We start from the raw sequence: 113,499 nt of genomic DNA, 5'->3' as shown, positions 1-113,499 counted from the left end.
CACCTCCACGTTCAGGCACAACGACTGCATCTCCTTGAGCAGCACGCGGAAGGACTCCGGGATCCCGGGCTCGGGGATGTTCTCGCCCTTGACGATCGCCTCGTACACCTTCACGCGGCCCGAGATGTCGTCGGACTTGATGGTCAGCAGCTCCTGCAGGGCGTAGGCGGCGCCGTAGGCCTCCAGGGCCCACACCTCCATCTCGCCGAAGCGCTGGCCGCCGAACTGGGCCTTACCGCCCAGCGGCTGCTGCGTGATCATCGAGTACGGACCGGTCGAGCGGGCGTGCAGCTTGTCGTCCACCAGGTGGTGGAGCTTCAGCATGTACATGTAGCCCACGGAGATCGGGTCCGGGAACGGCTCGCCGGAGCGGCCGTCGAACAGGCGCGCCTTGCCGTTCTCCTTGACCATCCGCTCGCCGTCGCGGTTGGGCAGGTGGTTGGCGATCAGGCCGGTGACCTCGTCGGCCGTGAGGCCGTCGAAGACCGGGACCGCGACCGGGGTGCCGGGCTCGCCGTGCAGCGCGGACTCGGGCAGGTCCGCGGCGGTCGGGTCCTCGGGATCGAGCTCCCAGCCGGACTTCGCGACCCAGCCGAGGTGGGTCTCCATGACCTGGCCGATGTTCATTCGGCCGGGCACGCCCATCGGGTTGAGGATGATGTCGATCGGGGTGCCGTCCTCCAGGAACGGCATGTCCTCGACCGGCAGGATCTTCGCGATGACGCCCTTGTTGCCGTGGCGGCCGGCGAGCTTGTCGCCGTCAGTGATCTTGCGCTTCTGGGCCACGTAGACGCGGACCATCTCGTTGACGCCGGTGGGGAGGATGTCCCCGTCCTCGTCGTCGGTGAAGACGCGCACGCCGATGACGGTGCCGGACTCGCCGTGCGGGACGCGCAGCGAGGTGTCGCGCACCTCGCGGGCCTTCTCGCCGAAGATCGCGCGCAGCAGGCGCTCCTCCGGGGTCAGCTCGGTCTCGCCCTTCGGGGTCACCTTGCCGACCAGGATGTCGCCCGGCTCGACCTCGGCGCCGATGCGGATGATGCCGCGCTCGTCGAGATCGGCCAGCACGTCGTCGCCGACGTTCGGGATGTCCCGGGTGATCTCCTCCTTGCCGAGCTTGGTGTCGCGGGCGTCGACCTCGTGCTCCTCGATGTGGATCGAGGTGAGGACGTCGTCCTGGACCATGCGCGAGGACAGGATGATGCCGTCCTCGTAGTTGTGGCCCTCCCACGACATGAACGCGACCAGCAGGTTCTTGCCGATGGCGAGCTCGCCCTGGTCGGTCGAGGGGCCGTCGGCCAGGATGGAGCCGGCCTCGACGCGGTCGCCCTCGTCGAAGAGGACGCGCTGGTTGTAGGAGTTGCCGGCGTTGGAGCGCTGGAACTTCCCGATCGGGTAGGTCTGACGGGTGCCGTCGTCGGCCATGACCATGATGAGGTCCGCCGAGAGCTCCTCGATGACGCCGCCCTTCTGCGCGACGACCACGTCGCCCGCGTCCACCGCGGCGCGACGCTCCATGCCGGTGCCGACCAGCGGCATCTCGGAGCGCAGCAGCGGCACGGCCTGGCGCTGCATGTTCGAGCCCATGAGCGCACGGTTGGCGTCGTCGTGCTCGAGGAAGGGGATCATCGCGGTCGCGACGGAGACCATCTGACGTGCGGAGACGTCCATGTAGTCCACGTCCGAGATCGGCACGAGGTCGGGCTCGCCGCCGGGGAGGCGCACGAGCACCTCGTCGGCGAGGAAGTGGCCGTCCTCGTCGATCTTCGCGTTCGCCTGGGCGATGATGTGGCGATCCTCGTCGTCCGCGGTGAGGTAGACGATCTCGTCGGTCACGACGGAGTCGACGACCTTGCGGTACGGGGTCTCCACGAAGCCGAAGGGGTTGATGCGGGCGAAGGTCGCCAGCGAGCCGATCAGGCCGATGTTCGGACCCTCGGGGGTCTCGATCGGGCACATGCGGCCGTAGTGGCTCGGGTGGACGTCACGGACCTCCATGCCCGCACGGTCGCGGGAGAGGCCGCCCGGGCCGAGCGCCGAGAGGCGACGCTTGTGGGTCAGGCCCGACAGCGGGTTGTTCTGGTCCATGAACTGCGAGAGCTGGGAGGTTCCGAAGAACTCCTTGATCGCCGCGGTGACCGGACGGATGTTGATCAGCGTCAGCGGGGTGATCGCCTCGACGTCCTGCGTGGTCATGCGCTCGCGGACGACGCGCTCCATGCGGGACAGGCCCGTGCGGACCTGGTTCTGGATCAGCTCGCCGACGGCGCGGATGCGACGGTTGCCGAAGTGGTCGATGTCGTCGGTCTCGACGCGCACCGGACGGTCGTCGACGCTCGTGTACTCGGAGACGCCGTCGTGCAGGGCGACGATGTACTTGATGGTCGCGACGATGTCCTGCAGGCGCAGGGTCGACTCGGAGAGGCTGCCCTCGAGGCCGAGCTTCTTGCCGATCTTGTAGCGGCCGACCTTCGCCAGGTCGTAGCGCTTGGCGTTGAAGTAGAGGTTGTTCAGCATCGCCTCGCCCGCATCGCGCGTGGGCGGTTCGCCCGGGCGCTGCTTGCGGTAGATGTCGATGAGGGCCTCGTCCTGGGAGGCGATGCGGTCCTTCTCGAGGGTGGAGCGCATCGACTCGAACTCGCCGAACTCCTCGAGGATGTCGCTGTGGGACATGCCGAGGGCCTGGAGCAGGGTCGTGACGGACTGCTTGCGCTTGCGGTCGATGCGCACGCCGACCTGGTCGCGCTTGTCGACCTCGAACTCGAGCCAGGCGCCGCGCGAGGGGATGACCTTGGCGGAGAAGATGTGCTTGTCCGAGGTCTTGTCGATCGACTCCTCGAAGTACACGCCCGGGGAGCGGACGAGCTGCGAGACGACGACGCGCTCGGTGCCGTTGATGATAAAGGTGCCCTTGTCGGTCATGAGCGGGAACTCGCCCATGAAGACCGTCTGGGTCTTGATCTCACCGGTCTCGTTGTTCATGAACTCCGCGATGACGTACAGCGGAGCCGCGTAGGTGAGGTCCTTCTCCTTGCACTCCTCGACCGTGTACTTCGGGTCGTCGAAGGTGTGGTCGCGGAACGACAGCGACATGTTGCCGGCGAAGTCCTCGATCGGGGAGATCTCCTCGAGGATGTCCGCGAGACCGGAGGTCTGCGGCACGTCCTCACGGCCGGCGGCGGCGGCCTCGGCCGCACGCTCCTGCCAGCGCTCGTTGCCCAGCAACCAGTCGAACGAGGTGGTCTGCAGACTCAGCAGATCCGGGACCTCGAGAGGGTCGCCGAGCTTCGCGAAGGTGACGCGAGGGGAGGCGGTGCGAAGTGCGATGTCGGTGGTGCGATCGGTGCTCGAGGCAGCCAAAGGGGGGTCCTTCCACAGGCCGATGACGGAATCCCAGGCGCGGCGAACACCCGTCGGGCGGTGGAGCAGACGATGTCGAGGTCAGGCGACGGAACCCACGGGAGACGCGCAGCGCAAGGACCAAGCATACACAAAATCGCGGATGGAGACAAGGCCCCCGAAGAGGCTCCTCCATCCGCGTCGGCCGCTATATGCCTGGCGCGGGGTTCTCGTCGGCGCGTCCTGCCCGTCTGTCTCGACCGGCCCGGCGGTGTCATCACACCGGGCGCGTGCGGCAGGATCAGCCCCGTACGGGAAAAAGTGTGGACGGAAATCGTCCCGCAGTCAAGCAGGCGGGGCCCGTGGCGGGGTGTCGGGCCATGTCAGAGGCGATTCCTCAGAGCCTCGCGCAGGGATCGTGCCGGCGCTGCGCCCCGATGCCGCGGGCCCAGGAGCCGGCCGAGCACGGGCCGGCACCGCGTCCGTGCGCGCCGCCTCCCGTCCCCCGGGCATGCGGAAGGGCCGCCCCGCGCGATGCGGGACGGCCCTTCCAGGGGCAGTGCGACTGCCGTCAGGTGAGGCGCACGCCGAGGCGTGCGCCGGAGATCACTTGACGGAGACGGTCGCGCCGGCCTCCTCGAGCTTCGCCTTGGCGGCCTCGGCGTCCTCCTGCTTGACACCCTCGAGGACGGGCTTGGGGGCCTCGTCGACGAGCGCCTTGGCCTCCTTCAGACCGAGGGAGGTCAGGCCGCGCACCTCCTTGATGACGGCGATCTTCGCGGAGCCGGCCGACTCGAGGATGACGTCGAACTCGGTCTTCTCCTCCTCGGCGGCGGCCTCGCCACCGCCGGCGGCGGGAGCGGCACCGGCGACGGCCACGGGGGCGGCGGCGGTGACGTCGAAGACGTCCTCGAACTGCTTCACGAACTCGGAGAGCTCGATGAGGGACATCTCCTTGAAAGCTTCGATGAGCTCGTCGTTGCTGAGCTTCGCCATGAGGGCGTTCCTTCCTGTAGGCGGGACCTGCGTCCCTGCGGTGTTGAGCGGCGCTCACGCGCCGGGTCTTGCGATCCGGATGCTCCGACGGGGCAGCCGGGGGACAGCGCTGTGGCTGTGGTGCGGAAGCCGGTGAGCCGGGAGGCTCAGGCGGCTTCCTGCTTGGCCCGCAGCGCGTCCACGGTGCGCGCCGTCTTGGACAGCGGTGCAGCGAACACTGCGGCGGCCTTGGACATCGACGCCTTCATGGCGCCGGCGGCCTTGGCCAGCAGGACCTCGCGGGACTCGAGGTCCGCGAGCTTCTGGACGTCCTCCTGCGAGAGCAGCTTGCCCTCGAAGTAGCCGGACTTGACCACGAGGCTGTCGTGGGTCTTGGCGAAGTCACGCAGAGCCTTCGCAGGCTCCACCGGCTCGCCCTTGATGAAGGCGATCGCGGTCGGCCCGCTGAGCGTGCCGTCGAACACGTCGATGCCGGCCTCGCGGGCGGCGATCTCCGTGAGCGTGTTCTTCACCACGGCGTAGGTCGTCTCGGAACCCAGCGCACGACGGAGCTCCTTGAGCTCCCCCACGCTGAGCCCGCGATACTCGGTGATGACGGCGGCGTCGGACTCGCGGAACATGTCCGCGATCTCCGCGACGGCGTCCACCTTCTCGGGATTCGCCATGGCCCTCCTTCCAGAGGTCTCTCGCCACCGGGTGAAGGGCCCTGGAACAGGAAAAGGCCTCGACACGCAGGTGTCGAGGCCAGCACGCACGATCCGGCTCCCCGGGAGCAACTGCTCCGCGGAGGGCGCGACCGTGCGGGTCGCGTTCGTTCACCTGCGCAGGCCGTCCCGTGGGGACTTCTTCGGTCGCTCTCCGGGTGGAGGGCGACGACCGGCGGTCTTCGGTAGGTCCAGAGTAGTGCAGGGACGGGTGTGCGCGCCACGGTGCGGGCGGCGGTCTCCGTCACAATCCGGCGACGAGCGGGGCATCGAGCGTGCAGCGCCTCGCTCCCCCACCGCCGGCGGATCGACGTCCCGTGCCGCCGGCTCCGCAACGGCGCACAGCACGGGGAGTGGCCGAGTTGATCGACGAGACGTACCAGTGAAGCGGTACCGGACGTCGAACAACTCCCCTGCCGGTGGCGAAGCGCCTCGCGAAGCAGCCAGCGGCCGAGTTGATCGACGAGACGTACCAGTTAAGCGGTACCGGACGTCGAACAACTCCCCTGCCGGCTCCGCTGCGGTGCGGGGGGGGGCGCCCCGCGAAGCGGACAGGGGCGCAGTTGTTCGACGATCCGTTCCACTTCCCTGGTACGGATCGTCGAAGAGCTTCCGGGCTCGACGCCCGACACAGCACGGCGCCCCGCCCACCTGAGCGGTGGGCGGGGCGCCGAGATGCGAGGAGGTGAGGAGGCTCAGGCCTCGTCGGTGTCCTCGAGGAGGTTGCGGGTGCGGTTCACGTCGACCGGGATGCCGGGGCCCATGGTGGTGGACACGGTGATCTTCGTGATGTAGCGGCCCTTGGACGCGGACGGCTTGAGACGGAGGATCTCGTCCAGCGCCGCGACGTAGTTCTCGACGAGCTGCTTGTCGGTGAAGGAGACCTTGCCGACGATGTAGTGCAGGTTCGCCGCACGGTCGGTGCGGAACTCGATCTTGCCGCCCTTGATGTCGTTCACGGCCTTGGTGACGTCCATGGTCACGGTGCCGGTCTTGGGGTTCGGCATGAGGCCGCGGGGGCCGAGCACGCGGCCCAGCTTGCCGACCTTGCCCATCAGGTTCGGGGTGGCGACGGCCGCGTCGAAGTCGGTCCAGCCGCCGGCGACCTTCTCGATCAGGTCGTCGTCGCCGACCTCGTCGGCGCCCGCCGCGAGAGCAGCCTCGGCCTGCGCGCCGGACGCGAAGACGATGACGCGGGCGGTCTTGCCGGTGCCGTTGGGCAGGTTGACGGTGCCGCGCACCATCTGGTCCGCCTTGCGGGGGTCGACGCCGAGACGCATCGAGACCTCGACGGAGGCGTCGAACTTCGCCGGGCTGGACTTCTGCGCGAGGCGCAGGGCGTCCAGCGGGGAGTACGCGCGGCCCTCTTCGATCAGAGCGGCGCCGTTCTTGTAAGCCTTGCTACGGAATGCCATCGTTCTCAGCCCTCCACCGTGATGCCCATGGAACGAGCGGTGCCCTCGACGATCTTCGCCGCGGCCTCGATGTCGTTCGCGTTCAGATCAGGCATCTTGGTCTCCGCGATCTCGCGGACCTGAGCCTGGGTGATCTTGCCGACCTTGTCGGTGTGCGGGACGGCCGAGCCCTTCTGGAGGCCGGCGGCCTTCTTGATGAGCTCCGCCGCCGGCGGGGTCTTCGTGATGAAGGTGAACGAGCGGTCCTCATAGACCGTGATCTCGACGGGGATGATGTTGCCACGCTGATCGGCGGTGCGATCGTTGTAGGCCTTCACGAACTCCATCATGTTCACGCCGGCAGCGCCGAGCGCGGGACCCACGGGCGGCGCAGGGGTGGCCTGGCCGGCCTGGATCTGGAGCTTGATGATGCTCGCGATCTTCTTCTTGGGAGCCATTGCTCTTCCTTACTGTGGTGTGGTCCGGGCGGAGCTCATCACGCGCTCCTCCCACTGCAGGACCCGCGCCCCGAGGGGCACGGATCCGGGATGCGACGTTACCTGCACGTCGCGGCGGCGTCGACCTCGATCGGGCGTGATCTCGGTCGTACTCCCCCACCGGGGAGCCCGCCCGGCCGGAGCCGGACGCGCCGCGGGGATTCGGGGCGGACGCGGGCGAGGGGCCGCGCGCCCGAGGGCCCGCACGAGGCGGACCGGGCTGCTCAGATCTTGGCGACCTGGTCGAAGCCGAGCTCGACCGGGGTCTCGCGGCCGAAGATCGACACGAGCACCTGCAGCTTCTGGGCCTCGGCGTGGATCTCGGAGATCGTGGCCGGCATGGTCTCGAAGGGACCGTCCATGACGGTGACGGACTCGCCGACCTGGAAGTCGGGGACCTTCTGCGCGGCCGCGGGCTTCGAGGAGGAGCCGGACGAGCCGGAGGAGCGCTTCTTCTCGGGCAGGCCGACGGACGGCGCGAGCATCGAGAAGATCTCGTCGAAGGTGAGCGGGGTGGGCTCGGTCGCATTGCCGACGAAGCCGGTCACGCCGGGGGTGTCGCGCACGACGCGCCAGGACTCGGTGGTCAGGTCCATGCGCACCAGCACGTAGCCGGGGATGCGCACGCGGCGGACGATCTTCTTCTGGCCGTTCTTGACCTCGGTCGCGTCCTCCATCGGGACCTGGACCTCGAAGATGAACTCCTCCATGTCCATGGTCTCGGTGCGCGTGGCGAGCTGGGTCTTCACGCGGTTCTCGTGCCCGGAGTAGGAGTGGATGACGTACCACTCGCCGAGCGCGGAGCGCAGGTGCATGCGCAGCTGCTGGACCGGGTCCTCCTCGGGCTCCTCGGCCGCGGGCGCGTCGACGGCGTCCTCGGCGACCGGGGCCTCGTCGGCGTCGGCGAGCTCGTCGGCGTCGGCAGGCTCGTCGGAGTCGTCGGCCTCGGAGTCGTCTGCGATCGCCTCGTCGACGACGGGCGCCTCGGCGCTCTCGTCGTCGGCCGGCGCGGCGTCGTCGGAGAGCTCAGCGCCCTCGTCGAGCTCGGCGCCCTCGGCCGCGGTCTCCTCGGCGGCGACGTCCTCGCCCGCGGCCTGGCCGGTCGGGGCCGAGGCGGAGAAGGAGAGGGTGTCGTCGACGTCGTCGAAGGACTCGTCGGGGGTAGAGGTCGTCTCGCTCATCGGCGGGAACCTGCCTTCCTGGCTGCGGTGGACTGGTCGGTCACAGGGCTGTGCGAGGTGCGGATCAGGCGCCCGCTCACACGTCGGGGACCGTGAAGGCGATCCGCGAGATCCAGCTGAAGGCGGCGTCGAGCCCGAAGATCAGCAGGATCATGAAGGCGACGAACAGCAGCACCGTGATCGAGTACAGGATCAGCTCGCGCCTGCTGGGGACGACCACCTTGCGCAGCTCGGCGATCACCTGGCGGATGAACAGACCGATGGCCAGGAACGGGTTCTTCGACCCGGAGCCCTGGACGTCACCGGTGCGCGGTGCCGACGGGGCGTTCTGGCTGGAGTTCACAGGGAGCTTTCCGATCTCGTCGAGGTCATCCGCATCCGGCCGGGTGACCCCGGCCGGACCGGCAGGGCAGACAGGGCTCGAACCTGCAACCTGCGGTTTTGGAGACCGCTGCGCTACCAATTGCGCCACTGCCCTTCACGGGGACGAGCCCCGTGCGGTCGTCTCGCCCGGTCCCGGGACGTGCCCGGAGAAGCCTGAGCGATTCTGACCAGCGACCAGCATACAAGCCGATGGGGACTCGTGCGAATCGTCCCGGATCACGTCACATTCCAGCGCCTCGCGGGATCCCGGCGCACCCCCGTTCCCAAGGGACGTCCATCCTGGCGGCGCGGGACGAGCTCTGCCACGATAGTCGGGTGACCACCGACGACGCACGCACCCCCGCCACCCGTTCCCGCATCTCGCAGCGCATCGGCGCGATCGAGCCCTCCGCGACTCTCGCGGTCGACGCGACCGCCAAGGCGCTCAAGGCAGCCGGACGGCCCGTCATCGGCTTCGGCGCCGGAGAGCCCGACTTCCCCACCCCCGCGCACATCGTGGACGCCGCCGTGGAGGCCGCGCGCGATCCGCGCAACCACCGCTACTCCGCGACAGCCGGCCTGCCCGAGCTGCGCGAGGCCCTCGCCGCGTCGGTCTCGGCCACGACGTCGCTCGAGATCGACCCGGCGCAGGTGCTGGTGACCAACGGCGGCAAGCAGGCCGTGTTCCAGGCCTTCGCGACCGTGCTGGACCCGGGCGACGAGGTGCTGCTGCCCGCCCCGTACTGGACCACCTACCCCGAGGCGATCCGCCAGTCGGGCGCGACCGAGGTCCCCGTCCTGGCCGGCGCCGACCAGGGCTACGTCCCCACCGTCGAGCAGCTCGAGGCCGCCCGCACCGAGGCCACGCGCGCCCTGGTGCTGTGCTCCCCCTCGAACCCGACCGGCGCGGTGCTCTCCCCCGAGCAGGTCGAGGAGATCGGCCGCTGGGCGCTCGAGCACGGGCTGTGGGTGATCACCGACGAGATCTACCAGTCCCTCACCTACGGCGACATGCCCTTCACCTCCGTGCTGAAGGCCGTCCCCGAGCTCGCCGACACCACGATCCTGCTCGGCGGAGTGGCGAAGTCCTTCGCGATGACCGGCTGGCGGGTGGGCTGGATGGTCGGCCCGACCGACGTCATCAAGGCGGCCTCGAACCTGCAGTCCCATCTCACCTCGCACGTCAACAACATCGCCCAGCGGGCGGCGCTCGCGGCGCTGACGGGGCCGACGGAGCCCGTCGAGGAGATGCGCCGCGCCTTCGACCGGCGTCGGCAGCTGATCGTCGAGAAGCTCTCCGCGATCGAGGGCTTCACCGTGCCGACCCCGACCGGCGCGTTCTACGTCTTCCCCGACGTCTCGCAGCTGCTGGGCCGGGAGATCCGCGGCCGGAAGGTGACCACCTCGACCGAGCTCGCGACCGTGATCCTCGAGGAGGCGGAGGTCGCCGCCGTGCCGGGCGAGGCCTTCGGCGCCCCCGGCCACCTGCGCTTCTCCTACGCCCTCGGAGACGAGGACATCGTCGAGGGCATCGACCGGGTGGCCGCGCTCCTGGCGGGATGAGCCCCTCCCCCGCCGGATCGGGCCGCGACCTGCGGACCCTGCCGAAGGCGCATCTGCACCTGCACTTCACAGGCTCGATGCGTCCGACGACGCTGTGGGAGCTGGCCGCGGAGCGGGGCATGCGACTGCCCCGCTCCCTCACCGACGACGTGGCGCTGCAGGTCGAGCCCGACCGGCGCGGATGGTTCCGCTTCCAGCGCCAGTACGACACCGCCCGCGCGGTCGTCGACTCGGAGACGGCGATGCGGCGCCTGCTCCACGAGGCGGTGGAGGACGACGCCGCCGAGGGCTCGGGCCGGCTCGAGCTGCAGGTGGACCCGACCAGCTATGCGCCCTTCGTCGGCGGGATCACCCCCGCCGTCGAGATCGTCCTGGACCAGGCCGAGCGCTCCGAGGCGGTGACCGGGGTCAGCGTCGGGATCGTGGTGGCCGCCTCCCGCACCCGGCATCCGCTGGACGCCCGCATCCTGGCCCGGCTCGCGGCGCGCAGCGCCGGGAGGGTGATCGGCTTCGGGCTCTCCAACGACGAGCGGCGCGGGGACACCGAGGACTTCGCCCCCGCCTTCCGCATCGCGCGGGAGGCCGGGCTGCTGTCGGTGCCGCACGGCGGGGAGCTGCTGGGGCCCGCGCACGTGCGGGAGGTCGTCGAGCACCTGCGACCGGACCGGCTGGGCCACGGGGTGCGCGTCGCCGAGGACCCGCCCCTGCTGGAGCAGGTGGTGGCAGCCGGGATCGGATTCGAGCTCTGCCCGGCCTCGAACGCCTCCCTCGGGGTGCTCGAGCACGCCGAGGACGTGCCGCTGCGCCGGCTGATGGAGGCCGGGGCGCAGATCGCGCTCGGCGCGGACGACCCGCTGCTGTTCGGCTCGCGGCTGCTGGACCAGTACGAGATCGCGCGGCGGATCGGGCTGGACGACGCCGAGCTCGCCGACCTCGCCGCCTCCTCGATCCGTCTCTCGGCCGCTCCCACACCGGTCCGCTCCCGGCTCCTCGCGGGGGTGCAGGACTGGCTCGCGGCGCCCGCGCCCGACGACGCGACGCGCTGACGACGGTGCCGCGCCGAGGGCGGGGAGGCGCAGACGCCGGAAGCACCGACGACGGCGGGACGTCGTCAGCCGGTGGTTCCGGCGTCGCGGCTCAGCGGTCCTGGCCGGCGCCCTCCGAGGGCAGTGCCAGGAAGAACTCCGGGGCGGTGAAGCCGGCCGCGGCGAAGGCGGCGGCGATGGCCTCGGCGATCGCCTGCGCCTGCTCCGCCTCCACCAGCGCGATCGTCGAGCCGCCGAAGCCGCCGCCGGTCATGCGGGCGCCGTGCGCACCGGCCTCGCGGGCGGTGTCCACGGCGAGGTCGAGCTGCGGGACCGTCACCTCGTAGTCCTCGCGCAGCGAGTCGTGGGAGGCGTTCAGCAGCGCGCCGAGCTCCGTGACGTGCGCGCGCACCGTCCCCTCGGCGAGCAGCGCGTCGAACTCCTGCACGCGCTGGATCTCGGTGATCACGTGGCGGGCGCGGCGGCGCACGACCTCGTCGTCGATGCTCGCCAGGAGTTCCTCGAGCCGGGCCGGATCGGCGTCGCGCAGGGTCGGCACGCCGAGAGACGCGGCGGCGCGCTCGCTGTCCGCGCGGCGCGCCGTGTACTCCCCGTCGACGTGGGAGTGCTCGGCCCGGGTGTCGGTGATCAGCAGGGCGAGGCCCTGGGAGGCGAGGTCCCACGGCACCGCGCGAGTGGAGAAGTCCCGGCAGTCCAGGAACAGGGCGTGGCCCTCGCGGGAGAGGACCGAGGCGGACTGGTCGAGCCCGCCCGTGGAGGCGCCGGCGAAGTCGGTCTCGGCGGTGATCGCGGCGCGCACCCGGTCGAGCGGCGTGGTGCCCAGGGTCAGCAGCGACTCGATCGCCTCGGCGGCGGCGCACTCGAGCGCGGCCGAGCTGGACAGGCCCGCCCCGAGCGGGACCTGCCCGTCGATGAGGATGTCCATGCCCTGGGTGACGGCGCCGGAGATGAAGGGGCGCAGCGCCCAGAGCACGCCGGCGACGTAGGCGGGCCAGCCCTCGACCGCGCCGGGCTCGAGCGCGGCCGCGTCGAGGTCGAGCTCGAGGTCGTCCTGGGCGGAGCGCAGGCGCACCCGCGAGGTGGGGGTGCGGGCGGCGGCGGCGAAGCAGCGGTGCGAGATCGCCATCGGCAGGCAGAGGCCGTCCTGGTAGTCGACGTGCTCGCCGATGATGTTGACGCGGCCCGGCGCGGACCAGACCCCGTCGGGCGCGTAGCCGAAGGACTGCTCGAACCTCTCAGCGGCGCGATCGGCAGCTGCGGAGCGCTCCGGTGCGGCCGAGAGCACCGCTCCCTGCCAAGCGGGAGCGGTGCGGGAGTCAGCGGCAGCGGTCATCGGGAAGGGTCCTTCCAGGACGGGGCGAGGGCACGACGGAGCCCACCGGCCGACCGGTAGGGCGCCGGTGAGTCTAGCCGTCTCGCGGCCGCCGTCGGCAACAGGTCCGCTGCGGAGCCGCTCACGCGAGCCCCGGGAGGCCGCTCCCGGGACGCGGTCCTCAGGCCACGGGACGCACTGCGAGGCACGCGACCGACGGTGCGGGGATCGGCTCCCCGACCCGTGAGAGCTCCTCGCCGCGACGGCGCAGCACGTCGATCCGGTCGCCCTCCTGCGCGGCGACCAGCACCAGGTCGCCCCACTGGGTGAAGTGACGCGGGTGCGCGCCCACCTCGACCTCGGCCACGCGCTGCGGCCGCATCGCGTCGAGGGAGAGCAGGGAGAGGGTGTCGGGGCCGCGGTTGGCGACCAGCAGCGCGGACTCGTCGGCGACGAGCTCGATGTGGGAGAGCGCGGCGGCGGACTCGCTGCCGCTGGCCGGCATCATCGAGCGCACGGCCCAGCGGCGCGGCGCCTGCGGCATGACGGCGGGGACGGAGCGGGGCGAGGTCTCGTGGGCGCGCACGGCGGTGGCGACCATGCCGGAGAGCTCGCAGGCGATGTGGATCTGCTCGGACCCGTGGTCGGCCACGAGGTGGCGCGGCCCGTTCCCCCGGCTCAGCGAGATCTCCCCGGCGATGTCGATCATGCCGCCGGCGCCCTGGCGGTACAGCATCACGCGGTCCAGGCCGAGGTCGGGGACGGCGAGGGCCTCCGTGCCGGGCAGCGCCACGACCTGGTGCGGGTGCGGCGCCGTCTCCGCGATGCCGTCGATCAGCTCGTGGTGGTCGTCGAGGTCGATCTGCGCGGTGGGCAGGCCCTCCTCGTCCAGGCCCACCGTCGCCACGGAGCCGGAGCCGTACTGGGCGATCACGAGGGAGCGGCCGTCGCTGCCGTGGGCGAGGTGGCAGCCGCCCGCCCCGTCCAGCGCGAGGTCCGCGACGACCTCCGCCCGTGCTCCGTCCTCGTCCACGCGCAGGGTGACCACCCGCGTCGGCTCGGTCTCGAGCACCGCGTGCAGCAGGGTGCCGTCCTCGCTCCACAGCACGAAGGAGGGGTCGGGCAGGTCCACGGCGGCACGACGCTCGACGGCGAGGTCCTGCCCGTCGGACCGCAGGGCCAGCAGCTCGATGCCGCGGCCGCGGCCGGTGCCGCTGGTGGAGTAGCCGGCGACGGCCAGCAGTGCGTTCTCGGTCATGGGACCTCCTCGTCCTCGTCGCGGCGCTCCCCGCGGTCGCGGTCCACGAGATCCGCGGGGGGCTCGAGGTCGTCGAGCAGGTCCGCGTCCTCGAACAGAGCCGGTGACAGCGCCGTCATCTCTCCGGTCATCGTAGACGGCTCGATCACCGGAGTGCCGCGACGTCGCCGCATCGACCGCGTGCCGAGCGAGAGGCGGCGACGGCGCATGGTGGTGAAGGGCGAGGAGATCGCCGGGGTGTAGGCGATGCCGCTGCGGCGGAAGTAGGGCATGATCCGCGAGGAGATGAGCTGGCCGAGCACCACGCCCGCGGCGATCGCGATCGCGATCTGCGCCGCCTCGAGCAGCTCGGAGATGCCCACCGAGAGGTCGTCCTGCAACCCGAGCAGGCCGCGGTAGATCCGGCTGCCGGGCACCAGGGGTATCACCCCGGCCATGACGAAGGCGAGCGAGGGGGCGCGCACCCGGTCGGCGAGCGCGGTCGCGACCAGGCCGGTGAGGAAGGCGGCGACGCCGACGGCGACGGTGCGGTCGTGCAGCGTCCCGGCGATCAGGTGCGAGACGAGGCCCGAGCCGGCGGCGACCAGCGCGGCCATCAGCAGCAGCCGGGGCGGGGTCTGGGTGCCGACGCCGTAGCCGAGCCCCATGCCGAGCCCCGAGATCAGCACCACCAGCGCCGTCGTGATCGACAGCGGCATCGACGCGGTCACGGAGATGTCCGCGCCGATCGCGTCGGCCGCGAGCAGCCCGGCGCGCACTCCCACCACGATGCCGACGGTGAGCATGAGCGTCTCGAGCATGCGTCCCGCGGCCGTGATGTACCAGCCCGTCACCGCGTCCTGCACGGCGCTGATCGAGGAGAGCCCCGCGAGCTGCACGATCAGGCACGAGACCACGACGATCGAGGAGTTCTCGGTGGGGTCGATCGCGCTGACCCCGATCGCCGCGGCGACGGCGACGAGGCCGCCGAGCGCCTGGCTGTAGAACGGCGGGATGCTCCACCGGGCCAGCAGCTCCGCCGCCGCGATCAGCAGCCCGGCGGCGAGGGTCGCGGCGACCACGACGAGGCTGCCGGCGCCGAAGCTGAGCGCGGCCGCGCCGCCCATCACCGCGAAGCCCGCGACCACGAGCACGAGCCGGTACAGCGGCTGGCGCTGCGGTATCGCGGCGGCCCTGTGCCGGGCCTCGTCCAGCGGGAGCTCCCCGGAGAGGTACTGGTGGGAGATGTCCTCGAAGGCGGCCAGGCGCGCGAAGTCCTGGGTCCGCTCCCCTGCCGAGCGGACCCTCGTGAACGGGGTCGCGGACTCGTCGGCGAGATAGGAGATCGTGACCTCGTTGAAGGTGACCTGCACGGAGACGTTGCGCAGGCCGGACGAGCTGGTCACCCGCAGCACCGTCGCGGTGACCTCCGAGGCGGCGGCACCGTTGGTGAGCAGGCCCTCCCCGATCCTCATCGCGAGGTCGAACACGGCATGGAGCCGGGCGGAGTCGGTGGGCACGGACCGATCGTCCCACACCGCGGGCGGGCCCCGCTCCCGCCGGCGGGCCGACGAAGCTCACACCTCGACGGGCCCTCCCGAGGCGCTTCGGCTCAGAGGTTCGGCGAGGTGCTCAGCACCGCGATGCCGAGCGCGAGGGCGAGCAGCACCGCGACGTCGAGGCCGCGGGAGCGGACGGCCAGCGCGCCGACCGCCCGCACGGGCAGCAGGGCCCGCATCAGCGCGAGGACCAGCAGCAGTGCCGCCAGGAGCACGCCGGCCAGCGGCGCCGACAGCGTCGCCCCGATCAGGACGATCAGCGCGAGCGCGGGCAGGGCGAGGGTGAGCACCGTCTGCCGCCGGAAGGCGGCGCGGAGCGTGTGGGGGGATCGGGGCGCGCGCACCCGGCCATCGTACGGGCCACGCCCCGCTACCCTGGCAGGGGCCGGCAGAGCCGTCGGCCACAGCGACATCTGGAGGATCCCACGATGACCAGCCCCGGTGCGACGTCGACCGGCACCCGCCGCGAGCACGACCTGCTCGGAGACCGCGACGTCCCAGCCGATGCCTACTACGGCGTTCAGACCCTGCGTGCAAACGAGAACTTCCACATCACGGGGGTGCAGCTGCAGCACTTCCCCCGGATGGTCGAGGCCCTCGCCCAGGTCAAGCGTGCCGCCGCCCGCGCCAACCATCGCCTGGGGGCGCTCGACGACGAGCGCTTCGCCGCGATCGACCGCGCCTGCGAGGAGATCATCGGCGGCGCCCTCCACGAGCACTTCATCGTGGACATGATCCAGGGCGGGGCCGGCACGAGCACGAACATGAACGCCAACGAGGTGATCGCCAACCGCGCGCTCGAGATCCTCGGGCACGAGAAGGGGCAGTACGACCGGCTGCACCCCAACAACCACGTCAACCTCGGCCAGTCCACCAACGACGTCTACCCCACGGCGATCCGGCTGACGATCATGCTGTCCTTCCCGGCGCTGGCCGAGGCGATGGACCACCTGATCTCCACCCTGCGCGCCAAGGGCGAGGAGTTCTCCTCGGTCCTGAAGATGGGGCGCACCCAGCTGCAGGACGCGGTCCCGATGACGGTGGGCCAGGAGTTCCACGCCTGGGCCACCACGATCGAGGAGGACGTCCAGCGCCTCACCCGCACCGCGACGCTGTTCCAGGAGATCAACCTCGGCGCGACGGCGATCGGCACCGGCATCACGTCCGATCCGCGCTATGCGGCGATGGCCACGGCCGAGCTCGCGGAGCTGACCGGGGTGCCCTTCGTGGTCTCCGCCGACCTGGTCGAGGCCACCAGCGACACCGGCGCCTTCGTGACCTTCTCCGGGATCCTCAAGCGCATCGCGGTGAAGATCTCGAAGATCTGCAACGACCTGCGCCTGCTGAGCTCCGGGCCGCGGGCCGGCCTGCACGAGATCAACCTGCCGGCCGTGCAGCCGGGCAGCTCGATCATGCCCGGCAAGGTGAACCCGGTGATCCCGGAGGTCGTCAACCAGGTCGCCTACGAGGTGATCGGCAACGATCTCTCGGTGACCTTCGCGGCCGAGGGCGGTCAGCTGCAGCTGAACGTGTTCGAGCCGGTGATCGCCTTCAACATCCTCGAGTCCACGCAGATCATGACCCGTGCGATGAACACCCTCGCCGACCGCTGCGTCGCCGGGATCACCCTGAACGAGGAGGTGCTGGAGGACTACCTGCACCGTTCGATCGGGGTGGTCACGGCGCTGGTGCCGGTGATCGGGTACGCGGCCTCGACGGAGGTCGCGGAGGAGGCGCTGGCGACGGGCCGTCCGGTCCGGGACCTGGTGCTCGAGCGCGGCCTGCTGGACGAGGACCGTCTGGCCGGGCTGCTCTCCCCCGCCTCGATGACCTCGCCGCACCGGGCGACGGCCACCGGCACCATCCCGGCGCTCGACGAGGAGCCGGAGCCGGCCACCGCCACGGAGCAGCCCGACTCGGGCGAGGTGGCGCTTCCGCCCACGGAGCGCCTGGACTTCTGAGCCGCACCGGAGAGCCGACGGGCCGGTCACCCCGAGGGGGGACCGGCCCGTCGCACGAGCGGCGCCGTCAGCGGCTCACTCGTCGGCCTCCTCCATCTTCCCGCGCATGACCAGCTTCGGGTCCGGGCTGCCCACGATCTCGTGGTCCTTGTCCTCGTACTCGAACTGGGAGAGGAAGTAGCGCATCGCGTTCAGGCGGGCGCGCTTCTTGTCGTTGGAGCGGATGATCGTCCACGGCGCGTACTTCTTGTCCGTGCGGCGGAACATCTCCTCCTTGGCCTCGGTGTACGCCTCCCAGCGGTCCAGCGACTCGAGGTCCATCGGGGAGAGCTTCCAGCGCCGCACCGGGTCCAGCTGCCGGATCGCGAAGCGGGTGCGCTGTTCCTTCTGCGAGACGGAGAACCAGAACTTGGTGAGGTGGATGCCGGAGTCCACCAGCATCCGCTCGAAGTAGGGGACCTGGTTCATGAAGGTCTCGTACTGCTCGGGGGTCGCGAAGCCCATCACCCGCTCGACGCCGGCGCGGTTGTACCAGGAGCGGTCGAAGAGCACCATCTCGCCCTCGGTGGGCAGGTGCTGGACGTAGCGCTGGAAGTACCACTGGCCGCGCTCGCGGTCGCTGGGCTTGTTCAGCGCGACGACGCGGGCGGTGCGGGGATTGAGGTGCTCGGTGAAGCGCTTGATGGTGCCGCCCTTGCCGGCCGCGTCGCGCCCCTCGAAGATGATGACGGCCTTCTGGTCGTTGTCCTCGAGCCAGTACTGGAACTTCAGCAGCTCGACCTGGAGCTGGTACTTCTGCAGCTCGTACTCCTCCCGGTCCATCCGGGTCTCGTACGGGTACCCCTCCTGCCAGGTGTAGACCGGGTTCCCCTGAGGATCGATCAGGTCCGGGTCCGGGGTGTGGCCGTCCTGGACCGAGTACCCCTCCTCGCGCAGGTGCTCGATGTACTCGCGCAGGCTCTGGTTGTCGGGGATCTTCACGGTCACTCCTTCGGCGCTCGCTGGTGGATGCGCCCAAGCTTAAAGGTCACGGATGGACCGGAGGTGAACAGAGGTCCTCCGCCGTCGGGGAGCCCCGCCCGGGGTCGGCGCAGGCCGACGCGGGCAGGGCGGGGAGGCACCGCCCGTCCGGGCCGGGCGGCGCGGACGGGCGGGGCCGGGCGGTCAGTGGGCGAAGTGGCGGGTGCCGGTGAGGTAGAGCGTGACGCCCGCGGCGCGGCACGCCTCGATCACCTCGTCGTCGCGGATCGAGCCGCCGGGCTGGACGATCGCCCGCACCCCGGCGTCCAGCAGGATCTGCACCCCGTCGGCGAAGGGGAAGAAGGCGTCCGACGCGGCGACCGCGCCGCGGGCGCGCTCCGGCGCGGACTCGCCCTCGGCGTGCTCGCCGAGGGTGTTGGCGCGGGAGACGGCCAGGCGGCAGGAGTCCAGGCGGTTGACCTGGCCCATCCCGATGCCGACGGCGGCGCCGTCCGCGGCCAGGAGGATCGCGTTGGACTTCACCGCGCGCACCGAGCGCCAGGCGAACTCGAGATCGGCGAGGGTCGCCTCGTCGGCCGCCTCGCCCGCGGCGAGGGTCCAGCCGGCGGGGGCGTCGCCCTCGGCGTCGACGCGGTCCGCGTCCTGGATCAGCATCCCGCCCCAGATCTCGCGCATCTCGACGCCGCGGGAGTACTCCCCCTCGAGCTTCAGGATGCGGAGGTTCTTCTTGGTGCGCAGCAGCTCGAGGGCTTCGTCCTCGTAGCCGGGGGCGAGGATCACCTCGGTGAAGATCGGCTTGACCTGCTGGGCCATGGCGAGGGTGACCGTGCGGTTCGCGGCGATCACGCCTCCGTAGGCGGAGACGGGGTCGGTGCCGTGGGCGCGGGCGTGGGCGAGGGCGATGTCCTGACCCTCGTCGACCACGGCGACGCCGCAGGGGTTGTTGTGCTTGACCACGGCGACGGCGGGGCGGGCGTGGTCGTGGGCGGCGCGCACCGCGGCGTCGGCGTCGACGTAGTTGTTGTAGCTCATGGCCTTGCCGCCGAGCTGCTCGGCGCCCGCGATGCCGGGGACGGCCTCGTCGGTGACGGCCAGGCGCGCCCGCTGGTGGGGGTTCTCGCCGTAGCGGAGGGTCGCGGTGATCCCGAGCTCCGCGGCGTCCGCGTCGGAGAGGTCGAGGATAGAGGGGATCTCCGCCTCGTCGGCCTCGACCGCGGCCTCGGCGTCCGCGTCGTCCTCGGTGAGCTGGCCGAGCATCCAGTCGCTGATCGCCTCGTCGTACTCGGCGGTGCGGGTGAAGGCGATGGTCGCGAGCTCCTGGCGCTCGACGAGGGTGAAGCCGCCCTCCTCCGCGGCCTCGGCCGCGATCGGGTAGCCCTCGGGGTCCACGACCACGGCGACGGAGGCGAAGTTCTTCGCGGCGCCGCGCACCATGGTCGGGCCGCCCACGTCGATCTTCTCGATGATCTCGGCGAAGCTGCCGCCCGAGGCGACGGTCTCGGCGAAGGGGTAGAGGTTCACGACCACGAGGTCGAAGGGGGCGATGTCGTGCTCGGCAAGCTGTTCGCGGTGGGACTCCAGGCGCTGGTCGGCGAGGATCCCGCCGTGCACGCGCGGGTGGAGTGTCTTGACGCGGCCGTCGAGCATCTCGGGGAAGCCGGTGACGGTCTCGACCTCGGTCACGGCGATACCGGCGTCGCGGATCGTGGAGGCGGTGGAGCCGGTCGAGACGATCTCCGCGCCCTGCTCGGCGAGGGTGCGGGCGAGGTCGACGATGCCGGTCTTGTCGAAGACGGAGAGGAGGGCTCGGCGGATCGGGCGGCGTTCTGCGGTGCTCACGTGGCGTGCTCCTGTTCGGATCTGCTTGCGGAGGGCACCCAGGCGGTCGATGCCCCCGACGTCACAACACTCCCCGGTGGTCCCCCACCTGCGCCAGTCGTGTGGGTCCCAGCCTAGCGGTCCGCGCGCGCGTCACCGACCCCGGCTGGCATCGGCGAGACGGGGCGCGGGTCCCGGCAGGCGGGAGCGGAACGGTGCCGCGTGCGTCCGGCGGGATGCGGCGGGCCGGACTCGTCAGCGAGCGGCGGTCAGACGGCGCACGACCTCGACCAGCAGCGGCTGCTCGACGGCCTTGATCCGCTCGTGGAGGGCCTCCTCGGTGTCCTCCTCGAGCACGTCCACGGCGCGCTGGGCGAGGATCCGCCCGGTGTCCACGCCCGCGTCGACCTCGATCACGCTGCAGCCGGTGACCTTCACGCCGTGGGCGAGGGCGTCGCGCACGCCGTGGGCGCCGGGGAAGGCGGGCAGCAGCGCGGGGTGGGTGTTGATGATCCGGCCGCCGAAGGCCTCGAGCAGCGGCGGGCCGACGAGCTTCATGAACCCGGCGAGCACCACGAGCTGCGGGTCGTGGGCGGCGACGGCGGCGGTGAGGGCGCGGTCCCAGGCGGCGCGGTCGGGGTGGTCGCGCAGGGCCACCACCTCGGCGGGGATGCCGGCGGCGCGGGCGTGCTCGAGGCCGGAGGCCTCGCGGTCGGCGAGGACGGCGACGACCTCGTAGGGGCACTGCTCCTCCGCCGCGGCGGCGAGGAGGGCGGCGAGGTTCGAGCCGGTGCCGGAGATCAGGACGACGACAGGGGTGCGGGTCACCGTCCCAGGGTAGTGCGCGGCGCAGCCGGGGGCCCGCTGAGGCGGGGGCCGGGCCGGGGCCCGCGGCGGCGGTGGGGCCAGGGACCCGCCGCGGCGGCGGGGCGGGACGCCGTCACGCCCGCCGGCCGACGGCAACAGCCGCGGGCACGGCACAATGGGTGGGGTGAACAGCGATCCCGACTCGTCCCCGCGCTCCGACGTCACCCCGGAGAGGCGCCACCGCCGCCGGGTGGGCGCGCTCGCGATCGCGCTGCTCGCCTCGTGGCTGCTGATGATGATGCCGCTGCCGCTCTCGCTGCTGGCAGGGGCGACCGGGCTGGTCGCGCTCGTGCTGCTGGTGCCGGTGATCGTCCAGTCGGTGAAGGACCGGCGCTGGTCGATGGTGGTGATCGGCGGCCTGCTCGGCGTCCCGGCGACGCTGATGATCATCTCCGGAGCGCTGCTGAGCACCCTGTTCTACGGCCCGCTCGCCGAGCTCGAGGAGTGCCGCGCCTCGGCGATCACGGAGCAGGCGCGCACCGCCTGCGACTCCGAGGCGCAGGGCTCGATGGTCGACTGGCTCAGCGGCCTGCTCGGGGGCTGAGCGGGTCCTCGCCCGCGTCGTCCGCGCTCGAGGCGTTCCGTTCCCGGTCGCGGTCGAGATCCTCGTCCTGATCGTCGCGGTCCTCGGCGCCCTCATCCCAGGCGTTCAGGTCCGACGAGTGCTCGTCGTCGGCCGTGTCCGCGACCTCGTCCCTCGCGCCGTCGGCGCCCTCGCCGCGCTCCGCGGACTCGGCGGCGTCCACGCGCTCGCGCAGGGAGGCGATCCTGCGTCGCGTCCACGGCACGAGGTCCGTGGCGAGGACCGCGAGCACGAGCCCGGTCGCGAGCACGACAACGCCCAGAAGCGGCAGCACGAGGGTGCCCATGGCGGGGCCGAGGTGCACCAGGCGGCCGTCGCCGATCCCGCCGGTGGTGAGCCCGGCGAGCAGCAGCACCGCGACGACCACCACGACCGGGTAGGCGATCCAGGCCGTGATCTGCTCGCGCCGTTCAAGCTCGGCCACGTCCCGTACCAGGGAGACGGCGCCGAGGCCGACGGCGAGCGCGGGCACCAGCATCAGCGCCCAGGCCGCTCCCGGCAGGGCGCCCGGCTCGGGCAGCGCGCCGAGGACCGGGAGGGCCGGCAGCACGCCGGTCTGCACCTCGCCCAGGGAGATTCCGGTGGACGTCCCCACCACGACGGTGCCGCCCAGCAGCACCACCAGCCCCCACACCGCCAGCAGCGGCAGCAGCGCCAGCTGGAGCAGCGTGAGCACCAGGCCGCCGACGATCCCGGGGGCGAGCTGGTCGAAGAGCGCGGACTGGGCCGGCACGTGCGTGAGCATCAGGACCAGCACCAGCAGCATCCCGGCGCCGAACAGGCCCAGCACCGCCAGGAGGGCGGAGCGGGCGACCGCGCCGTAGGGGGCGGGCAGCAGCTCGAGCACCCGCACGCCCGGCACCGCGCTGGTGGGCTCGCGCCGCAGCGACCACAGCAGGCCGATCAGTCCGCCGCCGATGGCGACCAGCGCCCCGGAGACGACGGCGGAGGTCACCATCGGCGCGGCATCGGCGCTGCGGCCGATGGCGGCGAGCACCGCGAGACCGATCGCGTAGGTCCCGCCGAAGGCGGCGAGGGAGACGCCCGCATCCCGCAGCGCCCCGACGCGCAGCACGCCGTCGTCGCGCACGAGCTCGAGGCGGTGGCCGACCCGGCGCAGCGACAGCGCAGCCAGGAGCACGAGCAGGATCTGCAGGCCGACGGGGGTGAGGGTGACCGCCCCGTCGATCACGCCGGTGCTCAGCATAATCCCGCCGCCGTGCCCGAGCACCAGGACGTTCAGCGCGATCAGCACGGCGTCCAGCGCGGTGGCGCTCGAGGCGGTGCCGGCGACCTGCGCCGCCAGCGCCGGCACGACCACCACGGCCAGGCCGATCCCGAGCACGGACAGCGCCGCGATCAGCCCGCGCACCAGGGGCGTCGTGATGCTGTCGCCGTCTGTGCTCACGCGATGCTCCTCGGGAGGTGGGGGGGAAGGCGCCCGGTCGGTGCCGGGCCCGCGGTCTCTCGCCGGACCATGGTCGCACCTCGCCCCCTCCGCGGGACGCATCCGGGGACGGGACGCGGGTCACGGCGCGGCGGCGCGGGGGTGTCGCATAATGACACGGATGTCCGCTCCTTCCACGCTTCCCGACCTCTCCGCGCCCGCCTCCGCGACGCCGCTCGTGCGCACCGTGCGGATCGAGGAGCCGGTGGACCTGCTGGGCCACGTCCCCGCGGGGGTCTCCGGCGCCTGGCTGCGGCACGGCCAGGGACTGGTGGCCGTGGGTCGGGCCTGGTCGGTGCGCACCACCGGTCCGGACCGCTTCGCGGCCGCGAGCGCCGCCTTCCGCGACCTCGCCTCCCGCGCCCGGGTCGACGACGAGGTGCGGGTGCGCACCAGCGGCCTGATCGCGCTGGGCTCCTTCTCCTACGCGGGCGCCTCCGAGCGCCCCTCGACGCTGCTGGTGCCGCGCGCGCTGCTCGGGGTCCACGACGGGGAGGCCTTCCTCACGGTCGTCGGGATCGACGAGGAGCCGGAGCTGCCGGCCTCGTGGCGCGACCTGTTCCCCTCCTCCCCCGTCGACGTGCCCGCGGCCGCGCCGCTCGAGCTCGAGGCGGACCACACGCCCGACGAGTACCAGGCGCTGGTCCAGCAGGCCGTGGACGAGATCCGCGCCGGCGCCGCCGAGAAGGTCGTGCTCTCCGAGCGCACCTCGGTGCGCAGCCCGGAGCCGCTCTCCCCCGCCCTGCTGCTCACGCGGCTCGCCCGCGCCTACCCGAGCACCTGGGTGTACCACCTCGAGGACGTGATCGGCGCGAGCCCGGAGATGCTCGCCCAGACGGAGGACGGGCGGGTCTTCTCGCGCGTGCTGGCAGGGTCCCGGCCGGTGGCCGACGACGGCGAGCTCGACGAGGCGGACCGTCGGGCGTTCCGCGCCGATCGCAAGGAGCGCTCCGAGCACGCCTACGCGGTGGACTCCGTGGTCGAGCGGCTCGAGGACCTCGCCGCGGAGATCGAGGTCTCCGCGGAGCCGTTCGTGCTGCGCCTGCCGGGGCTCGAGCATCTCGCCTCGGACGTCTCGGCCCGCCTGCACGAGGGGGTGACGAGCCTGGACGTCGCCGCGCGCCTGCACCCCTCGGCGGCGGTCTCCGGCACCCCGCGCGAGCAGGCCGACGAGATCATCGCGCGCCTCGAGCCGCACGACCGCGGCGGATACGCGGCCCCCGTCGGCTGGATGGACGCCAGCGGCGACGGGCAGTGGGCGATCGCGCTGCGGATGGCGCACCTGACCGGGGAGCGCTCCGCGGTGCTGCAGGCCGGGGGCGGGCTGGTCGCGGCCTCCGACCCGGTCTCCGAGCATGCCGAGGCGCTCGCGAAGTGCCGGCCGATGCTGCGGGCCCTGCGCGGCGACGCCGAGGCCTGAGCCCGGGGCGCGGCGCCCGAGGGCCCGAGGCGAGGGCACGGCACAGGAGCTCGGCGCGAGGGACTGCGCGGCCCGGCTCGTCGCCGCCCGAGCGACGGCCGGACGGGCACGTGCTCTCCCCTGCTCAGCCCTCCCGGGCCGCGAGGGTGATCTCGAGCGTCTGCACCTTCCCGTCGCGCACCAGCTCGAGCGTGTGGGTGGAGCCGACCTCGAGGCCGCGCACGATGCCGGTCAGGGCGCCCGCCCCGCCGACGGGGGTGTCGTCGATCCCGGTGATGAGGTCCCCCTCGGCCAGTCCCGCCTCCGCCGCGGGGCTGCCCGGCTCCACGGCGACGACCTCCGCGCCGCGGTAGCCGGCGCTGCCGTCGTCGGCCGTGCCGTCGGTGGTGGTCACTCCGACGAAGGCGTGCTGGACGGTGCCGCCGTCCTGGAGCTGCTCGGCGATCAGCATCGCCGTGTTCGCGGGGATCGCGAAGCCGAGTCCGATGCTGCCGGCCTGCCCGGACTCGTTGGGGATCGAGGCGATCGCGGTGTTGATGCCGATGACCTGCCCGGCGGCGTCCACGAGCGGTCCGCCGGAGTTGCCGGGGTTGATCGCGGCGTCGGTCTGGATCGCGGAGGTGAACGTGGTGTCGGAGCCGTCGGTCTCCTCGCCGGTGGCGCTGACCGGCCGGTCCAGCGCCGAGACGATGCCGGTGGTGACCGTGTTCTCGAGGCCGAGCGGGGTGCCCAGCGCCATCACGGGCTGGCCCACCTCGACGGTGGAGGAGTCCGCGAAGGTCGCCGGCTGCAGGTCCTCGGGCGGGTCCTCCAGGCGGATCACGGCGAGGTCGGTCGAGGGGTCGGTGCCCACGACGCTCGCGGCGAAGCTGCGTCCGTCGCTGGTGGTGACCTGCAGGGACTCGGCGTCGCCGGCGACGTGGTCGTTGGTGAGGATCGTGCCGTCCTCGTCGAGGACCACGCCGGTCCCCTGGCTGGTGCCGGAGCCGGTGGAAGAGAGGATCGAGACGGCGCTCGGGGAGACCTGCTCGGAGATCGCGGCCCAGTCCGGGTCCTCCGAGGTGGTCGTCGCCGCAGGTCGCGCCTCGGAGGTCTGCGAGTCCTGCGCGGCGGCGACCGGCTCGTCGCCCTGCAGCTGGTCGTAGGCGACGACGCCGCCGAGGGTGAGGCCGCTGGAGAGCAGCATCCCGGCGAACACGAGGGCGCTGGTCCCGCCCCAGCCGGGCCCGCGGCGGGGCGCGGCCGTCCCGGCGGCCCCGGCGGCGACCGGCGCGGGGGCGCCGGAGCCGGCAGCGGCGGCCCCGTGGAGGGCGTGATCGAACGGAGAGGCTGTGGCCGGGAGCTGCTCGGTCGTCTCGGCCGACGGAGCGCCCTGGACCGGAGCCGCGCCGTAGGCCGGGGTCGCGCCGTAGTCCGGGGCCGCGCCGTAGGACGCGCCGTACGGGGGCGCCACGTCGTAGGGAGCAGGGCTGCCGTAGGACGGCGGCGGGTCGTACGGGGCATCCGGGGTCCCGGCGCTCGGGTCGCGGGGCGGCTGCGGGGCGTGCTCGTCATTCATGGGGTCATGTCACCACCCGCGCTCAAGAGTTCCTCGGGACCGCGCTGGACGGCTCCTGGACGACGAGCACCCGCAGTCCCTGCGCGGGTTCGGCGAGCGCCGCCGGCAGCGCGTCGGCCTCGAGAGAGCGCGCGTCCGCGCCGAGTCCCGCGGCGACGGCCGCGATGTCGGCGCCGTGCGGGGTGGTGAAGAAGCGACGCAGCAGCGCGGGCGGGGCCGCGGCGTGCTCGAGGCCGGAGAAGATGCGGCCCCCGCCGTCGTCGACGACGATCACGTCGAGGTCGGGGCGCGGCTCCTCGGGGCCGACGAGCAGACCGGTGAGGTCGTGGAGGGCGGTGAGGTCGCCGACGAGGAGCCGCGTGCGGCCCCGCTCCCCCGGCTCGTCCCGTGCGGCGCGGGCCAGGGCGAGGCCGCCGGCCATAGCGGTGGTGCCGTCGATCCCGGCGAGGCCGCGGTTGGCGATCACACGGGCCGGGGTGGGGCCGGCGTGCTGCTCGAGGTCGCGCACGAGGCTCGAGGAGCCGAGCACGAGCAGGTCGCCAGGCCCGGAGGCCTCCCAGACGGCGAGCGCGGCGCGCTGCTGCCACGGCTGCGGCAGCCGCGCTGCGGCGGCGTCGGCCGCGGTGCGCCACGCCTGGACCCACGCGCGGCGCTGTGCCGGGTCGGGCTCCGAGGCGTCGGACGCGGGCGGCGCGGCCCCGGGCGAGGCCGCGTCCTTTCCGGTCCCGGATGCGTCCTGCCCGGTCCCGGAAATCTCCTGCCCGATCGCGGCGGGGACCACGAGGCTCGCGCGGCGGGCCACATCGGGCCAGTCCGGATGCGGGTCCACGACGACGACCTCGACGTCGGGCGCACCCAGGAGCGCGCCGACAACCGGCCGGGACAGCGTGGGGTGGCCGAGCACGATCGCGCGGCGGGGGCGCAGCGGGTGCTCGGGATCGGCCATCACCTCGCCCAGCAGCGCGGGATAGCGGGGGACGAGGCTCTCCGCCGTGAGCGCGCCGGAGCTCGGCTCGGCCAGCAGCGGCAGGCCGTGCGCGTCGGCGAGCGCGGCAGCGGCCGGTCCCGCCCCGTCCCCGGCGACGACGACGGTGCGGGAGTCGACCGGGACCGGCTGCGGGGCGGGCGCCGGGGCGGGGGCGCGGCGCGTGACGACGATCCGCTCCGGCGCCGCGGTGCTGTCGGGCTGTTCCGAATCCTCTGCGCGGGGCACGAGCGGATCGCGGAAGGAGAGGTTCAGGTGCACAGGGCCGGGGTGCTCCCCGGTCGCGGCGGCGAGGGCGCGGGCGGCGGTGGAGACGGCGGTGCGCAGCTCGACCGGGCTCGCCGCCTCGGCGGTCGGGGCGGGCAGGTCCACGGCCAGGCGCACCAGGGAGCGGAAGATGCCGGCCTGGCGGGTGGTCTGGTTGGCGCCGACCTCGCGCAGCTCGGCGGGACGGTCCGCGGTGAGCACGAGCAGCGGGATCCGCGAGTGGTGCGCCTCCATCACGGCGGCGTGGAGGTGCGCGGTGGCGGTGCCGGAGGTGGTCACGACCGCGGCGGGCCGGGCGGGATCCAGGCGGCCGAGGCCCAGGGCGGTGAAGGCGGCGGCGCGCTCGTCGATCCGCACGTGGGCATGGATCCGACCGGCCACCTCGTCGGCCGCGAGGCCGTAGACCAGCGGCGCGGAGCGGGAGCCGGGGGCGAGAACCGCCTCGGCCAGTCCGAGCTCCGCGAGTGCGGACCAGATCGCGACCGCCTGGTCCACCGCGCCGGAGCTGGTGGGCCGGGGCGCGGGGATCGTCAGCGGCGGGGGGATCGGGGCGGAGGGCTCGTGCACCCCGTCAGGGTAGTCCCGGCCTGCTCACGGGCTGTCAGAGCAGGGCCGCGCAGGCCGCGAGCCGCTCCTCCCAGCGCGCGGCGAGGGCGTCGTCGGCCGCGTGGCGGGCGAGCAGCTCCTCGCTCGGCGCCGTCCGGCCGACGGGCAGCGTGCCGCCGGTCGCGTGCAGCGGCTGCGGGGCGAGGTCGCCGGTGAGCAGGGTCGCGGTCGCGAGGCCGCAGGCGTGCGGCAGCTCTGGCAGCGCGGCGGCGAGAGCGAGCCCCGCGCCGAGGCCGATGCTCGACTCGAGCGCGGAGGAGACCACGACCGGCAGCCCCGCCTCCTCGGCCAGCTCGAGGCAGCGGGTGACGCCGCCGAGCGGCTGGACCTTCATCACCAGCAGGTCGGCGGCTTCGGCCCGGGCGACGCGCAGCGGGTCCTCCGCCCGGCGCACGGACTCGTCGGCCGCGATCGGGATGTCGAGGGCGCGGCGCAGCGCGGCGAGGTCCTCGAGCGCGGCGCAGGGCTGCTCGGCGTACTCGAGTCCGCCCGCGGCCCGGTCCAGGACGGGCAGCGCCTCGAGCGCCTCCTCGTACGTCCAGGCGGCGTTCGCGTCGATGCGGATCCGGGCGTCCGGGCCCATCGCGTCGCGCACCGCCTCGAGCCGCTGCGCATCGGAGGCGAGGTCGGAGCCGGGATCGGCGACCTTCACCTTCGCCGTCCGCGCCCCGCCGACCGTCGCGATCCGCGCCGCGAGCACCGGCGTGAGCACCGGGATCGTGGCGTTGACCTCGATCCGATCGCGCAGCGGGGCGGGGCGGGGCGTCGTCGCGTCCTCGAGGGCGGCGCGCAGCCAGGCCGCGGACTCGGCCGCGTCGTAGTCCCAGAACGGGGAGAACTCCGCCCAGCCCTCCGGACCGTGCAGCAGCAGGCCGTCGCGCTCCGTGATGCGGCGGAAGCGGGTGGTCATCGGGATGGACCAGGCGTGGACGCGGTCGATGCCGCGCTCGCGGAGGGCAGGAGGAATGAGCATGTTCCCGAGAGTAATGAGCGTGCGCCGCGCGTACGAGGCACGGCACGATGAGGCGATGCGACCCACGACCGACGATGCCTCGCGGAGCCCAGCCGCGTCCGGCGCCTCAGCGCTCCCGACGACGCCCGAGGACGGATACGGGCTGCGCCCCGTGGGCGCCGAGGACGCACTCGCGGTGCTGGGCGCTTTCCGCTCGGCGCCTGACATGGCCCGCCAAGGCGGGGTGCGGACTCTCGAGCAGGCCCATGAGCAGGTGGCCTGGCTGCTCGCCCCGCAGCGCCGGGCGACCGCGATCGTCGATGCGGAAGATTGGCTCGTCGGCCTGGTGGCGATCACCGTGGACGAGGAGAACCGCAGCGGCTGGTTCTTCTACTGGCTGCGCGCCGAGCATCGCGGTCGTGGACTCGCGTCCCGGGCGGCCGCCACCGTCGCGGACCGGGCGCTGACGCCGACGGCCGGCGGCGGGTGGGGCCTCGAGAGGCTCGAGCTCGGACACCGGGTGAACAATCCCGCCTCCGCGGCGGTCGCCCGCGCGGCAGGCTTCGTCGACGAGGGGGTCGAGCGCGGGAAGTTCCTGATCGACGGCGAGCGTCTCGACGTGCGCATCTGCGGAAGGCTGCGCAGCGATCCGTGGCCCGCTCTGCCCGGACTACCCTGGAGGCCATGACGACCCCGCCCTCTCCGCTGCCCCGTCGGGTCTCCGACACCTTCGACCCCCGCCGCTGGCGGGAGGTGCCGGCGCAGGAGCACGGCGGGCCCGAGCTCACCGACATCACCTACCACCGGGCGGTGGAGCGGATCGAGTCGCCCGACGGCGAGATGACCGCGCGGGACCTCCCGACGGTGCGGATCGCCTTCGACCGTCCCGAGGTGCGCAACGCCTTCCGCCCCCACACGGTGGACGAGCTGTACCGGGCGCTGGACCATGCCCGGCTGGACACCGGGGTGGGCGTGATCCTGCTGACCGGCAACGGCCCCTCCCCCAAGGACGGCGGGCACTCCTTCTGCTCCGGCGGGGACCAGCGGATCCGCGGCCGTGCCGGATACGAGTACGCCGCAGAGGAGGCTGTGGAGGAGACCGGCTCCGTGCGCACCCGTTCCGCAGGCCGCCTCCACATCCTCGAGGTGCAGCGCCTCATGCGCACCATGGGCAAGGTCGTGATCGCGGTCGTGAACGGCTGGGCCGCCGGCGGCGGGCACTCCCTGCACGTGGTCGCGGACATGTCGATCGCCTCCCGCGAGCACGCCCGCTTCAAGCAGACCGATGCGAACGTCGGCTCCTTCGACGGCGGCTACGGCTCCGCCTATCTCGCCAAGCAGGTCGGGCAGAAGCGGGCGCGGGAGATCTTCTTCCTCGCCGAGGAGTACTCCGCCCAGGACGCCTACGACTGGGGCGCCGTGAACCGGGTCGTCGACCACGCACGGATCGAGGAGGAGGCCCTCGCCATGGCCGCGACCATCGCGACGAAGTCCCCGCAGGCGATCCGGATGCTGAAGTTCGCCTTCAACCTCGCCGACGACGGGCTCATGGGCCAGCAGGTTTTCGCCGGGGAGGCGACGCGCCTGGCGTACATGACCGACGAGGCCGCCGAGGGCCGCGACGCCTTCCTCGAGAAGCGCGACCCCGACTGGACCTCCTTCCCCCACCCGCAGGGCTGAGATGGCCGCGTCCCTGCCCTGGCTGGTCCCTCCCGCCTACGACGCCTCCGCCGCCTCTCTCGCCGCGCACTCCGAGGCGATCGGCGAGGTCATGGCGGGTCGGGCGCGCCTGTGGCTCGGGCCCTTCCCCGCCCCCGCGACGCTGCCGGCGGGCTTCGAGGACGCCGCACTGGTGGTCCCGACCTCCGGATCGACGGGGAGCGCGAAGGCGGTCGCGCTCAGCCTCGCCGCGCTGCGGGCCTCCCAGGACGCGACCGCGCAGCTCTTCGCCGCCGACGGCACCGCCCCGGACTCCGGCGGGCACGGGTTCTGGCTGCCGCTGCTGCCGCCGACGCACATCGCCGGGGTGCAGGTCCTCGCCCGCGCCCACCGCACCGGCCAGGTGCTGGGCCTTCCCGGGCCCGCCCTGCCGGATCCGCTGCCGGACCTGCGCGGCCATTTCGACGCCGCCGCCTTCGTGGAGCTCGCCGGCCCCGTCCTCGAGCAGGCGGAGCGGGCCGGGCTGCCGGCGATCACCTCCCTGGTCCCCACCCAGCTCACCCGCATCGTCACCGGCGCGACCGGGAACGACGCCCGCGCCCGCGGCCTGCTGAAGCGCTTCGCCGCCGTGCTCGTCGGCGGAGCGGCGACCAGCCCCGACGTCCTCGCCCGTGCCCGCGGCCAGCGGATCCCGGTGCGCACCACCTACGGCTCCTCCGAGACCGCGGGCGGCTGCGTCTACGACCGTCGGCCGCTGCCCGGGGTGTCCCTGTCGGTGCTCGACCCCGACGAGTCCGGCGCGGGCCGGCTGCGGATCGCCTCCCCCACCCTCGCCCTCGGCTATCTCGCCGAGGGCGGCGGCACCGACGGCGGAGTGTTCACCGCCGCCTCACCGCCGGCCGCCGGGCCGGGCACCGACGCGCCGGCCACCGGCACGTCCGCCGCCGACGACGCCGCGGACCGCGCCTTCCTCACCTCCGACCTCGCCGAGATCGGGGACGACGGAGCGCTGACCGTGCTGGGCCGGGCCGACGACGTGATCAACACCGGCGGACGCAAGGTCCTCCCCCAGGACGTCGAGCGCGCGATCGACCGCTCCCTCATGCTGCGCGGCCTGGTCCGCGCCTCCGTCGTGGTCGGGGTGCCCGATCCGGAATGGGGCCAGCGGGTCGAGGCGCTGGTCACCCTCGAGGACGGCACGGACCCCGCGGAGGCCTCGGCGCTCGTCCGCTCCGCGCTGCGCACCACCGAGGTGCCCGCGCACATGATCCCCAAGCGCGTCCACGTCGTCGAGGAGCTGCCGCTGCTGGGCATCGGCAAGGTAGACCGCGCCGCCGCCCGCCGCCTCGCCGGCGGCTGATGCGCCGAACGCCTCATCCACGGCGCCCGTCCACCGCCGCACCGCGGCGTAAGCTCGTCGGGGCCGTCGACCGCCGGCCCCAGCACGCGTGAGGAGCACGATGGCCAGCCTGCCGCAGTGGGTGGAGGGCGCCCGCCCGAAGACCCTCCCCGCCGCCCTCGCCCCCGTCGCCGCCGGAACCGGCGTCGCCGTGTGGCAGCTCGGCGAGCTCACCGGAGCGGTCGACTGGGCGCTGGTGATCCCCCGAGCGCTGCTGGCCCTCGCCGTCTCCTTCTCGCTGCAGATCGGCGTGAACTTCGCCAACGACTACTCCGACGGGATCCGCGGCACGGACGACGACCGGGTCGGCCCTTTCCGCCTCACCGGCTCCGGCGCCGCCCGCCCCGCGACCGTGAAGCGCGCCGCGATCATCTCCCTCGCCCTCGGCGGCCTGTTCGGCGTCGTGCTGGTGGCCGTGGCGCAGATGTGGTGGGCGCTGGTCGTCGGCGCCGCCGCGATCGCCGCGGCCTGGTTTTACACCGGCGGCAGGAAGCCCTACGGCTACCTGGGCCTCGGCGAGCTCTTCGTGTTCGTGTTCTTCGGTCTCGTCGCCGTCAACGGCACAGCGCTCGCGATCACGGGCCGCCCCTCCTGGGCGGCGCTGCTCGCCTCAGTCGCGATCGGTCTGCTCGCCGTCGCGCTGATGCTGACCAACAACCTGCGCGACATCCCCACCGACGCCGTCTCCGGCAAGCGGACCCTCGCGGTCCGCCTCGGCGAGCGCGGCACGCGCCTGCTCTACACGACGACGCTGCTGGCGCCCTTCGTGCTCATGGTCCCGGTGATCATCGCGCACTGGCCCGCGGCGCTCGTGCTGCTCGCCCTGCCGCTCGTCCTCGGCCCGGTGCGGAAGGTGCTCGGCGGGGCGATGGGCCGGGACCTGATCCCCGTGCTCGGCGCGACCGGACGGCTCGAGCTGGTGTTCTCGCTGCTGTTGCTCGTCAGCCTCGTGCTCTGACCTCGCCGGCCCGTCGGTCCGCACGACGCAACATCCGGGGAGCAGCGGACTCCTAGCTGAGGGCTCAGGACTCAGGACTCAGGACTCAGGACTCAGGACTCAGGACTCAGGACTCAGGACCAGCGTGTCAGCGCGCTGAGCGCCCTGGGGCGACTCAGGCCCTGGTGTCCCCGTCGCTCGTACCGTCCTCGGGGAGGTCGGGCAGGCCCGCGGGGCCTGCGGCGGAGTCCCCCGCCCGCGTCTCTCCGTCGATCCGGACCTCGTCGGCGAAGAGCCCGTCCTCGTACTCGGCATCCTCGTCCACAACCTCGCCGCGCTTCTCGACCCTGCGCTCATGCGCGACCTTCCAGCGCATCGCCGCGGCGTCCCGCAGGCGGTCCAGGAACAGGATCGAGATCAGCATCGCGATCAACGCCGCGAGCACGCCGGCGAGCATCACGCCCACCCCGACCACGGTGAGCACCCACCACAGGGCGATCCACAGGCCCAGGCGGATGACGGCGTAGAGCAGGAACTGTCGCATCGCTCCAGACTAGGTCCCCCGTCCGGGAACCCGCTGTCCCCGGAGGCGGCTCGGGGCCAGGATCACGCCGCGGGCTGCGGGCCGCGATCACGGCGCGCGCGGCGAGCCCTGCCGCGGATGCGATGGGCAGCCCTGCCGTACTCCGGTCTCGTCCCGCGTCCCTGCCCGGTCCCCGATCCCGTCCTGAGTCCCCGATCTGGTCCAGAGCCCCTGATCTGGTCCAGAGCCCCCCCTGCCCCGTCCCGAGTCCCCGATCCGGTCCAGAGTCCCCGGCCCCGTCCCAGGTCCGCGGCCTAGACTGTCCCCATGGCCCGCGGCATCCTGGCAGTCCTCTCGATCGCCCTGACCGTCTTCGCACTCGCCGACTGTGTGCAGACCCAGGACGACAAGGTCAGAGGTGTGCCGAAATGGGCATGGATCGTGCTGATCGTGCTGATCCCCTGGGTGGGACCGCTCACCTGGCTGTTCGTGGGCAAGGAGCGCTCCTGGGGTCGAGGTTCCTCCGGCAGCCCCGGTCCGCGGCGCGACGGCCCCCTCGCCCCCGACGAGGATCCCGATTTCCTTCGCAAGCTCGACGAGGACATCCGCCGCGAGCGTCGTGAGCGTCGCGAGCGCGGCGAAGGCCCCGGCGACTCCGGCGAGCTCGACGACGGCCCCGGCGACAGCGGGACCGACACCGGCCGCAGCGCCTGAGCAGGCTGGGCCGGGAGGTTCCGCCTCGGCGATCCGCGCTTCGACGCGCCGCATGCCGTCACCTGCTGGCTGGACCGGTCACCGGAGGTCGGCCGAGCCCTCCCACCGGAGTCGATCGACGCCAGGTACCAGAAAGGTGGTACCTCAGGTCGACCAACTGCACGTGCACAGGCACCAAAAACGTCCACACCACCGCTGCACAGAGCTGATCGATACCAAGTACCAGAATGCTGGTACCTGACGTCGAACAACTCTTCGTGCGCCACGGCCACGGCCTCGTCCGCACCGCGGCGGCCAGAAACACTTCGACGATCCGCTCCAGGTCCTGGAACGGATCGTCGAAGAGCTGCTCGGCGCGGGCAGAGCCGGGACCGGAGCACCAGCCGAGGCCGGGGGATCCACCGGACGCGGCGTGCCGCCCGAGGCCGGACTGCCAAGCCCAGGGCGGAGTCTCAGCCGAGGCCGGAGTAGGAGTGCAGGCCGTTGATGACCGTGTTCACGATCGTGTAGTTGAAGACCACGGCGACGAATCCGGCCAGGGCCAGGCCCGCTGCACGGGAGCCGCGGAAGCCGCCGGTGGCGCGGGCGTGGAGGTAGGCCGCGTAGATCACCCAGATGATGAACGTCCACACCTCCTTGGGGTCCCAGCCCCAGAAGCGGCCCCAGGCCTCGCGCGCCCAGATCGCCCCGAAGATCAGGGTGAAGGTCCAGCACACGAACGCGACCGAGTGGATGCGGAAGCTCAGCGCCTCGAGGGAGGACGAGGAGGGCAGGCGGTCCAGCACGTGCCCGAAGCGGCCCCAGTGCTCGGGGAACTCCTCGGTCGCGGCGCGCTCGGCGAGGACGCGCTCGTGCTTCGCCTGGAGCAGCTGCATCGAGGCGACGACCGCGCCGAGGATCGACAGCGCCGTCGCCATGATCGCGACGCCGATGTGGATGTAGATCCAGTGGGAGTTCTGGAGGCTCGGGGTGAGCTCGGCGGCGGGCACGATCCAGAACGTCTGCGCGAGCAGCAGCACGAGCAGCACGGGGCCGACGACGAAGGTGCCCAGCGCCCGCAGCTCCGTGCGGCGCACGCTGAAGGCGAGGAAGGCGACCATCACGATCGCGGTGGAGGTGGTCGCGAACTCGTACATGTTCGCCCACGGGACGCGCTGGGTGGCGAGCGCACGGGAGATCACGCCGATCAGGTGCAGCACGGTCGCGGCCGAGGCCAGCAGGAAGGCGAAGCGCTGCGCGGACATGCCGCCGGACGCGGCGGGAGCCTCCCCCGCGGTGCCCGCATCGGCGGTGCCCGAGGCAAGGTCGTCCGCGCCCACGGTGCCGGAGCCTGCGCCGATGCCCGCGGGGCTCATCTCCCGCTCCTGCGCCTCCTTCCGCTCCTGGGCGGCGAGGCGGGCGTCGCTGCGGCGCTGGGAGGACGAGGCAAGATCGGCGCCGAAGCCGATCAGGGCGAGCACGTAGAGCACGATCGTCACCACGATGGCGAGGTTCGAGAGCTCTGCCAGCTGCTGGTTGATCACTGGGCACTTCCTTCTCGGGGTCCGCCCGAGGCGTCCGCCTCGGGGTGCCCGGACGGTGCGGCGTCCGGGAGCCGTTGTCCATCGTGCGCCTCCGAGAGCCGGGACGCCAGGGCCTTCACGTCGTCCGCGAGCGCGGGATCGTCGCTACGGGCGAGCCCGGCGACCTCGACCACGGTCGTGCCGCCCTGTTCCCGCACCCGCACCCACAGGCGCCGGCGCGGCACGAACAGGGAGAGGATCAGGCCGCCGACGGCGACCAGCGCGCTGATCAGGATCCAGCGCTCGAAGGGGTTGTGGGCGATGTCGAAGGCGGCGTAGCGCTTCAGCCCGTCGAAGCTGACGGTGGTGCCGTCGGCGAGGCTGTACTCCTGGCCGGGGTACAGCCGGATCAGCACCGGCTCGCCGTCCTCCCCCGGGACCTGGGTGAGGGTGGTGAGGTCCACCTCGTACGCGTTCTGCGGCACGCCGGAGTCCAGGCCCAGGTCGCCCTGGTAGACGGTGAGGGCGAGCTGCGGGTCCAGCGCGTCGGGGTAGAGGGAGCGCGGTCCCTGCTCGTCGATGGTGCCGGTGGGCAGGAAGAAGCCGACCACGGCGGTCTGCTCGGGCTGCGCGTCGGGCGCCTTGAGCACCACCTGGGAGGTGTAGTTCGTGTCCCCCATCGGGACGGTGATCAGCGGCCCCTCGGCGACGACGGTGCCCTCGGGGTCGGTGACCGTGATCTCGGGGGCGTAGCCGTTGCCGAGCAGGTACATCGACGCGCCCGGGACGTGCAGGGGCTTGTTGACCTGGACCGTGCGGGACTCCTGCTCCTGACCGGGGGAGGTCACCTGCACGTCGGCCTCGAAGGAGCGCGGCTCGCCGACCTTCCCCGCCTCGCCGGGCTGGACGTAGGTGGCGCGGAAATCCTCGAGGATGAAACGGAAGTCGGGCATGTCGTTCTCGTCGAACCAGGCCCCGGACTCGAAGGAGTCGTACTGGGTCAGGGAGTTCGCGAAGCCGCCGCCCTCGACCACCGTGACCTGGCCGCGGTAGCTGGTCAGGGTGCCGCCGGCGATGCACACCAGCACGCCGACCAGCGCGATGTGGAACAGGAGGTTGCCGGTCTCGCGCAGCAGCCCCCGCTCTGCGCTGACGGAGCGGCCGGCCTTCTCCTCGCGCACCTCGGCGCGGTAGCGGGAGCGGCGCAGGCTGCGATGGGCCGTCTCGATCAGGGAGTCGGCCTGCGCGCCGGGCAGCTCGAGGCGGGTGTACCCGGTGAAGCGGGTGAGGCGGGAGGGGGTGCGGGGCGGCTTGGCGCGCAGCTGCCTCAGGTGCACGCCGACGCGCGGGACGATGCAGCCGATCAGGGAGATGAACAGCAGCAGGTAGATCGCGGAGAACCACGGCGAGGAGAAGACCTCGAAGAAGCCCAGGGTGTCCAGGATCTCGCCCCAGCGGCCGTTCTCCTCGAGGAACTGCTCGGTCAGAGCCGGGTTCACGCTGCGCTGCGGGTAGAGCGAGCCGGGGATCGCGGCGACGGCCAGCAGCATGAGCAGCACGAGCGCCGTCTGCATGGAGGTCAGCTGCCGCCACAGGAACAGCAGCGTGCCGCGCAGCCCCAGGGAGGGCACGGCCGCGCGCTTCCCGTCGACCTCGGGCTTGCTGGACCAGCTGCGGGACTCCGACGGGCCCGCACCGGATCCGCTCGGCTCGGCACCGGTCTCGGCGCCTGCCTCGGCAGGGCCCGTGCCGGGCCGCTCTGCGTCGTCGGTCCGGACGCCGCGGTCCGGACGGGGGTTCTTCTCGCTCATCACACCACCGGTTCGAAGGTCGCGATCAGGCCCTGCAGCTCGCTCATCCAGCTCGCCCACACCCCGGTCATCAGGAGCACGCCGATCGCGATCAGCAGCGCGCCGGAGAGCAGGCCGATGCTGCGGCGGTGGGCCGACAGCTTCCTGCTGAGCCCGAGCGCGCGCTCGAACAGCAGCGCGAAGAGCACGAAGGGGATGCCGAGGCCCAGGGAGTAGGCCAGCGCCAGGACGCCGCCGCGCACGGCCGCGCCGTCGCCGCCGCCGTCCAGGGACAGCGCCACGATGGCGGCGTAGGTGGGGCCGATGCAGGGGGTCCAGCTCAGGCCGAACACCAGCCCCATCAGCGGCGCGCCGAGCAGACCCGCATCGGGCTTCTTCGAGGAGATCGGCTTCGTGGCCGACAGCCCCGGGATCAGGCCCATGAACACCAGGCCCATGAGGATCACGATCGCGCCGGCGACGCGGTTGATCCACACGGCGTGCTCCTGGAGGAGGTAGCCGACGGCGCCGGCGAAGCCGCCGAGCGCCATGAACACGACCGCGAAGCCGGCCACGAACAGCAGGGAGCCGGCGAGCATCCGCCCGGTGCCGGGCCGCTGCGGGCGGGCGGCGCGGCGGCCGGTGCTGCCCTTCGCGGCGGGGGCGGGGCCGGGGCCCTGGCCGGCCAGACCCGAGACGTACCCGAGATAGCCGGGGACCACCGGCAGCACGCACGGCGAGAGGAAGGCGACCAGACCCGCTGCGGCGGCGACGGCGATCGCGAGCAGCAGCGATCCGGACAGGGCGGTCGCCTGGAAGGCGGCCCCGATCTCGGCGAGCATCATTCGGCGACCACCGCGTCGATCATCGCGCGGAGCACGGAGGGGTCGGCGGCGCCGGAGATGCGGGCGGCGACGCGCCCCTCGCGGTCGAGCACGAGCGTGGAGGGGACGGCGTTCGGGGCGACCTGGCCGCGCAGGGCGTACATGATCTCCGCGCCGGTGTCGGGCACGGAGGGGTAGGTGATCCCGTACTTCTCCTCGAAAGCCTGCGCGGGGCCGGCGGCGTCGCGCACGTTGATGCCGAGGAAGGAGACGTCCTTCTCGGCGTACTCCTCGTGGATGGCCTGGAGGTCCGGGGCCTCCTTGCGGCACGGCGGGCAGGAGGCGTACCAGACGTTCAGCACGACCACCTCGCCGCGGGTGTCCGCGAGGTCGACCGGCTCCTCGTCGAAGGTGGTGCCGGTGAAGGCGATCGCCTCGCCGCGCTCGGCGGCGGGGATCTCGACGGAGACGCCGTCGCCGGAGACGTAGCCCGAGTCCCCGGAGGCGTAGCGGTCGGAGGTGTCGGTCCCGCAGGCCGCCAGCAGCACGGCCAGCGGCGCCGCGGCGGCCACGCGGAGGAGGCCGCGCCGGCTCGGGACGGGGCGCGGGGACCTCATGTGAGCTTCCCTCCGGTCGCGTCGACGGCGCCGTCGTAGAGGGCGGCGGCGGGCTCGGCGTAGCCGACGTCCGACAGGTGCGGGCCGACGAAGTGCAGGCTCGTCACCGAGCAGAGGCCGCATTCGCGCCGGCGCGGGTCGTGGAACAGGGGCTTGCCCTCGGCGCTGCGCCGGGTGACCCAGATCGGCAGCTGATGGAGGACCAGCACGGCCTCTCGGCCCTCGGCCTCGGCGCGGGCCTCGTGCACGGCGGAGACGACGCGGGCGACCTGCTCCCGGTAGGGCTCGCCCCAGGAGGGGCGGAAGGGATTGACGAACCAGCGCCAGTTGCGCGGGTCGGTGAGCTTCGCGTCGCCGTGGCCCATGCGCTGGCCCTCGAATCGGTTGCCCGATTCGATGAGTCGCTGGTCGGTGGTGATCTCGAGCTCGTGCGCGGCGGCGATCGGGGCGGCGGTCTGCTGGGCGCGCAGCAGCGGCGAGGAGCGCACGAGGGCGATGTCGGCGCCGGCGAGGTGCTCTCCGACGCGCTGCGCCATCTGCTCACCACGGGCGCTGAGCCGGTATCCGGGCAGGCGCCCGTACAGGATGCGCTCCGGGTTGTGCACCTCGCCGTGGCGGACGAGGTGCACCGTGGTGGTGGTCATTCGCTGGGACTCCCTCTCGCTGTCGCAGGCTCGCGGTCGCACGCAGGCTCGCGCGAGCCGCCTCACGGTACCAACCCCACCTCCGGATCAGCTCCGAGCCGGGGCGTCCTCGTGAGGTGCCGGACATCCGACGGTGATCGGGGCGTCCTCCGCGATGGTCCGGCCGAGGATCCGGCCGAGCTCGAGCAGGTCGTCGTGGCCGATCACGTCCAGCAGGAGATCGCGCACGGAGCGCACGTGCGTGGGTGCGGCACGCTCGAGGAGGGCCTGGCCCTCGGCGGTCAGCTGGGCCTGGCGGCCGCGACCGTCGGAGGAGCAGCGCACACGCTCGACAAGGCCCCGCTTCTCCATGCGGGTGATGGTGTGGGTGAGGCGGGAGCGGGAGTGGACGACCTTGTCGGCCAGCTCGGACATCCGCAGGAAGCCGCCCTCGGCCTCGTTCAGGCGCACCAGGATCTCGTACTCCCCCAGCGCCAGGCCGATCTCGGGGTCGGACTGCAGCGCCTCGCCGAACCGGTCGGTGAGCAGGGTGGTGGCATAGAGGAAGGTGCGCCACGCCTCCTGCTCCTTCGCCGTCAGCCACAGCTCCTCGGGCGTCGAGGCGCGGTCCGCCTCGTCCTGCGCGCCCTGCGCACCATCGGCCGACGGGGTCATCGGGACCGCCGCGACCGCCTGCTCCTCGCTTGACGTCGTGTCATGCATCACGTTTCCTCTTTCCGGGGACTCGTTCCCCTTGCCATCATCCCCCATTTTAGTTTAGCTTTCAAGCAAGACGGCGCGGGAAGTCTCCGGCCCACCGCCCGTCACCACCGGAACAACTCTCTGAAGGAGATCTCCATGAGCGACCTCACCCCCGGCACCTGGACCCTCGACCCCGCCCACACCTCCGCGGCGTTCACCGTGCGCCACGCCGGCATCTCGAAGGCCCGCGGTCAGTTCACCGATGTCGAGGGCGAGCTCGTCGTCGCCGAGGGCGGCGAGGACCTGGCCTTCACCGCGACGCTGAAGACCGAGTCGGTCTCCACCTCCAACCCGGACCGCGACGCGCACCTCAAGAGCGCCGACTTCTTCGACGTCGAGAACAACCCGACGATCACCTTCCGCTCTACCGAGCTCAAGGGCGACACCCTCCACGGCGAGCTGACCATCAACGGCATCACCAAGCCGGTCGAGCTCGACTTCACCTACGAGGGCGCCGCGACCGATCCCTTCGGCATCTACCGTGCGGGCTTCACCGGCGAGACCACCATCTCCCGCAAGGAGTTCGGCCTGACCTGGAACGCCGCCCTCGAGGCCGGTGGCGTGCTGGTCGCCGACTCCGTGAAGATCTCCATCGAGGCGGAGTTCACCGCGCCGACCGCTGCCTGATCTCCCGACCTCCGCGGCGCCCCGCGCCGCCCGGTCCGCCGGGCCGTCCGCTGCATGCGGGCGGCCCGTCGTCGTCCCCGTCATCCGTCCGCTCCTCCGCCCGATATGGTGCCGCCCATGACCTCGCAGCAACTCCCCTCCCCCAGCGATCCCGACGCCCGCGTCCTCTACCTCACGCGGGAGGGCTGCCACCTGTGCGACGACGCGCTGCCGGTGGTGCGGGCCGAGGCCGATCGCGCCGGCACCGCCGTCGAGGTGCGGGACATCGACGCCGACGCGCGCCTGCGCGAGGACTGGGACCATGACGTGCCGGTGATCATCGTGGACGGGAAGGTCCACGCCCGCTACCGGGTCGATGCCGAGCAGCTGCGCACCGCGCTGAGCCGTCGGCCCTGGTGGCGCCGCCTCACCGGCCGCGCCTGAACCGCACCGCCGGCACGGCCGCGACCGGGTGCCAGCCCCTGAGCGCTCGCGGCCCACGGGCCCCGTTCCCGAGGCGTGCACCGGACCGGCCGCATGCCCGCCCGACCGGCAGCGCCTGACATGCGAGAGCCCCCGCCATGCGGCGGGGGCTCTCGCATGTCAGGCGTCGCTCACTTCTTGTTGCGGCGCTGGTGACGGGTCTTGCGAAGCAGCTTGCGGTGCTTCTTCTTGGACATGCGCTTGCGTCGCTTCTTGACGACAGAACCCATAGGTAGCCTCTGTTCTGCAGGACGAGCCTGCGGTGTGATGCTGCGGATCTCAGATGCGCGGCCGGTCAGCGTGCGGGGCAGGCTGAGCAGTCTCCCGGGCCGACGCCCGGCCGACGCCACGGTCGACGATCCACTCTACACCGTCCCGCCGCCTCACTCACCGTGCGCGCGTGCGAGATCGCTCGCAGCCTGCCGTGCCCGGTGCAGCGTCTCGTCGACCGGCTCGACGACGAGATCCTGCGCGGTCCCCCGCACCCGGGCGGTGAGCAGGCGCCGCGCCCGACGACGGTGCCACGCGCCGCTCATCGCGGCGATCGCGGAGCCTGCGACGGCCAGCAGGATCCCCGCCGCGATCGCGAGGACCAGCATCACCGTGGGCAGCGGGATCGGGATCCACAGCTCCTCGACCATCGGCATCGGCGGCGGGGGCACCCCGAGGAAGGCGAGGGCGGCGTTCAGGCCCAGCCAGCCGAGGCCCACCACGCCGATCAGCAGCGCGAGCCATTGCAGCACGTCCAGCACCCGCCACCACCAGGAGGTCTCCCCCGCACGGAGGTCCGCCTCCGCGACCGCCTGGTCCAGGGCGTCCGGGAGCGCCTCCTCCTCGGAGCGGGCCGCGGCGCGGACGGCGGCGCGCCAGGGGTCGCTGCCGCCGGCCGAGGCGTCGTCGGCGAATCGGCGCACGCCCCCGGAGGCGCGGGCGGAGGCCGCGGCGTCCGGAGCGGGCAGGGAGGTGCGCTCGAGGCCCTCCCCGTCACGGCCCCGGCCGATGCCGAGCCTGGCCAGAGGGTCCGCGCGCACGGAGCGGATCCAACGCAGCGGCGGCCAGCCGACGCGGCGCGCCGCGCGATGGCGGTAGGAGCCGCCGACGGCGCGGGCGACGGGCTCGACCCGGGCGGCCAGGGAGAGGTCCTCGACGAGGGTGTCGATCGCGGCGGGGCTCGAGTGCTCGGCCATGCCGGTGGGATCCGCGGCCTCGCGCAGCTGCGCGGCGGCGCCGCGCACGTCGGCCCGGTGCCGCTCGACCACGGCCTCGCGGCTGCGGGCGATGAGGAGCAGGTGCTCGCGCAGCTCCTCGATCCCCTCCCCGGTCTCGGCGGAGGCGGCGAGGACGGGCGCGCTCTCGAGCCCGTCGGCGCGGGCGATCGCGGCGAGGGAGGCGAGCACGCCCTCGCGCTCGGCCTCGCGGAGCCGGTCCACCTGGTTCAGGACCAGCACGGTGACCGCGTCGTGGCCGGCGAAGGGGCGCACGAACTCGTGGTGCAGCAGCGCGTCGGCGTACTTCTGCGGGTCGGTGACCCACACGATCACGTCGACCATCCCGGTCATGCGCTCGGCGATGTCTCGGTGGGCGGACTCGACCGAGTCGAGGTCCGGCAGGTCCAGCAGCACGACGCCGGGCGTGCCGGCCTCGGCACGGCGGGCACGGCGGCTGTGGGCCGGCCGGGAGGCCGCCCGCGCCAGCGCCGTGCCGTCGTCGAGGGCGTGGCGCTCCTCGACCTCGAGCCAGTCGAGCAGCGCCTCGCTGCCCGCGTCGCCGAGCACGGCGGCGAGCGGGGCGGAGGTGGTGGGGCGGCGCACCGCCGCGCGGGCCACGTCCTTGCCGATCAGGGCGTTGAGCAGGGAGGACTTCCCGGAGCCGGTCGCGCCGAACAGTCCGATCACGGTGTGCTCGGCGGAGAGGGCGCGGCGGCGGTCGATCCTCTCCAGCAGCTCGGTCGTCCCGGTCAGGGCCTCGCCGGGGGCGATCCCGTCGAGCGCGGAGAGCGCCCGGTCCAGGGCGTCGAGCCGCTCGTGCAGCGGGGTGGTGCGGGGGCGGCGGAGGCTCATCGGGTCTCCTCCCGGATGTCGCGGGCGAGGGCGGCGAGCGCCTCGGCGTCGGCCTCGAGCTCCTCCGCGGCGTCGTCGTCGCCGAGCGCGTCGAGCCGGTCGAGGAAGGGGGCGGAGCGCTCGGCGACCAGGGCGTCGAGCCGGCCGGTGAGGGACTCCCGGGCGGCCTTCGCCATGCGCCTGACGGCCTCGTCGCCGAAGATCGCCTCGAGCAGCCGCTGGCCGACGACGGCGGTCGCCGCCCCGGCGCCGACCTCGAGGCCGGTGGGGATGAAGGCGGTGGAGGCGAAGACGACGACCATCAGCGCGACGCCGACGACGTTCACGCCGAGGGAGATCACCCGCGCCTTCGTGCGGCGGTCGGCGCCCTCGGCGCGGACCAGCTCGAGCACGTCGCCCTGCCAGGCGCGCACCGCGGCGCGGACCTGCTCGGGGTAGTCCTCGTCGATCCGGGTGAGGTCCTGGCCCTCGGCGAGGGAGCGTCCTGCGGCGCTCGCGCGCCAGGCGGCGTCGGCCCGCTCGGCGCCGCGCGCCGTCTCGTCGACGACGACGTGGACGAGTCCGCTGCCGAGCGCCTGCTCGGCCTCGACCGCGGGGGCGGGGCGGCCCGAGAGCATCTGGCCGAGGCGGTCCCGGGCGCGGGTCACGAAGGACTCCACACCGCGGAAGAACTCGCCGGTCCCCACCACGTCCTGCCAGCGGGCGAGCACCTCGCCGCGCAGCAGGGAGCCGTCGCCGAGGGCGGCATCGATCCGCTCCCGGGAGCCGGAGAACGCGGCCACGGCCTCCTCGCGCAGCCGCCGGCGCTCGTCGTCCTGGAGCGCAGCGTGCTCGGCGATGTCGTGGGCGGAGGCGGCGAGGCCGTCGACGGCGCCGGCGAGGGTGCGCCGGGCGATGCGGCGCCGTCCTTCCTCGTCGGCCGCGAGCGCGGTGAAGTGTGCGGCGAGCTCGGCGATCACCTCGGGCGGCAGCATGCCGTCGTCGTCGATCGTGGTCTCGGGGACCAGGAAGAGCCGGTCCACTTCGACGCCCTGCCGCTCGAGCATGGAGGTGAGGTCGGCGGCGAGCTCCTCGGCCACGCCGTCGCGGTCCGGGATGCGGTTCATGACCACGTCGACGGTCACGTCGCGCTGGGCGGCGGTGCGCAGCACCTCCCAGGGCACGGCGTCGGCGTAGCGGTTGGCGGTGGTGACGAAGAGCCACAGGTCCGCGGCGCGCAGCAGCTGCCGGGCGAGCTCGCGGTTGCCCTTCGCGACCGAGTCGATGTCCGGGGCGTCCAGCAGTGCGAGGCCCTGCGGGATCCGCTCCTCGGCGTGGAGGGCCAGCGAGGTCGCGGGGTCCACGTCGCCGGTCGTGTCCTGCGCCCCCGGCGCCTCGGCGTCCCCGGCGCCGGGGCTCGTGCCTCCGTGGATACGGGCGAGGCCGGGCAGGATGCGGGTGCCGGTGAACCAGGGCTCGTCGGCCGGGTGGTGGAGGAGCACGGGCCGGCGCGTGGTGGGGCGGATCGCGCCGGAGCGGCTGACCGGGGCGCCGACCAGGGCGTTGACGAGCGTGGACTTGCCGGCGCCGGTGGAGCCGCCGATCACGACCAGCAGCGGCGCGTCGAGGGAGGCCAGACGGGGGGTGACGTGGTCGGCGAGCTGCGAGAGGGCGGCGCGGGCCTCGGTGCGGGCGGCCTCGGCGCCCTCGACGGGCAGCGGCAGCGTGAGCGTGCGCAGATGCTCCGCGAAGGTGTCGAGCACCTGGGTGGTCCGATCGGTCATGGCTCCCCCGGGATGGTCGGGTGCGGGCCCCGGGCACGGGGCACCTGGGCGTCATTGTGGCAGGTCGTCGGGAGCGTCGTCCCTGGAACGCGGGCCGTGCCGGCGAGGCGGGGCCGACGGATCACCCGGCCCGTCCCGGGACCGCTCAGTCCAGGAAGGGGTCCAGTCCCCACTCGGGGAAGGCGCCGCGGCGCGCGGCCTGGACCGCCCGGTCGAGCGGGTCCTCGGGGTCGAAGCCGTGCTCCCAGTCGCGCACGGCCAGGGGGCGGTCGTCGCCGAAGCGCCGCACCGACGGCTCCGGGGAGAGGCCGTGCTCGGTGCGGGCACGCTCGGCCGCCTCGAGGAACTCCTGCGGCAGCGGCGCGGACGGGTCGATCGGCGCGCCCGTCGCGACCGCGAGCAGGTGGGTCCAGGAGCGCGGGACCACGTCGATCACCGCATACCCGCCGCCGCCGAGGGCGAGCCAGCGCCCGCCGCACACCTCGTCGGCCAGCTCCTTCATCAGCATCATCACCTCACGCTGCGCCTCGAGGGTGACGGAGAAGTCGGCCAGCGGGTCGCTGCGGTGGGTGTCGGCGCCGTGCTGGGTGACCAGCAGCGTGGGCTTCACCGCCCGGACCAGGGCGGGGACGGTCGCACGGATCGCCCGCACCCAGCCGTCGGCCGTGGTGCGGGGCGGGAGCGGGACGTTGATCGCGGTGCCCTGCGCGGAGGGTCCGCCGGTGTCCTGGACGAAGCCGGTGCCGGGGAAGAGCCGCTCCCCCGTCTCGTGGATCGAGAGGGTCACTGCGCGCGGCTCGTCCCACAGCGCGCGCTCGACGCCGTCGCCGTGGTGGACGTCGACGTCGACGTACATCACCCGCTCCTCGCCCGCGTCCAGGGCCCGGCGCACGGCGAGGGCGGCGTCGTTGTAGACGCAGAAGCCGGAGACGCTGCCGGGCTTGGCGTGGTGCATGCCGCCGGCGACGTTGACCGCGCTGCGCACGTGACCGGCGAGGATCGCGTCGACCGCGGCGAGGGAGCCGCCGGCGATGCGGGCGGAGGCGGTGTGCATGCCGGGGAAGGGCGGGACGTCGTCACCGCCGATGCCGAAGGAGATCAGCTCGTCGAGGTCCTCGGCGCTCAGCCCCTCGAAGCCGGGCGAAGACCGCCTGACCGCCTGGACCAGGGCGGGATCGTGGACGGTCCGGAGCTCCTCGTCGCTCGCGACGGGGGCGGGCAGGGTCCGCACGCACTCGCGGTCCAGCACCCCGGCCGCGCCCGCGAGGATCCGGGTGAGCGTGAGGCGGATCGGGGCCATCGGATGGTAGGGCCCGAAGTCGTACTCGCACAGGGCGTCGTCCCAGACGATCCCGACGCCGTCGGGGGCGGGGACCTGGGCAGGGGCGGGCACGTCGGCGGGCATGGGGTGAGCGTACCGAGGATCCCGAGGGACGGGTGTTCGCGCGGGACGGGTCTAGACTGCCGCGGACGCGACCGCCGGTCGCCACGAGGACGAGGGATGCGATGACCGAACGGGGGACCCCGCCCACCCGGCGGCGGCTGTCCGGCCCCGCCCTGCACGCCCGACGGCAGGGCCTGCGCGATCACGCCCGGTCGCTGGCCAAGGCGACCCCGGCCCGGATCGCGCTGGGCGTGTTCACCATGCTCATCGGCCTGTTCACGGCGCTGCTCTCCCTGCCGATCGCCACGCGCGACGGTCAGGGCACCGATCTCATCGACGCGCTGTTCACCGCCGTCTCCGCGATCTGCGTGACCGGGCTGGTCACCGTCGACACCGGCACCCACTGGTCGTCCTTCGGACTGACCGTGATCATGGTGGCGGTGAAGCTCGGCGGGCTGGGGCTGATGACGGTCGCCTCGCTGCTGAGCATCTCGGTGATGCACCGGCTCGGTCTCGCCCAGCGGGTGATCACCGCGCAGGAGACCCGCGCCGAGCGACTCGCCGAGGTGGGCGGGGTGCTGCGGGTCATCCTCATCACCTCCACCGCCTTCGAGATCGCGACCTTCGTGGCGCTGACCCCGTACATGGTCATCACCGAGCACGGGGTCGGGGAGTCGCTGTTCCTGGGTCTGTTCTATGCGATCAGCGCCTTCAACAACGCGGGCTTCGTGCCCGAGGCCGCGGGCGCTGCGCAGTACCTCGGCGACCCGTTCTTCACCATCCCGATCGGTCTCGCCGTGCTGGTGGGCTCCCTCGGCTTCCCCGTGATCCTGGTGGTGGTGCGGAAGCTGCGCACCCCGCGGAAGTGGAGCGTCCACGCGAAGCTGACCCTCACCACGACGGCGCTGCTGCTGATGGTCGGGTTCGGCGGCTTCCTCGCGATGGAGTGGTCCAACCCCGCCACCCTGGGGAACAAGGAAGTGGGCACGAAGGTGCTCGCCGCCGGATTCGCCGCGATCATGCCGCGATCAGGCGGCTTTGCGACGCTGGACGTGGGCCAGCTGACCACCGAGTCGCGCCTGCTCACCGACGTGCTGATGTTCATCGGCGGCGGCTCCGGCTCCACCGCGGGCGGCATCCGCGTGACCACCTTCGCGCTGCTGATGCTGTCGATCTGGGCGGAGATCCGCGGCAACCCCGACGTGGAGGTGTTCGGCCGCCGCATCCCCCACGACACGATCCGCCAGGCCATCGGCGTGCTCGTCATGAGCGCCACGATCGTGTTCGCGGCGACCTTCGTGCTGCTGCGGATGACCCCGTACTCGCTGGACCAGGTGCTCTTCGAGTCGCTGTCCGCCTTCGGCACCGTGGGGCTGTCCACCGGGATCACCTCGTCCCTGCCGACCGAGGCGAAGGCAGTGCTCGCGGCGTGCATGTACGTGGGTCGACTGGGCCCGATGACCCTCGGCGCCGCCCTCGCCGTCCGCTCCCGGGTGCGGATGATCCAGTACCCCGAGGAGCGACCGATCGTGGGCTGAGCCCCGACGGGACCGGCCTAGACTGAGCCGGCCCCGACCGCATCCCGCTCGACCGCGCCCGACCCGAAGGAGCCGACATGCCCCGCACCGCCCGCGACGAGGGCGTCCTCGTGATCGGCCTGGGCCGCTTCGGCGCCGCGATCGCCCTGACCCTCGAGAAGCTCGGCACGCAGGTGCTCGCGATCGACACCGATCCGGACCTCGTCCAGAAGTACTCCGGCCAGCTCACCCACGTGGTGCGGGCCGATGCGACCCAGCCCGAGGTGCTCGAGCAGGTCGGCGCCGGCGACTTCCGCATCGCGGTGGTGGGCGTGGGCACCTCGATCGAGTCCAGCGTGCTGATCGCGACGAACCTGGTGGACCTCGGCAAGCCCGTGATCTGGGCGAAGGCGATCTCCTCCGCGCACGGCCGGATCCTGCAGCGCATCGGCGCCCACCACGTCGTCTATCCCGAGGCCGACGCCGGCAAGCGGGTGGCGCACCTGGTCAACGGCCGCCTCATGGACTTCATCGAGTTCGACGACGACTTCGCGATCGTGAAGATGCGCCCGCCGCGCGAGGTGCAGGGCATGACCCTCGCTGACTCCGACATCCGCCGGCGCTTCGGCGTGACCGTGGTGGGCGTGAAGTCACCTGGCAAGGACTTCACCTATGCGGTGCCGGAGACGGTGGTCGCCGCGCACGACCTGCTGATCGTCTCCGGCCGCCCGGGCCAGATCGAGAAGTTCTCCCAGCGCGCCTGAGCGCCGCGGGCACCATGCGCGTCGACCAGGGCGAGCACCGGCTCTCCCGGGCCTGGGCCTGTGCTTCCGGGGCCGGAACGGCCGTGGCAGGTCCGCTCCGGGCCTGGCGTGGCGGGGTGTGGTCAGGTGCTGGCGCGTGGCGTGGCTCTATGCCTATATCGGCGTAGTGGTACGCCACGCGCCAGTAACTGACCATCTGACGGGGCCGCGGCCGGAGGGGCAGGGTGACCGGTGCCCCTACCGCTCGCAAGCTCGCTGCACGTCGATCAGCCTTTGCTCATCGCGCGGGAGGAGTCGGCCGCGGCGGCCATGGCGGCGGCGACGCCGGCGCGCACTCCCTCCCGCTCGAGGGCGGCGAGGCCCTGCACGGTGGTGCCGCCGGGGCTGGAGACCGCGTTCTTCGCGACGGCCGGGTGGGTGCCGCTCTCGGTGAGCATGGTCGCGGCGCCGCGCACCGTCTGCTGCACGAGGGAGGCGGCGAGGTCGCGCTTCAGCCCGAGCCGCACGGCCTCGTCGGTCATCGCCTCGATGATCGTGAAGACGAAGGCGGGCATCGATCCGGCGGTGCCGATGAAGGCGTGTACCTGCTCCTCGGTGATGTCCACGGCCACGCCGGCGCTCGAGAACAGGGCGTGCAGCAGCGCATGCTGCTCGTCGGAGACGGCGTCGCCGCGCATGAGGCCCACGGCCCCCTCCCCCACCGAGATGGGGGTGTTCGGCATGGCACGGGCGACGGCGGTGCCCGACGGGAGCGCGTCCTGGATCTGCGCGAGGGTGGTGCCGGCGGCGAGGGAGAGCACCACGGCGCCGCCGGGGAGGTCGTCCCGCAGCTCGGCGACGAGGTCGAGGATCTGGTAGGGCTTCACGCCGAGGACGACGACGTCGACGCCCTCGACCGCGCCGGCCCGGGAGGCGGCGGCAGTCGCGCCGAGCTCCTCCGCGGCGCGCTCGCTGCTGGCCGGGCTCGAGTTCGCGATCCGCAGGTTCTCGGGACGCACCCCGGCGTCGAGCATGGTGCGGCCGACGGGTCCGCCCATGTTCCCGGCCCCGATCAGGGCGACGCGGGTGGCGGAGAGGTCGATGCTGTCGGTGCTCGTGTCAGTCATGCCGCCAGGGTACGGCGCAGGCGTCGGGCCGCGGGGGCCGTCCCGGCGGGCGCTCTCGGGCCTACGGGGCGCGGGCGGCGAGGCGGGACTCTACGAGGACGAGCAGCTGCACGGCCGCCACGCCGACGAGGGCGAGGAGCAGCATCAGCGGCCAGTCCGCGCCCGGACGCTGCAGGGCGCCCGAGACGTCCTGCCACGGCCAGAGGCTGCGCAGGGCGCCGATCATGACGCCTGCGAGCACCACCATGGTGCCGCGGTGGTGACGGGTCAGCAGGATCCGCATGAGCTTCACGATGACCACGAGCCCCACGAGGGCCCACAGCCCGAACCAGGCGATGTAGCCGAGGTCCCGCTGGTCCACGGCCTGCAGGGTGGGCTGGTAGAGGCCGACGCTCAGCAGCAGGAAGGATCCCGAGACGCCGGGCAGCACGAGCGCGCACACGGCGATCGCGGCGGCGGGGGCGACCACCCACGGGCTCGGCTCGAGGGAGGTCGAGGGCAGGGAGGTCAGCAGCAGCCCGCCGACCGCGCCGAGGGCGAACAGGCCGAGCTCCGCTCCGCGCCACGCACCGCCGGAGAGCCGCACGGGCACCAGCACCGAGCCGGCGACGAGGCCGAGGAACAGGGCGCGCATCGTCTCGGGGTGGTCCTCGACGAGACCTCCGACGGGCCCGGCGATGGTGAGGACGGCGGCCGCCATGCCGACCAGCAGCGGAAGCACGAGCAGCCAGTTCACGCCGCGCAGCTGCTCACGCGCTCCGACGACGCGCTCCGGCCCGGTCACGAGGCGACGGGCGGCGGCGGTGATCCGGTGCCCCGCCTCGATCAGCTCGTCGTAGATCCCGGTGACCAGCGCGACGGTGCCGCCGCTGACGCCGGGCACGGTCTCGACCACCCCGATCAACGCGCCGCGCAGGAGGTTCCCGAGCGGGTTGCGGTGGCGCGGGAGGGCGGTGTCGGCGGGCGCGGCGGCGGGAGCGGTGTCCGTCATGCCGACAGCCTACGGAGCCGGGCACCCGGTCCCTGCACAGGACGGTGCCGCGAGTGACCGACTCCGCGCCCGGTCACCAGAACCCGTCGCCGGGACGGTCGGGGCGCGGCCCGGACCGCCCGCCCGGTCAGCGGCCGCGCCCCCAGTGCGGGGGCACGTCGCCGCTGAGGCGGGCATCGTTGGACTCGTCGGCCCCGGGCTCGGGGGCGTCCTCGGCGAGACGGTCCGGGATCACCTTCGGCTCTCCGCCGCGGGAGGGGGTGGGGGCGGACGCGTCCTGCGCCTCCCAGTCGATCGGCTTGCCGGTCACGGAGGAGACGACGACCCGGCGGGCGGGCCTCGCCGCTCCCCCGCGGGCCGACTCGCCTCCGCGGGCCGACGGGCTGCCGCCGGAGGCGGCACCTCCGCCGGTCGAGGAGCTCCCGCTCACTGCCGTTCCTGGTAGCGGCGGATCGCGCTGGAGACGGAGACGTCCAGCAGCACGGAGCGCTGCTCGAAGCCGAGGAAGCTGCGCACCTCGGTGGCCAGATGCTCCTCGAGCCGCGCGCGGCCATCGGAGCAGATGTACTCCACCACCGCGTCGAAGTCGTCGCTGGAGTAGAAGCTCAGCGGATGACCGGCGGGGATCTGCGGGCGGGGCAGACGATGGCGGATCGTGCCGACGCCGGAGGGCGAGTCAGAGCTCTCCTCCTCCTGGACCAGGCGCAGCGCCCGATCCAGGGCGCGACGGATCCGCTCGGCCTCCCCGTCGGGGTCGATGAACAGGGCCCAGGACCACACGCGCTCGGTCGCCCAGCCGGCGGCCTCAAGGCGCTCGGCCCGCAGCCGGTCGCGCTCGCGCTGGCTGGGGGTGTCGACGTAGCGGGCGCCGTCGGTGTCCACGGCCAGCAGGAGCCGGCCGGGCATGTCCGGGTGGCCGAGCGCGAGCTCGATCCGGTCCGCGGACAGGCCGAAGTCCCGCTCGACCAGCAGGCCGAGCCGGCGCAGGCGGTCGGCGAGGTCCTGGACGAGGGCGTCGGTCTCGAGCTCGCGCGGGGCCCGCTCGGTCTCCGGCTCGGGCCGCGCGGCGGCCGTCTCGTCGGCGTCGGAGAGCGCCTCGGTGCCCGCGGGCGCGTCGGCGCCGGCAGCGCCGCCTGCCGCGGCCCGGGCGGCGTCGTCGGACTCCGCCGCGGGCTGCTCCGCCTCCTGACCGGTCCCGGCGCTGTCGGCCTCGGGGTCCGCGCTCTGCGGGGAGCCGGCGGACTTGCGGGCCAACGCCGCCTCGATCGCGGCGTCGAGGTCCTCGTCGGAGAGCTCCTGCGCGAGCGCCGGCTCCGCGGGAGCGGCGGGCTCCGCCGCGGCGCCTCCGCGGCCCTCCTGCACGGCGCCCTCGCTCCCGTCCGGGGCGGGGGCGGCGGGTGCGGCGCGCGGCGCCTCGGGGTCGGGCGGAGCGATCTCCTCGTCGCTGCCCGTGAGCGCGGCGACATGGGGGACGACGGGGACGTCGTGCCCGCCCTGCAGCACCCAGAGCAGGGCGCGCAGGTCCCGGGCGCCGTCGGAGCGCAGCCGGGCGTGGTCGAGGTCCTGCACGGCGAGGGAGGAGACCACGGTGGTGCGGCCGCGGGCGCGGGTGATGACGGTGGCGAGGGCCTTGCGGCCGCTCTCCTCGGACAGCGGTCCGAAGCGGTGCAGCAGCCGGCCGTGCGGGGTCTTCCCGAAGCCGATCGAGACGATGATGTCGTCGCGCAGCACGGAGGTGGCCTGCGCGGCGGGCAGCACGGTGAACACCTCGCGGGCGCCGGGGTCGAAGTAGTCGCGCAGCGCCGGGATGACGGAGACGGTGTTCATGATCCGCTCCATCAGGCGCCGGGCGTGCTCCTCGGTGAAGGTGAGCACGGCCAGGGACCGCTCGGGGCGGGTGCGGGCGTGCTCGATCGCGAGGTCGGTGACGCGGCGCAGCTCCGCCTCGGTGGACTCGACGTACTCCGTCCCCTCGGTGACGGGGCCGCGGCCGTTCTCGACGGTGACCAGGCGGTCCTGCTCGGGGGCGACGGGGCTCGGCACGGCCACGACCTCGCCGACCAGGGCGCGGCGCTGGGCGAAGCCGCGCAGCCCCTCGGTCGCGGGATGGGGATCGCGCAGGATCTCCTGGTGCGGGGCGATGCGCAGCATGTCGTCGAGGAGGCTCGGGACCGAGTCCCCGCCGTACTCGAGCACATCGCCGACGACGACGGTCTGCGACGCCCGGACGATCGAGGGCAGCGCCGCGGCGGTGGGCAGGCGCCCGCCGTCGGCGACGATCAGCACGTCGAAGTGACGTCCCCGCGGGATGACCTGCGGGACCAGGTACGGGGAGGCGAGCCAGGCGGGGCGGGCCGCGAAGAGGATGTCCTCGTACTTCGCGGCGAGGTCGCGGATGGACACGGTCGAGGAGCGGGCGAGCTCGGCGATCGCGGCGCGGGAGGTGTCCGGGTAGAGCTTCATCGTCGCCACCCGCGTCTCGTCGGCCGCGGCGTGCACGCGGGCGGAGGCGTCGGCGAGATAGGCGGAGTCCAGGCGGCGGAACCGCTCGGCGACCTGGGAGAGGGAGGTGCCGTCGTACTGGGAGATCGTCGGCTCGGCGCCGGCGATCAGCTCGAGGACGCTGCGCCACCAGGCCAGCTCCAGCTCGGCGCCGACCTGGTCGATCGGGACGCGGCGGGCACGGAGGTCCTCGACGAGCTCGCCGAGGCCGTCGAAGCCGAGTCGGCGCAGCAGCTCGGTGCGGCGCGGGAGGGTCTCGAGGTCGGAGCGGTCCGCGGCGAGGGCCTCGACGCGGCGCTCGAGCTCGTCGAGGTCGGTGCGGGCGAGGTCGGCGCCGGCTCCGGTGCCGTCCAGCAGCACGGCGAGCTCGTCGAGCACCTTCTGCGAACGGGCGGCGATGCGGTGGATCTGCTCGAGGTCCTCGGGCAGGGACGGCCGCGAGGGGCTCCCCTCCGCCTCGGCAACGTGGCGGCGCCACTCCTCGACCACGTCACGGGCCTCGCCGAGATCGCGGTGCAGGTCCGGGGACAGGGCGGCGGGGCGCTGCAGCGCGGCGGCCTCCTTCTTCAGCCGCCGACGGGCGCCGAAGCCCATCTCCACGCCGCGCTCCTCGCGCCAGCGCTTGTCGGCGGTGGCGGCGACGAGATCGGGCAGCGGGGCGGCGAACACGGCGGACTGGAAGGTGCCCAGCAGCGCCTGCACCCGGTCCAGCAGGGCGAGGCGCTCGCCGAGCTGGACGAGGGTCGCGGGCTCGCGCAGGCCCAGCTCTCCGCCGGCGCGGGCACCGGCGCGGCGCAGCTGCGGCAGGATCTCGTCCCGCAGCTGGTCCACGAGCTCCTCGGCCCGCGACGCCTGGGTGTCGGAGCTGATCGGCGCGCCGTACCAGGCGGTCTGCTCGGGGCCGGTGGAGAGAACGCCCACCTCGGCCGCCTCGCGCAGCGCCTCGGCGTAGCGGTCGCGGTCCTCCCCCACCATCTGCGCGGCCACGGAGCCGGGCAGCCGCACCGAGGTGCGGGGGGCGGGGTGGAGGCGGGTCAGTGCGGCGAGCGCGGAGATCGCGTCGTGGGCGGAGGCGTCCCACGGCTCCTGGATCCGGTGCATCGCCTCGACGTGGCCGACGAGGATGTCGCGGCTGGCGCCGAGCTCCTCAGGGGCGGCGTCGTCCGGACCGAGTCCGTGGGAGCCGGCGCGGCGCAGGCTGCGCAGCAGCGAGGCGGAGGCGTTGCGCTGCAGGGACGGGTCCGGGGAGAGGTCGCAGACGAGCTCGTCGAGGCCGCGGCGGCGGGCGATCTCGACGAGCTGGGAGAGGTTGCGGCGGCGCTGGGAGACGATCAGGACGCTCTTGCCGCGGGCGTTGAGCTCCTCGGCGAGGTCGACGACGAGGCCGAGGCTGGTGGTGCCGGGCGGGGTGGGCACGGCGAGGTCCCCACCGGCCAGGACCCGTTCGAGCACGGCGCGGTGGCCGGGGTCGACGGCGGCGACCAGCTCGTCCTCGGGCACCGAGGGGAGCTCGGTCCCCGCCGCGTCCTGCACCTCGGTGCGGGCGGTCTCGTCGCCGGCGAGCGCGGCGACCAGCGGCGAGGCGGCCCAGTCCTCGCGCGCCTCGGCGAGGTCCTCGGCGACGGAGCCGGCGGCGTCCATCATGTTCCCGACGACGAGGGCGTGCAGGACGCGGAAGCCGGTCAGCGGCTGGCCGAGGGAGCGGAACGCGTCCAGGACAGGGTTGGGGTCGAAGCCGTGGGCGCCGTCGGTCGTGGCCAGCAGCGCTCTCGCGTCGACGGCGACGCCCGCCTCGCGCAGGGCGCGCAGCAGGACGGGGTTGAGGTCCGCGGTCGCGTCGACCTCGAGGTCGACGTCCTCACGGGCGTTGCCGCGCAGGCGCAGGGTCACGGGGCGCACGAGCACGGGGGCGTGGATCGGCTCGGAGCCGTCCTCGGGGTACCAGATCGCCTCGCCGATCCCGAGGTGGCAGGTGGTCAGGCCCACCTCCTCCGCGTGTCGCTCGGCGACCTCACGGATGGTGCGGGCGTGGGCCCGGGCGTCGGCGAGCGCTCCGACCTCGCGGACCAGGGAGGACAGGCGCGTGGGGCCGCGGCCGGCGAGGAGCTGAGCGAGGCCGGAGGGGTGGGAGTGGGTGAGGTCCAGGACCGTGCCGCCGGCACGGATCTGGGTGAGGAAGGAGGGGGCGGTGACGCCGCCGGTGATCTGCTGGGCCCAGCGGTCCAGGGCGTCGGCGACGCGGTCCTCGCGGCTGAGCGGGCGGTGCTCGCGGCGGACCACGGGCACGCCGTCCTCGTCCTGCCCGGGCGCGATCCCGGCCCCGACCTCCTCGAAACGGTGGTCGAGCACGACCTCGTAGCCGCCGGTCCTCGCCGGCTCGGCCGGGGGCTCCTCGCGCTGCGGGGCGGCGGGTGCCGGGTCGGGGCTCGCGGGGGCCACCTGCTGGTCCCCGGACCGCTCGCCGCGACGCTCCCGGGCGAGGGCCGACAGGGCGTCGTCGCGCGACGGCGCCTCCTGGCCCGTGCTCTCCGGTCGCTTCTTCCCGCGCAGGAAACTCCACATGGGAGCCCACGCTACCGGGAGCGCGGCGGGCGTCCGCGCAGGCGTGCCGCCGTGGGACGCCCGACCTGCTCACACCTCGTGCAGGCGCACCGAGCTCTCCTGCAGATGGGCGCGGAGGTCCTCGGGGACGGGGCCGGCGATGATCAGGTCGGTGAGCACGGAGACGGGGCAGATCCCGGCGAGTGCGCGGTGGCCGATCTTGTCGGCGGTGGCGAGGCCGACGACGCGGCGGGAGTGGCCGATCATGATCCGGGTGACTCCCGCCTCGGCGTCGGAGTTGCAGGTCAGGCCCGCGCCGAGGTCGAGGCCGACGGTGCCGACGAACATCGTGTCCAGCCACAGGTCGCGCATGGTGGCGGTGGCGAGGGGGCCGGTGAGCTCGAAGGAGTAGGGCTCGGCGACGCCGCCGAGCACGACGGTGCGCACGGAGGGGCGCAGCACGGCCTCGGTGGCGATGTTCAGCGCCGCGCAGACGACGGTCAGGCCCGGCGTCCCGTCGCGGGAGTCGAGGTCGGAGCGGGAGACGGCCCGACGGGCGGCGGAGGTGGTGGTGCGCCCGCCGTTGAAGCCGATGATCTGCCCGGGCTCGACGAGGGAGGCGGCGCGGTCCGCGACCCGCTCGCGCTGGGCGGAGCCCTCGTCGGCCGCGCGCGGGACGCTGGCGAGGGAGTAGGCGACGTCGACCGCGACGATCCCGCCGTGGGTGCGCCGGGCGAGCTGGGCCCGCTCCATCTCCATGAAGTCCCGTCGCACCGTGGACTCGCTGACCTCGAGGTCGGCGGCGACCTCGGCGACGCTGAGGCGCTTGGTGGTGGTCAGCAGCGAGAGCACGTGGTCCCAGCGGGCGCTGCGTCCCCTCGCTGCGCGGCGCGGCGCCTGGGATGGGCTCGAGGGGGTCGACGGGGAGGGGCGGTGCCCGGTTTCGCGCATGCTCACGCAGACAGTATTGCGCGCTTTGCGATCGATCACGCCTGTCGCGCGCAGATTCGACCAGATCCGGTCGGATCGTCGGGTCACGTTTGAGTCACGGCGGCGGGGCGTCGTAAGTTGGCGATGTCGCCCCGGTCACGGGGTGGTTCCGCGAGCGAAAGGACATGAACATGGGCTTCGATGACGCGCTGAACAAGGCCAAGGGCTTCGCCGACGACAACCCGGACAAGGTCGAGCAGGGCCTCGACGGTGCAACCGAGCAGGTCAAGGGTCGCACTCCGGACAACGTCGACGGCCACGTCGACAAGGGCGCGGACGCCGCCCGCGACCGACTCGGGCTCGGCGGGGACGACGACAAGGACAACTGAGTCCCCGCTCCCCCTGAGCAACGAGGAACCCCCGAGGCATACCTCGGGGGTTCTTCCGTGTCCGGGCTCGGTCCACGGCTGACGGGCCGGGGCGCGCAGCCGGTGGGCCGGCGGCGCGCGGTCGAGCGGCCGACGGCGTGGTCCTCAGTCGCGGCGGCGCATGATCAGCAGCACCGCGCCGACCGCGCCGACCACGACGACGCCGAGCACGATGAGCAGCGGGGTCATCGAGGAGCCGCTCTCCTCCTCGGCGGCCTCGGCCGTGGCCTCCTCGCCCTGCTCCGCGGGGGCGGTGGTCTCGGCGGGGGCGCTCTCCTCGGCGGGCGCCTCGGTGGTCTCCTCCGCGGCGGCGTCCTGCTCGACGGTCACCTCGAAGGTGCCCTCGATGGGATGGCCGTCGCTGGAGACGACGCGCCACTGGACGGTGCTTGTCCCCGCGGGCAGCGGCTCCTCGAGGGTCGCGGTGGCGACGGGTCCGTCGACGCTCGGGGTGATCTCGGCCAGCTGCTCGCCGGACTCGTCGGTGATCCGCACCAGCGGGCTCACCTCGAGGATGTCGGCGGAGAAGGTGAGGGTGATCGCCTCGGGCGAGGTCTCCAGCGTCGCGCCGTCGGCCGGATCCGACTCGAGCAGCGTGTCATGGGCCTGCGCGGGCGCGCCGAGCGCGAGGAGCGCGGCGAGCAGGGCGGCGAAGAGCGCTGCGAGGACGGCGGGGCGAACGGAGGCATGGCGGCTGAGCAGGGTGTTCACCCCGGCAGGGTACGCGAGACGGTCGGGGCGGGTCTGTTCCCCTGGTCACGCCGACGGGCGGGCCCGCCGCACCGGATGTCCGGCGGTCCCGCACCCCGGTCGTCCTCGCCGCGGGCTCAGCGCTCGGGCAGCGGCACCGCGTGGCGCAGCACGGGCAGGGTCGCGCGCGCCGTCTCGACCTCGGCGAGGTCCAGGTCGACCATCAGCAGTCCGGGCTCGAGCCCGAGCTCCTGCCGGATCCGTCCCAGCGGGCCGACGGCGGCGGAGCGGCCGATGCCGCGCGGGGCCCTGCCCGCATAGCCGGCGGGCGGGGACTGGTCGGCGGCGAGGATCACCGAGGTCGAGTCCAGCGCCCGCGCGCGCAACAGCAGCTGGAGCTGCTCGCGCTTGCCGGGCCCTTCGGCCCAGGCCGTCGGCAGCAGGATCGCGTGCGCGCCGCGGCGGGCGAGCGCCGTGAACTGCCCCGGGAAGCGCATGTCGTAGCAGGTGGCCAGGCCGAAGCGGGTGCCGGCGAGGTCGAAGGTGACCAGCTCCTGCCCGGGGGCGACGGTGGCGGACTCGTCGGCGTCGAAGGCGTCGAAGAGGTGGATCTTGCGGTACTCGAGCGAGGGGGTGCCGCCGGGGCCACGCACGAGCACGGTGTTGTGGACGCGGCCGTCGTCGGCGGGGCTGAAGGAGCCGGCGACCACGACCAGGGAGTGCTCGTCGGCGAGCTCCTGGAGCAGGCGGGCGAAGTCCTCGTGGTGGGTCTCGGCGGCCCCGCGCAGGTCGGTGCCGAAGGGGGTGAGGGTCGCCTCGGGCAGGAGCACGAGGTGGGCGCCCTCCTCGGCGGCCTCGGCGACGGCGCCGCGGACCACGGCGACCATCGACTCATGATCGGTGGGCACCTCGATCTGGGCGAGCGCGATGCGGGGGCCGGCGGCGCGGCGCACCTGGTCCAGGGCGTCGGGGGTGTCGATGTCGGCGGCCTCGGAGCCGGTGACGGGCAGGCTCACGAGCCCCTCGTCGGCGAGCGTGCCGTAGAGGCGGCGCAGGCTGAGGTCCGCCCAGCCGCCGCCGGTGTGCTCGATCTCGGCGAGCGCGGCGCGGAGCCGGCCGAGCGGCCAGGCGGCGCCGAGGAACTGGACGTGCCCGTCCTTCGACTCGAGGGCGACGACGCGGCCGGCCTCGGCGCTGCGGGCGGCCAGGGCGCGGAGCGTCTCGGGGCGCAGCAGCGGCATGTCCCCGCCGAGGACCAGCACGGTCGCCTCGTCGGGCGCCTCGGAGATCTCGGCGACGCCGCGGGCGAGCGCGGCCAGCGGCCCGGAGCGCGGAGGGTCCTCGAGCACGAAGCGGGCGCCGTGGCGGGCGGCGAGGTCGCCGCCGTCGGCCCCGCTCGGGCCCACGACGATGCGGCGGCCGACGGGCGCGGCGCGCAGCACGCGTTCGAGCACGCTCGCGCCCGCGATGGGCAGACGGGTCTTGTCGGTGCCACCCAGGCGCGAGGCCGCTCCCCCGGCCAGGATCACGGCGGCGACGGTGGCGGCGGTCTCGTGCGATGCGGTCGACATGGAGCGATCCTGCCACGGGACGCTACGATGACCCAGGCCTTCGGTCACGGGGATTCATCCCCCGACCGGACCGGAGCGCCTCCGTAGCTCAGGGGATAGAGCACCGCTCTCCTAAAGCGGGTGTCGCAGGTTCGAATCCTGCCGGGGGCACCAGAGGACAACGAGGGTCCGACGCCGGCGAGGACGCAGGTCATTCGGACCGGAACTGCTCCCTCGTCATCGCCCTCGTCTCCTCGTGCTTCCTGCGGATATCGGCCTGGGTGTCCCCGTCGGCCCACGGACGCTCCAGCGCCACGAGCGCGATCCAGTAGACCGCCGTGGTGACGACCATCGTGGTCAGGGCCGACGACGGCGCCGGGCCGAGGACCAGCCCGGCGAGAAGGCCGATCGGCAGCGGGAGCACGGCGACGATCACCGTCATCGTGATGCTCCCGGGGTCCGGGTGTCGGTGCCGGAGGACGAAGATCCGCTCCACGCCGGTGGTGGCGAGCTCGATCGCCACCATCACGACCACGGCCGTGGTGATCGCGGATCCCGCGGAGAGGCTCGCCGTCCACCCCGTCGGTCCCAGACCCCAGAGCAGCAGGGCGATCACGGCGGCCTTGACCATCCCTATCGCGAGATGGCCCATGAGCGCGAAGGAGAACGGGGGCGGGCTGAAGTCGTCGGCGTCACCGTGTTCTGCCATCGGAGCGGATCCCTTCGGCTGGACGATCTGGTCAGGCGGAGCGGTCCGAGAGGGGGCCCGTGCCTCGCAGTCCCTCACGAGCCGTCCCTGCATCCTGCCCGATCTCGGCAGTCCGGTTCACGTGTCCTCGGCCCGCTCCTCGAGCGCGTCGCGGTCCAGGATCGAGGTCCAGCGCCGGCCGGAGTCGATGACGCCCTCGCGTCGCAGCGCGCTCATCACGCGGGAGACCGACTCCGGGGTGGAGCGGGCGAGACCGGCGAGGTCCGCGCGGGACAGCGGCACCTCGAGCAGCAGGCCCTGGGCGCCCCGGTCCTCGCCGAGGGAGTCGGCGAGGCGCAGCAGCGCCCGGGCGACGCGCTGCTCGACGGTGGCCGTGCTCTGCCGTCCCATGTCGGACTGCGCACGGGAGAGCCGTGCGGCGAGGTCGTCGACGACCCGCAGCCCGACCACGGGGTTCTCGACCACCACCTCGCGGAACGCCTCCTGCCCGATGCGCAGCAGGCAGGAGCCGACCAGCGCGGTCGCGGTGCGCTGGTGGACCGGGTCGCCGAGGCTGCTCATCGCGCCGAACATCTGACCCGGGCCGAGGATGTCGGTGACCACGACAGAGCCGGAGGCCGTGTCCTCGGCGATCCGCATCCGTCCCTCGGCGACGACGTAGAGCGCGTCGGCCGGCTCCCCCGCCCGGAAGACGGGCGCGTCGGCCGGGATCGTGAGGGTGCGCATGCGGCGGTCGACCCGCTCGAGCGCCTGATCGTCCAGGCCGTGGAAGTAGGCGGAGCGGGCGAGGACGCCGAGGCGCACGGGGGCCGGGCACTGGTGCGGCAGCGTCACCTCCGCGAGCGGGATGGTGCGCCGCCCGTCAGGGGCGGTCATGGCGCGAGGATAGCCCGCACGGCGCGGGCCGACAGGGACATCGGTCCTGGTCAGGAACAGGGCGCGGTTGATTGACCGCCGTCATGGTCGGGCCGACGGTTCGTTCCTACGGTCGAGGTGACAGCGAGGGAGGCACCCTCGCAGCACCGAGAGAGGACCGCATCCGATGTCTGCCACCACCGGTTCCACCACCCCCGCGAGCACCCGCACCGTCTTCCGCGCCGAGGGCTTCAGCTGTCCCTCGTGCGTGGCCAAGATCGAGAAGCAGGTCGGTCGACTGAAGGGCGTCCAGGACGTCACGGTGAAGTTCGCGTCCAGCCGCGTCGAGGTCGAGCACGACCCGGCCGTGGCCACCACCGAGCAGATCGTCGACGCGATCGCGAAGGCCGGCTACACGGCCGCGCCGTCGGCCTTCTGAGCCGGCCCCCACCCATCACCTGACCGAGAGGACCTGTCATGACCGCCCTGCAGCGCTGGTGGCGCGGCCCGTGGAGCACGCCGGTGCTCGCAGGGGCGCTGATCCTGCTGGCCGCCCTGCTCTCGCTCGGCGCCGGGGTGAACCCCTTCGGCGCCGGGCACGGCGAGCTCGGCCTCCACCTCGACCGCCCGATCCCCCTCCTCGCCTCCGACGCCCTGATGGTGCTCGCCGCGGTCGTCGCGGGCGCTCCGATCCTCCTCGCCGCCGTGCGCGCCCTCCAGGTGCGCACCGTCGGCATCGACCTGCTGGTCACGATCGCCGCCTCCGGCGCCCTGGTGATCGGCGAGTACTGGGAGGCCGCCGCGGTGACCGTCCTGTTCGCCGTCGGGCATGCGCTCGAGGCACGCACCATGGACAGCACCCGCTCCGCGCTCACCGAGCTCGTCGCCGCCGCCCCCGATCTCGCGATCGTGCTGCGGGACGGGCAGCAGGTCGAGATCCCGGCCGCCGAGGTCCGCCTCGGCGAGACGGTGCTCGTGAAGAACGGCGCCAAGGTCCCGGTCGACGGGACGGTGCTGGCCGGCACGGGCGCGATCGACGAGGCCGCGATCACCGGCGAGTCGATCCCCGCCGCGAAGGGCGAGGACGACCCGGTGTTCGCCGGCAGCGTCTCCGCCGGCGGGTTCCTGCAGGTGCGCGCCACCGGCGTCGGCGCCGACACGACGCTGGCCCGGATCATCCACCGGGTCGAGGAGGCGCAGGACGCGAAGGCCCGCACGCAGACCTTCCTGGAGCGCTTCTCCACCTGGTACACCCCGGGCATCATCCTGCTCGCCCTGCTCGCCGGGCTCGCCACCGGCGACGTGGTGCTCGCCCTGACCCTGCTGGTGGTCGGCTGCCCCGGCGCGCTGGTCATCTCGATCCCGGTCGCGGTCGTCGCCGGCATCGGCCGCGGCGCCCGGGACGGCCTGCTCATCAAGGGCGGGGAGTTCCTCGAGACCAGCGCCGAGGTCGACACCGTCGCGCTGGACAAGACCGGCACCCTCACCGAGGGCCGCCCCTATCTCACTGACGTCACCGTGCTCGACCCCGCCCTGGACCGCACCGCGGTGCTGCGCTGGGCGGCACGGGCCGAGGCCGGGTCCGAGCACCCGCTGGCCCGCCCGGTGCTCGAGGGCGCGGCCGAGGAGGGCATCGTCCCCGGCGACCTGCCCGAGCACACCGAGCCGGTGCCCGGCAAGGGCATCGTCGCCGCGGTCGAGGGCAGGCGCGTCGCTGTCGGGAACCTGCCGCTGCTGGAGCACGAGGGCGTCCTCGTCCCCGCCGGGGCGCAGGAGGAGACCGCGCGCCTGGCCGGGCTCGGCCGCACCCCGATGGCCGTCGCGCTCGACGGCACCGTGATCGGCGTGCTCGCGGTCGCGGACCGGCTGCGTCCGGAGGCCGCCGAGATGGTCCGACGCCTCCACGCGGGGGGCGTGCGCAGCGTCCTGATGCTGACCGGCGACGACCGGCGGGTGGCCGAGGCGGTCGCGGCGCAGGTCGGGATCGACGAGGTCCGCGCGGGACTGCTGCCCGAGGACAAGCTGGCCGCGGTCACCGCGCTGCAGCGCGAGGGACGCACGGTCGCGATGGTCGGCGACGGTGTGAACGACGCCCCGGCGCTCGCCACGGCCGACATCGGCGTGGCGATGGGCGCGGCAGGCAGCGGTGTCGCGATCGAGACCGCGGACATCGCCCTGATGCATGACGACCTGCTGCGGCTGCCCGAGGCCCTCGGCCTCGCCCGCCGCACCGTGCGGGTGATGCGCCAGAACATCGTCCTCGCGGTCGCGACGGTGGCGCTGCTCCTAGCGGGCGTGTTCGCCGGCGGCGTCACGATGGCGATCGGGATGCTGGTGCACGAGGCGTCGGTGCTGGCGGTCATCGCGAACGCCATGCGGCTCCTGCGCCGTCGGCGCCCGGCCCGTCCGGCCGACGACGTGAGCCCGGCGCTCGCGGCGACGACGTCCTCACAGGTGCCGAGCCCGGCGACGATGGCATGACGCCAGGCGCCCCTCACGCCGTCGAGTATGTGATCACGTGCTTGACGGCGTGAGGGGCGCCACATTCATTGACGTCTGACAACTCATGTATCAGTGGTGCCCGGGTCGACGTCGACCGGCACCCTCCCGGCGCGCCGGCGCCGGCCGTCCGATGAGGGGCGGCCGCGACCCGCACCGGGCGGTTCCCGGACAGGAGCTTCCGTGGCACAGTCGACCAAGCGGCGCGATCTCGCGACGACCGAGAAGAAGGGCCCGCTGAGGGTCCTCACCTATGCAGGGGCGATCATCGCCTTCCTGATCGGCTCGGGCTTCGCGACCGGGCAGGAGATCCTGCAGTACTTCACCTCCTACGGCTACTGGGGGATCTTCGGCACCGGCCTGCTGGTGCTGGTGCTGATCTCCTACGTGAGCGTGGAGTTCTTCCTCGTCGGGCGGAAGCACAGGTTCGACAAGCCCTCGCGGATCTTCTACTACTACTGCGGCAGGTATCTCGGCACCTTCTTCGACTGGTTCTCGATCCTGTCCGTGTTCCTGAGCTTCACCGTGATGGTCTCCGGCGCGGGCGCCGTGTTCGAGGAGCACTACGGCCTCTCGAAGTACATCGGCGGCGTCGCGCTCGCGGTCGTGGTGGGGCTGACGGCCTGGTTCGGGCTCTCGAGCCTGGTGGACGTAATCGGCAATATCGGCCCGGTCATCGTGGTCATCGCGATCGCGCTGGGCATCGTGGGCATCATCCGCTCCTCGCACGGCGTCGGCGAGGGCGTGTCCATGCTCCCCTCGCTCGACCTGGTGCAGGCCTCGAACAACTGGTTCATGTCGGGACTGTCCTACGTCGGCTTCTGCATGCTGTGGCTCGCGGCGTTCCTCACGGCGCTGGGCCGCACCACCCGCAGCAACCGCGAGGCCGCCTCGGGCGGCATCCTCGGCGGCTCCCTGTTCGCGATCGCGTGCATGGTCGTCGGCCTCGGGCTGCTGGCGAACATCGAGACCGTCGCCGGCACCGAGATCTCGATGCTGGTGCTGGCCAACGAGATCAGCCCGGTCCTCGCCTCGGGCTTCTCGCTGATCATCCTCGCGGGCATCTTCACCACCGCCGTGCCGCTGCTGTGGACCGTCTCCCAGCGCTTCTTCGCCGACGGCACCCCGAAGTTCAAGCGCCTCACCGTGGTGCTCGCCGCGGTCGGCACCCTGATCGGACTGGTGCTGCCGTTCTCGCAGATGGTCAACATCGTCTACGTCATCAACGGCTACGTCGGCATCGTGCTGCTGGTGATGATGCTGCTGCGCACCACGCTGCGCCTGGTGCGCCGCCAGGAGATCTGAGTCCGGGCGGGTCGCGCCTGCGTCCACCGCAGATGCCCCTCGGATCCTTCGCCGGCGCGCGTCGCCGGCGCCCCGCAGGCACCTTCGCCGACGCCCTCCGATGGACCGCCCGCCCTCGCACAGCCCTCCCGCCCGCCACGCGGGGCAGGAGCCACGGGACGGGGGCTGGGAGCAGGGAGCAGGGAGCAGGGAGCAGGGAGCAGGGAGCAGGGAGCAGGGAAGTCCTCGCAAAGATCTGCGTACATCACGTACATGATGTACGCAGATCTCTGCGACACATGCACTGCCCGGTGCCCGCAGAACTCCGATGCCCGAAGAACAGAGGCCGCACCTCCGCGCCGGTGCTCTTGGTCCGCACCGTCGTGCCGGCGCCGCGCTTCCGGGACGAGCACCGCCCTGCTCCGCGGCCGCACCGTCCGGTTGCGTCTCGCGCCGCCGGGCCACGCCCCGACCCGGCCGGCCCGTCCTGTCCCGGCAAGCCTTGACCCGCGGCGCGAAGCGGCGAAGGATCCGGGCATGAGCACCGTCTTCGTCACCACCGCCTACGGCGGGCCCGAGAACCAGCAGCTGAGCACCCGGGAGGCGCCCGCGCCGCGGCCCGGTGAGATCGCGATCGAGGTGCGGGTGGCGGGGGTGAACCCGGCCGACGCGAAGCGCCGCGAGGGGCTCTTCGGGACCAAGGGGTCGCTGCCGCTCGCGCTCGGCCTCGAGGCGGCGGGCGTGGTCACCGCCCTCGGCGAGGGCGTCACCGGCTTCGAGATCGGGGACGACGTGCTCGGTGCGCCCGCCCGCGGCCTCGGCGCCTTCGCCGAGCACACCGTGCTGAAGGCGTCCGCCGCGGTGCACCGCCCGCCGGAGGTCGCCTGCGAGCAGGCGGCGACGCTGCCGGTGGCGGGGACGACCGCCTGGGACCTCGTCGCCTCCGCCGCACCGGGCGAGACCGTACTGGTGCTCGGTGCGGGCGGGGGCGTCGGCCGGATGGCGGTGCAGGTGGCCGTCGCGGCCGGGGCCCGGGTGCTCGGGGTCGCCTCGCACGGGAAGAAGGAGCTGATCGAGTCCGCGGGGGCCGAGCACGTCCTCTCCGGCGACGGCGCCGCGGACGCGGTGCGGGATCTCGCCCCGGACGGCGTGGACCTGCTGATCGACCTCGTCGGCGGGCAGCCGCTGCGGGACCTCGCGCCGCTCGTGAAGGATCCGGCGCGGATCCTCTCCGCGGCCGATCAGGCCACCGCCGAGGAGCTCGGCGGCGGCGGCCGTCCCTCGTCCGAGGATGCACTCGAGCAGATCACCCGGCTGGTCGCCGACGGGGCGGTGGATCCGCACGTCACCACCCGCTACCCGCTCGTCGCCGCCGCGGAGGCGATGGCCGCGGTGGAGACCGGGCACAGCGCCGGGAAGATCGTGCTGATCCCCTGAGCGGGTCCGCCGCACCTGACCCGACGGTAGCGTGGCGGGGATGAGCACCGACGACGCCGCCACCACCGCCCCTGCCGACCCCGCCTCCACCCCGACGTCCACCGACTTCTCGGACGTCGAGGGGCTGCTGCGCCTGCCCCGCCTCGCCTCCCTCGCCGCTCTCTCGGGCGGCCGGGTGGTCGCCGCGATCCAGGAGGCCGACGAGCACGGGGCCCGCACACCGTCGGCCCTGTGGGAGCTGGATCCGACGGGCGCCGAGCCCGCGCGACGGCTCACCCGGTCGGAGAAGGGCGAGAGCGGTCCGCGACCGGGCCCGGACGGCTCCGTGCTGTTCACCTCCGCTCGTCCCGATCCCGACGGCGGCTCCTTCGAGGACAAGCCCGGGATCTGGCGCCTGCCCGCGAGCGGCGAGGCGGAGCTGGTCGCCGCCGCGCCGGGAGGGCTCGAGCTGCTCGCCGTCGCGGACGACGGCACGATGCTGGCGGCGACGCAGGTCCTGCCCGGCGGCACCCTCGAGGACGACGCCGAGCGACGCAGCGCCCGCAAGGACGCGAAGCGCACCACGATCTGGCACACCGGCATGCCGATCCGGCAGTGGGACCACGAGATCGGCGATCAGGAGCGGCACCTCCTGCTCGTCTCCCCCGCAGGGAAGCTCGACGACCTCACCCCGGAGGCCGGAACCGTCGCGCTGACCTCGGCCTCGGCGGACCTCTCCCCCGATGCGCGCACGATCGCGACCTCGTGGACGCGCCGCGTGGAAGGCGGTGAGACCCGCAGCGATCTCGTGCTCCTCGACTTCGGCTCCGGCGAGCGCACCGTGCTGCTCGAGGCGGACGACGAGGCGCAGTTCTCGACCCCGGTCTTCTCCCCCGACGGGGCGCGCCTGGCCGTGCTGCGCTCGACCCTGTCCACCCCGGCCGACACGAGCTACGACCGGCTCGAGATCCACACCCTGGCCGTCGCCGGCCGGGACGGCGGAGACCATGCCGGCGGTGGCATCGTCAGCACCGGCCATGTCACCGCCGAGCTCGGCGATCTGACCCTGACGGACCTCGAGTGGTCCGACGCGACCACCCTGCTGGTCGCCGGGGACCTGCATTCCTCCGGCGCGGTCCTCACCGTCGACGCGACGACGGGCTCCGCCCACACCCTCGCCGACGGCGGCGTGTTCTCCTCCCTCTCCCCCGCGCCCCGCGGCAGCCGGGCCGGCGACGGGGGCGGAGAGCTGGCCGGGGCGGTCCACGCGCTGCGCAGCGACGTCGGCACCCCGCCCAGGCCGGTGCGGATCGCCGCCGACGGCACGATTGCGGAGCTGCCCGCCCCGGGTGCGGTCGGCGCGCTGCCCGGCACTCTCGAGTGGGTGAGCACGGACGTGGGCGGGATCGAGGTCGGCGGCTGGCTGTGCGTCCCGGCGAGCGCGAGCGCCGCGGAGCCGGCGCCGGTGATGCTGTGGATCCACGGCGGCCCGCACGGCTCGTACAACGCCTGGAGCTGGCGCTGGTGCCCGTGGTTCGCGGTCGAGGCCGGCTGGGCGGTGCTGATGCCGGATCCGGCGATGTCCACCGGCTACGGGGACGAGGGGCTGAACCGCGGCTGGCCGCGCCGGCCCGACGTCGTCTTCCACGAGTGCGAGACGCTGCTGGACGCGGTGCTCGACCGGGCCGCGCTCGACGGGACGCGCACCGCGATGCTCGGCGCGTCCTTCGGCGGGTTCATGGCGAACTGGATCGCCGGGCACACCGACCGCTTCGACGCGATCGTCTCCCACGCCGGGCTCTGGGCGCTGCCCCAGCAGCACCGCACCACCGATGCGGCGGCCTCGAAGATGCGCGTGCACGGCCACGAGGACGAGGACCCGGACTGGTACCGGGCCTTCTCTCCGCATCACGAGGTCGACGCGATCACCACCCCGATGCTGATCACCCACGGCAACCGCGACTACCGGGTGCCGGTCTCCGAGGCGCTGCGGCTGTGGTGGGACCTGGTCTCGACCTGGGACGGCGCCCCGGAGGACATGCCGCACCGCTTCCTGCAGCTGACCAGCGAGAACCACTGGGTGCTCACCCCGTCGAACGCCGTGGTGTGGAACCGGGCGGTGCTCGCCTTCTGCGAGCAGCACGTGCTCGGCGGGCCGAGCGCCGACGAGGCGATCACCTGGTGAGGGCCCGGTCGCGGGGCTCGTGCCCCGCAGAACGGGCCTAGTTCAGCGTCCCCGTCAGCCGGCCGTGGAAGAGGGTCGAGCGGTCATCGAGCCCGGTGAAGGTGACCTCGAGGCCGTGCTCGACGTACTTGGCCTGGATCGAGTCGAGCACCGCGACGGTGGAGGCGTCCCAGATCTGGGCGGCGGTGAAGTCGACGGCGACCGGGAGGCCGCGCTCGGCGTCGGCGGCGTAGTCGAACTGCTCGACCAGGTCGTTGCTCGAGCCGAAGAAGAGCGGGCCGTGCACGGAGTAGCGCGTCCCGTCGGCCCCCGTCGTGCGCTCCACGCGGGTCACGTGCGCGACGCGGCGGGCGAACAGGGCGACCGCGAGCAGCGCCCCGGCGGCGACGCCGAGGGCGAGGTTGTGAGTGATCACCACGACCACGACGGTCGTGACCATGACGAGCGTCTCGGAGGCCGGCATGCGGCGCAGGGTCGCGGGGCGCACGCTGTGGAAGTCCACGGTGGAGACCGCGACGACCATCATCACCGCGGCGAGCGCGGCCATCGGGATCTGCTCCATGAGGTCCGACAGCGCGGTGACCAGGATGAGCAGCAGCACGCCGGCGACGAGGGTGGAGATGCGGGTGCGGGCGCGGCCCAGCTTCACGTTCATGACGGTCTGGCCGATCATCGCGCAGCCGGCGATCCCGCCCCAGAAGCCGGCGAGGATGTTGGAGACGCCGAGCGCCCAGGACTCGCGGCTCTTCGAGGAGCGGGTGTCGGTGATGTCGTCGACGAGCTTCGCGGTCAGCAGCGTCTCCATCAGGCCGACGAAGGCGACGGACAGCGCGGTCGGGGCGATGATCTGCAGGGTCTCCAGCGTCAGCGGCACCTCGAGCGGGGTGAGGCCGGGCAGGCCGCCGGAGACCTCGCCCTGGTCGCCGACGGTCGGGACACGGAGGTGGAAGATCATCGCGATCGCGGTGACCAGCACGATCGCGACCAGCGGCGCGGGCACGGCCTTCGTCAGGCGCGGCAGGGCGAGCACTACGACGAGGGTGAGCGCGAACAGCGGGTAGACCGCGGCGGGCACTTCCAGGACGTGCTGGAGCTGCGCGGTGAAGATCAGGATGCCCAGCGCGTTGACGAAGCCGATCATCACCGAGCGGGGGATGAAGCGCATGATCCGCGCGAGCCCGACCAGGCCGAAGGCGATCTGGACGAGGCCCGCGAGGATCACGGTGGGCAGCAGGTACTCGACGCCGTGGGTGTGCACGAGCGGGGCGACGACGAGCGCGACCGCGCCCGCGGCGGCGATGATCATCGCGGGGCGCCCGCCGAGGAAGGTCATCGAGATCGCGAGCACGACGGAGGCGATGAGGCTGACCTTCGGGTCCACTCCCGCGATCACCGAGAAGGAGATGACCTCGGGGATGAGGGCGAGGGTGGTCACGGCGCCGGCCAGCACCTCGGTGGTGAGGCGGCGCGGGCTGCGCAGGGCCTGCAGCACGGTAGGAGAGGAGGAGGACGTGGTCACGGGCCGATGCTATCCGCGTCCGCGGCGGACTACCCTGTCGTCTGACTGTCGTGCGTCGCGCCTCACCGCGAGCGCGCCGCACGCCCCGACCGTCCCGCTCGCTCCGCCCGACAGAGGTTCCATGGCCCCGCCTGCTCGCCGCCGCTTCGATGCCACCTGGCTGCCCTTCGGGATGATCCTCGGGTTCGTGGTCGGGATCGGGATGGGGCTCGCGGTCGTCGACAGCCTGTGGATCGGCGCGGTCGTCGGCGTGCTCGTCGGCGCCGGGCTCGGAGTCCTGCTGGGCCTGCGCGGGGGCGGCGACGCGTTCACCCGGGACGAGGACGCGGAGGACGACGAGTACCGACGGCTGCACGGCGACCCGCGCCCCGGCGAGAGGCGCTGACCTGCACGCCTCCTGATTCGCACAGGATCTCCACATCGCCGGAACAAGCTTTTCATGGCACGGACTTGACCCCCTCTTGACCATTGGGCAGGGTGTGATGCGGGCCACCGCTCCCCGGTCCTTGACGGCGCACCCGCCGCGCCGGGGAGGGCCGGGACGGAGACCCCGATGGGACACCTCGACGCACGCACCACGACCACCCGTCGTCTGCGCCGCGGCATGGCGCTCGCGGCCTGCACGGCGCTGCTGGGCCTGACGGCCTGCGGCGCGGGGAACGAGGCCGAGACCGGGGCCGGCGGCGCCCAGGAGCCCGCCTCCGCGACGGAGGAGCAGTCCGGCGGCGAGCAGCCGTCGGACGATGCCGGATCCGGCGACGACGCCGAGTCCGGGGACGACCAGGCGACCGACGGCACCGACGGCCAGGACGAGGCAGGGGACGACGAGGGTGCGGGAGACCAGGAGGAGGGGGTCCCGGGCACCGCGGGCGAGCGCACCCGGATCCTCCTGGTCACGGACCTCGGCATCGACGAGACCTCCGGGGACGGCGCACCGACCCTTGCGAACGACGACCTCGCCACGCTGCTGGCGGAGCCCTTCGGCGGCGCCGCCGAGTGCGCCGACGACCTGCTGGTCGAGAGGGGGCAGAGCGCCGGCTGCGTCGGGCCGACGAGCCCGGACGACACCGCCCCGACGCAGGAGTGGGTCGCGAGCACGGTCGCCGTCCCGCACGAGGACGGCCTCGAGAGCGGCTACCGGGTCGCGGTGCTGTTCTCCACCAGCACCGAGCTCCCCGAGGAGGCGAGCGAGCTGACCCAGGAGAACGTGATGCTGACGGGCCTGGGCCAGGGCTCGATGTTCGGGGCCGAGCCGCTCGGCGCGGAGGAGGTCGCCGACGCGACCCTGCAGACCCTCACCTCCGAGAACGCCTACGTGCCGGTGGCCGGCATGGCCGACTGGTCCGAGGTGACCTGCGAGGACGGCCTGGACTTCGAGAAGTTCGGGACGACGGACTGCACGGCCGCCACCGCCGAGGGCGACTCATGGCAGCTGCACGTCGCCCCCGGCGCCTTCGCCGACGGCGACCAGGGACTGCTGGTCGGCATCGGCAGCCCGACCGACGTCTGAGCCCCGGCGCATCTCGCCCCGCCCCACCTCGCGCCCGCCCTGGTCAGGCCGCTCACCACGAGCTGACCCGGGCGGGCGCGACGGGTTACGGTGAGAGCGCGCCGAGGGCAGATCGGCGCCCCGGCCGGGACGACCCGGCCCGCGGACGCACCACGAGGACGGCCTCGCAGGAGATCCGATGAGCCCCTCGTCCCGCACCCGCCGGCCGCGCGCCGCGTCCCCGTCGGCCGCACCCGAACGCTCCCCCGAGCCCGACGGCTCCCCGCACGCCCCCGGCTCCCCCGGCCCTGATTCCCCGGGCCCCGCCCTCGCCGGGCGGGACCTCGTCCGCACGGTGCTCGACCGCAGCGCGATCTCGCGACTGCTGCTCGGCTGGGCGGGCGTCGCCGCGCTGATGCTGCTCTCCCCCGCCCCGGGCGCGCTGTCCTCGGCGCTGCTCGCGCTCGCCCTCGCCGCGATCGTCGCGGTGATCGTGATCGCCGCCGGCGGCGTGGTCGCGCAGGCGGAGGCCCTCGCGCACCGTCTCGGCGACCCCTACGGCACCCTGGTGCTCACCCTGTCGATCGTGGTGATCGAGGTGGTGCTGATCGCCGCGGTGATGCTCGGCCCGGGCGATCACGCGACCATCGCCCGCGACTCCGTCATGGCGGTCTCGATGATCATCATGAACCTCGTCCTCGGCCTGTGCCTGCTGGTCGGCGGCATCCGCCGCGAGTCGATGCGCGTGAGCCGGACGGGCACCTCCGTCTACCTGGTGCTGCTGATCGGCCTCGGCGCGATGGCCTTCGCGGTCCCGACGGCGCTCGGCGAGGACGGTGCCTACACCCCCGTCCAGGGCGTCGCGATCGCGGTGATGACCGTCGCCGTGTACGCCGTCTTCCTGTGGCGCCAGACCGGCGCGCAGGCGGTCGAGTTCCAGGAGGTGGAGCTCCCCGCGGCCGACGGGTCCGCCGCGGAGCCCGCCGACGCCGCGGCCGACCCCGACGCCGAGGACCCCTCCCCCGGCATCGGCGCGACGCTCGCCCGCCACCGGGCGGAGCTGGGCCTGCGCGTGCTCCTGCTCATCGCGACCGTGCTGCCGATCGTGCTGCTCTCCCACGACATGGCGGGGCTGCTCGACGAGGGCCTGGACCGGCTCGGCGCCCCGATCGCCCTGTCCGGCGTGCTGATCGCCGCGATCGTGTTCACCCCCGAGACGCTCACCGCGCTCCGTGCGGCGGCCGGCGGGGAGATGCAGCGGGTGGTGAACCTGTGCCACGGCGCGCTCGTCTCGACCCTGGCGCTGACCATCCCAACCGTGCTGGTCATCGGGCTCGCCACCGGCAGCCCCGTGGTGCTGGCGGAGTCGCCCGTGAACCTGCTGCTGCTCGGCGTGACCTTCGCGGTCTCGGCCGTCTCCGCGGCGGCTCCGCGCGTGACCGCGGTGCACGGCACCGTGCACCTGCTGCTCTTCGCGGTCTACGCCCTGGCCCTGCTCTCCTGAGCCCGCCGGCCCGGCAGCACGCCCTCCGCACGACGGCCCCGAGCATGCCGGGCGAGCGCGGGGTAGGGTCGCGGCGTGAGTGCCACGACGTTGCCGATCCCCACCGATGCCGACGACCTGCCCGGGCTGCTCTGGCTGCCCGAGGATCTCGATCAGCCCGTGCCGGGCCTCGTGGTGCTGCAGGAGATCTTCGGACTCTCCGCCTACATGCAGCAGCGCTGCGCGGATCTCGCCGCCCGTGGCTACGCGGTGCTCGCCCCGCAGCTCTTCGCCCGCCTCGACCCGCCGGTCCTCGGCATCGAGGACGGCGAGGACTTCCAGGCCTGGCTCGAGGAGGGCATGGCGCTGACCTCCCGCGTGCCCTGGGAGCGCGCCGAGGCCGATGCGATCGCGGCGATCGGCGCGCTGCGCGCCCACGGCGCGGTCGACTCCGAACGGGTGGGGCTGGTCGGCTTCTGCTACGGCGGCGGGCTCGCGTTCTCCGCCGCCGCATCGGCCGCCGAGGAGGACCGCCCGGTCTCTGCCCTGGTCAGCTACTACGGCTCCGCGCTGCCGACGCTGCTGGACCGCGCCGCGCAGGTGGATGTGCCGAGCCTGCACCACTTCGGCACGGCCGACGACTTCATCCCGCTCGAGCAGGTCGAGCAGATCCGCGCGGCCGTCACCGCCGACGGGACCCGCGAGCAGGTGCGCTTCGTGCTCCACGAGGGTGCGGGGCACGCCTTCGACAACCCCCACCCCGGTCTGCACCACGCCGGCGCCGCCGAGGCGGCCTGGCAGCAGACCCTCGGCTTCCTCGCCGAGGCCCTGCCCGTGCGCGGCTGAGCACCTCCGCCGATCCCACCCGGCACCGGCCCGTCGACCCCTCGGTCGGCGGGCCGCGACGCATGCCCTGACGAGGCGTGATCGAATAGTTATGCCGTGATTGTCCGACAGTCGGATCGACCGGGCGTCACGCCCACCGACGCGCGCATCCGTGCAGGCCAAGCGACTTTCCTGCCGGAATCGCCGTCGCGCCCAACATCGCCGCTCAGGCGCTCCAGCGCGACCATCGGCCCCTGAAACGCCTGTTCCGAGGCGGTTTTTCCCCTCGGCGAGGCTTAGAGTGAGGGATCGCCGGATGCCGTCCGGGTCCCTCTGCGCCCCCTGTCGCTGACGTCCCGTCCGGCATGACGCACGTCACGTCGTCAACGAAGGAGCCCCTGTGCCACCTGTGATCTCCGCCGAGGGCCTGTACAAGGTCTTCGGCCGCCGCCCAGAGCGAGGAGTGCGCGAGCTCCGCAGCGGACGCTCCCGTGAGGACCTGCGCGCGCAGGGCCTCACCGCCGCCGTGATCGATGCGAGCTTCAGCGTCGACCCCGGGGAGATCTTCGTGGTGATGGGCCTGTCCGGCTCCGGGAAGTCCACCCTGATCCGCATGGTCAACGGATTGCTCCCCGCCACCGACGGCGAGCTCCGCATCGGCGAGGAGGTCCTCTCGAAGATGTCGCCCGCGCAGGTGCGGGACGTGCGCCGCCGCCGGATCTCCATGGTCTTCCAGAACTTCGCGCTGCTCCCCCACCGCACCGTCGGCGAGAACGCCGCCTACGGGCTCGAGATCAGCGGCATGAACCGCTCCGACCGCGAGAAGAAAGCGAAGAAGGCCCTCGAGATGGTGGGCCTGAAGGGCTGGGACGGCTACCGCCCCTCCGCCCTCTCCGGCGGCATGAAGCAGCGCGTCGGCCTCGCCCGCGCCCTCGCCTCCGGCACCGACGTGATGCTGATGGACGAGGCGTTCTCGGCCCTGGACCCGCTGATCCGGCGCGACATGCAGGACCAGCTCGTCGACCTGCAGCAGCGGCTGGAGAAGACGATCCTGTTCATCACCCACGACCTCAACGAGGCGATGCGCCTCGGCGACCGCATCGCGATGATGCGCGACGGCCGGATCGAGCAGATCGGCTCCTCGGAGGAGATCCTCAACGAGCCCGCCAACGACTACGTCGCGAAGTTCATCCAGGACGTCGACCGCACCCGCGTGCTGGTGGCCGGCGCCGTGATGGAGCAGCCTCGCGAGACCCTCGGCATCGGCCAGGGCCCGCGCACCGCCCACAAGCTGCTGCGCGAGACGCAGAACTCCTGGCTCGTGGTGCTCGAGCGCGACCGCACCCCCGCCGGCGTGATCTGGCAGGACGACGTCGCCGAGGCGGTGCGCCTAGGCCAGGACGAGCTGCCCTGGTCCGACGTCCACGACATGGCGGTGGTCAGCCAGGACACGCCGGTCGCAGAGCTGTTCGGGAAGTCCGCGCAGCACGACGCGCCGCTCGTGGTGGTCGACGACGAGGGCCGTTTCGCCGGCGTGATCCCCCGGGTCACCCTCCTGACCGCGCTCGGCGTGATCGGCGAGGAGGAGAGCTCCTCCACCGTCGTGGCCCCGCCGCCCGGGCCCGAGGGCCCCGGGACCCCGGAGGCCTCCGCGCAGGACGCCCCGACCGCCGACGATCGCCGCGGAGGTGACGCACGATGAACCCCGACGACGCCCTCATGCCCCGCCTCCCGATCGGAGACTGGGTCGACGCCGGCATCGACTGGCTCAAGGAGAACGTCTCCTGGCTGTTCGACCTCTTCTCCACGGTGATGGACTTCCTGATCGGCGGCCTCACCGACCTGCTCCTGCTGGCGCCCGCGCTGGTGATGGTCGTGGTCTTCGCGCTGATCGCCTTCGTGTTCCGCTCCTGGAAGCTCTCGCTCGCGACGCTGATCGGCTTCGCCATCGTGATCTCGATGGAGCAGTGGGAGACGATGATGCAGACCATGGCGCTGGTGCTGGTGGCGACCGTGTTCGCGGTCGTGATCGCGGTGCCGCTGGGCATCCTCGCGGCAGTCTCCAGCACGGTCAGCGCGATCGTGAAGCCGGTCATGGACTTCATGCAGACGATGCCTGCCTTCGTCTACCTGATCCCGGCGGTCACCTTCTTCTCGATCGGCGTGGTCCCGGGCATCTTCTCCACGATCATCTTCGCGCTGCCGCCCGGCGTGCGCATGACCGAGCTCGGCATCCGCCAGGTCGACGGAGAGACCGTCGAGGCCGGCGAGGCCTTCGGCGCGACCCGTGGCCAGATCCTCCGCGGCATCCAGCTGCCGCTGGCCATCCCGACCATCATGGCGGGCGTCAACCAGGTCATCATGCTCTCCCTGTCGATGGCCGTGGTCGCCGGCATGGTCGGCGCGGACGGCCTGGGCAAGGAGGTCGTCCAGGCGATCTCCACCCAGAACCTGCCCCTCGGCGTCGAGGCCGGCCTGGCCGTGGTGGTCCTGGCCGTCTACCTCGACCGCCTCACCGCGGCGATCGGCAACCCCGCCGGCTATCCGACCTCCGCGCTCGCCCTGATCCAGCGGTCCATCGCGCAGCGCGCGACCACCGGGACCTGACCCGTCGGCGGCCCGCCCCCGCCGACGGGGACGGGCCGCTCCACCACAGACCGATGATCACCACGAACCGATGATCACCACGAAAGGAACTCAGTCATGAGCACACGACGACTCCCCCTCAGCCCCCGCGGCGCACGACGCCCCGCCGCCAACCCCCTCACCCGACGCTCCGCCCTGATCGGCGGCGCCGGCCTGATGGGCCTCGGCCTCGCCGCCTGCGGCGGCAGCGGCGAGGGCGGCGGCTCCGACAGCGGCGGCTCGGGCGGCGACACCATCACGCTCGGCTACATCCCCTCGTGGACCGACGGGCTGTCCCTCGCCTACCTGCTCGACAACCGCCTGACCGCCATGGGCTACACCATCGAGCACGAGCAGATCACCGAGGCCGGCGTGCTCTACGCGGGCCTCGCCCAGGGCGATGTGGACATGTTCCCCTCGGCATGGCCCGAGGTCACCCACGCCTCCTACATGGAGGAGTACGGCGACGACATCGAGGACCTGGTGGCCTACTACGAGGGCGCGGTGCTGAACCTCTCCGTGCCGCAGTACGTGGACATCACCTCGATCGACGAGCTCGCGGGCCAGGCCGACCGCTTCGGCGGCCGGATCGTCGGCATCGAGCCGGGCGCCGGGCTGACCAAGGCGACCCAGGAGAGCGTGATCCCCGGCTACGGCCTCGACGACTACGAGCTCGTCACCTCCTCCACTACCGCGATGATCACGGAGCTCGAGAACGCGATCGACGCCGAGGAGGACATCGTCGTCACGCTCTGGACCCCGTTCTGGGCGATGCCGGCCTACGACATGAAGGCGCTCGAGGACCCCGAGGGCGCCTTCGGAGAGCCGGAGGCGCTGCACCACCTGGGCCGCACCGGGTTCAAGGAGGACTTCCCCGACGCCGCCGAGTGGATCGCGGGCGCGACCCTGTCCGACGAGCAGTTCGGCTCGCTCGAGGACAAGGTCGTCAACGAGTTCGGCGAGGGCAAGGAGGCCGAGGCCGTGGAGGCCTGGCTCGAGGAGAACCCCGACGTGCTCCCGCCTGTCGAGGGCGAGTGAGCCCGCGGCCCCCTCACCGCTGAGCGCCCGCGCCGACGAGCGCCGGCACCGACGAGAGGCGCCCCCGACACCACATGGTGTCGGGGGCGCCTCTCGTCATGGGTCGTCGCCGCGGCGGCGCGGCGGCCCGGACGCTCAGCCCTCGACGGCGACCTCGGCGCCCGCCGCGGCGGAGGCGTAGCAGGCGTCGATCACCCGGGCGCGGCGCAGCGCCAGGGAGCCGTCGTGGGCCGCGACGTCGCCGGAGCGGACCGCCTGCAGGAACTCGGCGATGGCGCCGGCGTGACCGCGGTCCTCGCCCACCTGCGGGCTGAGCTCGGCGGGGATGCCCTCGACCTCGGTCCACACGGTGATGCGGTGGTTGCCGGGCCCGCCGGCCCACTCGATCGTCGCCCCGCCGTCGGCGCCGTAGAGGGTGACGTAGCAGAGATCCTCGGGGATCCACTGCGCCCAGCTGGACTCCAGCAGCATCGTCGCCCCGCCGTCCAGGCGCAGGAAGGCGGTGGCGAGGTCCTCGACCTCGAACGGGGCGCCGTCCTCGAGCTGGGAGACGCCGAATCCGGAGCCGCCGCGGCCGCGGGGGCCGAACTCGGCATGGGTCATGGCGGAGGCGGCGGTGACGCCCGGCTCGCCCAGGAGGTGGAGGGTCATGTCGAGCATGTGGATGCCGATGTCCATCATCGCGCCGCCGCCGGCGCTCTCGGCCTTGGTGAACCAGGTGCCGAGCCCGGGGATGCCCTGGCGGCGGATCCAGCCGGTCTTGGCGTAGTAGATGTCCCCCAGCACGCCGGAGTCGATCACGGTCTTCAGCGCGGTGACGTCGCCGCGTCGGCGGTGGTTGAAGGACACCTCGAGCACGCGCCCGGCGCGACGGGCCGCCTCGACCATCGCGGCGGCGGCCTCGCCGGTCTGGGCCATCGGCTTCTCGGTGAGCACGTGCACGCCCGCCTCGAGCGCGGCGATCGCCATCTCGGCATGGAGGAAGGTCGGGGTCGCGATCGAGACGACGTCGAGCTCGGCCTCGGCGAGCATCTGCCGCCAGTCCCGGTAGCGGCCGGGCACCTGGTGCTCCTCGCCGAAACGGGCCAGCAGGTGCTCCTCCATCGCGGAGAGGGCGACGAGGTCGACGGCGGGGTCGGCGGCGTAGGCGGCGAGGTGCTGCTGGCCGGCCCAGCCCAGGCCGATCACTCCGGCGCGGAGTCGGCGCGCGCCCTCCTGCGGCGCTGCGGCCTGCGATGCTGCTGCGGTCATGACGTGCGGTTCCCTTCGGTCGGTGGATGGGGGTCCTGGACGGGGTCCGTGGCCAGGAGGGCCAGCGGGTCCTCGCGCAGGTGGGTCAGGGCGAGCTCCAGCGCCCCACGCACGACGACGTCGCGGCCGAGGGAGCTGGCGCGCAGCTGCGGGAGCGGCGGGGTTCCGATCCGGGGCAGCGCTTCCCGCGCGTGCTCGAGGACGGGGTCGATGGCCTCGGCGATCGCGCCGGCGACGACGACGGTGTCCACGGCGATCAGGCTCGAGAGGATCATGGCGATGCGGGCGAGGCGGTCGCCGATGCGCTCGAGCACGGCGCCGGCGAGCGCATCGCCGTCGCGGGCGGCGGCGAAGACGTCCTTCGCGTCGAGCTCGGCAGCGGGCAGGGCCGAGAGCGCGGCGGAGGTCTCCCCGGCCTCGAGCGCCTCGAGCGCCCACCGCCGGGCGAGGGCGGCGACGCCGTCGGCCCCGCGAGGGTCGCCGAGCACGGTCTCGAGGAAGCGCATCTCTCCCGCGCCGCCGTCGGCGCCGCGCAGGAGCCGCCCGTCGACGACGAGCCCGGCGCCGAAGCGCTCGCCCATGAGCAGGGCGGCGAGGTGGTCCGCGTCGGCGCCGGAGCAGGCCAGGTGGGCGCGCTCGGCGAGCGCGGCGAGGTTCGCGTCGTTCTCGACGAGGACGGGGCCGTCGAGCGCGTCGACGAGGCCGGGGTTCATGGCGGGCCAGTAACCGGCGTCGCCGCTCGGCGAGCGCCCCTCGGCATCGACCGGCGCGGGCACGCCCACGACGGTGAGCAGGCGGGGCGCTCCGGTCGTGCCTCGTCCGTCGGCCACGCCGGCCGCGGCGGGGGCGTCGGCCGTGTCGTGGGAGCCCCCTGCGCCGGCCGCGTCGACCGGGCCTCGCGCGCCGGCCCGCGCGCTCACCCGGTCCAGCAGCGCGCGCAGCGCCTCGAGGCGCCGTTCCGCCGCGGCGGCGCCGGCCTCGAGGTCGTCGCCGACGAGCGGAGCGTCTTCGAGCACGAGGCGCTCTGCGGCCAGCTCACGGCCGCGCAGGTCCGCCGCACGGGCGGCGAGGGTGTGCTGGCCGGCGTCGACGGCGAGCAGGATCCCGGCCTGCGCGCGCAGGGCGAAGCGGCGGGCGGGTCGGCCTCGCGGGGCGGCACCGCCGCGTTCTGCCGGGGCGTCTTCGAGCCATCCGGCCTGCTCGAGCTCGGCGCACACGCCGAGCACGGTGGCGCGGGTGAGCCCGGTGGCGGCCATCGCGTCGGCCGCGGTGAAGGCCTCGGCCCCGAGGGCGTGCTGGAGGAGCGCCTGACGGTTCGCGCGACGCATCAGCTGCGGCGAGCTGACCCCGCGGTCGGCGGACCGCACCTCTCCGAGCTGGGACCTCTCCCCGGATCGCGGCGGTGTTGACATGCCCGGACCACCCCCTCCATACTTTCGATAGGTCGTAAATATAACCTCTAGCGTAACTGCCGTCGCATTACTGCGGCGACTCCGCTCCCCTCCAAGGAGACGATGGTGTCATCCTCGATCAATCGGCACGCGCGACACTCGCCGACGCGGCCCTCGCGACGCGGCGTGCTCGCCGGCGCGGGCGCCGCCCTCGCCGCCTCGGCCCTCTCCGCCTGCGGCGCCGGCGGCGGCAGCTCACAGCTGACGCTCTACCAGTCCAAGCCCGAGGCCATCCCCTACTTCTCGCAGCTCGCCGGGGAGTTCTCGCAGGCGCAGAGCCGGTTCTCGGTCCAGCACGACATCGCCACGAACCTCTCGGCGAGCTTCGTGCGCAACAGCCCGCCGGACCTCGGCTGCCTGAACTACAACCTCGAGATGGGACGCTTCATGGAGCGTGGGGCGCTCTCGGACCTCTCCGACCTCCCCGCGGCCGGGCAGATCCGCGAGGACGTCGCCGAGCTCGCCGACTGGTATCCCACCTACGAGGGCCGCACCAGCGTGCTCCCCTACTCCGTCACCGCAGCCTCGGTGATCTACAACCGGCGGATCTTCGACGAGCACGGCCTCGAGGTCCCCACCACCTGGGACGAGCTGCTCGCGGTGTGCGAGACGCTGCAGGCCGCGGACGTCACCCCGATCTACGCGACCTTCCTCGACGCGTGGACGGTGGCGCAGGGACTGTTCGACTACACCGTCGGCGGGCTCGTGGACGTGCGGGAGTTCTACCGGCGGATGGACGAGATCGGCGAGGACGTCGGCCCCGACTCCGAGGTCTCCTTCCAGCGCACCCTGCTCGAGCCGATGCAGCGCCTCGGCGAGCTGCTCGCGTTCGTGAACCCCGATGCCTCCAACCGCGGCTACGGCGACGGGAACACCGCGATCGCCCAGGGCAAGGGCGCGATGTATTTCCAGGGTCCCTGGGCGCTCGGCGAGATCGCGAAGGCCGGCACGGACGTCGAGCTGGGCACCTTCCCGCTGCCGATGACCGACGACCCCGCCGACCTCAAGGTGCGCGTGAACATCGACCTGTCGCTGTGGGTGCCCGAGGCGGCCAGCAGCCCCGAGGGCGCTCGCGAGCTCGCGCAGTTCCTGATGCGGCCCGAGGTGCAGGACCCCTACAACGCGGAGTTCCTCGCCTTCGGCACGAGGACCGACGCCCCGCCCGTCACCGACGACCGCATCGCCGAGATGCAGCGGTACTACGACGAGGGCCGCTTCTACATGGGCGCCTCGCAGTTCATCCCCCGCTCGATCCCGGCGGAGAACTACATCCAGTCGATCGCCGGCGGCGCCGACCCCGAGCCGGTGCTGGCCCGTATGGACGCCGACTGGGCCCGTCTGGCCTTCCGGGAGTGAGCGCATGATGACGACACAGCAAGGAGCATCGATGTCGACGACGACACCGCCCCGCGAGGACGGGACCGCGGACGGCGCGGCCCCGGACGCCCCGGCGACCGGGCGCGCGTCCGTCCCGCGCCCCTCGCGGCGCCGGACCGACCCCCTCTACCACCTGTTCCTCCTGCCGGCGCTGGCGCTGTTCACCCTCGCGGTGACGCTCCCGGCCGTGCTCGGCTTCGCCTACAGCTTCACGAACTCGATCGGGTTCGGGGACTGGGACGTCATCGGGCTGCGGAACTACATCGCGATGTTCCGCGACCAGGGGATCCTGGACTCCTACCTGTTCACCCTCGGGTTCGCGCTGGTCACCGTCGTGCTCGTGAACGCGCTGGCGTTCCTGCTGGCGCTTGGACTGACCTCCCGGATCCGCTTCACCGCGGCGCTGCGCACGATCTACGTGGTCCCGATGGTGATCTCGGGGATCGTCATCGCGTTCGTGTTCCAGTACCTGTTCGCGAACACCGTGCCGATGCTCGGCGAGACGCTCGGCTCCGAGTCGCTGTCGGTCTCGATCCTGGCGAACGAAGACTGGGCATGGGTCGCGATCGTCATCGTGACGGCATGGCAGTCCATCCCCGCGACGATGCTGATCTACATCGCCGGGCTCGTCACGATCCCCGCCGACGTGTACGAGGCGGCCTCGATCGACGGCGCGACGGGACGGCAGAGCCTGTGGCACATCACGCTGCCGCTGGTCTCCGGCTTCATCGTCATCAACACGATCCTCGGCTTCAAGAACTACCTCAACGCCTACGACATCATCGTCGGCCTCACCGACGGCGGGCCGGGCGTGGCCACCCGCTCGGTCGCGATGTCGATCTTCCGCGGCTTCGAGGGCGGGGACTACGCCTACCAGATGGCCAACGCCATGGTGTTCTTCCTGATCTCGATCGCGCTCGCGGGCCTCCAGCTCCGCCTCACCCGTGGAAGGACGGTGCTCTGAGCATGTCGACCGCCGCACCCCTCGCCCCTGCCCCGTCCGCGGGCTCGACCTCGGGCTCGCGCTCGACCTCCCCGGCCCCGCGTCGTCGCCGTCGCGGCCGGGTGGGCCGGGACCGCGTGGGCGTCACCACGACCGCGCTGCTGATCCTCGGCGCGCTGACGGTGCTCGTGCCGCTGTTCGTGACCGTGAACATGTCGCTGAAGACCACCGAGCAGGCGGTCGACGGCAATGCGTTCAGCCTCCCCTCGCCGCTGACCCTGTCGAGCTTCGCGGAAGCGTGGAGCCTGACGAACTTCCCGCGCGCCTTCGCGATCTCGCTGTTCATCACCGTGGTCGCGGTGGCCGGGGAGATCGTGATCTCCTCCCTCGCGGCGTACGCGATCGTGCGCAACTGGGACCGTCGGCTGTTCCGCTGGTCGTTCTTCTACCTGCTGGCGGCGATGTTCATCCCGTTCCCGGTGGTGGCGCTGCCTCAGATCCAGCTCACCGGCCTGCTCGGGCTGGACAACCCCCTGGGCGTGGCGATCCTGCACATCGCGTTCGCGATGGCGTTCAACACGCTGCTGTTCACCGCGTTCCTGCGCACCATCCCGCTCGAGCTCGAGGAGTCGATGCGGATGGACGGCGCCGGCACCTGGCGGGTGTTCTGGCGTCTGATCCTGCCGCTGCTGGGACCGATGTGCGCGACGGTGGGGATCTTCGCCTTCATCCAGTCGTGGAACGACTTCATGATGCCCTCGCTGATCATCTCCGACCCGGCGCTGCAGACCGTCCCGGTGCTGCAGAACATGTTCCAGACGCAGTTCAGCAACAACTACAACGTGGCCTTCGCGTCGTACCTGATGGCGATGGCCCCCGCGATCATCGTGTACCTGTTCGCACAGCGCTGGGTGATGTCGGGCCTCACCCAGGGCGCGATCAAGTGACCCAGCCCCTTCACCGCCCCACCCGATCGACCGGAGGTTCTCCCATCGTGACCGCTGCTCCCCAGACCCTTCCCGCCGCCCTGCAGGCCGACGCCGACTGGTGGCGTCAGGCCTCCGTCTACCAGATCTATCCGCGCTCCTTCGCGGACGGCAACGGCGACGGGATCGGCGACCTGCGCGGGATCATCTCCCGCGTGCCGTACCTGCAGAAGCTCGGCGTGGATGCGGTGTGGCTGAGCCCCTTCTACCCCTCGGCCCTGGCTGACGGCGGCTACGACGTGGACGACTACCGCGACGTGGACCCGCGGATCGGGACGCTCGAGGAGTTCGACGAGATGGTCGCGGTGCTGCACGGCGTCGGGATCCGTCTGATCGTGGACGTCGTCCCGAACCACTCCTCGGACCGTCACGAGTGGTTCCAGGAGGCGCTCGCCTCGCCGAAGGGCTCCAACGCCCGCGAGCGGTACATCTTCCGTGACGGGCGGGGAGAGAACGGCGAGGAGCCGCCGGCGGACTGGACCTCGATCTTCTCGGGCCCGGCGTGGACGCGGGTGCCGGACGGGCAGTGGTACCTGCACTCCTTCGCGACCGAGCAGCCGGACTTCAACTGGAAGCACCCGGAGGTGCACGAGGACTTCCTGCGCACCCTCGCGTTCTGGTCGGACCGCGGGGTGGACGGGTTCCGGATCGACGTCGCCCACGGCCTGGCGAAGGATCTGACGGAGGTGCTGCCCTCGAAGGCGGAGCTGAAGGAGATGCCGAAGGACGGCACGCATCCGCTGTGGGACCGGGACGACGTGCACCAGATCTATGCGGAGTGGCGCGAGCTGTTCGACCGCTACGATCCGCCGCGGATCGCGGTGGCCGAGGCGTGGGTGGAGACGGCGGAGCGTCGCGCGAAGTACGCGAGCCCGGAGGGCCTGGGGCAGGCGTTCAACTTCGACCTGATGGAGGCGGACTTCGACGCCGCGCACTTCCGGGAGATCGTCACCGACAACCTGGCGCAGTCGGAGGTCACAGGGTCCTCCACCACCTGGGTGTTCTCGAACCATGACGGGGTGCGCCACGCGACGCGGTACGGGCTGCCGCCGCGGGCCGGCCGGGACGTGAAGCAGGGCGCGGAGTGGGTGCTCGCGGGCGGTCCCGAGGACGGCATCGACCGTGCGCTGGGGCTGCGCCGGGCACGGGCGGCGACGCTGTTCGAGCTGGCGCTGCCCGGCAGCGCGTACCTGTACCAGGGTGAGGAGCTGGGCCTGCACGAGGTGGCCGAGATCCCCGACGAGCAGCGGCAGGACCCCGCGTTCTGGCGCACCACCGCCGAGGACCGCGGTTTCGACGGTCTGGGCCGGGACGGCTGCCGGGTGCCGCTGCCGTGGACCCGCGGCGGCTCGTCCTTCGGCTTCGGCACGGGCGGGGCGCACCTCCCCCAGCCGGCATGGTTCGCGGACTTCTCGGTGGAGGCCGAGGACGGGGTGCGCGGCTCGACGCTCGAGATGTACCGGGCCGCGCTGCGCCTGCGCCGCGAGCTGCAGTCCGAGGAGTCGCTGACCTGGGACGAGACTCTCTCGACCGGGGAGGTGCTGGCCTTCGAGCGTCCGGGCGGCTGGCTGTCGGTGACGAACTTCGGCGAAGCGCCCGTCGCGCTGCCGGAGGGTGAGGTGCTGATCGCCTCGAGCCCGCTCGAGGGCGGCGTGGACGACGAGATCCTGCTGCCGGGCGCGACGACCGCCTGGCTGCGGCGCGCCACGCGCTGAGCCCGGCGAACTCTCGAGGCGAGGGGCGATCCCGTGGATGACCTCCCGGATCGCCCCTCGTCGTGACGGATCCTGCCGGGCGCAGGTGCTTGCGGACTCTTCTGACCAGAGGGCCCCGCTGACCGCACGGGGCGGGTCGGGATCGTGCGAGTGAGCACCTGAACGCTCAGCGGGCGGGTCATGGTGCAGGCCTCCGAGTCGGTGGTCCCGCGGATCTCGAGCCCTTCCCCGTCGGCGGCCCCGCTGGTCTCGAGCTGCTCGCCGTCGGAGTCTCCTACGGCTTCCGTCGTCCCCGTCGTCGTATCCGGTGCCACCGAGTCGTCGGGCATCACCACGAAGGCGGTCGGCCCGAGGCGCTGGGCCCGTCGGACGACGCTCGCCCCGCTGTGGCTCGTCCACTCCACCTGGTGGCCGTCGGCGGCCTGGTCGCCTCGGCGCTCGACGGTCGCGTAGCCGTCCTCCTTGCCGAGGTTGTCGTGCCCGCACAGCCCCTGGCCGTTGTCGAGGCTGGTCGCACCGCCGCGGCTGTGCGGGGTGATGTGGTCGTACTGGCGCACGTGGGCATCGCAGTACGGGGCGCGGCAGCGACCATCTCTCAGGTGCAGGAAGCGCTTCAGGGCTTGCGGGAACTCGCGGGCTCTCGACTCGACGGCGACGATCTCCCCGCGGGTGGGGTGCTGGAACAGCTTCCGCAGCACTGCTCTGATCGAGGGCCCGTCAGGGCCGTAGCGGTCGCAGGCCGGGTCCTCCGGTGCGGCGAGGGCTGCGCGCAGCTCGGCGCGCAGGGCGTCGGCGGGCACCGGGCCGTATCCCTCGATATGCGCCGCGTCGCCGTGCTCGGGAGCGAGCAGGGCCCGGTCGGTGATGATCACGCCGACGTCGAGGGTCTCGAGCTCGAGCCCGCTGTCCCTGCCGAGCAGGGTCCCGACCAGCGCATCGGCCATGAGCGCGCCGTGGCCTTCCCGGTCCCCCTCGGACCTGCGTCGCTCGGCCTCGAGGGAGAGCCGCTTGTGGACGCGCTTCGCGTCGAGGGCGGGAAGATGGGCGCTGAGGGTCGCCATGCCGTGCTCGCCCGGGGTGAGGGTGACGTGGCGGGAGCGGCGGGCGATCCGGTGACGGTGCGCGGCTCCGTCGGGGTCGAGCTCGCCGACGGCGGCTCCGACGGCTCCTCGCCAGGCCTTGACGCCGGCGCCCTCCATCTCGGGCAGGCGCTCGTGGAGCACCTGGTCCACGTCACGGCGCTGCTGGTCGGTCAGCGGGGCGGAGGTGGTGGCCGCGGCATACGCGACGGCAGGTGTGATCGCGCCGCGGCCGAGGGCGGAGAGCATGCGCGGCATGGAGCCGACGAGTCGGCGCGCGGCGGCCAGGCTCGAGCTCGCGGTGGCGGGCGAGCGGTGGGTCGCGAGGGTGATGTCGGCCGAGGCTCGTCGATCGGACTGGCGGATGAGCTGCTCGAGCGGCGGGAGGATGTCGTCCTCGTGGGCGACGTCGTCCCGTGCCGCGTCGATCCGGTCGCGGAGGTGCGCCTCGGCGAAGGCGACGAGGGTGCGGGCCTCGAGCGCCGCGAGGGAGCTGAGCGCGCCGTGGATCATGTCCAGCAGGTTCTTGACCTCCTGCCGCGGCCGAGCGCCGACCTCGAACATCGCCTGCGGGTCGGTCGCAAGGGAGGTGAGCAGGTGGTCGACGTCCCCGAGGAGCTCTGCGAGCGCGGACGGACCGCCGGCATGCAGCGCGGCGAGCACCTGCTCCGGAGCGTGCTGCTCCGGGGCGGGCTGCGGGGGCGTCGTCGCTGTCATGGCCCCATCCTCCCGCGCACCCCTGACAGATTAAAGCCTCGACGGAAATTGTGGACAGCGTCGAAGCACGATTCTCCCGACACCGGGAGAAGACCCCACGACACATCGACGCCGACCCACTTCGAACGCCTATGACCTGCACGCTCGGATGCGCACCGCGTCCACTGGCACCCCACCTCCCGCACCGACCGTTCCTCCACATCGCCGCGAATCAGCAATTCCCTCCAGAATTCCCTGTGGAGGAACGATCCGTTTCCCGGACCGGCCCGTCCGTCCACACCCTTGCCCCTGCGCACCCGTCCGGTATCTCATGGGGACCACCGCTCACCGAGGAGGCATCGATGCAGAAGCTCCCCGTTCCCCAGTCCGCCCAGGCGCCGGCCGACGCCTTCACCGGCTCCGTGCTCCACGAGGCGCTGCGCGGCCCGATGGAGGGGTCCCGCCTCGCGATGGCGCACGTCCACTTCGCGCCCGGCGCCCGCACCCACTGGCACACCCACCCGCGCGGCCAGACCCTGTACGGCACCGCCGGCGTGGGCCTGGTGGTGACGCGGGCGGGGGACGTGCAGACCCTCGAGCCCGGCCGCACCGTCTGGATCCCGCCCCTCGAGGAGCACTGGCACGGCGCGATGTCGGGGACGCGAATGGCGCACATCGCCGCGCAGGAGACCGACGAGGACGGCGAGACGGTCACCTGGCTCGAACCGGTCACCGACGAGGAGTTCGCCCGCGCGACCGAGGCTGCGCAGGCGGGCTGAGCGGCACCGCGCTCGATTGCGCTCCGGCTCAGGCTCCGCCTCGGGCCCGGGCTTCGACTTCGACTTCGACTGCGACTTCAGGCTCGACCTCGAGTTCGGCTCCAGCATCGTCCTCGGCGCCGGCTCACCTCTGAGGACAGGATCCGTCCTTCCGCCCGGACACGATCACGGTGTCAGTGCCCCCTGCTCTCCCCTTCGACGACGGAGTCCCCCATGAGCGCCACGTTCCAGGTCACCTTCGACGCCCGCGACCCGGGCCGCCTCTCGATATTCTGGAAGGAGGTGCTCGGCTACGTGCATCCGGGCCCGCCGGGGTTCGACCCGACGACGGGCCGTGACGCGCTCGCCGCGTGGGACGAGTTCCTGGACGGATTGGGCGTGCCGACATCCGAGCGGAACGACGTCTCCGCCCTGGAGGACCCCGAGGGGGCCGAGCCGCGACTGTTCTTCCAGCGCGTCCCCGAGGAGAAGGTCGCCAAGAACCGCGTCCACCTCGATGTGCGAGCCGCGCCCGGCCTCGAGGGCGAGGCGAGGATGGCGGCGCTCGAGGCGGAGTGCGAGCGGCTCCTCCCGCTCGGTGCGACGCGGGTGCGGCGCCACGAGCCCGAGCCGCCGATGAGCGGCGGCTTCATCGTGATGACCGACCCGGAGGGCAACGAGTTCTGCCTCGACTGACCCAGGCCGCTCGGCAAATCTCCTGACACTCGTGCCCGAGCCGTCATCCCCCATCCCCGCATGCGTGCGCCCGCGCCACCCGCGACACCGCTGCGCCCGAGAGACTGCGCCGTCGCCTCCGCACCCGCGCGACGGCGTCGTCCGAGCGGCGCACCGACATCGTCCGAGCGGCGCACCGGCGTCGTCTCAACGGAGCCGCTGCACCCGCGCGGCCGCGTCGTACAGGGCACGGTGAGCGGGCCGCAGCGCAGCATGCTGCGCTGCGGCCGACGGGTCGGGGTCGATCGTCGCCGCCTCCTGTCGGGCGCCGAGCGGGACCAGGGCGTGGTCCAGGCCGAGCGCCTCCGTGGCGACGAGGGCGCAGCCGAGCAGTGCGGCGTCGGTCCCGTCGACGGTGCGCACGGGTTGGCCGGTGACGTCGGCGAGGATCCGCAGCCAGGGCGCGGAGGCGGCGCCGCCCCCGGTCACGGGCAGCGGACGAGGAGAGGTGCCGTCTGGTTGCTCGAGCCCGTGGGCGAGTCCGTGCGCGACGCCTTCGAGCATCGCCGCGTACAGATCGATGCCCCGGGTCCCCGCGTCGATCCCCAGCACGGCGCCGCGCAGATCCCCGTCCCGGACCGGGAACCGCTCCCCCACGATCGAGGGCAGGGCGAGCAGCCCGCTCGGACCGCGCCCGCGCTCCTGCTCCCGCGCCTCGAGCAGCTGATCGGCCCGGGCCGGGTCCGCGCCGTCGAGGACGGCCTGCCGGGCCCAGTCCGCGGCGGCGCCGGCGGAGAGCAGCGCGGAGATCCGCAGGATCGGGGGCTCGGCGGTCGCCGACGACGTTCCGAGAGCGAGGTGGTGCGAGACGCCGGCGGGCTCGTCCCCGTCGGGCTCCCCGCCGGCGTCCTGTGCCCCCGTCGGCGACGTCCCGGTCCCGGGCAGCACCGAGGCGAGCCATCCGCTGGTCCCGAGGTAGACGTAGGCGTCGCCCGGCGCGAGGCCGACGATCCCGCTGGTCGTGGTGCCCGCATCTCCCGGGGCGAGCACGACGGGCAGCCCGTCCGGCACGCCGAGCAGCGCCGTCGCCTCCGCGCCGGCGTGTCCCACGACCTGACCTGCCGCACCGGTCAGCGCGGGCAGCAGAGCCGGATCGAGCCCGGCGGCGCAGGCGACTGCAGGCGACCAGTCGCGGGTGCGGGCCTCGAGCAGTCCCGTCGTAGCGGCGGTCGTCGGATCGCACCAGAGCCCGAGCCCCATCCGCGCCACGAGATATCCGGCCGGGCCGAACACGACGCCCTGCAGGTCCGCGAGCTGTTCCGGGGCCGTGCGGAGCAGGCGCAGGTGCATCGCGGCGCAGCTGGTCGCGTCCTGCAGGTTGCCGGTCAGCGCGTCCCAGGAGACGCCGTCCGCGGTGAGCGCGGCGCGCAGCTCCTCCGCCTCGGCGCCCGCGCGGGTGTCGGAGTAGAGGATCGCGAGGCGCGCGGCCCCCGAGCGCGGGACGGGGACGAGGTCCTGCATCTGCCCGGTGAGCACGAGCGCCGCCACCTCGACGTCGGGCGCCGTGTCCGGCGCGGGCACGGGCGCCGGCGCCGCGCCATCAACCGACGCCTTCGCGTCGGGCGCCGCCTCGAGCAGCTCGGCGATCACGGCGCGGGCGGCGCGCTCCCAGTCTCGGGGGTCCTGCTCGGCGGTCCCGTCGGCCGCGTGGCGGGTGGGGTACGGGGCCTCCGCCCGGCGGGGGACGGTGCCGTCCAGGTTCAGGAGCGCGGCCTTCGCGGCGGAGGTCCCCAGGTCGAGGCAGAGCAGGTGCGGCATGGCAGTCAGGGTATGCGTGAGCGGGCGGCGCCGTTCCCCGGCGCCGCCCGCTCACGCACTGCGTGTGTCCGGCTCAGCCCTGCTTGATCAGGGTCAGCTCGAACTCGAGCTGGATCCTGTCGCTGCCCACGAAGCGCTCCGGGATACCGGCCGTCCTGCCACGGGCCCGTGAGCCCCGAGGAGCGGTCGAGCCGCAGGAGCGGCGGACACGCGTCGATGATCCCGCAGAACCTGCCATCGGCAGGTGACTCGTCAGGCCTGGCGAGGAATGGGGCGGACGGTGAGTGTCTGCTGCACCGAGCCGAGCGGTCCCTCCTGGTCGTGCAGGACCGAGCTGGTCAGGCCCTGTCCGGCGGGGCCGAAGGAGACGGTGGTGTCCAGGCCCAGCCAGCGGCCCGTCGGCCGGCGCATCAGGTGGATGGTGAGGTCGAGGTTCGGGAACATCCATTCGCGCGGCTTCTCGCGCACCGCGATGCCGTTGGAGGCGTCGACGGGGATGAGGAAGGTGGCGAGCTCGCCGGCCTCCTCGCCCTCGATCAGGGGATGCTCGGCGCGCAGCCAGCTGCGGCCGCGTCCGGGCCGCTTCGGCTCGGCGTCGCGCAGGCTGATGCTGTGGATGAAACCGCCGGTCCAGTCCTCGGACATGCTCCGCTCGGGCAGCCCCACTGGGCCGGGCAGCAGCGGCAGCTCGGTCCCGGCGACCTCGGCGGTCTCCTGCGCGGACATCACCCAGCTGCGGGCGCGGAGCGTCTCGCGCCCGGCGATCACGGCGGTGGTCTCGAGCAGCTCGATGGTGCGGCCGGGGCGGAGCATGCGGGTGGACAGCTCGATCGGCCCGCGGCGGAGCTGGCCGAGGATGTCGATGGAGAGCCGTCCGAGCACCTTGTCGGGGTCGGCGTGCTGGGCCCGCCAGCGCTCGAGATGTTCCACCAGCAGGGCGCCGACGGGGCTGATGTGCAGCTCGTCGTCGCTCCACGCGCCGCCCGCGTGCTCGCTGGGCAGGTAGGTGTCGGGGCCGACGGGGACGAAGTACGCCTCGGAGCCGGCGGCGCGGTCCTCGCCGATCGCCTCCGGGCCCGCCCCGCCCTGCTGTCCCTGGCCCTGGCCTGTCATCCCTGGTTCCTCCCGTCCCCGGTGCGGGGCTCTGCGCTCGACGTCGTCCACGACCGTCCATCTTCCCCGACGGGCGCGGTCGGGGCGGCCGATTCGGCGCGGCGCGCCCGCGCCGAGCGGCGGAACCAGTTCACGAGCGGGCCGGGCACGAAGCGGTCCACGAAGGGAGCGCCGAAGCGTGCGATCACCTCAACGGCGAGGCCGAGGAGGAACGCGACCACCGGCATCCAGGCGGCCAGCGACATCGAGACGCCCATCGCGCCGAGGAAGCCCATCTCGGCGTCCATCCGCACGTGCACCAGCGCCAGCAGCACGAGCGAGCAGAAGGTGTAGGCGAGCGGCAGCGCCGCCCAGGAGGTGACCTGCGCGATCACGTTCCCGGCCGGGATCTCCCGGTCCCGGTGCCACAGCAGAGCGATCAGCAGCGGCACGAGCAGGGCGATCAGCACCATCGGCAGCCACACGTACCAGGGCAGGTCGCCGAACCACAGGTTCTGCGTGCCGCTCTGCGGCGTGATGCCGCTCCCCAGCCCGAGGTCGCCCACGTCTCCGCGTGTGGAGGCGCGCACCGGCACGACCAGCATCCCGAGTCCGGGCAGGAGCGCGAGAGCGGTCGGTCCCCACAGCGGCAGCGCCAGCAGCGCGCCGAGCACGGAGCGTCCCTCCCCGTCGACGATCTGCACGATCGTCCCGGCCGCGAGGGCGAGGAGGCCGACGGGCACGGCGAAGGCGAGGGCGTGGACGAGTACGAGGCGGGGCGCGGCGGCGAGGTCGGCGACCAGCGGCCACCAGTCGGGCTTGCGCATCCCCGCGAGATGGCCGAGCAGGAGCGGCAGAGTGATCAGCGTCCAGGTCCCGAAGAACATGTCGGCCCCGGCGGCGTGCATCGAGAGGGACAGGCCGTTCGCGGGGTCCTCGATCGAGAACGCGGTCAGGCGCGTGACCAGCAGGGCGACCAGGGCGACGCCGAGACCGGAGAGGCCGGACCACAGAGCCGCGCCGAGCGGCCCGTTGGAGCTCCATCGCCGCTGGGCGGTGCGCGCGGCGAGGAAGGCGAAGACGGTCATCGCCGCGGTGATCAGCAGCGGCAGGCCGCGCCAGCTCAGGGAGAGGCTCCCCAGGAAGCCCATCTGCAGCTCGGCGTCGTAGGAGCCGAAGCTCGCGAGCGCGACCAGCTGGAACGGGATCCCGAGCAGGCCGATGATCCCTGCGAACCCGGCGTCGTCGGTCGCCGGGGCGGCGCCGCCGGTCGGGTCCGTGCTCGCGCCGGTGTCGGCGGTGAGCACGGCGAGGACCGCCGAGACGATCACGACGAGCGCCGCGAGGAGGGCGACGAGATAGGCGAGCGCACCGGTGACGAGGGTGGGCACCGGGGTGCCGATCCCGGCTTTCCGCAGCGTGGCGGTCGCCTGCGCGGCCGACGGGGTCTGCTGGCCGGCGACGGCCACGGCGCCGAGAGCGGGCGAGCCAGGAGCGGACGACGGGCCCGGGCCGGAGGGCGCGGAGGATCCCCACGGCCCGGGCGCGGCCGACGGGGCGGAGCCGCTCCACGGCGGAGGCCCGGGCGAGGAGGGCGGTGCCGTCGAGGGCCCCGGACCCGCCGTCGGCCCCTGCCCCGCCCACGGGGCAGGACCGGCCGACGGGGCAGGACCGGCCGACGGAGCAGGCCCGGGTGACGGGGCAGGCCCGGGCGGCGGTGCGGCTCCGGGCGTGGTCATCCCGTAGCCGTACGCTCCCCCGTCCTGCCCCGCGCCTCCCTGTCCGTGGCCGGTCCCGTACCCCTGGCCGTCGGCGGGCTGGTTCGGCTGCGACATGCGTGCCCCTCTCGCGTGCGTGGTGCGTGCGAGTGCTGCTGCACTCCCCCGCTCGCGAGCCTAGCCGGAGGGGTGGGGCTCAGAAGCCGTTGTATCGGTAAGCGTTCTGGTTCCAGAAGTCGGTGCCCCAGGTGTGGGTGCGCGCGACGCCGCCGACGCCGCCGGCCTGCTCGATCACGGTGAAGGAGGTCTTGGAGTCGTCGGTCCAGCCGGTGAAGATGACGACGTGACCGGCGGCGCCGCCGGAGCCCGGGCCGAGATTGCCGATGATGTCGCCCGGCTGCAGGTCGTCCTTCGGGATCTCGGTGAAGTGCTCGGTGAGCGTCACCGTGGAGTAGCTGGTGTCCAGGCCGTAGGCCATGGAGACGAAGCCGGAGCAGTCGGTGCGGTACTGGCGGCCGTCGGGACCATTCGTGTACGCCTCCATGGAGTAGGGCACGTTGCGGTCCACCCAGGTCTGGCCGCGGTCGAGCACCTCCTGACGGTCGGCGGACAGGCCCGGATCCTCGGGGGCGGGGTCCCCGCCGCCGCACTCGCCGAGGCCGGCGGCGTCAGGCACGGTCACGTAGGCGCGCGAGACGTAGCCGTCCACGCCGTCGTAGCTGACCTTCGCCCAATACTCGCTGGCGTAGGTGCCCTGCACGGCCTCCCCCGCGGTCTGGCACTCGAGGTCGAGGGTGGTGCCGGCGGGGATCGTGCCGAGGGCGTCGCTGCCCGTGCTGGTGCCGGAGCGGATGGTGAGCTGGTCGGTGGTGGTGCCGGGCGCGGCGGCCTGCGCGGGCTGGGCGATCAGGGCCAGTCCTGAGACGGCGAGCGCCGAGGCCGCGGCCCCGCCGGCCAGTCGATGCGTGATCTTGGTGGTGGTCATCGTTCTTCGTCCCCTCAAGGATCTCGGGTGCGTCGGACGGCGCCGTCGCCGGATCGTTCCCCCACGTCGGCACCCTCGAACCTAGGCACGGCGCGACGCGGGTCACAACCCTCTTGGCATGGGGAGAGGTGCCCATCGACCGCTGGGGCCGACGGGCATAGCGTCGCGCGCCCGCGCGACAGGAGCCCTCGGGGAGCGTCGAGGGCCGGGCCCTGACCCCGTGATCGCACGGGTCAGCGCACGGGCGGGGCGCTCTCTCCGGCCTGTGCGGTGATCTCGTCGACGATCGCCTGCACCGCGAGGGTCTGCGCGTGGAAGCGGTGGTCGACGTCGTGCGCCTCGACGAGCTGTGCGAAGACCTCCAGCTCGCCGGTCATGGTGTCGCCGGGGCGCCGCGCCGGGACGGACATGAGGGTGCGGGTGCGGCCGTCGCGGTAGTGGAGGCCGATCTCGGAGGGCTCAGCGATCTTGTCGATGGTCATCGTCGCGTCCTCGCCCTCGATCACACTGGGGGTGACACCGTGCGTGACCTTCGAGTAGCGGCAGGTCACGACGGTGCTGGTGCAGTCCAGCAGCACAGTGGCGCTGGCCTGGAAGTCGTTGGGAAGGCTGAGCGTCATCGCGGCGGTGCGGCGGGGGGCGCCGAACAGCTGAACGGCCGCGTGCAGCGGGTAGATGCCCACGTCCGCGAGGGCGGAGATGCCGAGCTCCGGGTTGAAGGCGTTCAGGACCGTGCCGGAGCGGAAGGCGTCGTAGCGGCTGGAGTACTGGATCATCTCGAAAGAGGCGCTCCAGGTCCGGCCGAGCTCCGGCAGGTGAGCACGGATGGTCTCCATCGCCGAGTCGTGGATGTGGCGCACTGCTTCGAGCAGGACGCGGTCCGCCTTCTTCGCCGCCTCGACCAGCTCCTCCGCCTCGGCCAGGTCCACCGCGAGCGACTTCTCGCACAGCACGTGCTTGCCGGCCGCGAGCGCCTGGCGCACCTGGGCGGCGTGCGCGGGGATGGGGCTCGCGACGTAGACGGCGTCGATCTCCGGATCCGCGAGGATCGCGTCGAGGTCATCGCTCCAGGCGGCGATGTCGTGGGAACGCGCGAACTCCTCGCCCCGCTCCTGCGAGCGCGAGTACACGATCGCGGGCTCGGCGATGCCGGAGTCGTGGCACGTCCTGGCGAACCATCCGCTGATCCGACCGGTGCCCAGGAGCGCGAATCGCATGACGTGTCCTCTTCGTGTCGGTGGCGCGGTGGCCGTGGGGCTCAGGAGCTGCTGGCCGACGCGGTGTCGCTGCGCGCGAACTGGCTGCGAGCCACGGGAGTCGAACGGTATCCGACTCCTCCGATCGCTCGCTCTGTGGGCCGCCGTTGTGATCGTCGAAGGGCGGGACTCCCAGGTGGAGAAGAAGGCCGAGGCATCCGGGCCGCGTCAGAAGCCGTCGAGCCCGGCGATGACCCCGGCGAGCTCGTCGATCCGTGACGAGATCTTCTCCCGGGAGGCGCCCAGCAGCTCACCGAAGGCCTCGGTAGCCGCCGTGTCCATCCCGTAGAAGCCCACGTGCTCGTTCCTCAGGATCTCGTCGTGATCGCCCCCGGCATTCTGCCCGTACCCGACATCGGCAATGGGGATGGCTCCCCATCCGCATCGCGTCCGCGATCGAGGACCCTCTCCGGACGGCTGGCAGACTGCTGGGGTGATCCCCTACCTGCTGCTCGCTCTCGCTGCCGTGATGATCGCGCTGGCGATCGTCGTGTACGTGATCTGGCGGAGGCTCGGCCGCAGCGCGACAGCGCGACGCTGGATGGGGGACGGGATGTTCCCTCGCACGTCCCAGGAGCGCATGACGGTGCTGGGCTGGCCCGCCCTCGTGGGCCTCTGCCTGTGCTTCGCCCTGGCGGCTCTCCCCGTCACCGACGGTCTCCTCCGGATCCCGGCGGCCCTGCTGTCGATCCCGCTGTTCCTCGCACTGCTCATCACGCAGATCTCGGCAATCCCGCTGCCGGAGGGGATGTACCCGCACTGGGCGCGGGAGCTGCGTCGTCAGCGCCGGGAGAACCGCGCGAAGCACGGGCTCCGCCGGGTCTGAGGGCGTTCGTGGCCGACGTCGATGTCACGTTCCCCCGTTGGTGGGCCCGGTGGGGATCGAACCCACGGCTAGCGGATTGAAAGTCCGCCAGAGCACCGGCCGCAGAGCGTGTTCAAGCAGGTCAGTGGGCTCGTACTGCTACCCGAAGCGCGACGGTCACCATCGCGTCGCTGTCAGCGTTGCTGTCAAGAGGTGTTCGAGACGAGTCGGCATCTGTTCCTTGGGGATGGTGTCTTCAGAGGCCCTAGTCACGCGTGCGCTCGGCTTCCTCAACCTTGGACTGGAATGTCGAGTGGCTCGCGGGTGGCAAGCTGCCGATGAGCTCCTCGATGCGGGTGCGGATCTCGTCGCGCACCGGGCGGACTTCCGCGACGCCCTTGCCGGCTGGGTCTTCGAGTTTCCAGTCCTCGTACCGCTTGCCGGGGTAGTAGGGGCAGGAGTTGCCGCATGCCATGGTGATGACCACGTCGGAGGCCTGGACGGATCCGGGGATAGGATCTTCGGCTTCTGGTGGGAGATCTCGATGCCGACGTCCGCCATGGCCTCCACCGCTGCGGGGTTGATCGAGTCGGCGGGCGCAGACCCGGCGGAGCGGACCTCGGTGCGGTCCCCGGCGAGCTCCCTCAGCCACCCGGCTGCCGTCTGGGATCGACCGGTGTCGTGGACACAGACGAACAAGACGCTGGGGCGAGCGGTCATGGGAGCCTCGCGACCGGGGGTGAGGTTCAGGCGATGTCGAGGAACGCGCGGAGTTCGGCAAAGGCTGACGGGACGACGGAGTAGTGGGCCCAGCGGCCCTTCTGCTCGCGCGTGAGCAGGCCGGCGTCGACGAGCTTCTTCATGTGGTGGCTGACGGTGGGCTGACTGATGCCGAGCGGCTCGGTGAGATCGCATGCGCAGACCGACTCACAGCCCTGGGCGGCAACGTGGGAGAGGAGCCGGAGCCGCGTGGGGTCGGACAGCGCCTTCAGCAGGGAGGCGATCCGCTCGGCGTCGACAGTGTCGACCGGACCTGCGGACAGCGTGCAGCACTCGTCAGAGCCGGTCCTCGCCGCGAGTCCGGTGGCTGTGGCGTCGGTCGTCGTGGTCATGCCCTCACCTTACATTGACAGTCATCGATGTGGAACATAGCGTACTCATCGATAACCGTCGATGGAAGGTGTCTGGGCCTGATGAGCACGACCACCAAGGATGTGGAGCAGCCGCGCGTGATGAAGGAGATGTCCTTCCTCGATCGCTGGCTCCCGGTATGGATCCTGGCCGCCATGGCTGTAGGACTCCTGCTGGGGCGGTTCGTCCCCGGCCTGAACACCGCGCTGGAGGCGGTGAAGATCGGGTCTGTGTCCCTGCCCATTGCGATCGGGCTGCTGGTGATGATGTACCCGGTCCTGGCGAAGGTCCGCTACGACGAGACCCGGCGCATCGGCGCGGACCGACGCCTGCTGGTGACCTCGCTGGTGCTGAACTGGATCGTCGGACCGGCCCTCATGTTCGGCCTCGCGTGGATCTTCCTTGCCGACCTGCCGGAGTACCGGACCGGCCTGATCATTGTGGGCCTCGCGCGCTGCATCGCGATGGTGCTCATCTGGAACGACCTCGCCTGCGGTGATCGCGAAGCTGCCGCCGTGCTGGTCGCGATCAACTCCGTCTTCCAGGTGATCGCCTTCGGAGCCCTGGGCTGGTTCTACCTCCAGGCGCTGCCGTCGTGGCTGGGTCTGCCGACCACGTCGGCCGAGTTCTCGATCGGCGCGATCGTCCTCAGCGTGCTGATCTTCCTCGGGATCCCCCTGGTCGCCGGGTTCCTGACCCGCGTCCTCGGGGAGAAGGCGAAGGGTCGGGCCTGGTACGAGGAGCGGTTCCTCCCGAAGATCGGTCCCTGGGCGCTGTACGGATTGCTGTTCACCATCGTGCTGCTGTTCGCCCTCCAGGGCGACGCGATCCTCTCCGCCCCGGGAGACGTGGCCCGGATCGCTCTGCCGCTGCTGGTCTACTTCGTGGTCATGTTCCTGGGGTCCTTCCTGCTCGGCCGGGCGATCGGCCTGAATTACGCCAAGTCCACGACCGTCGCGTTCACCGCCTCGGGCAACAACTTCGAGCTCGCCATCGCCGTCGCCATCGGCACCTTCGGCGTCACCTCCGGCCAGGCCCTCGCCGGTGTCGTCGGCCCCCTGATCGAGGTCCCGGCCCTCGTCGCCCTCGTCTACGTCGCCCTCGCCATGGGCCGCCGGCTCTTCCCCGGCGACGCGACCGTTCCCACCCGATGATTCAGCAGAGAGATCGAGTCACCATGACCGCGAAACGCCCCGCAGTCCTGTTCGTGTGCGTGAAGAACGGCGGCAAGTCCCAGATGGCGGCCGCCCTCATGCGCCATCACGCCGGAGATGCCGTCGAGGTGCACTCCGCCGGCACCCGCCCCGGCACCGCCATCAATGCCCAGTCCGCGGAGGCGATCGCCGAGGTCGGCGCGGACATGTCCTCCGCCGTCCCGCAGCCGGTGACCCCCGAGCTGCTGCGCAGCGTCGACCACGTGATCGCCATCGGCGGCGAAGCCGTCATCGAACCCGTCGAGGGAATGACCGCGCCGGTCACCACCTGGCACACCGATGAGCCCTCCCAGCGGGGCATCGAAGGGATGGAGCGCATGCGCCTGGTACGGGACGACATCGACGCCCGCGTCCGTGCACTCCTGAACGACCTCACCCCTACCGCGAACTGACCTCGCCCGCAGCGACACGGCCCGACCTCGCCACCGCATCGAACTCGCCTCCCTGGTCGTCATCGACCCTGGTCCCATCGGCCCGGCCGCTGCCGCCCACCTCTGAGAACGCGGCTCTCGGCTCCTTGCCCCGGATGCCGGACCCGTCAATAGAGCGGCGCCTACCAGCGCCTCCGCCTGGGCACTCGCGCTGGCGAGACCGCGCTTCGACACCGATGGGTCGCCGACATGGTTCTCGCACCGTGTACACCCTGCTCGTCCCGCGGACGCAGCCGGCAGGCACTCCCCGCCATACGGGCCGGGTGTGCGACCAAGTTCCCGTCGACTCCCCACAGGACGCGGCCATGGCGCCGACGACAGACTTCGACCAGGGTGGGCCCGGAGGGGATCGAACCCTCGACCCGCGGATTAAAAGTCCGATGCTCTGCCAACTGAGCTACAGGCCCGTGCCCGCCGAGCGGGCCTGCCCATCCTACCGGCGCGTGCAGGCAGGAGCGGCCTCGCCCACGGGGGCCGCGCCTGCCGCAGGCATCGCGTCGACGGCGCGATCCACGATGGGCTCGACGGCCTGCGAGATCGACTCGCCGGCTGCCGCAGCGGGCGCCTTCGAGGCCTTCCGCGCCGGGAACGCATAGAGGAAACCGGTGACTGGCCGCAGCGGCACCGCGAGCACGCAGACGCCGATGGTCACCGCGTAGTAGAGCGCGAACGTCCCCGGCCCGGCGGGCAGATCGCTGTGCCGGCCGAGCAGCTCGATCACCGGCAGGTGCACCAGATACGGGACGATCGAGTTGCGGCCCAGCCACTCCACGGGGCGCAGCGCGTACAGGCGCGGGAGCCGCTGGAGCACGCCCACTGCTCCCACCACGGCCAGCAGCACCACGACCTGGGTGAGCACGGGCACCTGCGGCTCGACGTCGATCCGGGCGGCGTGCAGCGCCCAGGCCGCCGCGACGGCGAGCGCGGGAACCGTCACGATCCAGGGCACCGGCCCGCGGGCGAGCACCGGGCGCAGCGCGGCGCCCGCGAAGAAGAACACCGCATAGAACACGAACTTGTCCGGGCGCGGCCCGACCATGTCGTGCGCCACCCCCAGCAGCGGCAGCGCCGTCCACGCCACCACCGAGGCGAGCGCCACCCAGCCGGGATGAATCCGCCTCGTGACCAGCCCGATCACGTAGTAGCAGAACAGCGCGGCGAGGAACCAGGTGTACATCCCGTTCAGCCACCACAGCGGCTCGTCGGCGTGGCCCCAGCCGAGGATCGGCAGCATCACCGCGGACCACAGCAGCCACGGCCACAGCAGGCCGCGGAGCTTCCCGGCGAGGAAGCGGCCGGGCGGGCGGCGCAGGGAGCGGGCCAGCAGCAGACCGGAGGCGAACAGCAGCGCCGGCATCCGGAAGGGGGCCAGCGCCTCGGACAGCTCGACCATCGCCCAGGGCGTGCCGCCGTCCCAGATCTGCTGGACCAGGCGCAGGTGGTGCGCGATCACCAGCAGGATCGCCGTGCCCCGCAGGAGGTCCATCCAGTGCTGACGGGTCGGCTCGCCTGACGGCGCCGCGGCGCTCGTCGCGGTCGTGGGGCTCGAGAGGGTCCTCGTCCCCGTCGCAGGGCTCGCGGTGCTGCCGGTACTGCTAGTCATCGCGGACGAGGCTACGAGCGCGCCACGCCGAGAGCGTGCACGTCCTCGGCGCGGCGCGTGAAGACCCTGTGCCCATCCCGAGCGTTGACGAACCCCCGGGGACGCGGGCGGGGCAGGGGGCGGGGCCGCGAGCCTCCAGGACGACACGGCGCCCCTCGGGGCGCCGGGGCCACGACCCCATCGGCCCGCCGCCGCGCCGCGCAGGTCAGCGGGCGGCGGCCTCCTCCTCGCGGGCGTCCTGGTAGTCGCACACGTCCTCGTCGACCCAGACCTCGACGTTCTTGATCTCGGGCAGGTCGGAGGCGAGGAAGATCGGGTCCAGGCCCTGGGCGCGCTGAGCGTTGTAGTGCTTCAGCAGTTTCACGGCCGTCGGGGCGAGCAGCGCGATCACCACGAGGTTGATCAGGGCGATGAACACCATCGAGACGCCCGCGATGGTCCAGGCGAGGTCGACGGCGATCACGGAGCCCATCAGCACCAGCGCCACGACGGCGAGGCCGAAGGCGACGTGCCAGCCCCGCTTCGAGGTCAGGAAGTGCATGTTCGCCTCGCCGTAGGAGAAGTTGCCCAGCACCGAGGTGAAGGCGAGCAGGAACATGATCGCCGCGAGCAGGATCGCGGCCCACGGCCCGAGGGTGCTCGAGAGCGACTCCTGGACCATCACCAGGCCCTCACCGCCGGTGGAGACGTCGGGGAAGGAGACCAGCACGATGAACGCGGTGATCGAGCAGATCAGCAGGGTGTCGAAGTAGACGCCGAGCGTCTGGACGAGGCCCTGCTTGACCGGGTGGCTGACTGAGGCGGTCGCGGCGACGTTGGGGACCGAGCCCATGCCGGCCTCGTTCGAGAGCATGCCGCGCTGGACGCCGTTGACGATCACGGCGCCGATGCCGCCGCCGATCGCGGCCTGCGGGGAGACCGCCTCGGTGACGATCTGGGTGAGCACGCGGGGCAGCTCGCCCAGGTGCAGGCCGACGATGACGATGCCGATGAGCAGGTAGAGCCCGGCCATGATCGGGACCATGTTCTGGGCGACGGTCGCCACGCGGCGCATGCCGCCGAAGATGATCCCGGCGGTCAGCGCCGCGAGCAGGATCCCCAGCGCAGGGGCGAGCCAGGGCAGGCCGTCGGGGTCGGTGTAGAGGGAGACCGCGCCGGTGACCGCGTCGACGATGGTGTTGGCCTGCAGCGAGGTGAAGGCGAAGGCGAAGCAGAAGATGAACAGCACCGCGAAGAAGGCGCCGAAGCCGCGCGAGCCGAGGCCGCGGTGGATGTAGAAGGCGGGGCCGCCCTTGTAGGTGTCGTTCGCGCGGGTCTTCCACAGCTGGGCGAGGGTCGACTCAATGAAGCTCGCCGCGCCGGTGAGCACGCACATCACCCACATCCACAGCACCGCGCCGGGGCCGCCGAGGAAGATCGCTCCGGCCACGCCGGAGATGTTGCCGGTTCCCACGCGGGCCGCGGCGGAGACGGAGAAGGCCTGGAAGGCGCTGAGGGACTTCGAGCGCTTCGCGTCGGTGCCGGGGTCCTCGACCTCCTCCTGCACGGGCTTCTGCGCGATCGCGGAGAGCATCGCGGGGATCATCCGCAGCTGCACCACGCCGGTGCGGACGGTGAAGTAGAGGCCGAGGAGGATGACCACGGGCATCCCTGCCCAGGTCCACAGCCAGCCCTCGGCATTGCCGAGGAACTCGTTGAGGGATTCGAGGGGGTTCATGGGCTCGACGGTAGCGGGAGGGGCGGGCCCTCCCCGGGCTCTCCTCCCGACGGGCCGGGCGCCGGAGACCTTTACTCCCCCGCGCGCGCGAGGCTCGTGTCCCAGTGCACGGACACGTGATGCACACCACTCCCGTCCTTGCGCACCTCGGATCCGCTCACTGGCCTGCAGGACAACACCGCAGGTCGCTACACATCGAACGGGGTTGTCGGACAATCCGTGGAGCGGACGCCAGATCGTCACGATTGCGTCACGACACACCGAGGAACCCCCTCCGCGGCCCGACCGAGGGGTCCCGATCGTCGCGTCACCGGGCTAGCGTGGACGCCGATATGGGCCCGTTGACGACGCACAGCGCAGACCACCCTTCACCCACCGATCAGGTCGCGGGAGACAGCCCCGGCCTTCAGATCCGGCCCCCGTCCCTGGCCGACGGCGCCGCCATGTGGCGCCTGGCCCGCGACAGCGGCACGCTCGACCTGAACACCTCCTACGCCTACCTCCTGCTGGCCCGCGACTTCGCGGCCACCTCCCGCCTCGCCGTGCGGGACGGGGAGGGCGTGGGCTTCGTGCTCGGGCACCTCCGTCCCGCCGCGCCCGAGACGCTCTTCGTCTGGCAGATCGCGGTGGACGCCTCTCAGCGCGGCAAGCAGGTCGCCGGCCGGATGCTCGACGCCCTGCTCGAGGACCTCCCGCAGGTCAGGCAGCTCGAGACCACCATCACGGAGGACAACACCGCCTCGCAGCGGCTCTTCGCCTCCTTCGCCCGCCGACACGGCGCGAGCGAGGAGATCACCGAGCTGATCACCGAGGAGCACTTCCCGGACGCCGGCCACGGCGCGGAGCTGCTCCACACGATCAGCCCCCTGCACGCCGGGAGCTGAGCTCCCCACCCGTGCCCCACCACCGGGCAGGGGCGCCTCCGCGCGCCCTGCTGCCCTCCGCAGACCACCGCACCACCCCCACCCGAGGAGATGGCATGACCACGACCGCCCCGCACGAGACCACCGCGAAGCCCCAGCCGGCCGACCAGGCCGGCGCCCCGTCCGTCGACCCGACCGAGCTCGAGTCCGGCGTCCGCTCCTACTCCCGCGGCTGGCCCGCCGTGTTCACCCACGCCAAGGGCTCCGTGCTGACCGCCGAGGACGGCAAGGAGTACATCGACTTCTTCGCCGGCGCCGGCACCCTGAACTACGGCCACAACCACCCCGAGCTCAAGAAGGTCGTCATCGACCACTACCTCGAGGACCGCGTGGTGCACGGCCTGGACATGTTCACCGACGTGCGCCGCGAGTTCCTCCAGACCTTCGACGAGAAGATCCTGAAGCCCCGCGGCCTGGACTACAAGGTCGCCTTCCCCGGCCCCGGCGGCACCAACGCGGTCGAGGCCGCGCTGAAGCTGGCCCGCAAGGTCACCGGGCGCGAGTCCGTCGTGAGCTTCACCAACGGCTTCCACGGCATGACCCTCGGCGCCCTGTCCGTCACCGGCAACTCGATGAAGCGCGGCGGCGCCGGCATCCCGCTGGTGCACTCCACCCCGATGCCCTTCGACGACTACTTCGGCCAGGTCGTCCCCGACTTCATGTACCTCGAGCGCCTGCTCACCGACGGCGGCTCCGGGCTGAACAAGCCCGCCGCCGTGATCGTCGAGACGGTGCAGGGCGAGGGCGGGATCAACGCCGCCCGCGCCGAGTGGCTGCGCGGCCTCGCGGACCTGTGCAAGGAGCACGAGATCCTGCTGATCGTCGACGACATCCAGATGGGCTGCGGCCGCACCGGCGGGTTCTTCAGCTTCGAGGAGGCCGGGATCGAGCCCGACATGGTCACCCTGTCGAAGTCGATCAGCGGCTACGGCCACCCGCTCGCGCTCACCCTGATCAAGCCCGAGCTGGACATCTGGGAGCCCGGGGAGCACAACGGCACCTTCCGCGGCTTCGGCCCCGCCTTCGCCACCGCAACCAAGGCCATCGAGCTGTTCTGGAGCGATGACGAGCTGCAGCGGTCCACCGAGGCCAAGGGCGCCTACGTCGAGTCGCGCTTCAACCGGATCGCCGCCCGTCACGCCGACCACGAGCTCGTGGTCAAGGGCCGCGGTCTCGCCCGCGGCCTGCAGATGCCGAACGGCGAGATCGCCGGCGCCATCGCCGCGCGCTCCTTCGAGGAGGGCCTGCTGGTGGAGACCTCCGGCCCGGACGACGAGGTCGTGAAGCTGCTGCCCGCGCTCACCATTCCCGAGGAGCTGCTCGAGAAGGGCCTGGACATCATCGAGGCCGCCGTCGACAAGGCCCTCGCCGCCGCCTGAGGCTCCGCAGCCCGAGGTGCGGCTGCCCGAGGCCGCCGGCGTCGCAGACAGACGCAGCCCCGTCGGTCTCGGTGCCGGCACCTCGGACCCCACTCCCCGTCGGCCCGTCGCCTCACGCGGCGGGCCGACGCCCGCGGGCCGCTGTGCGCGCCCGCGGACCACGACCAGAAGATCCCCACCGGAAGGACCACGAAACATGCTCGTCCGCACTCTCGCCGAGGTCGAGGACACCGACGCCGACATCAAGTCGGAGAACTGGCGCTCCAAGCGCATCATCCTGGCCAAGGAGGGCGTGGGCTTCTCCGTCCACGAGACCACCCTCTACGCCGGCACCGAGAGCTTCTTCTGGTACGCCAACCACATCGAGGCCGTCTTCATCACGCAGGGCGAGGGCACCATCGAGGACCTCGCCACCGGTGAGATCCACGAGCTGGCCCCCGGCACGCTGTACCTGCTCAACGACCACGACAAGCACAAGGTGCGCCCCCGCACCGAGATCAAGTGCGTGTGCGTGTTCAACCCGCCCGTGACCGGGCGCGAGGTGCACGACGAGAACGGCGTGTACCCGCTGATCACCGAGGACGCCTGAGCGTCCCGCCCGCGCAGCCCCTGGGCTGAACGGCCGACGGGCCCGGCAGGAGCATCGCTCCTGCCGGGCCCGTCGTGCATCCCCGGGGTGCGGCCTCAGCGGCCGTGGGCCGCTGCGCGCGTCCGCATCGGACGCGTCGGTGCTGTGCGGGCGCGCCGGTCCGGCTCAGTCGCGGCCGCGGCGCAGGAGCAGGATGATCACGCCGACCACCAGCAGCAGGAAGCCGAGCACGCCGCCGCCGATGGCGAGGACGATCCCGCCGAGGCCGGCGAAGATGCCACCGATCGAGACGGGCGGGCCGACCATCACGGGCGTGCCGCCGCAGTCGATCGTGTAGTCGCCGGCCTCCTCGGCGGTGAAGGAGTCGAAGGAGTCCCACTCCCGTCCCTCGTTGCCGAAGCCGCTGGTCTGGATGGTGCCCTCGCCGACCGCGGGGCCGTCGATCGTGCACTGCGGGGCGGGCGTGCCCTCCTCGGCGTACAGCTGCACCGTCTCGTCGGCCTCGGCGGTGTAGGTGCCGGAGCCGCTCTCGAGGATCTGGTACTTCTCGGCGCCGCCGGCGACCTGGCCGAATCCGATCACGGCCGTCACGATCCCGATCACGAGGCTGAGCCCGATGATCACGGCGCCGAGGATGATCAGGACCTTGGGCGCCTTCGACGGCTTCTTCGCCGGGGCAGGCGCGGGCTGGTTCCAGCCGCCGGGCTGGGGCGCGCCACCGGGCTGCTGGCCGGGCTGGTTCCAGCCGCCGCTGGGAGGCGGGGCGAGCGGGCCGGAGGATGAGGGCGGCTGTGTCACGGGGTGCTCCTGGAGGGATCGCGCGGTGGGACGGTCACGAGGAGCGGATGCCGACCCCCGACGACACCGACAGGCTATCCGGCGGAGGCGCCGACCGGCAGGGACATGCCGCGACCGGCACGCCTAGACTCGCCTGCATGTCCGCTCCCCTCGTCCTCGCCGCCGATGTCGAGACCGAGCTGGTGGAGAAGAAGTCCCGCTTCCTCACCCGGCTGCACCGGGTGAGCGAGGTCGAGCAGGCCGACGCCCTGCTGCGTGCCGCCCGCGCCGAGCATCCCGGTGCCCGCCACCACTGCACCGCCCTCGTGCTCGAGGAGACGGCCGAGCGGGCCGAGGTCCATCGCAGCAACGACGACGGGGAGCCCTCCGGGACTGCGGGTATGCCGATGCTGCAGTCGCTGCTGCACGCGGACCTGGTGGACGTCTTCGCGATCGTGATCCGCTATTTCGGCGGGGTGAAGCTCGGGGCGGGCGGGCTGGTGCGCGCCTACACCGCTGGCGTCGAGCAGGCCGTCGCCGCGGCGACGCTGCTGCGGCGCACGGAGCTGCTCGAGGCGCGGATCGAGGTGCCGCCGGCCGAGGCGGGGATCGCGGAGAACCCGGTGCGCATCTGGGCCGCCGCCCGCGGGGCGGCGGTCGAGCCCACCGAGTACGGGGCGCGCGCGGCGCTGCTCACCGTGCTCGTGGACCCCTCGGACCTCGAGGACCTGCGCGAGGACACGGCCCGCTGGTCCGCGGGGCGACGCACCGTGGAGGTCACCGGCCGACGCACAGCCGACGTGCCGCTGTGACGACCTCCCGCCGGGCGGCTCAGATGTCGTCCTCGAGCGCGGGGCCGCCCTCGTTCTCCCAGTTCTCGATGCGCTTTACGGTGCGAGGGTTGAACTTCTGGCGCACGCCGTAGCCGACGCCGGCCTCGTCGTCGGCCGGGAGGAACTCGACGCCGAGCTCCTCGAGGCCCGCGCGCAGCACACGGTTCCGCTCCTCATCGAGGTCCTGGACGCCTCGCTCGAAGGCGCGGACGTCCTCGGCCTCGAGCCCGGTGCGCGCCGCGATCACGGCGACGGAGACCTGGGCGAGGGCGCGACCGGCGCGTGCGAGATCGGCGCTGATGAGCGGGGATGCGGTGGCCTGCGGGTCGGTGGAGGTCATGTTTCCAGCCTCGCCCCTCGGTGCGGGGATTTCCAGCGTTCCCCTCCACGAACGGCGCCGCGCCGCCCCGGGGTCCCGGGACGGCGCGGCGGAGGTAGGGCGCGGTCAGGCCGCGCCCTCAGGGATCAGGCGCGGTTCTTGGTCGCGAGGCCGTAGATCACCATGACGACGATCGCGCCGATCACGGCGAGGAGGATCGTGCCGATGCTCCACGGGTTGCTCATGATCCCCGAGATGCCGTCGCCGCCGAAGAGGCTGCCGATGAGGCCGCCGACGATCGCGCCGATGACGCCGAGGACGATGGTCATGCCCAGGCCCATGGCCTGCTTGCCGGGCATGACCGCGCGGGCGAGGAGCCCGATGATCGCGCCGATGATGAGCCAGGAGATGATCAGACCGATGAGTCCCATGGTGAAACTCCTTCATTGTGGGGGAAGGGCGTGCACACACAATGTAACGCCTTTCGCATTCATGTCCCGGGATGCGGGACCGACCTGTCGGTCGGCGCGGTGATCCCGGAGGGGTGGGGGAACGGCGGGGGAACAGCACGGGAACAGACGGGGTCGAGGTGCGGCAATCTTGCGCCGGAGGACCCATCGACGCAGGTCACAGGACGACAAAGGTCTCTCCGCCCCGCCGCGACGCCTCCCCGTGACCGACAGGACGGTAGGGGACAATCAGGGCGTGACAGACCCTCGCCCCGCTCTCCTCCCTGCGCTCCTCGCCGGGGGCCGCGCCCCGGCGCCCAGCACGCTCGTCGAGATCTTCCGGCACGTCGTGGAGGCGCACGGCGACGCGCCCGCCGTCCACGCGGGCGCCGAGGTCCTCTCCTACACGGCGCTCGAGGAGGCGGCCTCCGAGGTCGCCGGCCGGCTCGCCGCGATCGGCACCGGGCCCGGCACGAAGATCGGGGTGCGGATCAGCTCCGGTACGACAGATCTCTACGTCGCGATCCTCGGGATCCTGCTGGCCGGCGCGGCCTACGTCCCGGTCGACGCCGACGACCCCGACGAGCGCGCCCGCGTCGTCTTCGAGGAGGCGGCCGCCCTCGCCGTGATCGGCGACGACCTCGTCATCACCCCCACCGGGGCCGGGACCGCACCGGCACTCGGCAGCGCGTCGGCCGACGGAGCTCCGTCGGCCGCTGCCGTCCCGTCGGCCGGGATGCCCGCGGCACCGGACGCATCCGCCGCGCCGCAGGACCCCTCCCCCGATGACGACGCCTGGGTCATCTTCACCTCCGGCTCCACCGGCAGGCCCAAGGGCGTCGCCGTCTCCCACCGCAGCGCCGCCGCCTTCGTCGAGGCGGAGTCGCAGATGTTCCTGCAGTCGGCGCCGATCGGGCCGGGCGACCGGGTGATGGCGGGACTGTCCGTCGCCTTCGACGCGAGCTGCGAGGAGATGTGGCTGGCCTGGGCGTACGGCGCCTGCCTGGTGCCGGCGCCGCGCTCGCTGGTGCGCTCTGGCGTGGACGTCGGCCCCTGGCTCGAGGCGAACCGGATCTCGATCGTCTCCACCGTCCCCACCCTCGTCTCCCTCTGGCCCGATTCGGCGCTGCGCGAGGTGCGGCTGCTGATCATGGGCGGCGAGGCCTGCCCGCCCGAGCTCGCCGCCCGCCTCCAGGCACCCGGCCGCGAGGTGTGGAACACCTACGGCCCCACCGAGGCGACCGTCGTCGCCTGCGGCGCGATGCTCGACGGCAGCGCACCGGTGCGGATCGGCCTGCCCCTGGCCGGTTGGGACCTCGCCGTCGTGGACGGCGAAGGGAACCCCGTCGCCCCCGGCGAGAGCGGCGAGCTGATCATCGGCGGGGTGGGCCTGGCCCGCTATCTCGACCCCGCCAAGGACGCCGAGAAGTACGCGCCCATGCCCACGCTCGGCTGGGAGCGCGCCTATCGCTCCGGAGACATCGTGGTCAACGACCCCGACGGGCTGCTCTTCGCCGGCCGCGCCGACGATCAGATCAAGCTCGGCGGGCGCCGCATCGAGCTCGGCGAGATCGACGACCAGCTGCTGCGCCTGCCCGGCGTGGTCGGCGCCGCGACCGCCGTGCGCTCCAGCCGCTCGGGCAACAAGCTCCTGGTCGGCTACCTGACCGTCGAGGACTCCTACGACGCCGAGATCGCCCGCGGATTGCTGCGCCGGCGGATGCCCGCCGCGCTCGTGCCGCGACTGGCCGTGGTCGAGGACCTCCCCACCCGCACCTCCGGCAAGATCGACCGCGACGCGCTGCCCTGGCCGCTGCCCGGCTCCTCCGAGCGCAGCGCCGAGCTCTCCGGCACCGCCGCCTGGATCGCGGAGATCTGGGCCGACGTGCTCGGCGCCGAGGTCACCTCCGTCAGGGACGACTTCTTCGACCTCGGCGGGGGCTCCCTCACCGCCGCGCAGGTGGTCAGCCGGCTGCGCGAGCAGCACCCCGAGCTGACCGTCGGCGACGTGTACCAGCAGTCCTCCGTCGCGGCGCTCGCCGCGCACCTGGACGCGATGGGCTCCACCGTCGTGCGCAGCGACCGCACCGTCGCTCCGCTGCGTCGCCGCACCCAGCTCGCCCAGCTGCTGGCGCTGCTGCCGCTGCGCGGCCTCGCCGCGCTGCGCGGCATCACCTGGCTGATGCTCGCCTCCACCCTGCTCGCCGCGGTCACGGACGTGCCGTGGATCGTCGCCTTCCCGCTGTGGCTGGTGATCCCGATGACGATCGCGCTCGTCCTGCCCCCCGGACGGATGGCCCTCGCCGCCCTCCTCGCACGGCTGCTGCTGCGCGGCGTCACCCCCGGCACCCATCCCCGCGGCGGGAGGGTGCATCTCGCGCTGTGGATCGCCGAGCACGTCCAGGACGAGCTCGGGGCCACCTCCCTCTCCGGCGCCGTGTGGTTCCCCTGGTACGCGCGGCTGCTCGGCGTGAGGCTCGGCAAGGGCGCGGACCTGCATGCCCTGCCGCCCGTCACCGGGATGCTCGAGATCGGGGACGGCGCCTCGATCGAGCCCGAGGTGGACCTGGCCGGCTACTGGATCGACGGGGACGTGCTGCACATCGGCCCCGTCCGCATCGGCAAGCGGGCCCGCATCGGCGCCCGCAGCACCCTCGGCCCCGGTGCCCGCCTCGGGAAGGACGCCGAGGTCGCACCCGGCTCGGCCGTGCTCGGGAAGGTGCCGGCCGGCGAGTTCTGGTCCGGCTCCCCCGCCGCCCGGCGCGCCGCGGCGCGAGGCCCCTGGTCCGACGAGGCGCCGCCACGCAGGCCGCAGTGGGAGATCGTCTACGGGGCGCTGTCGCTGCTGATCGCCGCGCTGCCCGGCCTCGGCGTGCTGGTGGGCGGGGCGGTGCTGCTCCCCGCCCTGCGCGGCGCGGACACCTTCGGGCAGGCCGTGCTCGCGGCCCTGCCGTGGCTGCCGCTCGCGGCGCTCGCCGGCTTCGCGGCCGTGGCGCTCGCGGTGCTGGTGCTCACCCGCCTGCTCGCCCTCGCCATCTCCCCCGGGCACCATCCGATGCGCTCCGCGGCGGGCGTGTCGATCTGGGCGACGCTGCGCCTGCTGGACGAGGCCCGCACCTGGCTGTTCCCGCTGTACGCCGGCGGGCTCACCCCGATGTGGATGCGGATGCTCGGTGCGAAGGTCGGCCGCGGCTCGGAGATCTCCACCGCCCTGCTCATCCCGAGCCTCGTCACCGTCGGCGACCACTCCTTCCTCGCCGACGACACGCTGGTGGGTCCCTACGAGCTCGGCGGCGGCTGGATCCGCGTGGAGCGGGTGAAGGTCGGCAAGCGCGCCTTCGTCGGCAACTCCGGCATGCTCGCCGCGGGCCGCAAGGTGCCCAAGCAGTCCCTGGTCGCGGTGCTCTCCGCCGCCCCGCGCCGCAAGTCCGCGAAGTCCGGCACCTCCTATCTCGGCTCCCCGCCGAGGACGCTGCGCCGCGCCGAGGAGGAGCACGACTACGCCCTCACCTACGACCCGCCGAAGCACCTGCTGGTCCAGCGCGGCCTGGTCGAGACCGCGCGCCTGGTGCCGCTGCTGATCGCTCTGCTGCTGCCGCTGGCGGTGTGGGGCGCGATCTACGCGCTGCTTCTGCGCGGCGGGCCCTGGATCCTCCTCGCCGTCCTGCTCGGCGGGGTGGTGCTCCTGCTGGCCGGCCTCGTCGCCGCGACGATCACCGTGATCGCGAAGTGGCTGATCATCGGCCGGCACCGCCCCGGCGAGCACGCCCTGTTCACCGCCTACGTGTGGCGCTCCGAGCTCGCCGACACCTTCACCGAGGTGCTCGCCGCGCCGTGGTTCGCGACCTCGACCGCCGGCACCGTGGCGCTGAACCTGTGGCTGCGGGCGCTGGGCGCGAAGGTCGGCGCGGGGGTGTGGTGCGACTCGTACTGGCTGCCGGAGACGGACCTGGTCACCCTCGGCGACGGCGCGACCGTGAACCGCGGCTGCGTCGTCCAGACCCACCTGTTCCAGGACCGCGTGCTGAGCATGGATGCCGTGACCCTCGGCGAGGGTGCGACCCTGGGTCCGGGCAGCGTGATCCTGCCCGCCGCGGAGATCGACCGCCACGCGACCATCGGCCCCGTGTCCCTGGTGATGCGCGGCGAGCGCGTGCCGCCCGGGACCCGCTGGACCGGCAACCCGATCGGCCCCTGGGCCGACGACGACGCCCCGCTGAACGGCACCGCCGACGGTGACGCCGACGAGCACGACGCGCGCGAGCGCGAGCACGTGGAGGAGCGCGCATGAGCACCACCCGACCAGGCAGCGACCCCTATCTCCCGGGGCACGGCGACGCCTCCTACTCCGTGCGGCGGTACGCGCTCGACCTCGCCTACAAGGTCGAGACGAACCGCCTGGACGGCACCGCGACCCTGAGCTGTCAGGTGCACGAGGACACCGGCGCGCTGCACCTGGACCTCCACGGCCTGCAGGTCTCCTCCGTGAAGCTCGACGGGAAGCCGATCAAGCACAGCCACCACGGCGGCGACCTCACCCTGAAGTCCCCGTTCACCGCGGGGCAGGAGGCCACTGTCGAGGTGCGCTACGGCGGCAAGCCGCGCCCGGTCCGCTCGCGCCTGCACGGGCCGACCGGCTGGGAGGAGCTGACCGACGGGGTGATCGTCGCCGCCCAGCCTCACGGCGCCCCCTCCTGGTTCCCCTGCAACGACCGCCCCGACGACAAGGCCGTCTACGAGATCAGCCTGGCCGCGAACCCCGCCTATCACGTCGCCGTCTCCGGCGAGCTGGAGGGCAAGCGCCGCAAGGGCAACGCCACCACCTGGAGCTACCGCCAGGACGTCCCGATGCCGACCTATCTCGCCACGGTCCAGATCGGCCGGTACACCGAGGTGCCGCATCGCGGGGCGTCGGTGCCGGTGCGCTCTCTGGTGCCCGCCGGGGTGGGCGCGAAGGAGCTCGCGCCGGGCTTCGCCCGGCAGCCCGAGATGCTCGAGCTGTTCACGCGCATGTACGGGCCCTACCCCTTCCCCTCCTACACCGCGGTGATCACCGAGGACGAGCTGGAGATCCCGCTGGAGTCGCAGGCGCTGTCCACCTTCGGCCGCAACCACCTGGCCGAGGACTGGGAGGCGGAGCGGCTGATCGCCCATGAGCTGTCCCACCAGTGGTTCGGCAACGCCGTGACCCTCGAGCGGTGGCAGGACATCTGGCTGCACGAGGGCTTCGCCTGCTACAGCGAATGGCTGTGGTCGGAGGCGACCGGCCGCTCCACCGTCGAGGAGGAGGCCCGCCACCACCACGCGGCGCTCGCCGAGCTGCCCGAGGACCTGGTGGTGGCCGATCCCGGTCCGGAGCTGATGTTCGACGACCGGCTGTACAAGCGCGGTGCCCTGGCCCTGCACGCCCTGCGCCGCCGCGTGGGCGACGAGACGTTCTTCCCGTTGATCCGGTCGTGGCTGGCGCAGAACCTCGGCGCCTCGGTGACCACCGAGATGTTCGAGGAGCATGTCGCGCGCGAGAGCGGCGAGGACCTCACGGACCTGTTCGCCGCGTGGCTCCACGACGAGGAGCTGCCGGACCTGCCCGATCAGCCCGCCGCTCGATAGCCCACCCATCGGGGGCTGCGGGCCCTGTTCTCGCGCGGCTGACGGCCGGGCTCTCCGGCCGACGGCCGACGGGCACGGCGAGATCGGCGGTCGCGCGGGCGAGGCCTCGTCGGCCCGGCCTCGCCCGTGCCGCCGGCTCCGGCGCGGTCAGCTCCGCGACAGCGCCACCAGGATCACGAACCCGGCGGGCGCCGCGACCTCGCGCAGATCATGCTCCGCGAGGTGCACCTCGGGCATCGGGGTGCGCAGCCCGGTGCCGAGGAGCTTGAGCACCGCCTCCTTGCCGGCCCAGAGCCGGGCCCGGTCCTCGGCGGTGCGGTCCTGGCCGGCCTCCGCCGGGTGCAGCACGAGCGAGGGATCCCAGCCGCGGTCGACCGCCGCGGCCTCCTCGAGGTCCACCCCGATCCCGCCGCCGACGCGCACGGCGGTGAGCAGGTGCGGGCCCGAGCGGGAGAGGCTCACGCCGAGCACCGGACGCGTGCTCGTGGCAGCGCCTCGCCCTGCGGTCGCCCGCCCGTCGGCCCTGCCCCGGGCCCCCGTGCTCCCGTCGGCCGTGTCCACGATCCGCGCCCAGGGCCGGCCGTGGGAGACCGCGCCGCAGGCCGGGCAGTGCCGTCCCACCCGGATCTCGTCGGGCTGCACGCCCACCACGTCGGCGACGTGGGCGGCGAGGGCCCGGTCGGCGTCGGCC

At 72.9% G+C, this 113,499-nt stretch carries 96 protein-coding genes, 3 tRNA genes, 2 pseudogenes and 1 riboswitch (2 of these 102 only partly in view); of the genes and pseudogenes, 43 read left to right on the top strand and 58 right to left on the bottom strand.

Features of this window, described 5'->3' with window-relative positions; genetic code table 11:
* From rpoB to A4A78_RS06885, 8 genes are all read right to left on the bottom strand, one after another.
* Window positions 1–3,360, bottom strand: partial view of a DNA-directed RNA polymerase subunit beta gene (gene rpoB, locus A4A78_RS06920; RefSeq protein ID WP_062947592.1) — the 5' portion only. Its footprint begins 129 nt before the window's first position; the window shows 3,360 of its 3,489 coding nt (coding positions 1–3,360); it begins with the start codon at window positions 3,358–3,360; the stop codon falls past the left edge of the window.
* 585 nt (window positions 3,361–3,945) lie between these two features.
* Window positions 3,946–4,335 (bottom strand): 50S ribosomal protein L7/L12, encoded by a 390-nt coding sequence (gene rplL, locus A4A78_RS06915; protein WP_062947591.1) that lies wholly within the window; start codon window positions 4,333–4,335, stop codon window positions 3,946–3,948.
* A gap of 146 nt (window positions 4,336–4,481) precedes the next feature.
* On the bottom strand, window positions 4,482–5,000 hold the full coding sequence (gene rplJ, locus A4A78_RS06910) for a 50S ribosomal protein L10 (RefSeq protein ID WP_062947590.1): 519 nt from the start codon (window positions 4,998–5,000) through the stop codon (window positions 4,482–4,484).
* A gap of 734 nt (window positions 5,001–5,734) precedes the next feature.
* Window positions 5,735–6,454 carry a 50S ribosomal protein L1 gene (rplA, locus tag A4A78_RS06905; RefSeq protein ID WP_062947589.1) on the bottom strand — a complete coding sequence of 240 codons (720 nt, stop codon included), beginning with the start codon at window positions 6,452–6,454 and terminating at the stop codon, window positions 5,735–5,737.
* A 5-nt stretch (window positions 6,455–6,459) separates the two neighbouring features.
* Window positions 6,460–6,891: a 50S ribosomal protein L11 gene (rplK, locus tag A4A78_RS06900; RefSeq protein ID WP_010550349.1), complete on the bottom strand. Its 432-nt coding sequence runs from the start codon at window positions 6,889–6,891 to the stop codon at window positions 6,460–6,462.
* Between the two features lie 263 nt (window positions 6,892–7,154).
* The gene (gene nusG, locus A4A78_RS06895) at window positions 7,155–8,111 is read right to left on the bottom strand and encodes a transcription termination/antitermination protein NusG (protein ID WP_062947588.1); all 957 of its coding nucleotides are present in this window, start codon (window positions 8,109–8,111) and stop codon (window positions 7,155–7,157) included.
* 76 nt (window positions 8,112–8,187) lie between these two features.
* On the bottom strand, window positions 8,188–8,454 hold the full coding sequence (secE, locus tag A4A78_RS06890; protein WP_062947587.1) for a preprotein translocase subunit SecE: 267 nt from the start codon (window positions 8,452–8,454) through the stop codon (window positions 8,188–8,190).
* Between the two features lie 62 nt (window positions 8,455–8,516).
* Window positions 8,517–8,589 (bottom strand) — tRNA-Trp (locus A4A78_RS06885).
* Between the two features lie 221 nt (window positions 8,590–8,810).
* Between A4A78_RS06885 and A4A78_RS06880 the strand changes: the two genes are divergently transcribed.
* Window positions 8,811–10,037 carry a pyridoxal phosphate-dependent aminotransferase gene (locus A4A78_RS06880; protein WP_062947586.1) on the top strand — a complete coding sequence of 409 codons (1,227 nt, stop codon included), beginning with the start codon at window positions 8,811–8,813 and terminating at the stop codon, window positions 10,035–10,037.
* On the top strand, window positions 10,034–11,083 hold the full coding sequence (locus A4A78_RS06875; protein WP_062947585.1) for an adenosine deaminase: 1,050 nt from the start codon (window positions 10,034–10,036) through the stop codon (window positions 11,081–11,083). The genes A4A78_RS06880 and A4A78_RS06875 overlap by 4 nt, the downstream gene beginning before the upstream one ends.
* A gap of 91 nt (window positions 11,084–11,174) precedes the next feature.
* Here A4A78_RS06875 and galK read toward each other — a convergent pair whose 3' ends face one another.
* The 4 genes from galK to A4A78_RS06855 form a co-directional block, all read right to left on the bottom strand.
* A complete protein-coding gene (gene galK / locus A4A78_RS06870; RefSeq protein ID WP_062947584.1) occupies window positions 11,175–12,416 on the bottom strand; it encodes a galactokinase in 1,242 nt (413 codons plus the stop codon).
* A gap of 160 nt (window positions 12,417–12,576) precedes the next feature.
* Window positions 12,577–13,653 (bottom strand): beta-propeller fold lactonase family protein, encoded by a 1,077-nt coding sequence (locus A4A78_RS06865; RefSeq protein ID WP_062947583.1) that lies wholly within the window; start codon window positions 13,651–13,653, stop codon window positions 12,577–12,579.
* On the bottom strand, window positions 13,650–15,152 hold the full coding sequence (locus tag A4A78_RS06860; protein ID WP_062947582.1) for a threonine/serine exporter ThrE family protein: 1,503 nt from the start codon (window positions 15,150–15,152) through the stop codon (window positions 13,650–13,652). The genes A4A78_RS06865 and A4A78_RS06860 overlap by 4 nt, the downstream gene beginning before the upstream one ends.
* A 92-nt stretch (window positions 15,153–15,244) precedes the next feature.
* On the bottom strand, window positions 15,245–15,535 hold the full coding sequence (locus A4A78_RS06855; RefSeq protein WP_062947581.1) for a DUF3017 domain-containing protein: 291 nt from the start codon (window positions 15,533–15,535) through the stop codon (window positions 15,245–15,247).
* A gap of 84 nt (window positions 15,536–15,619) precedes the next feature.
* On the opposite strand from A4A78_RS06855, the gene aspA reads away from it, so the two are divergent.
* A complete protein-coding gene (gene aspA, locus A4A78_RS06850; protein WP_062947580.1) occupies window positions 15,620–17,152 on the top strand; it encodes an aspartate ammonia-lyase in 1,533 nt (510 codons plus the stop codon).
* A 75-nt stretch (window positions 17,153–17,227) separates the two neighbouring features.
* Here the strand turns inward: aspA and ppk2 are convergent, their stop codons facing one another.
* The 3 genes from ppk2 to purN all read right to left on the bottom strand — a co-directional run bounded on the left by ppk2 (window position 17,228) and on the right by purN (window position 20,779).
* Window positions 17,228–18,133 (bottom strand): polyphosphate kinase 2, encoded by a 906-nt coding sequence (gene ppk2 / locus A4A78_RS06845; protein WP_053917153.1) that lies wholly within the window; start codon window positions 18,131–18,133, stop codon window positions 17,228–17,230.
* 183 nt (window positions 18,134–18,316) lie between these two features.
* Entirely contained in the window at window positions 18,317–19,972 is a 1,656-nt protein-coding gene (gene purH / locus A4A78_RS06840; protein WP_062947579.1) for a bifunctional phosphoribosylaminoimidazolecarboxamide formyltransferase/IMP cyclohydrolase, read from the bottom strand.
* Window positions 19,973–20,001: 29 nt separating this feature from the next.
* Window positions 20,002–20,083, bottom strand: a riboswitch (ZMP/ZTP riboswitch).
* A gap of 123 nt (window positions 20,084–20,206) precedes the next feature.
* On the bottom strand, window positions 20,207–20,779 hold the full coding sequence (purN, locus tag A4A78_RS06835; protein WP_062947578.1) for a phosphoribosylglycinamide formyltransferase: 573 nt from the start codon (window positions 20,777–20,779) through the stop codon (window positions 20,207–20,209).
* A 154-nt stretch (window positions 20,780–20,933) separates the two neighbouring features.
* On the opposite strand from purN, the gene A4A78_RS06830 reads away from it, so the two are divergent.
* A complete protein-coding gene (locus A4A78_RS06830) occupies window positions 20,934–21,362 on the top strand; it encodes a hypothetical protein (protein ID WP_062947577.1) in 429 nt (142 codons plus the stop codon).
* Here the strand turns inward: A4A78_RS06830 and A4A78_RS06825 are convergent.
* Window positions 21,340–22,809 (bottom strand): DUF6350 family protein, encoded by a 1,470-nt coding sequence (locus A4A78_RS06825; protein ID WP_062947576.1) that lies wholly within the window; start codon window positions 22,807–22,809, stop codon window positions 21,340–21,342. The two genes, A4A78_RS06830 and A4A78_RS06825, sit on opposite strands and share 23 nt — an antisense overlap.
* A gap of 160 nt (window positions 22,810–22,969) precedes the next feature.
* Here A4A78_RS06825 and A4A78_RS06820 point away from each other — a divergent pair, with 160 nt between their 5' ends.
* The gene (locus A4A78_RS06820) at window positions 22,970–24,268 is read left to right on the top strand and encodes an isochorismate synthase MenF (RefSeq protein WP_062947575.1); all 1,299 of its coding nucleotides are present in this window, start codon (window positions 22,970–22,972) and stop codon (window positions 24,266–24,268) included.
* 124 nt (window positions 24,269–24,392) lie between these two features.
* Here the strand turns inward: A4A78_RS06820 and A4A78_RS06815 are convergent, their stop codons facing one another.
* Genes A4A78_RS06815 through A4A78_RS06805 form a run of 3 tightly spaced genes read right to left on the bottom strand, consistent with a single transcriptional unit; the run spans window position 24,393 to window position 28,657 of the window.
* Window positions 24,393–25,826, bottom strand: a complete 1,434-nt coding sequence (locus tag A4A78_RS06815; protein ID WP_062947574.1) for a trypsin-like peptidase domain-containing protein — start codon at window positions 25,824–25,826, stop codon at window positions 24,393–24,395.
* Window positions 25,827–25,848: 22 nt separating this feature from the next.
* Window positions 25,849–27,645 carry a 2-succinyl-5-enolpyruvyl-6-hydroxy-3-cyclohexene-1-carboxylic-acid synthase gene (gene menD, locus A4A78_RS06810; protein ID WP_062947573.1) on the bottom strand — a complete coding sequence of 599 codons (1,797 nt, stop codon included), beginning with the start codon at window positions 27,643–27,645 and terminating at the stop codon, window positions 25,849–25,851.
* Window positions 27,646–27,679: 34 nt separating this feature from the next.
* Window positions 27,680–28,657 carry an o-succinylbenzoate synthase gene (locus A4A78_RS06805; RefSeq protein ID WP_062947572.1) on the bottom strand — a complete coding sequence of 326 codons (978 nt, stop codon included), beginning with the start codon at window positions 28,655–28,657 and terminating at the stop codon, window positions 27,680–27,682.
* A 55-nt stretch (window positions 28,658–28,712) separates the two neighbouring features.
* Between A4A78_RS06805 and A4A78_RS06800 the strand changes: the two genes are divergently transcribed.
* The 4 genes from A4A78_RS06800 to A4A78_RS06785 all read left to right on the top strand — a co-directional run bounded on the left by A4A78_RS06800 (window position 28,713) and on the right by A4A78_RS06785 (window position 32,652).
* A complete protein-coding gene (locus A4A78_RS06800) occupies window positions 28,713–29,324 on the top strand; it encodes a GNAT family N-acetyltransferase (RefSeq protein ID WP_082835250.1) in 612 nt (203 codons plus the stop codon).
* Window positions 29,321–30,316, top strand: a complete 996-nt coding sequence (locus tag A4A78_RS06795; RefSeq protein ID WP_062947571.1) for a 1,4-dihydroxy-2-naphthoyl-CoA synthase — start codon at window positions 29,321–29,323, stop codon at window positions 30,314–30,316. The genes A4A78_RS06800 and A4A78_RS06795 overlap by 4 nt, the downstream gene beginning before the upstream one ends.
* Window position 30,317: 1 nt before the next feature.
* On the top strand, window positions 30,318–31,655 hold the full coding sequence (locus A4A78_RS06790; protein WP_062947570.1) for an AMP-binding protein: 1,338 nt from the start codon (window positions 30,318–30,320) through the stop codon (window positions 31,653–31,655).
* Between the two features lie 100 nt (window positions 31,656–31,755).
* A complete protein-coding gene (locus A4A78_RS06785; RefSeq protein WP_062947569.1) occupies window positions 31,756–32,652 on the top strand; it encodes a 1,4-dihydroxy-2-naphthoate polyprenyltransferase in 897 nt (298 codons plus the stop codon).
* 154 nt (window positions 32,653–32,806) lie between these two features.
* On the opposite strand, the gene A4A78_RS06780 is transcribed toward A4A78_RS06785, so the two are convergent.
* Window positions 32,807–33,175, bottom strand: a complete 369-nt coding sequence (locus A4A78_RS06780; protein WP_062947568.1) for a DUF4229 domain-containing protein — start codon at window positions 33,173–33,175, stop codon at window positions 32,807–32,809.
* 306 nt (window positions 33,176–33,481) lie between these two features.
* Between A4A78_RS06780 and A4A78_RS06775 the strand changes: the two genes are divergently transcribed.
* Window positions 33,482–33,868 carry a PLD nuclease N-terminal domain-containing protein gene (locus A4A78_RS06775; RefSeq protein ID WP_062947567.1) on the top strand — a complete coding sequence of 129 codons (387 nt, stop codon included), beginning with the start codon at window positions 33,482–33,484 and terminating at the stop codon, window positions 33,866–33,868.
* 452 nt (window positions 33,869–34,320) lie between these two features.
* Here the strand turns inward: A4A78_RS06775 and ccsB are convergent, their stop codons facing one another.
* From ccsB to A4A78_RS06745, 6 genes are all read right to left on the bottom strand, one after another.
* Window positions 34,321–35,391 (bottom strand): c-type cytochrome biogenesis protein CcsB, encoded by a 1,071-nt coding sequence (ccsB, locus tag A4A78_RS06770; protein WP_062947566.1) that lies wholly within the window; start codon window positions 35,389–35,391, stop codon window positions 34,321–34,323.
* A complete protein-coding gene (locus tag A4A78_RS06765; protein ID WP_062947565.1) occupies window positions 35,388–37,181 on the bottom strand; it encodes a cytochrome c biogenesis protein ResB in 1,794 nt (597 codons plus the stop codon). Before A4A78_RS06765 ends, ccsB begins: the two co-directional genes overlap by 4 nt.
* The gene (locus A4A78_RS06760) at window positions 37,181–38,005 is read right to left on the bottom strand and encodes a cytochrome c biogenesis CcdA family protein (RefSeq protein WP_082835216.1); all 825 of its coding nucleotides are present in this window, start codon (window positions 38,003–38,005) and stop codon (window positions 37,181–37,183) included. Before A4A78_RS06760 ends, A4A78_RS06765 begins: the two co-directional genes overlap by 1 nt.
* On the bottom strand, window positions 38,002–38,601 hold the full coding sequence (locus tag A4A78_RS06755; protein ID WP_062947564.1) for a TlpA disulfide reductase family protein: 600 nt from the start codon (window positions 38,599–38,601) through the stop codon (window positions 38,002–38,004). Before A4A78_RS06755 ends, A4A78_RS06760 begins: the two co-directional genes overlap by 4 nt.
* The gene (locus tag A4A78_RS06750; RefSeq protein WP_062947563.1) at window positions 38,598–39,245 is read right to left on the bottom strand and encodes a histidine phosphatase family protein; all 648 of its coding nucleotides are present in this window, start codon (window positions 39,243–39,245) and stop codon (window positions 38,598–38,600) included. Before A4A78_RS06750 ends, A4A78_RS06755 begins: the two co-directional genes overlap by 4 nt.
* Window positions 39,246–39,332: 87 nt before the next feature.
* Window positions 39,333–39,899, bottom strand: coding sequence for a MarR family winged helix-turn-helix transcriptional regulator (locus tag A4A78_RS06745; protein ID WP_062948126.1), 567 nt, complete (start codon window positions 39,897–39,899; stop codon window positions 39,333–39,335).
* A gap of 183 nt (window positions 39,900–40,082) precedes the next feature.
* On the opposite strand from A4A78_RS06745, the gene A4A78_RS06740 reads away from it, so the two are divergent.
* Complete coding sequence (locus A4A78_RS06740) at window positions 40,083–40,613, top strand: YceI family protein (protein ID WP_010550380.1); 531 nt, start codon at window positions 40,083–40,085, stop codon at window positions 40,611–40,613.
* Window positions 40,614–40,730: 117 nt separating this feature from the next.
* The gene (locus A4A78_RS06735; protein WP_062947562.1) at window positions 40,731–41,036 is read left to right on the top strand and encodes a glutaredoxin family protein; all 306 of its coding nucleotides are present in this window, start codon (window positions 40,731–40,733) and stop codon (window positions 41,034–41,036) included.
* 170 nt (window positions 41,037–41,206) lie between these two features.
* On the opposite strand, the gene A4A78_RS17465 is transcribed toward A4A78_RS06735, so the two are convergent.
* From A4A78_RS17465 to A4A78_RS06720, 4 genes are all read right to left on the bottom strand, one after another.
* Window positions 41,207–41,305, bottom strand: a complete 99-nt coding sequence (locus A4A78_RS17465) for a 30S ribosomal protein bS22 (RefSeq protein ID WP_019174583.1) — start codon at window positions 41,303–41,305, stop codon at window positions 41,207–41,209.
* Between the two features lie 153 nt (window positions 41,306–41,458).
* A complete protein-coding gene (locus A4A78_RS06730) occupies window positions 41,459–43,135 on the bottom strand; it encodes a dynamin family protein (RefSeq protein ID WP_062947561.1) in 1,677 nt (558 codons plus the stop codon).
* Window positions 43,132–44,898 (bottom strand): dynamin family protein, encoded by a 1,767-nt coding sequence (locus A4A78_RS06725; RefSeq protein WP_062947560.1) that lies wholly within the window; start codon window positions 44,896–44,898, stop codon window positions 43,132–43,134. Before A4A78_RS06725 ends, A4A78_RS06730 begins: the two co-directional genes overlap by 4 nt.
* 145 nt (window positions 44,899–45,043) lie before the next feature.
* Complete coding sequence (locus A4A78_RS06720) at window positions 45,044–46,303, bottom strand: acetoin utilization protein AcuC (RefSeq protein WP_062947559.1); 1,260 nt, start codon at window positions 46,301–46,303, stop codon at window positions 45,044–45,046.
* Window positions 46,304–46,404: 101 nt separating this feature from the next.
* Between A4A78_RS06720 and A4A78_RS06715 the strand changes: the two genes are divergently transcribed.
* Window positions 46,405–47,820 carry a TrkH family potassium uptake protein gene (locus A4A78_RS06715; RefSeq protein WP_197466634.1) on the top strand — a complete coding sequence of 472 codons (1,416 nt, stop codon included), beginning with the start codon at window positions 46,405–46,407 and terminating at the stop codon, window positions 47,818–47,820.
* 77 nt (window positions 47,821–47,897) lie between these two features.
* Window positions 47,898–48,563 carry a TrkA family potassium uptake protein gene (locus tag A4A78_RS06710; RefSeq protein WP_062947558.1) on the top strand — a complete coding sequence of 222 codons (666 nt, stop codon included), beginning with the start codon at window positions 47,898–47,900 and terminating at the stop codon, window positions 48,561–48,563.
* 266 nt (window positions 48,564–48,829) lie between these two features.
* Here A4A78_RS06710 and proC read toward each other — a convergent pair whose 3' ends face one another.
* The 5 genes from proC to A4A78_RS06685 form a co-directional block, all read right to left on the bottom strand.
* A complete protein-coding gene (gene proC, locus A4A78_RS06705) occupies window positions 48,830–49,669 on the bottom strand; it encodes a pyrroline-5-carboxylate reductase (protein ID WP_062947557.1) in 840 nt (279 codons plus the stop codon).
* 61 nt (window positions 49,670–49,730) lie between these two features.
* Window positions 49,731–50,660, bottom strand: a complete 930-nt coding sequence (locus A4A78_RS06700) for a DUF368 domain-containing protein (RefSeq protein ID WP_062947556.1) — start codon at window positions 50,658–50,660, stop codon at window positions 49,731–49,733.
* A 127-nt stretch (window positions 50,661–50,787) separates the two neighbouring features.
* A complete protein-coding gene (locus tag A4A78_RS06695; RefSeq protein ID WP_062947555.1) occupies window positions 50,788–51,090 on the bottom strand; it encodes a hypothetical protein in 303 nt (100 codons plus the stop codon).
* Entirely contained in the window at window positions 51,087–55,724 is a 4,638-nt protein-coding gene (locus tag A4A78_RS06690) for a DUF4011 domain-containing protein (protein WP_062947554.1), read from the bottom strand. Before A4A78_RS06690 ends, A4A78_RS06695 begins: the two co-directional genes overlap by 4 nt.
* Window positions 55,725–55,793: 69 nt before the next feature.
* A complete protein-coding gene (locus A4A78_RS06685) occupies window positions 55,794–56,654 on the bottom strand; it encodes a DeoR/GlpR family DNA-binding transcription regulator (protein ID WP_082835215.1) in 861 nt (286 codons plus the stop codon).
* Between the two features lie 170 nt (window positions 56,655–56,824).
* Here A4A78_RS06685 and A4A78_RS06680 point away from each other — a divergent pair, with 170 nt between their 5' ends.
* Window positions 56,825–57,022, top strand: coding sequence for an antitoxin (locus A4A78_RS06680; protein WP_062947552.1), 198 nt, complete (start codon window positions 56,825–56,827; stop codon window positions 57,020–57,022).
* A 144-nt stretch (window positions 57,023–57,166) separates the two neighbouring features.
* Here A4A78_RS06680 and A4A78_RS18290 read toward each other — a convergent pair whose 3' ends face one another.
* The gene (locus A4A78_RS18290) at window positions 57,167–57,772 is read right to left on the bottom strand and encodes a copper resistance CopC family protein (RefSeq protein ID WP_062947551.1); all 606 of its coding nucleotides are present in this window, start codon (window positions 57,770–57,772) and stop codon (window positions 57,167–57,169) included.
* A 116-nt stretch (window positions 57,773–57,888) separates the two neighbouring features.
* Window positions 57,889–59,322 (bottom strand): nitrilase-related carbon-nitrogen hydrolase, encoded by a 1,434-nt coding sequence (locus A4A78_RS06670; protein ID WP_062947550.1) that lies wholly within the window; start codon window positions 59,320–59,322, stop codon window positions 57,889–57,891.
* A 77-nt stretch (window positions 59,323–59,399) separates the two neighbouring features.
* On the opposite strand from A4A78_RS06670, the gene A4A78_RS06665 reads away from it, so the two are divergent.
* A tRNA-Arg gene (locus tag A4A78_RS06665) sits at window positions 59,400–59,475 on the top strand.
* Window positions 59,476–59,512: 37 nt separating this feature from the next.
* On the opposite strand, the gene A4A78_RS06660 is transcribed toward A4A78_RS06665, so the two are convergent.
* Window positions 59,513–60,010 (bottom strand): hypothetical protein, encoded by a 498-nt coding sequence (locus tag A4A78_RS06660; protein WP_062947549.1) that lies wholly within the window; start codon window positions 60,008–60,010, stop codon window positions 59,513–59,515.
* 117 nt (window positions 60,011–60,127) lie between these two features.
* Window positions 60,128–60,886, bottom strand: a complete 759-nt coding sequence (locus A4A78_RS06655; protein ID WP_062947548.1) for a Crp/Fnr family transcriptional regulator — start codon at window positions 60,884–60,886, stop codon at window positions 60,128–60,130.
* 166 nt (window positions 60,887–61,052) lie between these two features.
* On the opposite strand from A4A78_RS06655, the gene A4A78_RS06650 reads away from it, so the two are divergent.
* From A4A78_RS06650 to A4A78_RS06630, 5 genes are all read left to right on the top strand, one after another.
* Window positions 61,053–61,304 carry a heavy-metal-associated domain-containing protein gene (locus A4A78_RS06650; protein ID WP_062947547.1) on the top strand — a complete coding sequence of 84 codons (252 nt, stop codon included), beginning with the start codon at window positions 61,053–61,055 and terminating at the stop codon, window positions 61,302–61,304.
* A 38-nt stretch (window positions 61,305–61,342) separates the two neighbouring features.
* Window positions 61,343–63,346: a cation-translocating P-type ATPase gene (locus A4A78_RS06645; RefSeq protein ID WP_062947546.1), complete on the top strand. Its 2,004-nt coding sequence runs from the start codon at window positions 61,343–61,345 to the stop codon at window positions 63,344–63,346.
* Window positions 63,347–63,547: 201 nt separating this feature from the next.
* The gene (locus A4A78_RS06640) at window positions 63,548–64,669 is read left to right on the top strand and encodes a hypothetical protein (RefSeq protein WP_062947545.1); all 1,122 of its coding nucleotides are present in this window, start codon (window positions 63,548–63,550) and stop codon (window positions 64,667–64,669) included.
* Between the two features lie 516 nt (window positions 64,670–65,185).
* Window positions 65,186–66,085: an NADP-dependent oxidoreductase gene (locus A4A78_RS06635; RefSeq protein WP_062947544.1), complete on the top strand. Its 900-nt coding sequence runs from the start codon at window positions 65,186–65,188 to the stop codon at window positions 66,083–66,085.
* A gap of 40 nt (window positions 66,086–66,125) precedes the next feature.
* Window positions 66,126–68,249 (top strand): alpha/beta fold hydrolase, encoded by a 2,124-nt coding sequence (locus A4A78_RS06630; RefSeq protein WP_062947543.1) that lies wholly within the window; start codon window positions 66,126–66,128, stop codon window positions 68,247–68,249.
* 37 nt (window positions 68,250–68,286) lie between these two features.
* On the opposite strand, the gene A4A78_RS06625 is transcribed toward A4A78_RS06630, so the two are convergent.
* Complete coding sequence (locus A4A78_RS06625; protein ID WP_062947542.1) at window positions 68,287–69,768, bottom strand: SulP family inorganic anion transporter; 1,482 nt, start codon at window positions 69,766–69,768, stop codon at window positions 68,287–68,289.
* A gap of 121 nt (window positions 69,769–69,889) precedes the next feature.
* Between A4A78_RS06625 and A4A78_RS06620 the strand changes: the two genes are divergently transcribed.
* The 7 genes from A4A78_RS06620 (at window position 69,890) to A4A78_RS06590 (ending at window position 77,228) form a co-directional block, all read left to right on the top strand.
* Window positions 69,890–70,153, top strand: coding sequence for a hypothetical protein (locus tag A4A78_RS06620; protein ID WP_062947541.1), 264 nt, complete (start codon window positions 69,890–69,892; stop codon window positions 70,151–70,153).
* A gap of 168 nt (window positions 70,154–70,321) precedes the next feature.
* Window positions 70,322–71,278, top strand: a complete 957-nt coding sequence (locus A4A78_RS06615) for a hypothetical protein (RefSeq protein ID WP_062947540.1) — start codon at window positions 70,322–70,324, stop codon at window positions 71,276–71,278.
* A gap of 178 nt (window positions 71,279–71,456) precedes the next feature.
* Entirely contained in the window at window positions 71,457–72,761 is a 1,305-nt protein-coding gene (locus A4A78_RS06610) for a calcium:proton antiporter (protein ID WP_082835214.1), read from the top strand.
* A 75-nt stretch (window positions 72,762–72,836) separates the two neighbouring features.
* A complete protein-coding gene (locus A4A78_RS06605; protein WP_062947539.1) occupies window positions 72,837–73,586 on the top strand; it encodes a dienelactone hydrolase family protein in 750 nt (249 codons plus the stop codon).
* A gap of 379 nt (window positions 73,587–73,965) precedes the next feature.
* Window positions 73,966–75,267 (top strand): glycine betaine/L-proline ABC transporter ATP-binding protein, encoded by a 1,302-nt coding sequence (locus tag A4A78_RS06600; protein ID WP_231880860.1) that lies wholly within the window; start codon window positions 73,966–73,968, stop codon window positions 75,265–75,267.
* On the top strand, window positions 75,264–76,172 hold the full coding sequence (locus A4A78_RS06595) for a proline/glycine betaine ABC transporter permease (protein WP_062947537.1): 909 nt from the start codon (window positions 75,264–75,266) through the stop codon (window positions 76,170–76,172). The genes A4A78_RS06600 and A4A78_RS06595 overlap by 4 nt, the downstream gene beginning before the upstream one ends.
* 96 nt (window positions 76,173–76,268) lie before the next feature.
* Entirely contained in the window at window positions 76,269–77,228 is a 960-nt protein-coding gene (locus tag A4A78_RS06590) for a glycine betaine ABC transporter substrate-binding protein (protein WP_062947536.1), read from the top strand.
* 135 nt (window positions 77,229–77,363) lie between these two features.
* Here A4A78_RS06590 and A4A78_RS06585 read toward each other — a convergent pair whose 3' ends face one another.
* A complete protein-coding gene (locus A4A78_RS06585; protein WP_062947535.1) occupies window positions 77,364–78,479 on the bottom strand; it encodes a Gfo/Idh/MocA family protein in 1,116 nt (371 codons plus the stop codon).
* Entirely contained in the window at window positions 78,476–79,846 is a 1,371-nt protein-coding gene (locus A4A78_RS06580; RefSeq protein WP_082835213.1) for an ROK family protein, read from the bottom strand. Before A4A78_RS06580 ends, A4A78_RS06585 begins: the two co-directional genes overlap by 4 nt.
* A 147-nt stretch (window positions 79,847–79,993) precedes the next feature.
* On the opposite strand from A4A78_RS06580, the gene A4A78_RS06575 reads away from it, so the two are divergent.
* The 4 genes from A4A78_RS06575 to A4A78_RS06560 are packed head-to-tail and all read left to right on the top strand — an operon-like array spanning window position 79,994 to window position 84,951.
* Window positions 79,994–81,286 (top strand): ABC transporter substrate-binding protein, encoded by a 1,293-nt coding sequence (locus A4A78_RS06575; RefSeq protein WP_062947534.1) that lies wholly within the window; start codon window positions 79,994–79,996, stop codon window positions 81,284–81,286.
* Window positions 81,287–81,317: 31 nt separating this feature from the next.
* Window positions 81,318–82,271 carry a carbohydrate ABC transporter permease gene (locus A4A78_RS06570; protein WP_062947533.1) on the top strand — a complete coding sequence of 318 codons (954 nt, stop codon included), beginning with the start codon at window positions 81,318–81,320 and terminating at the stop codon, window positions 82,269–82,271.
* A 2-nt stretch (window positions 82,272–82,273) separates the two neighbouring features.
* A complete protein-coding gene (locus A4A78_RS06565) occupies window positions 82,274–83,197 on the top strand; it encodes a carbohydrate ABC transporter permease (protein ID WP_062947532.1) in 924 nt (307 codons plus the stop codon).
* Window positions 83,198–83,244: 47 nt separating this feature from the next.
* Window positions 83,245–84,951 carry an alpha-amylase family glycosyl hydrolase gene (locus tag A4A78_RS06560; RefSeq protein ID WP_062947531.1) on the top strand — a complete coding sequence of 569 codons (1,707 nt, stop codon included), beginning with the start codon at window positions 83,245–83,247 and terminating at the stop codon, window positions 84,949–84,951.
* A gap of 509 nt (window positions 84,952–85,460) precedes the next feature.
* On the opposite strand, the pseudogene A4A78_RS18345 reads toward A4A78_RS06560, so the two are convergent.
* Window positions 85,461–86,543: pseudogene (locus tag A4A78_RS18345) on the bottom strand (HNH endonuclease); the annotation flags it as partial.
* Between the two features lie 545 nt (window positions 86,544–87,088).
* Between A4A78_RS18345 and A4A78_RS06545 the strand changes: the two are divergent.
* Window positions 87,089–87,505, top strand: coding sequence for a cupin domain-containing protein (locus tag A4A78_RS06545; RefSeq protein ID WP_062947528.1), 417 nt, complete (start codon window positions 87,089–87,091; stop codon window positions 87,503–87,505).
* A 213-nt stretch (window positions 87,506–87,718) separates the two neighbouring features.
* On the top strand, window positions 87,719–88,180 hold the full coding sequence (locus A4A78_RS06540) for a VOC family protein (protein ID WP_062947527.1): 462 nt from the start codon (window positions 87,719–87,721) through the stop codon (window positions 88,178–88,180).
* Between the two features lie 186 nt (window positions 88,181–88,366).
* Here the strand turns inward: A4A78_RS06540 and A4A78_RS06535 are convergent, their stop codons facing one another.
* From A4A78_RS06535 to A4A78_RS18250, 6 genes are all read right to left on the bottom strand, one after another.
* Window positions 88,367–89,977, bottom strand: a complete 1,611-nt coding sequence (locus A4A78_RS06535; RefSeq protein ID WP_062947526.1) for an FGGY family carbohydrate kinase — start codon at window positions 89,975–89,977, stop codon at window positions 88,367–88,369.
* 252 nt (window positions 89,978–90,229) lie between these two features.
* Complete coding sequence (locus A4A78_RS06530) at window positions 90,230–91,090, bottom strand: thioesterase family protein (protein ID WP_082835212.1); 861 nt, start codon at window positions 91,088–91,090, stop codon at window positions 90,230–90,232.
* A complete protein-coding gene (locus A4A78_RS06525; RefSeq protein ID WP_062947525.1) occupies window positions 91,087–92,538 on the bottom strand; it encodes a hypothetical protein in 1,452 nt (483 codons plus the stop codon). Before A4A78_RS06525 ends, A4A78_RS06530 begins: the two co-directional genes overlap by 4 nt.
* A 445-nt stretch (window positions 92,539–92,983) precedes the next feature.
* On the bottom strand, window positions 92,984–93,772 hold the full coding sequence (locus A4A78_RS06520; protein WP_062947524.1) for an SH3 domain-containing protein: 789 nt from the start codon (window positions 93,770–93,772) through the stop codon (window positions 92,984–92,986).
* A 233-nt stretch (window positions 93,773–94,005) separates the two neighbouring features.
* On the bottom strand, window positions 94,006–94,989 hold the full coding sequence (locus A4A78_RS06515) for a Gfo/Idh/MocA family protein (protein WP_062947523.1): 984 nt from the start codon (window positions 94,987–94,989) through the stop codon (window positions 94,006–94,008).
* Between the two features lie 207 nt (window positions 94,990–95,196).
* Entirely contained in the window at window positions 95,197–95,325 is a 129-nt protein-coding gene (locus A4A78_RS18250) for a hypothetical protein (protein WP_255360961.1), read from the bottom strand.
* Window positions 95,326–95,461: 136 nt separating this feature from the next.
* Between A4A78_RS18250 and A4A78_RS06510 the strand changes: the two genes are divergently transcribed.
* Complete coding sequence (locus tag A4A78_RS06510) at window positions 95,462–95,854, top strand: hypothetical protein (protein ID WP_062947522.1); 393 nt, start codon at window positions 95,462–95,464, stop codon at window positions 95,852–95,854.
* A gap of 244 nt (window positions 95,855–96,098) precedes the next feature.
* Here A4A78_RS06510 and A4A78_RS06500 read toward each other — a convergent pair.
* Window positions 96,099–96,553 (bottom strand): annotated as a pseudogene (locus tag A4A78_RS06500) (arsenate reductase ArsC).
* A 26-nt stretch (window positions 96,554–96,579) separates the two neighbouring features.
* Window positions 96,580–96,945 carry a helix-turn-helix transcriptional regulator gene (locus tag A4A78_RS06495; protein WP_062947521.1) on the bottom strand — a complete coding sequence of 122 codons (366 nt, stop codon included), beginning with the start codon at window positions 96,943–96,945 and terminating at the stop codon, window positions 96,580–96,582.
* A gap of 81 nt (window positions 96,946–97,026) precedes the next feature.
* Here A4A78_RS06495 and arsB point away from each other — a divergent pair, with 81 nt between their 5' ends.
* Window positions 97,027–98,118, top strand: coding sequence for an ACR3 family arsenite efflux transporter (arsB, locus tag A4A78_RS06490; protein ID WP_062947520.1), 1,092 nt, complete (start codon window positions 97,027–97,029; stop codon window positions 98,116–98,118).
* 23 nt (window positions 98,119–98,141) lie between these two features.
* Window positions 98,142–98,570 (top strand): low molecular weight phosphatase family protein, encoded by a 429-nt coding sequence (locus tag A4A78_RS06485; protein ID WP_062947519.1) that lies wholly within the window; start codon window positions 98,142–98,144, stop codon window positions 98,568–98,570.
* A gap of 373 nt (window positions 98,571–98,943) precedes the next feature.
* Here A4A78_RS06485 and A4A78_RS06480 read toward each other — a convergent pair.
* From A4A78_RS06480 to A4A78_RS06470, 3 genes are all read right to left on the bottom strand, one after another.
* Window positions 98,944–99,016, bottom strand: a tRNA-Lys gene (locus A4A78_RS06480).
* Window positions 99,017–99,042: 26 nt separating this feature from the next.
* The gene (locus A4A78_RS06475) at window positions 99,043–100,212 is read right to left on the bottom strand and encodes an acyltransferase (protein ID WP_082835211.1); all 1,170 of its coding nucleotides are present in this window, start codon (window positions 100,210–100,212) and stop codon (window positions 99,043–99,045) included.
* A 205-nt stretch (window positions 100,213–100,417) separates the two neighbouring features.
* A complete protein-coding gene (locus A4A78_RS06470) occupies window positions 100,418–101,929 on the bottom strand; it encodes a sodium:alanine symporter family protein (RefSeq protein WP_062947517.1) in 1,512 nt (503 codons plus the stop codon).
* Window positions 101,930–102,372: 443 nt separating this feature from the next.
* Between A4A78_RS06470 and ectA the strand changes: the two genes are divergently transcribed.
* From ectA to A4A78_RS06455, 3 genes are all read left to right on the top strand, one after another.
* Entirely contained in the window at window positions 102,373–102,813 is a 441-nt protein-coding gene (gene ectA / locus A4A78_RS06465) for a diaminobutyrate acetyltransferase (RefSeq protein ID WP_062947516.1), read from the top strand.
* A 95-nt stretch (window positions 102,814–102,908) separates the two neighbouring features.
* Complete coding sequence (gene ectB, locus A4A78_RS06460; RefSeq protein ID WP_062947515.1) at window positions 102,909–104,231, top strand: diaminobutyrate--2-oxoglutarate transaminase; 1,323 nt, start codon at window positions 102,909–102,911, stop codon at window positions 104,229–104,231.
* A 196-nt stretch (window positions 104,232–104,427) separates the two neighbouring features.
* On the top strand, window positions 104,428–104,820 hold the full coding sequence (locus A4A78_RS06455; RefSeq protein WP_062947514.1) for an ectoine synthase: 393 nt from the start codon (window positions 104,428–104,430) through the stop codon (window positions 104,818–104,820).
* 165 nt (window positions 104,821–104,985) lie between these two features.
* Here A4A78_RS06455 and A4A78_RS06450 read toward each other — a convergent pair whose 3' ends face one another.
* On the bottom strand, window positions 104,986–105,618 hold the full coding sequence (locus A4A78_RS06450) for a hypothetical protein (RefSeq protein WP_062947513.1): 633 nt from the start codon (window positions 105,616–105,618) through the stop codon (window positions 104,986–104,988).
* A gap of 137 nt (window positions 105,619–105,755) precedes the next feature.
* Between A4A78_RS06450 and A4A78_RS06445 the strand changes: the two genes are divergently transcribed.
* Window positions 105,756–106,409: a YigZ family protein gene (locus A4A78_RS06445; protein WP_062947512.1), complete on the top strand. Its 654-nt coding sequence runs from the start codon at window positions 105,756–105,758 to the stop codon at window positions 106,407–106,409.
* Between the two features lie 19 nt (window positions 106,410–106,428).
* On the opposite strand, the gene A4A78_RS06440 is transcribed toward A4A78_RS06445, so the two are convergent.
* Together A4A78_RS06440 and A4A78_RS06435 are read right to left on the bottom strand one after the other, a co-directional pair.
* Window positions 106,429–106,770 (bottom strand): hypothetical protein, encoded by a 342-nt coding sequence (locus tag A4A78_RS06440; RefSeq protein ID WP_062947511.1) that lies wholly within the window; start codon window positions 106,768–106,770, stop codon window positions 106,429–106,431.
* Window positions 106,771–106,895: 125 nt separating this feature from the next.
* On the bottom strand, window positions 106,896–107,180 hold the full coding sequence (locus A4A78_RS06435; protein WP_062947510.1) for a GlsB/YeaQ/YmgE family stress response membrane protein: 285 nt from the start codon (window positions 107,178–107,180) through the stop codon (window positions 106,896–106,898).
* A gap of 274 nt (window positions 107,181–107,454) precedes the next feature.
* Here A4A78_RS06435 and A4A78_RS06430 point away from each other — a divergent pair, with 274 nt between their 5' ends.
* Together A4A78_RS06430 and A4A78_RS06425 are read left to right on the top strand one after the other, a co-directional pair.
* A complete protein-coding gene (locus A4A78_RS06430) occupies window positions 107,455–111,489 on the top strand; it encodes a Pls/PosA family non-ribosomal peptide synthetase (RefSeq protein WP_062947509.1) in 4,035 nt (1,344 codons plus the stop codon).
* Window positions 111,486–112,808, top strand: a complete 1,323-nt coding sequence (locus A4A78_RS06425; protein WP_062947508.1) for a M1 family metallopeptidase — start codon at window positions 111,486–111,488, stop codon at window positions 112,806–112,808. Before A4A78_RS06430 ends, A4A78_RS06425 begins: the two co-directional genes overlap by 4 nt.
* A 147-nt stretch (window positions 112,809–112,955) precedes the next feature.
* Here the strand turns inward: A4A78_RS06425 and A4A78_RS06420 are convergent, their stop codons facing one another.
* On the bottom strand, window positions 112,956–113,499 hold the 3' portion of the coding sequence (locus A4A78_RS06420) for a 4'-phosphopantetheinyl transferase superfamily protein (RefSeq protein ID WP_062947507.1). It continues 89 nt past the right edge of the window; 544 of the gene's 633 nt are visible here — the last part of the coding sequence; its start codon lies off the right edge, out of view — the gene reads right to left on this strand; its stop codon occupies window positions 112,956–112,958.

Origin of the sequence: Brachybacterium sp. sponge, assembly GCF_001613775.1 — a bacterium.
Taxonomy (GTDB): domain Bacteria; phylum Actinomycetota; class Actinomycetes; order Actinomycetales; family Dermabacteraceae; genus Brachybacterium; species Brachybacterium conglomeratum.
Note: the sequence above shows the minus strand (reverse complement) of the source record. Positions and strands in the feature narration are given on the sequence as shown.

What these genes read in the sequence shown, in the direction of transcription:
- A4A78_RS06515 (WP_062947523.1), bottom strand. Translation starts at nt 94,989, where the DNA reads ATGCGATTCGCGCTCCTGGGCACCGGTCGGATCAGCGGATGGTTCGCC.
- A4A78_RS06740 (WP_010550380.1), top strand. Translation starts at nt 40,083, where the DNA reads ATGAGCGACCTCACCCCCGGCACCTGGACCCTCGACCCCGCCCACACC.
- A4A78_RS06670 (WP_062947550.1), bottom strand. Translation starts at nt 59,322, where the DNA reads ATGTCGACCGCATCGCACGAGACCGCCGCCACCGTCGCCGCCGTGATC.
- A4A78_RS06425 (WP_062947508.1), top strand. Translation starts at nt 111,486, where the DNA reads ATGAGCACCACCCGACCAGGCAGCGACCCCTATCTCCCGGGGCACGGC.
- A4A78_RS06830 (WP_062947577.1), top strand. Translation starts at nt 20,934, where the DNA reads ATGGGTGGGGTGAACAGCGATCCCGACTCGTCCCCGCGCTCCGACGTC.
- A4A78_RS06435 (WP_062947510.1), bottom strand. Translation starts at nt 107,180, where the DNA reads ATGGGACTCATCGGTCTGATCATCTCCTGGCTCATCATCGGCGCGATC.
- A4A78_RS06820 (WP_062947575.1), top strand. Translation starts at nt 22,970, where the DNA reads ATGTCCGCTCCTTCCACGCTTCCCGACCTCTCCGCGCCCGCCTCCGCG.
- A4A78_RS06565 (WP_062947532.1), top strand. Translation starts at nt 82,274, where the DNA reads ATGTCGACCGCCGCACCCCTCGCCCCTGCCCCGTCCGCGGGCTCGACC.
- A4A78_RS06620 (WP_062947541.1), top strand. Translation starts at nt 69,890, where the DNA reads ATGGCCCCGCCTGCTCGCCGCCGCTTCGATGCCACCTGGCTGCCCTTC.
- A4A78_RS06715 (WP_197466634.1), top strand. Translation starts at nt 46,405, where the DNA reads ATGACCGAACGGGGGACCCCGCCCACCCGGCGGCGGCTGTCCGGCCCC.
- A4A78_RS06475 (WP_082835211.1), bottom strand. Translation starts at nt 100,212, where the DNA reads ATGACTAGCAGTACCGGCAGCACCGCGAGCCCTGCGACGGGGACGAGG.
- A4A78_RS06745 (WP_062948126.1), bottom strand. Translation starts at nt 39,899, where the DNA reads ATGACCCCGTCGGCCGATGGTGCGCAGGGCGCGCAGGACGAGGCGGAC.
- nusG (WP_062947588.1), bottom strand. Translation starts at nt 8,111, where the DNA reads ATGAGCGAGACGACCTCTACCCCCGACGAGTCCTTCGACGACGTCGAC.
- A4A78_RS06780 (WP_062947568.1), bottom strand. Translation starts at nt 33,175, where the DNA reads ATGCGACAGTTCCTGCTCTACGCCGTCATCCGCCTGGGCCTGTGGATC.
- A4A78_RS06440 (WP_062947511.1), bottom strand. Translation starts at nt 106,770, where the DNA reads ATGACCTCCACCGACCCGCAGGCCACCGCATCCCCGCTCATCAGCGCC.
- A4A78_RS06650 (WP_062947547.1), top strand. Translation starts at nt 61,053, where the DNA reads ATGTCTGCCACCACCGGTTCCACCACCCCCGCGAGCACCCGCACCGTC.
- A4A78_RS06615 (WP_062947540.1), top strand. Translation starts at nt 70,322, where the DNA reads ATGGGACACCTCGACGCACGCACCACGACCACCCGTCGTCTGCGCCGC.
- A4A78_RS06485 (WP_062947519.1), top strand. Translation starts at nt 98,142, where the DNA reads ATGACCGCGAAACGCCCCGCAGTCCTGTTCGTGTGCGTGAAGAACGGC.
- A4A78_RS06685 (WP_082835215.1), bottom strand. Translation starts at nt 56,654, where the DNA reads ATGCGCGAAACCGGGCACCGCCCCTCCCCGTCGACCCCCTCGAGCCCA.
- A4A78_RS06775 (WP_062947567.1), top strand. Translation starts at nt 33,482, where the DNA reads ATGGCCCGCGGCATCCTGGCAGTCCTCTCGATCGCCCTGACCGTCTTC.
- A4A78_RS06710 (WP_062947558.1), top strand. Translation starts at nt 47,898, where the DNA reads ATGCCCCGCACCGCCCGCGACGAGGGCGTCCTCGTGATCGGCCTGGGC.
- A4A78_RS06610 (WP_082835214.1), top strand. Translation starts at nt 71,457, where the DNA reads ATGAGCCCCTCGTCCCGCACCCGCCGGCCGCGCGCCGCGTCCCCGTCG.
- A4A78_RS06445 (WP_062947512.1), top strand. Translation starts at nt 105,756, where the DNA reads ATGTCCGCTCCCCTCGTCCTCGCCGCCGATGTCGAGACCGAGCTGGTG.
- A4A78_RS06690 (WP_062947554.1), bottom strand. Translation starts at nt 55,724, where the DNA reads ATGTGGAGTTTCCTGCGCGGGAAGAAGCGACCGGAGAGCACGGGCCAG.
- proC (WP_062947557.1), bottom strand. Translation starts at nt 49,669, where the DNA reads ATGACTGACACGAGCACCGACAGCATCGACCTCTCCGCCACCCGCGTC.
- A4A78_RS06815 (WP_062947574.1), bottom strand. Translation starts at nt 25,826, where the DNA reads ATGAATGACGAGCACGCCCCGCAGCCGCCCCGCGACCCGAGCGCCGGG.
- aspA (WP_062947580.1), top strand. Translation starts at nt 15,620, where the DNA reads ATGACCAGCCCCGGTGCGACGTCGACCGGCACCCGCCGCGAGCACGAC.
- A4A78_RS06585 (WP_062947535.1), bottom strand. Translation starts at nt 78,479, where the DNA reads ATGACCGCAGCAGCATCGCAGGCCGCAGCGCCGCAGGAGGGCGCGCGC.
- A4A78_RS06865 (WP_062947583.1), bottom strand. Translation starts at nt 13,653, where the DNA reads ATGACCGAGAACGCACTGCTGGCCGTCGCCGGCTACTCCACCAGCGGC.
- A4A78_RS06595 (WP_062947537.1), top strand. Translation starts at nt 75,264, where the DNA reads ATGAACCCCGACGACGCCCTCATGCCCCGCCTCCCGATCGGAGACTGG.
- galK (WP_062947584.1), bottom strand. Translation starts at nt 12,416, where the DNA reads ATGACCGCTGCCGCTGACTCCCGCACCGCTCCCGCTTGGCAGGGAGCG.
- A4A78_RS06680 (WP_062947552.1), top strand. Translation starts at nt 56,825, where the DNA reads ATGGGCTTCGATGACGCGCTGAACAAGGCCAAGGGCTTCGCCGACGAC.
- rplL (WP_062947591.1), bottom strand. Translation starts at nt 4,335, where the DNA reads ATGGCGAAGCTCAGCAACGACGAGCTCATCGAAGCTTTCAAGGAGATG.
- A4A78_RS06575 (WP_062947534.1), top strand. Translation starts at nt 79,994, where the DNA reads ATGGTGTCATCCTCGATCAATCGGCACGCGCGACACTCGCCGACGCGG.
- A4A78_RS06720 (WP_062947559.1), bottom strand. Translation starts at nt 46,303, where the DNA reads ATGCCCGCCGACGTGCCCGCCCCTGCCCAGGTCCCCGCCCCCGACGGC.
- A4A78_RS06790 (WP_062947570.1), top strand. Translation starts at nt 30,318, where the DNA reads ATGGCCGCGTCCCTGCCCTGGCTGGTCCCTCCCGCCTACGACGCCTCC.
- A4A78_RS06735 (WP_062947562.1), top strand. Translation starts at nt 40,731, where the DNA reads ATGACCTCGCAGCAACTCCCCTCCCCCAGCGATCCCGACGCCCGCGTC.
- A4A78_RS06520 (WP_062947524.1), bottom strand. Translation starts at nt 93,772, where the DNA reads ATGACCACCACCAAGATCACGCATCGACTGGCCGGCGGGGCCGCGGCC.
- A4A78_RS06545 (WP_062947528.1), top strand. Translation starts at nt 87,089, where the DNA reads ATGCAGAAGCTCCCCGTTCCCCAGTCCGCCCAGGCGCCGGCCGACGCC.
- A4A78_RS06535 (WP_062947526.1), bottom strand. Translation starts at nt 89,977, where the DNA reads ATGCCGCACCTGCTCTGCCTCGACCTGGGGACCTCCGCCGCGAAGGCC.
- A4A78_RS06495 (WP_062947521.1), bottom strand. Translation starts at nt 96,945, where the DNA reads ATGACCACGACGACCGACGCCACAGCCACCGGACTCGCGGCGAGGACC.
- A4A78_RS06805 (WP_062947572.1), bottom strand. Translation starts at nt 28,657, where the DNA reads ATGCTCATTCCTCCTGCCCTCCGCGAGCGCGGCATCGACCGCGTCCAC.
- ectA (WP_062947516.1), top strand. Translation starts at nt 102,373, where the DNA reads ATGTGGCGCCTGGCCCGCGACAGCGGCACGCTCGACCTGAACACCTCC.
- A4A78_RS06590 (WP_062947536.1), top strand. Translation starts at nt 76,269, where the DNA reads ATGAGCACACGACGACTCCCCCTCAGCCCCCGCGGCGCACGACGCCCC.
- A4A78_RS06875 (WP_062947585.1), top strand. Translation starts at nt 10,034, where the DNA reads ATGAGCCCCTCCCCCGCCGGATCGGGCCGCGACCTGCGGACCCTGCCG.
- A4A78_RS06540 (WP_062947527.1), top strand. Translation starts at nt 87,719, where the DNA reads ATGAGCGCCACGTTCCAGGTCACCTTCGACGCCCGCGACCCGGGCCGC.
- A4A78_RS06635 (WP_062947544.1), top strand. Translation starts at nt 65,186, where the DNA reads ATGAGCACCGTCTTCGTCACCACCGCCTACGGCGGGCCCGAGAACCAG.
- A4A78_RS06755 (WP_062947564.1), bottom strand. Translation starts at nt 38,601, where the DNA reads ATGAGGTCCCCGCGCCCCGTCCCGAGCCGGCGCGGCCTCCTCCGCGTG.
- A4A78_RS06800 (WP_082835250.1), top strand. Translation starts at nt 28,713, where the DNA reads ATGCGACCCACGACCGACGATGCCTCGCGGAGCCCAGCCGCGTCCGGC.
- A4A78_RS06530 (WP_082835212.1), bottom strand. Translation starts at nt 91,090, where the DNA reads ATGACAGGCCAGGGCCAGGGACAGCAGGGCGGGGCGGGCCCGGAGGCG.
- A4A78_RS06570 (WP_062947533.1), top strand. Translation starts at nt 81,318, where the DNA reads ATGTCGACGACGACACCGCCCCGCGAGGACGGGACCGCGGACGGCGCG.
- A4A78_RS17465 (WP_019174583.1), bottom strand. Translation starts at nt 41,305, where the DNA reads ATGGGTTCTGTCGTCAAGAAGCGACGCAAGCGCATGTCCAAGAAGAAG.
- A4A78_RS06760 (WP_082835216.1), bottom strand. Translation starts at nt 38,005, where the DNA reads ATGATGCTCGCCGAGATCGGGGCCGCCTTCCAGGCGACCGCCCTGTCC.
- A4A78_RS06750 (WP_062947563.1), bottom strand. Translation starts at nt 39,245, where the DNA reads ATGACCACCACCACGGTGCACCTCGTCCGCCACGGCGAGGTGCACAAC.
- ectB (WP_062947515.1), top strand. Translation starts at nt 102,909, where the DNA reads ATGACCACGACCGCCCCGCACGAGACCACCGCGAAGCCCCAGCCGGCC.
- arsB (WP_062947520.1), top strand. Translation starts at nt 97,027, where the DNA reads ATGAGCACGACCACCAAGGATGTGGAGCAGCCGCGCGTGATGAAGGAG.
- A4A78_RS06455 (WP_062947514.1), top strand. Translation starts at nt 104,428, where the DNA reads ATGCTCGTCCGCACTCTCGCCGAGGTCGAGGACACCGACGCCGACATC.
- A4A78_RS06470 (WP_062947517.1), bottom strand. Translation starts at nt 101,929, where the DNA reads ATGAACCCCCTCGAATCCCTCAACGAGTTCCTCGGCAATGCCGAGGGC.
- rplJ (WP_062947590.1), bottom strand. Translation starts at nt 5,000, where the DNA reads ATGGCGAATCCCGAGAAGGTGGACGCCGTCGCGGAGATCGCGGACATG.
- A4A78_RS06795 (WP_062947571.1), top strand. Translation starts at nt 29,321, where the DNA reads ATGACGACCCCGCCCTCTCCGCTGCCCCGTCGGGTCTCCGACACCTTC.
- A4A78_RS06630 (WP_062947543.1), top strand. Translation starts at nt 66,126, where the DNA reads ATGAGCACCGACGACGCCGCCACCACCGCCCCTGCCGACCCCGCCTCC.
- A4A78_RS06660 (WP_062947549.1), bottom strand. Translation starts at nt 60,010, where the DNA reads ATGGCAGAACACGGTGACGCCGACGACTTCAGCCCGCCCCCGTTCTCC.
- rplK (WP_010550349.1), bottom strand. Translation starts at nt 6,891, where the DNA reads ATGGCTCCCAAGAAGAAGATCGCGAGCATCATCAAGCTCCAGATCCAG.
- rplA (WP_062947589.1), bottom strand. Translation starts at nt 6,454, where the DNA reads ATGGCATTCCGTAGCAAGGCTTACAAGAACGGCGCCGCTCTGATCGAA.
- A4A78_RS06785 (WP_062947569.1), top strand. Translation starts at nt 31,756, where the DNA reads ATGGCCAGCCTGCCGCAGTGGGTGGAGGGCGCCCGCCCGAAGACCCTC.
- A4A78_RS06725 (WP_062947560.1), bottom strand. Translation starts at nt 44,898, where the DNA reads ATGACCGATCGGACCACCCAGGTGCTCGACACCTTCGCGGAGCATCTG.
- A4A78_RS06765 (WP_062947565.1), bottom strand. Translation starts at nt 37,181, where the DNA reads ATGAGCGAGAAGAACCCCCGTCCGGACCGCGGCGTCCGGACCGACGAC.
- A4A78_RS06645 (WP_062947546.1), top strand. Translation starts at nt 61,343, where the DNA reads ATGACCGCCCTGCAGCGCTGGTGGCGCGGCCCGTGGAGCACGCCGGTG.
- A4A78_RS06730 (WP_062947561.1), bottom strand. Translation starts at nt 43,135, where the DNA reads ATGAGCCTCCGCCGCCCCCGCACCACCCCGCTGCACGAGCGGCTCGAC.
- A4A78_RS06700 (WP_062947556.1), bottom strand. Translation starts at nt 50,660, where the DNA reads ATGACGGACACCGCTCCCGCCGCCGCGCCCGCCGACACCGCCCTCCCG.
- A4A78_RS06655 (WP_062947548.1), bottom strand. Translation starts at nt 60,886, where the DNA reads ATGACCGCCCCTGACGGGCGGCGCACCATCCCGCTCGCGGAGGTGACG.